Origin of the sequence: Zhenpiania hominis (assembly GCF_014333425.1) — a bacterium.
GTDB lineage: Bacteria > Bacillota > Clostridia > Peptostreptococcales > Anaerovoracaceae > Hominibacterium > Hominibacterium hominis.
In genome coordinates, this window is the sequence record NZ_JACRYT010000008.1 from 1 (window position 1) to 115,343 (window position 115,343).

The 115,343-nt window shown below is 48.6% G+C and carries 96 protein-coding genes and 3 riboswitches; of the genes, 21 read left to right on the plus strand and 75 right to left on the minus strand.

Annotation, left to right across the window (positions count from 1 at the left end; genetic code table 11):
* Positions 1–90: 90 nt before the first annotated feature.
* The 10 genes from H9L42_RS08725 to H9L42_RS08770 all read right to left on the minus strand — a co-directional run bounded on the left by H9L42_RS08725 (position 91) and on the right by H9L42_RS08770 (position 9,930).
* Positions 91–741, minus strand: coding sequence for a PAS domain-containing protein (locus H9L42_RS08725; protein ID WP_187303017.1), 651 nt, complete (start codon positions 739–741; stop codon positions 91–93).
* 31 nt (positions 742–772) lie between these two features.
* Entirely contained in the window at positions 773–1,873 is a 1,101-nt protein-coding gene (locus H9L42_RS08730; RefSeq protein WP_187303018.1) for a glycerol dehydrogenase, read from the minus strand.
* 295 nt (positions 1,874–2,168) lie between these two features.
* Entirely contained in the window at positions 2,169–3,062 is an 894-nt protein-coding gene (gene rarD, locus H9L42_RS08735) for an EamA family transporter RarD (RefSeq protein WP_187303019.1), read from the minus strand.
* Between the two features lie 91 nt (positions 3,063–3,153).
* Complete coding sequence (locus tag H9L42_RS08740) at positions 3,154–4,104, minus strand: carbon-nitrogen hydrolase family protein (RefSeq protein ID WP_187303020.1); 951 nt, start codon at positions 4,102–4,104, stop codon at positions 3,154–3,156.
* Between the two features lie 93 nt (positions 4,105–4,197).
* Positions 4,198–4,590: a DUF3830 family protein gene (locus tag H9L42_RS08745; RefSeq protein ID WP_187303021.1), complete on the minus strand. Its 393-nt coding sequence runs from the start codon at positions 4,588–4,590 to the stop codon at positions 4,198–4,200.
* Positions 4,591–4,602: 12 nt separating this feature from the next.
* The gene (locus H9L42_RS08750) at positions 4,603–5,763 is read right to left on the minus strand and encodes a dihydroorotate dehydrogenase (protein ID WP_187303022.1); all 1,161 of its coding nucleotides are present in this window, start codon (positions 5,761–5,763) and stop codon (positions 4,603–4,605) included.
* A complete protein-coding gene (locus H9L42_RS08755) occupies positions 5,751–6,257 on the minus strand; it encodes a hypothetical protein (RefSeq protein WP_187303023.1) in 507 nt (168 codons plus the stop codon). The genes H9L42_RS08750 and H9L42_RS08755 overlap by 13 nt, the downstream gene beginning before the upstream one ends.
* Position 6,258: 1 nt before the next feature.
* Positions 6,259–7,722 (minus strand): sodium:solute symporter family protein, encoded by a 1,464-nt coding sequence (locus tag H9L42_RS08760; protein WP_187303024.1) that lies wholly within the window; start codon positions 7,720–7,722, stop codon positions 6,259–6,261.
* A gap of 55 nt (positions 7,723–7,777) precedes the next feature.
* On the minus strand, positions 7,778–8,752 hold the full coding sequence (locus H9L42_RS08765) for an NAD(P)-dependent oxidoreductase (RefSeq protein WP_187303025.1): 975 nt from the start codon (positions 8,750–8,752) through the stop codon (positions 7,778–7,780).
* A 20-nt stretch (positions 8,753–8,772) separates the two neighbouring features.
* On the minus strand, positions 8,773–9,930 hold the full coding sequence (locus H9L42_RS08770) for an iron-containing alcohol dehydrogenase (RefSeq protein WP_187303026.1): 1,158 nt from the start codon (positions 9,928–9,930) through the stop codon (positions 8,773–8,775).
* 580 nt (positions 9,931–10,510) lie between these two features.
* On the opposite strand from H9L42_RS08770, the gene H9L42_RS08775 reads away from it, so the two are divergent.
* Positions 10,511–13,966: a fibronectin type III domain-containing protein gene (locus tag H9L42_RS08775; protein ID WP_187303027.1), complete on the plus strand. Its 3,456-nt coding sequence runs from the start codon at positions 10,511–10,513 to the stop codon at positions 13,964–13,966.
* A gap of 628 nt (positions 13,967–14,594) precedes the next feature.
* Here H9L42_RS08775 and H9L42_RS08780 read toward each other — a convergent pair.
* The 7 genes from H9L42_RS08780 to H9L42_RS08810 all read right to left on the minus strand — a co-directional run bounded on the left by H9L42_RS08780 (position 14,595) and on the right by H9L42_RS08810 (position 20,729).
* A complete protein-coding gene (locus H9L42_RS08780; protein ID WP_187303028.1) occupies positions 14,595–15,845 on the minus strand; it encodes a sensor domain-containing diguanylate cyclase in 1,251 nt (416 codons plus the stop codon).
* A 16-nt stretch (positions 15,846–15,861) separates the two neighbouring features.
* Positions 15,862–16,428 carry a V4R domain-containing protein gene (locus H9L42_RS08785; RefSeq protein WP_187303029.1) on the minus strand — a complete coding sequence of 189 codons (567 nt, stop codon included), beginning with the start codon at positions 16,426–16,428 and terminating at the stop codon, positions 15,862–15,864.
* Between the two features lie 240 nt (positions 16,429–16,668).
* A complete protein-coding gene (phoU, locus tag H9L42_RS08790; RefSeq protein WP_187303030.1) occupies positions 16,669–17,322 on the minus strand; it encodes a phosphate signaling complex protein PhoU in 654 nt (217 codons plus the stop codon).
* Positions 17,323–17,335: 13 nt separating this feature from the next.
* A complete protein-coding gene (gene pstB / locus H9L42_RS08795) occupies positions 17,336–18,100 on the minus strand; it encodes a phosphate ABC transporter ATP-binding protein PstB (RefSeq protein WP_187303031.1) in 765 nt (254 codons plus the stop codon).
* Between the two features lie 3 nt (positions 18,101–18,103).
* The gene (gene pstA / locus H9L42_RS08800; protein WP_187303032.1) at positions 18,104–18,928 is read right to left on the minus strand and encodes a phosphate ABC transporter permease PstA; all 825 of its coding nucleotides are present in this window, start codon (positions 18,926–18,928) and stop codon (positions 18,104–18,106) included.
* Positions 18,925–19,815, minus strand: a complete 891-nt coding sequence (gene pstC / locus H9L42_RS08805; protein WP_187303033.1) for a phosphate ABC transporter permease subunit PstC — start codon at positions 19,813–19,815, stop codon at positions 18,925–18,927. Before pstC ends, pstA begins: the two co-directional genes overlap by 4 nt.
* 56 nt (positions 19,816–19,871) lie before the next feature.
* The gene (locus H9L42_RS08810; RefSeq protein WP_187303034.1) at positions 19,872–20,729 is read right to left on the minus strand and encodes a phosphate ABC transporter substrate-binding protein; all 858 of its coding nucleotides are present in this window, start codon (positions 20,727–20,729) and stop codon (positions 19,872–19,874) included.
* A gap of 258 nt (positions 20,730–20,987) precedes the next feature.
* Here H9L42_RS08810 and H9L42_RS08815 point away from each other — a divergent pair, with 258 nt between their 5' ends.
* Positions 20,988–21,782: a DUF6612 family protein gene (locus H9L42_RS08815; RefSeq protein ID WP_187303035.1), complete on the plus strand. Its 795-nt coding sequence runs from the start codon at positions 20,988–20,990 to the stop codon at positions 21,780–21,782.
* A gap of 255 nt (positions 21,783–22,037) precedes the next feature.
* Here H9L42_RS08815 and H9L42_RS08820 read toward each other — a convergent pair whose 3' ends face one another.
* The 7 genes from H9L42_RS08820 to H9L42_RS08850 all read right to left on the minus strand — a co-directional run bounded on the left by H9L42_RS08820 (position 22,038) and on the right by H9L42_RS08850 (position 28,701).
* Positions 22,038–22,850: a hypothetical protein gene (locus tag H9L42_RS08820; protein WP_187303036.1), complete on the minus strand. Its 813-nt coding sequence runs from the start codon at positions 22,848–22,850 to the stop codon at positions 22,038–22,040.
* Between the two features lie 289 nt (positions 22,851–23,139).
* Positions 23,140–23,574 (minus strand): MOSC domain-containing protein, encoded by a 435-nt coding sequence (locus H9L42_RS08825; RefSeq protein ID WP_187303037.1) that lies wholly within the window; start codon positions 23,572–23,574, stop codon positions 23,140–23,142.
* Entirely contained in the window at positions 23,567–24,091 is a 525-nt protein-coding gene (locus H9L42_RS08830) for a MogA/MoaB family molybdenum cofactor biosynthesis protein (RefSeq protein WP_187303038.1), read from the minus strand. Before H9L42_RS08830 ends, H9L42_RS08825 begins: the two co-directional genes overlap by 8 nt.
* Positions 24,088–24,573 carry a cyclic pyranopterin monophosphate synthase MoaC gene (moaC, locus tag H9L42_RS08835; protein WP_187303039.1) on the minus strand — a complete coding sequence of 162 codons (486 nt, stop codon included), beginning with the start codon at positions 24,571–24,573 and terminating at the stop codon, positions 24,088–24,090. Before moaC ends, H9L42_RS08830 begins: the two co-directional genes overlap by 4 nt.
* 1 nt (position 24,574) lies before the next feature.
* Positions 24,575–25,528, minus strand: a complete 954-nt coding sequence (gene moaA, locus H9L42_RS08840; protein WP_187303040.1) for a GTP 3',8-cyclase MoaA — start codon at positions 25,526–25,528, stop codon at positions 24,575–24,577.
* Between the two features lie 23 nt (positions 25,529–25,551).
* Positions 25,552–27,459 (minus strand): molybdopterin biosynthesis protein, encoded by a 1,908-nt coding sequence (locus tag H9L42_RS08845; protein ID WP_187303041.1) that lies wholly within the window; start codon positions 27,457–27,459, stop codon positions 25,552–25,554.
* A 12-nt stretch (positions 27,460–27,471) separates the two neighbouring features.
* Positions 27,472–28,701: a molybdopterin-binding protein gene (locus H9L42_RS08850; RefSeq protein ID WP_187303042.1), complete on the minus strand. Its 1,230-nt coding sequence runs from the start codon at positions 28,699–28,701 to the stop codon at positions 27,472–27,474.
* Positions 28,702–28,822: 121 nt separating this feature from the next.
* On the opposite strand from H9L42_RS08850, the gene H9L42_RS08855 reads away from it, so the two are divergent.
* Complete coding sequence (locus H9L42_RS08855) at positions 28,823–29,101, plus strand: GIY-YIG nuclease family protein (RefSeq protein ID WP_187303043.1); 279 nt, start codon at positions 28,823–28,825, stop codon at positions 29,099–29,101.
* Positions 29,102–29,130: 29 nt separating this feature from the next.
* Here the strand turns inward: H9L42_RS08855 and H9L42_RS08860 are convergent, their stop codons facing one another.
* The 12 genes from H9L42_RS08860 to H9L42_RS08915 all read right to left on the minus strand — a co-directional run bounded on the left by H9L42_RS08860 (position 29,131) and on the right by H9L42_RS08915 (position 44,031).
* A complete protein-coding gene (locus H9L42_RS08860; protein ID WP_187303044.1) occupies positions 29,131–29,829 on the minus strand; it encodes a peptidoglycan recognition protein family protein in 699 nt (232 codons plus the stop codon).
* Between the two features lie 63 nt (positions 29,830–29,892).
* The gene (orr, locus tag H9L42_RS08865; RefSeq protein ID WP_187303045.1) at positions 29,893–30,984 is read right to left on the minus strand and encodes an ornithine racemase Orr; all 1,092 of its coding nucleotides are present in this window, start codon (positions 30,982–30,984) and stop codon (positions 29,893–29,895) included.
* 35 nt (positions 30,985–31,019) lie between these two features.
* On the minus strand, positions 31,020–32,687 hold the full coding sequence (locus H9L42_RS08870) for a GlmL-related ornithine degradation protein (RefSeq protein WP_187303046.1): 1,668 nt from the start codon (positions 32,685–32,687) through the stop codon (positions 31,020–31,022).
* 72 nt (positions 32,688–32,759) lie between these two features.
* Positions 32,760–33,554 carry a PDDEXK family nuclease gene (locus H9L42_RS08875; RefSeq protein ID WP_187303047.1) on the minus strand — a complete coding sequence of 265 codons (795 nt, stop codon included), beginning with the start codon at positions 33,552–33,554 and terminating at the stop codon, positions 32,760–32,762.
* A 321-nt stretch (positions 33,555–33,875) separates the two neighbouring features.
* On the minus strand, positions 33,876–36,092 hold the full coding sequence (gene oraE, locus H9L42_RS08880; protein ID WP_187303048.1) for a D-ornithine 4,5-aminomutase subunit OraE: 2,217 nt from the start codon (positions 36,090–36,092) through the stop codon (positions 33,876–33,878).
* Between the two features lie 2 nt (positions 36,093–36,094).
* Positions 36,095–36,460 carry an ornithine aminomutase subunit alpha gene (locus H9L42_RS08885; RefSeq protein ID WP_187303049.1) on the minus strand — a complete coding sequence of 122 codons (366 nt, stop codon included), beginning with the start codon at positions 36,458–36,460 and terminating at the stop codon, positions 36,095–36,097.
* A gap of 16 nt (positions 36,461–36,476) precedes the next feature.
* On the minus strand, positions 36,477–37,895 hold the full coding sequence (gene ortB, locus H9L42_RS08890; protein ID WP_207734953.1) for a 2-amino-4-oxopentanoate thiolase subunit OrtB: 1,419 nt from the start codon (positions 37,893–37,895) through the stop codon (positions 36,477–36,479).
* Positions 37,895–38,194, minus strand: a complete 300-nt coding sequence (gene ortA, locus H9L42_RS08895) for a 2-amino-4-oxopentanoate thiolase subunit OrtA (RefSeq protein WP_187303050.1) — start codon at positions 38,192–38,194, stop codon at positions 37,895–37,897. The genes ortB and ortA overlap by 1 nt, the downstream gene beginning before the upstream one ends.
* Before the next feature lie 9 nt (positions 38,195–38,203).
* Complete coding sequence (gene ord, locus H9L42_RS08900; protein WP_187303051.1) at positions 38,204–39,265, minus strand: 2,4-diaminopentanoate dehydrogenase; 1,062 nt, start codon at positions 39,263–39,265, stop codon at positions 38,204–38,206.
* 423 nt (positions 39,266–39,688) lie between these two features.
* Positions 39,689–41,080 carry a sigma-54 interaction domain-containing protein gene (locus H9L42_RS08905; protein WP_187303052.1) on the minus strand — a complete coding sequence of 464 codons (1,392 nt, stop codon included), beginning with the start codon at positions 41,078–41,080 and terminating at the stop codon, positions 39,689–39,691.
* Between the two features lie 105 nt (positions 41,081–41,185).
* Positions 41,186–42,277 carry an alanine/ornithine racemase family PLP-dependent enzyme gene (locus H9L42_RS08910; protein ID WP_187303053.1) on the minus strand — a complete coding sequence of 364 codons (1,092 nt, stop codon included), beginning with the start codon at positions 42,275–42,277 and terminating at the stop codon, positions 41,186–41,188.
* 23 nt (positions 42,278–42,300) lie between these two features.
* Complete coding sequence (locus H9L42_RS08915; protein ID WP_243235725.1) at positions 42,301–44,031, minus strand: AMP-dependent synthetase/ligase; 1,731 nt, start codon at positions 44,029–44,031, stop codon at positions 42,301–42,303.
* Between the two features lie 276 nt (positions 44,032–44,307).
* On the opposite strand from H9L42_RS08915, the gene H9L42_RS08920 reads away from it, so the two are divergent.
* Positions 44,308–45,480 carry an AI-2E family transporter gene (locus H9L42_RS08920; RefSeq protein ID WP_187303054.1) on the plus strand — a complete coding sequence of 391 codons (1,173 nt, stop codon included), beginning with the start codon at positions 44,308–44,310 and terminating at the stop codon, positions 45,478–45,480.
* Between the two features lie 26 nt (positions 45,481–45,506).
* On the opposite strand, the gene H9L42_RS08925 is transcribed toward H9L42_RS08920, so the two are convergent.
* From H9L42_RS08925 to H9L42_RS08970, 10 genes are all read right to left on the minus strand, one after another.
* Positions 45,507–47,354 (minus strand): CbiQ family ECF transporter T component, encoded by a 1,848-nt coding sequence (locus H9L42_RS08925; protein WP_187303055.1) that lies wholly within the window; start codon positions 47,352–47,354, stop codon positions 45,507–45,509.
* Positions 47,347–48,030: an ATP-binding cassette domain-containing protein gene (locus tag H9L42_RS08930; RefSeq protein WP_187303056.1), complete on the minus strand. Its 684-nt coding sequence runs from the start codon at positions 48,028–48,030 to the stop codon at positions 47,347–47,349. The genes H9L42_RS08925 and H9L42_RS08930 overlap by 8 nt, the downstream gene beginning before the upstream one ends.
* Positions 48,027–48,752, minus strand: coding sequence for an energy-coupling factor ABC transporter ATP-binding protein (locus H9L42_RS08935; RefSeq protein ID WP_187303057.1), 726 nt, complete (start codon positions 48,750–48,752; stop codon positions 48,027–48,029). Before H9L42_RS08935 ends, H9L42_RS08930 begins: the two co-directional genes overlap by 4 nt.
* Positions 48,749–50,494 carry a fibronectin type III domain-containing protein gene (locus tag H9L42_RS08940; RefSeq protein ID WP_187303058.1) on the minus strand — a complete coding sequence of 582 codons (1,746 nt, stop codon included), beginning with the start codon at positions 50,492–50,494 and terminating at the stop codon, positions 48,749–48,751. The genes H9L42_RS08935 and H9L42_RS08940 overlap by 4 nt, the downstream gene beginning before the upstream one ends.
* Positions 50,495–50,566: 72 nt before the next feature.
* A complete protein-coding gene (locus H9L42_RS08945; RefSeq protein ID WP_187303059.1) occupies positions 50,567–52,489 on the minus strand; it encodes a fibronectin type III domain-containing protein in 1,923 nt (640 codons plus the stop codon).
* A 66-nt stretch (positions 52,490–52,555) separates the two neighbouring features.
* Positions 52,556–53,092 carry a molybdopterin-dependent oxidoreductase gene (locus H9L42_RS08950; RefSeq protein WP_187303060.1) on the minus strand — a complete coding sequence of 179 codons (537 nt, stop codon included), beginning with the start codon at positions 53,090–53,092 and terminating at the stop codon, positions 52,556–52,558.
* On the minus strand, positions 53,089–53,685 hold the full coding sequence (locus H9L42_RS08955) for an ECF transporter S component (protein WP_187303061.1): 597 nt from the start codon (positions 53,683–53,685) through the stop codon (positions 53,089–53,091). Before H9L42_RS08955 ends, H9L42_RS08950 begins: the two co-directional genes overlap by 4 nt.
* The gene (locus H9L42_RS08960; RefSeq protein ID WP_187303062.1) at positions 53,678–54,304 is read right to left on the minus strand and encodes a molybdopterin-binding protein; all 627 of its coding nucleotides are present in this window, start codon (positions 54,302–54,304) and stop codon (positions 53,678–53,680) included. Before H9L42_RS08960 ends, H9L42_RS08955 begins: the two co-directional genes overlap by 8 nt.
* Before the next feature lie 9 nt (positions 54,305–54,313).
* Positions 54,314–55,129: a hypothetical protein gene (locus tag H9L42_RS08965; RefSeq protein WP_187303063.1), complete on the minus strand. Its 816-nt coding sequence runs from the start codon at positions 55,127–55,129 to the stop codon at positions 54,314–54,316.
* Between the two features lie 9 nt (positions 55,130–55,138).
* Positions 55,139–56,776 carry a fibronectin type III domain-containing protein gene (locus H9L42_RS08970; protein ID WP_187303064.1) on the minus strand — a complete coding sequence of 546 codons (1,638 nt, stop codon included), beginning with the start codon at positions 56,774–56,776 and terminating at the stop codon, positions 55,139–55,141.
* A 173-nt stretch (positions 56,777–56,949) separates the two neighbouring features.
* On the opposite strand from H9L42_RS08970, the gene H9L42_RS08975 reads away from it, so the two are divergent.
* Positions 56,950–57,549 carry a nucleoside-triphosphatase gene (locus tag H9L42_RS08975; protein WP_187303065.1) on the plus strand — a complete coding sequence of 200 codons (600 nt, stop codon included), beginning with the start codon at positions 56,950–56,952 and terminating at the stop codon, positions 57,547–57,549.
* Entirely contained in the window at positions 57,530–58,279 is a 750-nt protein-coding gene (locus H9L42_RS08980; RefSeq protein WP_187303066.1) for a Rossmann-like domain-containing protein, read from the plus strand. The genes H9L42_RS08975 and H9L42_RS08980 overlap by 20 nt, the downstream gene beginning before the upstream one ends.
* Here H9L42_RS08980 and H9L42_RS08985 read toward each other — a convergent pair.
* The 6 genes from H9L42_RS08985 to trsM form a co-directional block, all read right to left on the minus strand.
* On the minus strand, positions 58,266–59,471 hold the full coding sequence (locus tag H9L42_RS08985; protein WP_187303067.1) for a histidine phosphatase family protein: 1,206 nt from the start codon (positions 59,469–59,471) through the stop codon (positions 58,266–58,268). The genes H9L42_RS08980 and H9L42_RS08985 overlap by 14 nt on opposite strands.
* Before the next feature lie 28 nt (positions 59,472–59,499).
* Positions 59,500–60,246, minus strand: a complete 747-nt coding sequence (locus H9L42_RS08990) for a molybdopterin-guanine dinucleotide biosynthesis protein MobB (RefSeq protein WP_187303068.1) — start codon at positions 60,244–60,246, stop codon at positions 59,500–59,502.
* Complete coding sequence (gene xdhC / locus H9L42_RS08995; RefSeq protein ID WP_187303069.1) at positions 60,246–61,067, minus strand: xanthine dehydrogenase accessory protein XdhC; 822 nt, start codon at positions 61,065–61,067, stop codon at positions 60,246–60,248. Before xdhC ends, H9L42_RS08990 begins: the two co-directional genes overlap by 1 nt.
* Positions 61,068–61,369: 302 nt before the next feature.
* The gene (locus tag H9L42_RS09000; protein WP_187303070.1) at positions 61,370–62,395 is read right to left on the minus strand and encodes a DVU_1553 family AMP-dependent CoA ligase; all 1,026 of its coding nucleotides are present in this window, start codon (positions 62,393–62,395) and stop codon (positions 61,370–61,372) included.
* Positions 62,392–62,766 (minus strand): C-GCAxxG-C-C family protein, encoded by a 375-nt coding sequence (locus H9L42_RS09005; RefSeq protein WP_187303071.1) that lies wholly within the window; start codon positions 62,764–62,766, stop codon positions 62,392–62,394. Before H9L42_RS09005 ends, H9L42_RS09000 begins: the two co-directional genes overlap by 4 nt.
* Positions 62,767–62,783: 17 nt before the next feature.
* Positions 62,784–63,491 (minus strand): DVU_1556 family methyltransferase, encoded by a 708-nt coding sequence (gene trsM, locus H9L42_RS09010; RefSeq protein WP_187303072.1) that lies wholly within the window; start codon positions 63,489–63,491, stop codon positions 62,784–62,786.
* A 239-nt stretch (positions 63,492–63,730) separates the two neighbouring features.
* Positions 63,731–63,850: riboswitch (molybdenum cofactor riboswitch) on the plus strand.
* Positions 63,851–63,985: 135 nt separating this feature from the next.
* On the opposite strand from trsM, the gene H9L42_RS09015 reads away from it, so the two are divergent.
* The 9 genes from H9L42_RS09015 to thiD all read left to right on the plus strand — a co-directional run bounded on the left by H9L42_RS09015 (position 63,986) and on the right by thiD (position 78,848).
* Positions 63,986–66,901 (plus strand): molybdopterin-dependent oxidoreductase, encoded by a 2,916-nt coding sequence (locus H9L42_RS09015; protein WP_187303073.1) that lies wholly within the window; start codon positions 63,986–63,988, stop codon positions 66,899–66,901.
* Between the two features lie 346 nt (positions 66,902–67,247).
* Positions 67,248–69,554: a pyridine nucleotide-disulfide oxidoreductase/dicluster-binding protein gene (locus tag H9L42_RS09020; RefSeq protein ID WP_187303074.1), complete on the plus strand. Its 2,307-nt coding sequence runs from the start codon at positions 67,248–67,250 to the stop codon at positions 69,552–69,554.
* Positions 69,523–69,717, plus strand: coding sequence for a DVU_1557 family redox protein (locus tag H9L42_RS09025; protein ID WP_187303075.1), 195 nt, complete (start codon positions 69,523–69,525; stop codon positions 69,715–69,717). The genes H9L42_RS09020 and H9L42_RS09025 overlap by 32 nt, the downstream gene beginning before the upstream one ends.
* A gap of 262 nt (positions 69,718–69,979) precedes the next feature.
* The gene (locus H9L42_RS09030; protein ID WP_187303076.1) at positions 69,980–73,483 is read left to right on the plus strand and encodes a fibronectin type III domain-containing protein; all 3,504 of its coding nucleotides are present in this window, start codon (positions 69,980–69,982) and stop codon (positions 73,481–73,483) included.
* 157 nt (positions 73,484–73,640) lie between these two features.
* On the plus strand, positions 73,641–74,564 hold the full coding sequence (locus tag H9L42_RS09035) for a tyrosine-type recombinase/integrase (RefSeq protein ID WP_187303077.1): 924 nt from the start codon (positions 73,641–73,643) through the stop codon (positions 74,562–74,564).
* Between the two features lie 526 nt (positions 74,565–75,090).
* Positions 75,091–75,198: riboswitch (TPP riboswitch) on the plus strand.
* A 72-nt stretch (positions 75,199–75,270) separates the two neighbouring features.
* The gene (gene thiC, locus H9L42_RS09040) at positions 75,271–76,578 is read left to right on the plus strand and encodes a phosphomethylpyrimidine synthase ThiC (RefSeq protein ID WP_187303078.1); all 1,308 of its coding nucleotides are present in this window, start codon (positions 75,271–75,273) and stop codon (positions 76,576–76,578) included.
* 12 nt (positions 76,579–76,590) lie between these two features.
* A complete protein-coding gene (thiM, locus tag H9L42_RS09045) occupies positions 76,591–77,412 on the plus strand; it encodes a hydroxyethylthiazole kinase (protein ID WP_187303079.1) in 822 nt (273 codons plus the stop codon).
* Positions 77,399–78,040, plus strand: coding sequence for a thiamine phosphate synthase (gene thiE, locus H9L42_RS09050; protein WP_187303080.1), 642 nt, complete (start codon positions 77,399–77,401; stop codon positions 78,038–78,040). The genes thiM and thiE overlap by 14 nt, the downstream gene beginning before the upstream one ends.
* 7 nt (positions 78,041–78,047) lie before the next feature.
* A complete protein-coding gene (gene thiD, locus H9L42_RS09055; RefSeq protein WP_187303081.1) occupies positions 78,048–78,848 on the plus strand; it encodes a bifunctional hydroxymethylpyrimidine kinase/phosphomethylpyrimidine kinase in 801 nt (266 codons plus the stop codon).
* On the opposite strand, the gene radA is transcribed toward thiD, so the two are convergent.
* On the minus strand, positions 78,845–80,236 hold the full coding sequence (gene radA / locus H9L42_RS09060) for a DNA repair protein RadA (RefSeq protein WP_187303082.1): 1,392 nt from the start codon (positions 80,234–80,236) through the stop codon (positions 78,845–78,847). The two genes, thiD and radA, sit on opposite strands and share 4 nt — an antisense overlap.
* Before the next feature lie 144 nt (positions 80,237–80,380).
* Here radA and H9L42_RS09065 point away from each other — a divergent pair, with 144 nt between their 5' ends.
* Positions 80,381–81,388, plus strand: coding sequence for an RpnC/YadD family protein (locus H9L42_RS09065; protein WP_187303083.1), 1,008 nt, complete (start codon positions 80,381–80,383; stop codon positions 81,386–81,388).
* Between the two features lie 9 nt (positions 81,389–81,397).
* Here the strand turns inward: H9L42_RS09065 and H9L42_RS09070 are convergent, their stop codons facing one another.
* From H9L42_RS09070 to H9L42_RS09135, 14 genes are all read right to left on the minus strand, one after another.
* Positions 81,398–82,261 carry a TerC/Alx family metal homeostasis membrane protein gene (locus tag H9L42_RS09070; RefSeq protein WP_187303084.1) on the minus strand — a complete coding sequence of 288 codons (864 nt, stop codon included), beginning with the start codon at positions 82,259–82,261 and terminating at the stop codon, positions 81,398–81,400.
* 21 nt (positions 82,262–82,282) lie between these two features.
* Positions 82,283–83,122 (minus strand): TerC/Alx family metal homeostasis membrane protein, encoded by an 840-nt coding sequence (locus H9L42_RS09075; RefSeq protein WP_283243233.1) that lies wholly within the window; start codon positions 83,120–83,122, stop codon positions 82,283–82,285.
* Positions 83,123–83,300: 178 nt separating this feature from the next.
* Positions 83,301–85,256, minus strand: a complete 1,956-nt coding sequence (locus tag H9L42_RS09080) for an elongation factor G (protein WP_187303085.1) — start codon at positions 85,254–85,256, stop codon at positions 83,301–83,303.
* A gap of 330 nt (positions 85,257–85,586) precedes the next feature.
* Positions 85,587–85,752: riboswitch (cobalamin riboswitch) on the minus strand.
* Positions 85,753–85,898: 146 nt separating this feature from the next.
* On the minus strand, positions 85,899–87,062 hold the full coding sequence (locus H9L42_RS09085; protein ID WP_187303086.1) for an iron-containing alcohol dehydrogenase: 1,164 nt from the start codon (positions 87,060–87,062) through the stop codon (positions 85,899–85,901).
* A 27-nt stretch (positions 87,063–87,089) separates the two neighbouring features.
* Positions 87,090–88,466, minus strand: coding sequence for an acetyl-CoA hydrolase/transferase family protein (locus H9L42_RS09090; protein ID WP_187303087.1), 1,377 nt, complete (start codon positions 88,464–88,466; stop codon positions 87,090–87,092).
* Positions 88,466–89,662 carry a thiolase family protein gene (locus H9L42_RS09095; protein ID WP_187303088.1) on the minus strand — a complete coding sequence of 399 codons (1,197 nt, stop codon included), beginning with the start codon at positions 89,660–89,662 and terminating at the stop codon, positions 88,466–88,468. The genes H9L42_RS09090 and H9L42_RS09095 overlap by 1 nt, the downstream gene beginning before the upstream one ends.
* A 10-nt stretch (positions 89,663–89,672) precedes the next feature.
* On the minus strand, positions 89,673–90,446 hold the full coding sequence (locus H9L42_RS09100; RefSeq protein WP_187303089.1) for an enoyl-CoA hydratase/isomerase family protein: 774 nt from the start codon (positions 90,444–90,446) through the stop codon (positions 89,673–89,675).
* On the minus strand, positions 90,447–91,322 hold the full coding sequence (locus H9L42_RS09105) for a 3-hydroxyacyl-CoA dehydrogenase family protein (protein WP_187303090.1): 876 nt from the start codon (positions 91,320–91,322) through the stop codon (positions 90,447–90,449).
* Positions 91,323–91,337: 15 nt separating this feature from the next.
* The gene (locus H9L42_RS09110; RefSeq protein WP_187303091.1) at positions 91,338–92,111 is read right to left on the minus strand and encodes an acyl-CoA dehydratase activase; all 774 of its coding nucleotides are present in this window, start codon (positions 92,109–92,111) and stop codon (positions 91,338–91,340) included.
* 13 nt (positions 92,112–92,124) lie between these two features.
* Positions 92,125–93,258, minus strand: a complete 1,134-nt coding sequence (locus H9L42_RS09115) for a 2-hydroxyacyl-CoA dehydratase subunit D (RefSeq protein ID WP_187303092.1) — start codon at positions 93,256–93,258, stop codon at positions 92,125–92,127.
* A complete protein-coding gene (locus tag H9L42_RS09120; RefSeq protein WP_346726302.1) occupies positions 93,259–94,488 on the minus strand; it encodes a 2-hydroxyacyl-CoA dehydratase subunit D in 1,230 nt (409 codons plus the stop codon). It abuts the gene before it with no gap.
* A gap of 27 nt (positions 94,489–94,515) precedes the next feature.
* Positions 94,516–95,289, minus strand: a complete 774-nt coding sequence (locus H9L42_RS09125; RefSeq protein WP_187303093.1) for an SDR family NAD(P)-dependent oxidoreductase — start codon at positions 95,287–95,289, stop codon at positions 94,516–94,518.
* 99 nt (positions 95,290–95,388) lie between these two features.
* A complete protein-coding gene (locus H9L42_RS09130) occupies positions 95,389–96,594 on the minus strand; it encodes a saccharopine dehydrogenase family protein (RefSeq protein WP_187303094.1) in 1,206 nt (401 codons plus the stop codon).
* 47 nt (positions 96,595–96,641) lie between these two features.
* Entirely contained in the window at positions 96,642–98,003 is a 1,362-nt protein-coding gene (locus H9L42_RS09135; RefSeq protein WP_187303095.1) for a Na+/H+ antiporter NhaC family protein, read from the minus strand.
* 227 nt (positions 98,004–98,230) lie between these two features.
* Between H9L42_RS09135 and H9L42_RS09140 the strand changes: the two genes are divergently transcribed.
* Positions 98,231–100,321: an AraC family transcriptional regulator gene (locus tag H9L42_RS09140; protein ID WP_187303096.1), complete on the plus strand. Its 2,091-nt coding sequence runs from the start codon at positions 98,231–98,233 to the stop codon at positions 100,319–100,321.
* Positions 100,322–100,446: 125 nt separating this feature from the next.
* On the plus strand, positions 100,447–101,004 hold the full coding sequence (locus H9L42_RS09145; protein ID WP_187303097.1) for a ribonuclease H family protein: 558 nt from the start codon (positions 100,447–100,449) through the stop codon (positions 101,002–101,004).
* Positions 101,005–101,204: 200 nt separating this feature from the next.
* Here H9L42_RS09145 and H9L42_RS09150 read toward each other — a convergent pair whose 3' ends face one another.
* The 6 genes from H9L42_RS09150 to H9L42_RS09175 form a co-directional block, all read right to left on the minus strand.
* Positions 101,205–102,344, minus strand: a complete 1,140-nt coding sequence (locus tag H9L42_RS09150; protein WP_187303098.1) for an aminotransferase class V-fold PLP-dependent enzyme — start codon at positions 102,342–102,344, stop codon at positions 101,205–101,207.
* 90 nt (positions 102,345–102,434) lie between these two features.
* Positions 102,435–103,166, minus strand: a complete 732-nt coding sequence (locus H9L42_RS09155; RefSeq protein WP_187303099.1) for a DNA alkylation repair protein — start codon at positions 103,164–103,166, stop codon at positions 102,435–102,437.
* On the minus strand, positions 103,167–104,339 hold the full coding sequence (locus H9L42_RS09160; RefSeq protein WP_243235728.1) for a DUF362 domain-containing protein: 1,173 nt from the start codon (positions 104,337–104,339) through the stop codon (positions 103,167–103,169). It lies immediately after the preceding gene.
* A gap of 104 nt (positions 104,340–104,443) precedes the next feature.
* On the minus strand, positions 104,444–106,561 hold the full coding sequence (gene ppk1 / locus H9L42_RS09165; RefSeq protein WP_187303101.1) for a polyphosphate kinase 1: 2,118 nt from the start codon (positions 106,559–106,561) through the stop codon (positions 104,444–104,446).
* The gene (locus H9L42_RS09170; RefSeq protein ID WP_187303102.1) at positions 106,558–107,460 is read right to left on the minus strand and encodes a Ppx/GppA phosphatase family protein; all 903 of its coding nucleotides are present in this window, start codon (positions 107,458–107,460) and stop codon (positions 106,558–106,560) included. The genes ppk1 and H9L42_RS09170 overlap by 4 nt, the downstream gene beginning before the upstream one ends.
* A gap of 255 nt (positions 107,461–107,715) precedes the next feature.
* Positions 107,716–108,420 (minus strand): SanA/YdcF family protein, encoded by a 705-nt coding sequence (locus H9L42_RS09175; RefSeq protein WP_187303103.1) that lies wholly within the window; start codon positions 108,418–108,420, stop codon positions 107,716–107,718.
* A 225-nt stretch (positions 108,421–108,645) separates the two neighbouring features.
* On the opposite strand from H9L42_RS09175, the gene H9L42_RS09180 reads away from it, so the two are divergent.
* Positions 108,646–109,716 (plus strand): branched-chain amino acid aminotransferase, encoded by a 1,071-nt coding sequence (locus H9L42_RS09180; RefSeq protein WP_187303104.1) that lies wholly within the window; start codon positions 108,646–108,648, stop codon positions 109,714–109,716.
* A gap of 72 nt (positions 109,717–109,788) precedes the next feature.
* Here H9L42_RS09180 and ilvA read toward each other — a convergent pair whose 3' ends face one another.
* Positions 109,789–110,982 carry a threonine ammonia-lyase gene (ilvA, locus tag H9L42_RS09185; protein WP_187303105.1) on the minus strand — a complete coding sequence of 398 codons (1,194 nt, stop codon included), beginning with the start codon at positions 110,980–110,982 and terminating at the stop codon, positions 109,789–109,791.
* A gap of 137 nt (positions 110,983–111,119) precedes the next feature.
* Between ilvA and H9L42_RS09190 the strand changes: the two genes are divergently transcribed.
* On the plus strand, positions 111,120–112,313 hold the full coding sequence (locus H9L42_RS09190) for an ATP-binding protein (protein ID WP_187303106.1): 1,194 nt from the start codon (positions 111,120–111,122) through the stop codon (positions 112,311–112,313).
* Positions 112,314–112,409: 96 nt separating this feature from the next.
* Entirely contained in the window at positions 112,410–113,930 is a 1,521-nt protein-coding gene (locus H9L42_RS09195) for a hypothetical protein (RefSeq protein WP_187303107.1), read from the plus strand.
* 84 nt (positions 113,931–114,014) lie between these two features.
* On the opposite strand, the gene hisD is transcribed toward H9L42_RS09195, so the two are convergent.
* Complete coding sequence (gene hisD / locus H9L42_RS09200) at positions 114,015–115,292, minus strand: histidinol dehydrogenase (protein ID WP_187303108.1); 1,278 nt, start codon at positions 115,290–115,292, stop codon at positions 114,015–114,017.
* Positions 115,293–115,343: the final 51 nt, after the last annotated feature.

A 115,343-nucleotide genomic window follows, 5' to 3' on the forward strand; every position in this document is an offset into this window, starting at 1 on the left:
GCCATGCCGTTTTTTATCCACTATTCACTTTTCAATGTTCAAATTACATCAAGTAACAAGTTGTAACTTTTTGAGCTAAATCTATATATTTCACTTGACTTTTATATAGTTAGCTTTCTTATTAAAAACCGGCCGTCCAGTTACAATGATGTGTCTTCCGGACTTTACAATCTGCCGTTTGGATACGGGCTGTTTCTGTTCCGCGACAATGTAGGCCACCGAGTTCGGCATCCAAACCGGATTCATCAGATCCTTCATGTATTTGCCTTCCATGTCCTTTTTTCGGATTTCCGCGACCCGTTCATAAGAGCTGTTGGCATACAGGATTTTTCCTTCCGCGTCCGTTACTAAAATTCCGTCAAAGGATCCTTCCAGTATTTCTTCCAGTTCTTTTATCATTTCCTTCTGGGAAGAGAGCTCTGAACGCAGGAGCTTGTTTTCATAGAGGTCAAGAATAAAAAAGACGGTGTCTTTTCTACCTTCTTCCTCTTTCATTTGAAAGGGAATTGTATAATATGTTTTTCCCTCAATTTCCACTCCATAAATCTGCCCGTCCATCTTTTCCATATTCTGAAATTCCGGAATTACTTCGTACAATGGACATCCAATTGCAGCAGATGGCTCAATTTTTAAAAAACGTTCTACCGATTTATTCAAAAATCGGACTTTCTGTTCCTCATCTACAACAAGAATTCCATTCGGACTGTTCGTTATAATATCGCGAAACAGCTTGGACTCCATTCTGTTACACCTCTTTTCTCATACCTTTCCCTTACGCTAACTTCATATTTCTCAACTGTTTTAGCGCCTGAAACACCTTCTTTTCTGTAATTTCAAACGGCATATTATAGATATTCGACTCCGGCAAACACGCGGCGGCGGCAATCCGCTCCAACTGGTCGTCTCCATCCGTCACGATTCCCAAATGCTGAAAATTTCGAGGGAGTCCAACTTCTCTATAGAAAGAAAGAGTTCGTTCCCATTCTTCACAATTCCACTGACCCTCTTCATTGTATTCCATAATCAGCTGGACTAGAACACCAAAAGCGATTCCTTCTCCATGCATCGAATTCAACGATGGCAGCGCTATGGTCATTGCGTTATATACTCCGTGGGAGGCCGCGCACCCGCTGTTTACAAAGCCTACGCCGCTCAGATAGATATTTGCCTCTACAATGGCTTCCACAGCATGAGTGACAGTCTTTGCCTGTACGTCCAACTTAGCCTGTTTCCCATATTTTAAAAGCAAATCATGGCACAATTCTGTCAGCGTAAGCGCCGTATGCGTCCTGGTTCCTCCGGTGTAATTCTGAATACCCGAACGCTGGCAAGCCCGGGCCTCATAATAGGCGGCGTAGGCGCTGCCCATGCCTGCCGTTAGAAGCCTTGCCGGAGCTTTCGCAATGATCTCGGTATCCACCAGAACAACCGCGGGACTTTCCTTCAGCCTTTGCAGCTTAATAAACCTTCCGTCTTCTGTGTACAGACTGGCTACACAGCTACATGGGGAGTCATTTGAGGCAGAGGTAGGGACAGTCACAACCGGCAGCCCGCAGGAATCTCCCACCAATTTTGCCGTATCCAACGCTTTTCCTCCTCCCGCTCCGATAATTCCACTATATTCCTCCTTACGCACAAGCTCTGCGAGGCGACTGACTTCCTGCGGGCTTGATTCCCCGTTGAAATTCAAAAAAGCGCATAAATTTCCCGCGCTCCGAAATCCCTCTTTCACCCGCTCTTCGATCAGTTCTTTGACCTGAATATCGGAAACGATAACAAAACTCCTCCCCAAGTGGGAAACATAGCGATATGCGTCGGACAACAGTGTGCTTCCCTGAAAATACTTCGCAGGCGTGGCTAAACTCTTTGCCATTATACATCCCTTCTTTCATTTCCTGCATTACAGAATGCTCCATTTGGGAAATGCCCCCGCGCCGTTAGGACGCAGGGGCGTTTCTCTACCGTTTATTGATGAATTTAAGGCGGAACCGGAATGTTACTTTCAACTCTGCATCACTATTTATAATATTACGCAACTATCGTGCCATAGTTTTCCAATTGCGAAAATGTTGAAAACGCAGGCTTCTGTGTAATATCAAGTCTGACTTCTTTCGATACTTTCGATGCTTTTTCGCATCGCGATTGTTTTTCGCATCTCTCCGTCCATTTCACTGTCCGGCCTTCACCTCCTTCCATTCTCCAATGGAAAAGATGGCCAAACCGATCCATACGATAACGAACGCCATAAACTGGACTGCATCAAAGGGCTCTTCAAACAAAAAAACACCAAGAGCAAGAGAAATGGTCGGCATGATATATTCGATCAGCCCCAGGGTAACAAGAGGAAGTCTTCCCGCGGCCTCTGAAAACAACGCGAGGGTGGCCGCAGTCACCGGTCCACTGAAAAATAAAAGAAAATATTGGAATTCCATACCCGCGCAAATCGCTCCATTCCCTGTCTTCTCCAAATACAGGATAACAGCAAGCGCAGGGAGCGCTAAATACATTGTCTCATAAAAAAGTGATAATATCGAGGGAAGCTTATTATTTTTTTTGAGCACCGCATAACCGGCAAAGGATACCCCCAGAGTTAACGCTACAATTGGAACTTCCATAAAGTGTACCAGGATAACGGCTACACCGATAAGCGCAAGCCCAATCGCGGCTAATTTATAATTTGTCAGTTTTTCTTTAAAAAAGAGGATCCCAAAGGCGCTGATTACAAGCGGTTCAATATAGTAGCCAATGCAGGTCTGCACGACTTGATCGGTATTCACCGCCCAGACATAAAGCTGCCAGTTAAAGGTGATTAATAACCCTGTCAAAAAGAATCTCAGTTTTGCTCCTTTGGGCCGAAGGTGTTTTTTTATCTCCTCTATTCCATACAGCTTCCAGGAAAGCGCTCCGCATACAACGCAAACCAGAAGGATTCGATAAACTAAAATGACAGAGCTTTCAATCGGCTTTAACGCCTGCCAGTAGATCGGGAGCAGTCCCCATAAAACCGAGCAGGAAACCCCGTAAGTCAATCCTTTTCTATAAATCTTTTTTTCGTTTTCCATATCCACCTCCCGCAGGATTTCCAGTCAGAAAACGCCCCCGACCGAATCTGTCAGAGGCGTTTTCTTTATTTCAATATGTAGCAAGAGCCTTTTATTTTTTAATCAGCTTGTAAACTTCGCTATGGTCTACGTTTGTTCCGTAAGGCTGCGCGGTTTCCGGCTTGATCAGCTCTCCGTACAGCTCCGGTCTTCTCCAGAACGGATAGATGCTTGCGTCATTGTCTCTTGCTTCCTGCGGAGCCTCGCTGTCGATTACCGCGTAGCAGATATCCTGACCAAAGATCGTAGTCTGCGCGATATTTACGCCGTCAAACGCGATGGCAGTTCCGCCCGCATAAGACAGGTCGATGGATCCTGCGTTATCGCCTGCGGAGAATGCCCACGCATGTACCGGCACGTCTTTTCTCCATCCAACCGGATTAACCATAACGCAGTAGGACAGACTCTGAGTGGCGGAAGCTTCCGCGAGTCCCGGAATATCCTTTAAGAATTTCGCGCTCCAGCAGGTCGGCGCAAAGATTACGTCTGCTCCCTTTAAGCCGTAGATTCTTGGAATTTCCGCGTTCGTGTAGTCCATATCGATCATAACCGCCCATTTGCCCAGCGGAGTATCAAATACCGGCAGCTCATTTCCCGGCTGAATTCCATTACCTGGTTCATGCTTCGCAGGAGCGTTTTCCGGCTGCACTTTGCTGTATTTTCCGATAATATTTCCATCCGGTCCGATGATCGCGCATGTATTTCTCAGCAGACCGTCTTCACATTTTTCAACCATACTTCCCGCTACGCAGTAAGTCTGAGTTTCTTTACATTTTTCCGCGATGGCGTTGATGGAAGGTCCTGGGATCGGCTCTGCCATTTCGTCCATCTGTTCCTTTGTCAGACCCGCGTATGGCGGCCATGTGAGAAAGTATTCCGGGAATACGGTTACTTTCGCGCCTACGGACGCTGCTTCGTCGATCATGGATAATACGTTCTTCAGGTTTGCTTCCTTATCATTCTGGATGATGTTCGGCTGACATGCTGCTACAATATACTTCATAATTTTTTCCTCCTAAAATTTTCTTTTTTTTCTCTGTAGCTCTAACTTATTTATGTCAATGCGGACAGGCTCTCCTTCCGCCTTGGACATCGATTATTTTTTACGGAACTTCACCTTTTCCTCGCCTTCTTTCCAGATACGAAGGCCTACGTTATGCAGTTCTTCCAGATTGTCTCTGATTTCCGCGAAGAGATTATAATACTCCCCACCTGACTCAATCGTTGAGCCGTAATAAATACAGACGGCCTGCCACTGGGGATCGCAGTTAAAGGCAATTGCTCCTTCGTAAGGCGGGATACGGTTTTCATCATCAACCGCAACCGGGGCGCCAAAGAAAAATTCATCTCCGGAAAATCTCGCCTGCAGACACCCTCCCTCAAGAGGCAGCGCCTTTTGAAAAGCCGCCGCTGTTTTGGGCGCCTGATCTTCCAGAAAATGCACCTCAAAGGTTCCGCCTTTTTCAAATTCTAAAATATAGGTATCCATAGCCGGTTCTCCTTATTTATAATCGCGCATCTCGATGGCTCTGAATTTGCACAGGGACCAGCATACGCCGCATCCATCGCACCGTTCATCTACGAAAGCCTTCCCGTCTTTCAGATGAAGGGCGTCGAACATACAGGAATCGAGACACATCTTGCAGCCCGTACATCTGTCTGTAACAAAGGCTCTGGTGGGCTGATCCTGCGGAGAGGTACCTGTCAGATACGGCAGCGCTTTTCCGCGGAAGTCCTCAATGGAATTGTAGCCCTTCTTCTTCATCCAGGCTTCAATACCTTCGGCAATCTCACGCAGCACTTTATATCCGCGAGCGTAAATCGCTCCGCATACCTGCACGGTTGTCGCACCCATCAGGATATATTTGATCGCGTCTTCCGCGCACTGGATGCCGGTTACGCCGGAGATTGGCACGTTGGTGGAATTGGCGATTCTCGATACGAATGCCAGGCTGACTGGTCTCAGCCACGGGCCGCCAAGTCCGGTTGTCTCAGAGAACCATGGTTTTTCCGCGTCCACATCCAGCTCGATTCCATCCAGGCCGAAGGTTCCCAGCCCTGTAATGGCGTCCGCTCCTGCTGCCACGATTTTCGGAGCTACTTCGGTCGGATCTTCGGTAACCCCCATCATTTTGAAAATAACTGGAATCTTAACTTCGCTTTTTACAACGGAAGCGATAACCGGATCGGTATACTTGCTGTACGGATTCCACATATGGCCGTTTAGCTCCAGAGCGTCCGCTCCCGCGTCCTCCATCATGCGAGCCAGCCTTCTCCAGGATTCATAATTTCCCGTAAAGCCGCAGATGCTCACGATAATGGGAATATCCACGCCATTAGGGCCTTTCAGCTCTTTCAGCATTTCCGCCATTTTCTCCGGAGTCGGATATGGCTCTTCAATCCGGAAAAACGAGAACATTCCTCCCTTTTCTGTCAGCGCCGGATCATATCCGTTTGGTGTGTTGTAAAGCTGAAATTTCGGTCTCGGATTGGCGCCGGTCGGCCTTCCGTTTTCATCCGGAAACATAACGGATTTTGTAACTACCGCACCTGCCCCGTTTTCTGCCGCCCGTTTGATTGCGTCCGCGGTGATGGACGGAGTCGCTGACGCGACGATGACCGGATTTTTTAATTTCAGTCCACAAAAATCTACTGATAACATACTTTCTCCTCCTTCTCACTTTTTTCCTCATCGTTATTTGTCGCTTTTTGTTCACTGGTTTCATACAGTCCCAGAATATCCGCCAGCTTGCACATATGAACGCAAGGGGCGTGATTTTTCCGAAACTCTACGCAGTTACAGCCTTCCAGAGTTGTCATGGTCCGGTATCCTTTATCCGGTTCTTTCGTCATAGCATACCGGGTTTTTTTATGCACATACTGGAAGTGAAAATCTTCAAATTCTTTCCGCTCCTTCTTTCTTCCAAGGTATCCCCACCGCTGCCAGAGAGTTTTTGAGTCTGTCCTGCGATATTTGAAAGCCGGATACCAAAGATACACGCCCATAGCGGCAAGGACCAGAAAGACAATTCCATATTGTTTAAAAATCGCAAGGAATGGCATTCCCATTATGAGTCCGTTGACTATCATAATGACGATTCCCGCAAGAAAGGCAAACGCGAGTTTGTATCGGAATTTTGATATGTAAAAGTTCATTTTACGCTCCTGTCGCCTGCTCGGTCTTTTTCACAACCGGATCGTTCTTTCCAACCCCTTCAAACATTCTGGTCGGATGCGATTTACAGGTTGCCAGGGATACAATAATCATCAGCGCGATGCTCGAAAGTCCCGCTACAATGCTTGCGTCAAATCCTCCCGGAGAACCAAGTCCGTAATTCCAGAAGAAGTAAACAATGATTCCTCCGAATATGGACGCCAGGCTTCCCGCCGCGGTCGCTTTTCTCCAGAACACTGCCGCTACCACGGAAGCCGCCATGCTGGCGGAGTAGAATCCCCACGCCATAAGCAGGATATCCAGAATCGCCTGAATGAACAGCGCCACCAACAGACAGATTATGCCTACCGCTACAACCAGCCATTTGGCCAGTTTTAGTTCTGATTTATCATCGATCTTCTTAAAGACTTTAATAATATCCGTCACGATTGCCTGTACGGCTGTCAGAAGATATCCTGACATGGTGGACATAATCGCCGCCAGAATCGCGCAGCAGATAATCGCCGCGATTACCGGATGGAACAAATCACACATAATCACTACTACCACACCCTGCGATTCCATGCCTTCCGGCTTAACCGGCATAATCGCTTTCGCCGCCAGCCCCAGAATCAGTATCATGACTGAATAAAACAGGATGACCGCCACGCCGCCGATGGCGCCAATCCGCGAGGTCTTCGGACTGTTGGAGGAAAACGCTCTCTGCCAGTACGGAGGTCCCGCGAAAAAGTATAGGAGATAGGTAAAGGCGAGACTGATTACGTACGGTCCCGGAGTCCATTCCAGATGGCCTTCCGGAAGCGCCGCCAGCATGTTCGACCAGCCGCCCGCTTCATTGATCATGAGAGCCGGAAGAACAACCGCCATTCCCAATACCAGGATAATGCACTGGATAAAATCGGTCCAGGCAACGCCGTACATTCCCGCCAGACAGGTATACGCTACCATAACCAGGGTCATAGCGATTGCCGCCACTTCGTAGGACATGTTAACTCCTACATTTGAGAAAATAAGCGGGATCACTGTGGCGGAACCGGATACCTGGCCTGCTAGAGTGCCGGTCAGCGCCCATACTACGATAATTGCGGAAAAAAATCCCGCCCACTTTCCAAATCTCCAGGATACCAGTCCCGAAACAGAGATAATGTCATACTTAAAGCCGATTTTGTTTACTCGCGGTGAAATCAGCCCGAACAGGAACATCGCCGCCATTGTGACAATCGTCGCGATGAACATTGATACGCCCTGATCATAGGCAAGCCCGGTATCCGCCAGCGTCGCTCCGGCGCCGATATAGGTTGCCGCCATCGTCATGACGATCAGGTACCACGGCAGTCCCCGACCCGCGACATAGTAGTCTTCTGATGAGTCAACGCGATTCTTCAGATAAAGACCGATTGCCAGCATACCGATCAGGTAAATTGCCAGAATTACAATCGTTAACATTTGTTCTTCTCCTTTCTACTTTGAACTTAAAATTGTACTCGCGCAAATCAATAACTTACCTTTTATTTACAATCCCATTTGGGGAATTACCGTTCACAAAAGCTTTTACCTGTTCGATAAAATACCGGTCATTTTTGTCATCCGCTTCCCGCGTGTACCATGCCACATGCGGAGTCAGAATCAGATTTTCTCCCTCATACATGAGCAGCGGATTGTCTTTGGAAGGGGGTTCTTCCAGCAGCACATCCAACGCGGCGCCGGCCAGTTTCCCATTTTCCAGATTTTTGAGAAGTGCGCTTTCATCTACAACTCCGCCTCTGGCTACGTTAATCAGATAAGCGCCTTCTTTCATCTGGGCGAACTGTTCTTCTCCCATCAGGTTCCTGGTTTCTCCTGCCAGCGGAACATGAAGAGAAAGGATATCGGATTTTCTCAAAACTTCTTCCATGGACGCAGGCTCCGCGCCCATATCCCGGATCTGCTTCGCCTTGTTATGGGGATCCGGATTATTTACTTTTACATATACTTTCATACCGATTCCCAGCGCTTGCCGCGCGACTTCACGCCCGGTTTTTCCAAATCCGATGATGCCGAGATTCTTTCCGAAAAGCTCTGTACCGCCAAGCCTGCCACGTTCTTCCCATCTGCCTTCCCTGACCGCCCGGGCACCTTCGGGAATCCTGCGAGTCAGCGCGTACATCAGTCCAACCGCGTATTCCGCCACCGCTCCTACGCAGAAATCCGGATTGTTCGCCACAATAATATTTCTCCTGGTCGCCGCTTCCAGATCGACATAATCAACGCCAATGGAAGTGCAGAACACTGCTTTCAGGTTAGGTGCCTTCTGAAAAAGGGCTTCATCTACCCGGATATCTACATCCGCCTGCAAAATATCACAGATTTTCAGCTTTTCTTCCAGTTCTTTTTCTCTCTCCGGCCCTTCCGGTTTTGTCAGGGAAAGAAAATTCACCAGATCGCCAACAAGAGCTTTTTCTCTGTCGTCGCCAAAGGGTTTTAATAAATTGTACATATCGGTTCTCCCTTTCCTGCTTAATAGGCAGCTTCCAGAATTCCTTCCACATGCTTTCTTGTAATCTTAATCGGGTTAATGGCCAGCAGTCTGTAGGCCATAGTATCTTCGATAATCTGCGGGAACATGTCTCTTGTAACGCCAACCTCGGAAAGCTTGCGCGGAATTCCAATGTCGTTTTCCAGATCTACAATCGCTTTTACCGAGCGGGCGGCAGCGTCTCTCAATGACAGACCCTCGACATTCTCTCCCAGGCAGATTGCGATATTTTTGAATTTTTCCAGGTTCCCCACATAGTTGATTTCCATGGCATAAGGTAAAATCAGCGCATTGGCAAGACCATGGGGCACATGGGCGATTCCTCCGATAGACTGGGCGATACCATGTACTACACCCAGTCCGCAGTTGAGAATTGCCGCGCCGCCCAGCAGACTGGCGATGATCATATTGCCTCTGGCCTCCATATCCGCCCCGTTGGCGACGGCGTTCCTGAGATTGGCTCCAATCATGCGCATTGTCTGAAGTCCGTAAGCGTCTCCAATGGGATTCGCGTTCAGAGATACGTAGGATTCAATGGCGTGTGTCAGCGCGTCCATACCGGTTGTGGCTGTCACCGATGGCGGCAGCGATTCCTGAAGCGTCGGGTCCAGGAGTGCGAGACCCGGAATCAGGTTTTCATGAGTAACGGATAATTTTACTTTATTTTCTGTATCATCGATTACCGACGCCGCTGTCACTTCCGCTCCTGTTCCCGCGGTTGTGGGTATGCAGATCAGCGGCACGCTGGGATTGGTAACGGTTTTGGTTCCTCCGAACAAGTAATCTTTTACAGAACCTTCATTGGTCTGCAGCATGCATACTGCCTTTGCTGTGTCGATGGTACTTCCTCCTCCAACACTTACGCAGATGTTACATCCTGAGTTTTTCATAACTCCGGAAACCCGATCGACTACATCAACAGGTGGTTCCGGTACCACATCTGTGTAAATGACATATTCCAAGCCAGCTTCTTCAAAGCTTTTTAAAATCGGATCCAGCACCTTGTTTTCCTGAAGAATCTTATCGGCCATCAGGAATACCTTTGTCCCCTTTTGCTCTTTGCAGAACTCAGCAACTTTTCCACTGATTCCAATGCCATAACGTATCCTTGTCAACATTCTGAAGTAAAAGTCTTTCATGATTCCATTCCTCTCTTTCTTCTGGCCTCCCGCCTTTGGTCTGCTCTGCCGGCAATCCATTGTTCGGAAAACTTGCTAATATATATTGCAAGGGTCGTGCCATTTTCTGATTTTTTATAAAAGCCTGTATTTTCAATGTAATCATTCTATTACATTATTTTTGTCCCACCGCTTTTTATATGCCCGGCAGCATCATGATGTTTTCCCGCATCTTTCTTTTCCATTATTTGGTGGTTTGTGAGAAGAATTCCTGCACCCCGCTTTAAAGGCATATGGTCCCGCCCAACGCCCTACTGAGGCTAGTCTTTTGTTGTATATATGCGATAGGAAAACGCTTCTCCCCTACCTCATGTCCTGCAAAAATGTGTACAAAAAAGAAAAAACTCTCATATTGTTCACTTTTTCCTCCCTGCTCGCAAGGGCCATGAACAAATCAGAGAATTTTTATTAAAGATATTGTATATGAACTTGTACACTTTTTAGGACAATGCAGGATAATTAAGAGTTATCCTGCATTGCGGGAGACAAAAGGACTTCTATGAAAAACCAGTATAATTTTACATGACAGGAGGAGTAAAACATGAAAAAGAAATTGATTGCTGCCCTGACCTCAGCGGCCATGGTAGCAACGATGGTACCGGCGACTGCCTTTGCTGCGGCACCTAGTATCGCTAAATCAGAGCAACCGGCTGTTGTGGTCGCTGCAGAAGAAGACTCTGCAAATGTGACTGCATTCAAAGATGCTGTTGCGAAAATCCCTGCAAAGGCTACGGAAGGTTATGGTTATACCGATACGTATAAAGCAGCGCTGGATGCAGCAGAGGAAGCATACGGAGTTTTAACAAGTGCAGAGAAGGATTTTGATGATGTGAAAACATCGCGTTCCACTTTGGACACTAAGCAAGCCGAGTATACAACTTGGGAAAATGAAGTTAAAGATATAATTGATGAAATTGATAAGTTGCCAAACTCCTTAGGAAGCAAAACAGAAGGTAATGTGACTGCTTATACTGATGCATATGCGAACGGCGGTCCAATTTCTACCGCTGTTTCCCATTATAATGGCTTGGACGTTGAGGGGCAGAAAGATAGTGTAACAAATATTGGTAAGCTTCATGCTCTTGCTGATAATAAGGAGAGTAAACTTACAACTGTTGTTGGGTCTATGGCATTATATACCGTAGTTAACCAGATCGCAAAGATAGAGTCACAACAATTGGAAAAGGTCGAGAGGGCTTTTAATGCTCTGAGCGGGACGCAGAAAGATATGATTTCGCAAGAGTATCTGTCCAAATATCAAAAAGCTACACAGACTGCAAATAAAAATGAAAAGCTGATCGCTGCTTATATCAAAGCAGTGGGAGATTTAAAAGCTAAATATACTTTCAGTACCACAATTGATGAGGATAATCTTGCAGAAGCAGAAGCTTTGTGCAAAGCAGCAGAGGATGCTTATGCAGCGTTGAAAAATGCAGGTATTGAAGAGCAAGGAAGCAGCAGTTACCAGAGCGATGTTGTACCTGTACGTAATAATATTGTTAAGGCGCAGAAGGATGCCGAAGCCAACGAGGAAGCAAAACCTGTTCTGGATCGGATCGCGGCTCTGCCAAAGGCCAGCTCCATTACCGATATGTCCAGCTATGACGAAGTAAATGCGATTTACGAAGCATACAACAAATTGAGTACTGCAGCAAAGAAAGCTGTGAAAGATAGTACTCTTGCAGACGATTTCGATGCTGTTGCTGCAGCAGTTGCGAAAGTTTACAATGCTATGACCCCAGAGGAACAGGCGGCGAGAGCAAAAGCTGCAATCGCTCAGCTTCCGTCAAGCGAATATAAAGTAAATCAGACTGCACGGAATGAATATAGAATGGCAACAAATGCGGGTGTTTCTGTGCCTTCTATTAAAACCCCTACGAATGCACCAGCAAATTACGTAGGACAAGCAATTCCTGCAAATGTGTACTTTACCTCCGATGAACTTGCTATAATGAGTACCATTGGTAATGAGTTGGTGAAAGCTTATCGGGCCGAAGTTCAGGCAATTATTGATATGATTGGTGACCTTAGAGCTGCAGATATTCCTGCTATGACCGATGCAGAGTTCGCAACAGCAAAATCCACAATTGACCAGGTAGAGGCCGCCGTAGCAAATCTGTCACCTGAAGCTGCATCGGATACTTATTATGGAAAAATGCAGATGTCTGATTCCGATACTACAAGTGTAAAAGACTGCGTTACAGCCTTAATCAGTGCTAGAGATACCTACCTCATGAACGCAACTGCCAATGGCTTAAAAACAAGAATGGATTCTATTGTAACAATTACATCGGATAACTTGGCTACGCAGAAACCGATTGTTGAAGCTCTTCGTGCAGATTATGACGCATTTGCGGAAGATGTAAAAAATGGTGTATATGGCGATACAAACAAGACTGAGAACCCATTTGATGGCGAATATCAGGCAAGTCTTAACTACTTAACTGCTGCTGAAGCACAGATCGCAGCCCTGGAACTGGGTCAGGATGCCGCGAAAGTCGATGAAGCCATCGAAGCGCTGCCCATTCTGGACGCAGATAAGACCTACACTGCAGAAGAACTGCTGGCCGCACAGGCAGCAATTGCGACTGTTCGTGAAGCATATGACAACCTGAGCGCGGATGAAGCCGGTGAAGTAACGAAATACGCGAAACTGGTAGAAGCAGAAAAAGCGGTAGTAGCAGCTTCTCAAAAAACAATTGATACCGAAGCAGAAAAGATCGGCGAAGTTGGTCTGACTCTGACTGAAGCGCAGATTCAGCAGTACAAAGTCGTTTATGACCTGCTCAGCGCGTTAGGTAAAGATACTAGTGCTATTACCGGTCCTGGCCAAGGCTATTACAAAGCTGCAATTGCTAAATTGAATGTAATGTATCCGAATGCGGCAAAAGTAAGTGAGCAATTAAGCAAAGCGAATTTAAAGGCGAATGCTTCCGCAGCAGATATCTTAGCCGCAAGAGAAGCCTATGACGCGTTAAGCGACATCGAAAAGACATTGGTTGATCCGGAAAGTGTAGCGAACCTGCTTGATGTAGAGAAAAACGGTGAAAACAGTGACAAACTGCTCTCCAAAGCAACCGTAGCAGCAATTGCGGATCAGGAATATACAGGCGACCAGATTCGTCCAACTTTAACCGTAACTTCCGCGGACAAGAAGACACTGAAGGAAGGCACCGACTACACTGTAACGTATAACAACAACGTTCTGGTAGGAACTGCGACGGTTACCATTACTGGTACCGGTGACTATGCGGGAACGATTACTACAGCGTTCGATATCGTAGGAATCAGCATCAATGATGCGACGGTTACGGTAGCGAACCAGCAGACTTATACCGGCAGCGCTCTGACTCCGGCCGTAACAGTAAAAGTGGACGGTAAGGAACTGACGACTGCGGATTACGATGTAGCATACAGCAACAACACGAATGTAGGCACTGCGACCGTTACCATTACTGGTAAAGGCAACTATGCAGGAACTGCAACAGCGAAATTTGAAATTGTAAAAGCAAACATTCAGAACGCAAGTGTAACGGGAGTTGCAAACCGCTACTATACCGGAAAAGCCAGAACTCAGACCGACCTGAGAGTCTATATCGCAGGAAAAGTTCTGAGTACAGACAACTACAGTGTGGTATACAAGAACAATAAAAATATCGGCCAGGCGAGCCTTACAATCACTGGAAAAGGAAATTATACTGGTACAATCACAAAGACCTTTATCGTAAAACCTCGGAAGGTGGCAAGTGTTAAGGTAACCAAAGGCAAGAAACGCGTAACAGTTCGTTACAAGAAGCAGAATGGAGCCAGATACCAGATCTACTACAAGAAGGCTGGTACAAAAGCGAAGACTGTGAAGACAGCGGCTGTAAAGCGGACTATCAAAAAACTGAAGAGTGGAAAGACTTACACCATCAAGGTTAGAGCTTACAAGAAGATTGGAAGCAAGACTTACTACGGCAAATACAGCAAGGCTAAGAAAGTAAGAGTTAGATAAGCAAACACCACTATACACCTGAAGAAATACGAAGCAGAGAGGGAGCACGTTATGTGTTCCCTCTCTGCTTTTCTTTCTGTGGCAGACGTAAAATGTGTCCAAAACAAAAAAAGAAAGGCTTTTGGACACGTTTTGTTGGAAGTGCATGTTTATGAATGGGGATAAAATGAAAAAATCAGTAAAACAGACACGTTTTTTCCGGTTTGAATAAGATATCAGCGCTTCCAGGTTTCCGTCACCGTTAAAATCTTAATACAAACGTGTCCAATCAATCCAAAAATTAAAAAAATACACATTTTGCCAAAAAATAGAAGTATGAATATACATAATAACGAGTATAAATAAAAGCCACCGCTCAAATCCACTGTCATTAAGAAAAAACTCCGAACAAAAAGAAAATCAGTCTTTTGCTCGAAGTTATTTGATTACCATAAATATGAATTAATGTAAGATAACTCTTAATTATCCTTCTATTTACAATCACATGGTAATAATACCACCCTTTCCCAGGCTTGTCAATCCTATGAAGCGCCAGATTGTGAAAAATTTTCTCCCCAAACCGGTATACCATGCTCCAGCCTCATGGGAAGTCCGCGGCCAGCAGGCTGCCGGAGCACGAAATTTCGGGTTATAGCCTTTTGGAAATTTTCGGCTTATGCGCCAGCTTGTACTGGTACATCCGCCGATCCGCTTCTCTCAGCAAAGCGCTTCGATATCGTTCTCCCAGAGCGTCCACATTCACAATTCCGTAGCTGAAGGATTTTCGGTAGATCAGTCCTTCGTCCTTACTTTGCAGCAAAAAAGAATTTCGTTTTGCTTCCAGTTCCTCCGCCAGTTCACGCTCCGTGCAGTCTTTCGCCATCAGAAGGAATTCATCTCCGCCAATCCGTGCCAGTCTTCTCTCTTCCCGCTCTTCGGAAATCAGACTGGCAGCCTGCCGTATATACTGATCTCCCTCCGCATGCCCTACTTCATCATTAGCAAATTTCAGATTGTCCAAATCAATAAATGCCAGGCAAAACGAAAAGTTACCTTCCAGCCAGGCTTCAAGTTCTCTCATAATGTAGCTACGGTTATAAAGACCCGTCAGCGCATCGAAATAAGCAAGATTTTCGATTACTTTACGCTTCATTCGTTCTTCTGATATATCTTCAATAATGTGAACAGCCGCATCCTTCCCTGCCCAGGAAACAAACTGCGTCTCCACCTGAAAATACCATCCGTCAGCCCGGATCTGCATCTCTTTTGAAAACTCCACGGACGATTCCAAATAGAATTCCCATATTTCATCCGCGCCATCCGGATTCCTCATCTGATCCTGCATCCGGATTCTCAGAGCTTCCGCAAATAATGGCCTTTCCTTTTTCATCGTCCGGAAAGCGGCGTTCTCATATAAATCCTCCCCCTTTTTCTGCCCAATCACTACCACATAATTGCCAAATCGATCCGTTACTTTCTGCAGAAGTTCCGTAGCCTGCAGCGCGTCATCACGGCTTTTTTCCAAATCCGCTTCTCTGTCTGCCAGCTGCTGGGTCATAGAATTAAACGCTTCGGAAAAGGCGCCCAGAAAATCCACTCTCTGGCTGTAGTCACCTTTACTGATCTGCTGCGCCTGCCAGGTTATATGTTTCATTGTAGCGTGCAGCGCTTTCAGAGGATCTGCGAGAGGATTATCCACAGATGGAAGCGCCGTGTCCAGCTTCCCCTCACTGAGAGCGCTGCTCAGCTGTTTTACTTCCTTCATCCAGACACTCAGCATCTGCAGACCCTGCCCCAACTCCCGCAGGGACTCCGGTAGTTCACCAATTTCGATGTTCCCGGCATCTTCTTTGAAAATAATATTCCTTAAATAATTGAAAAGCTGCGTTTCCCCTGTCATCTCTCCGACACCTCTATCATGCGTTCCCACTGGAAGTCATGACTGTTCCACGGAATCTACAGACCCGATCTCCCTTTGCCCAGCAGTCGATTTCCTTTACTTCATATTCTTTCCCTGTATATGCATAGAGTATCCCCGCGATAAAGCCTTCATCATAATGACACACTACTTCATTCGTGCTGGGAAGCCCGCTACAGTCCAGATCTTCTCCCACTGTCAGAGTCAGCGTCTGCCCGTCTCCGTCACAAGCTTCGATTCTAAGGATCCCGATTTTCAAATTCCTCAAAACTTCCTGGAGCTGCGCGGCAAACCCATCAAACTCCTGCTCCAGATCCAATTCGTTTTTCGCCAGCTCCTTTCCTGCCAGAAATCCGGCCTTTCTAAACATATCGTGGGCTTTTTCTTCTCCCAGTTCCTTTACCAGAACATCCAGCATGGTAAATTCCAGAAGACGATAAATCAGGACCGGCATTTCTTCACCCAGATTGGCCCGCCCTTTCCGAATATCGCCCAGACACTCCCAGGTAAAACAATTATGGGTTTTCGCTTGTTTCTGCTTGAATATATTTTCTCTTGGCTCCATGTTTACCCTCTTTTCTTTCCGTTCATTTATATCCGATCCATTATCATGTTCGCACTGTCTGCTTTGTAATATGTTCTTTTATTTACCACATTTTCCAGATATTCAAACAGCACCGTCGGAAAGAATGGAATATTTTTTCAGAAAAGTCAGTACCTTCACAAGTTCAAAAAAAGACCGGATTTCCAAAAAATCCGACCTCTCAAAATTCTTTTTACTTTTCCCAATAACCCCTTGTCTCTCTTATTCCATCGTATATTCGCCTTCCAGAGAAAATACCGTTTCCTCACAAATATTCGTAGCGTAGTCAGCAATACGTTCAAGATGAGCGGCGACAAAAGCAAACATGATGGAAAGACGCGTGTTCTGAGTTTCTTTTACCGCGATATCCAGCTGCTCCTCGTAGACCAGGCGGAACAGTTCGTCTACTTCCTCATCGGTTTTCCATACTTTGCGCGCCAGCTTCAGGTCTCTGTCCAGGAAAGAACGGATCGCGTTTTTTACCATGCTGGCTGCCATATCCGCCATTCTCGGCAGATCGATCAGTTCTTTGTAGTAATCTTCATGCTCCATGCGAATCGCGTACTTCGCCAGATCTTCACAGTGGTCGCCGATCCGTTCCAGATCCGTTACCATCTTCATGATGGAAATGCAGTAGCGCAGATCGCTTGCCACAGGCTGCTGGGTAGCCAGGAAAAGATAACACATTTCATTGATTTCATCATCCATGTCATCAATGTGTTCATCCGCGTCAATAATTCTTCTGGCAAGGAGCATATCCTTATCCTTAATTGCCTTGATGGAGTTGACAATCGCCTCCTCCACCATTTCCGTCATTTCTGTTACTTTATCGTTAATCTGGACCAGTTCCAGATCCATTTTTGGTCTTGGTGCCATAGTTTCCTCCTCATCAGCCAAAACGTCCGGTGATATATTCTTCCGTCTTTGGATTGGACGGATTGGTAAATATTTTTTCCGTGTCATCGATCTCCAGGATTTCGCCGGTCAGGAAGAATGCGGTCCGATTGGAAATCCGAGCTGCCTGCTGCATATTATGAGTAACGATGACGATCGTGTATTTCGAAGCGAGGTCCTGAACCAGAGCCTCAATTTTCGTAGTCGCAACCGGGTCTAACGCGGAAGTCGGCTCGTCCATGAGGATTACCTCCGGTTCTACAGATAGGCATCTTGCGATGCACAGCCTCTGCTGCTGGCCTCCGGAAAGGCCCAGCGCCGATTTGTGCAGTCGGTCCTTTACCTCTTCCCACAAACCTACTTCACGCAGCGTCCGCTCGACAATCTCATCCAGCTTTTTCTTATCCTTCTGCCCGTGAAGCTTTGGTCCATAGGTGATATTTTCATGTATGGTTTTCGGAAATGGATTCGGTTTCTGAAATACCATTCCCACTTTCTTACGGAGAGCGATTACGTCGCAGTCTTTTCCATAAAGATCTTCTCCGTCAAACAGAAGCCTTCCTTCAATCCGGCATCCTTCCACCAGATCATTCATCCGGTTCAGAGAGCGCAGGAAAGTGGATTTTCCACATCCGGACGGTCCGATCAAAGCAGTAATATCATTTTTGTATATATCTATGTTTACTTTTTTCAGGGCCTGGAAATTACCATAGTACAGATCCATGTCCCGAATTTCAAATGTTTTTTCTTTCTCTGCCATTTCTTACTCCTTTGCTAATCTGCCGCTGATGTAATTCGCCAGCGAATTGATAATCAGTACAACTACAATCAGCAGAGCTGCTGTCGCGTATGTTTTTTCTTCAGACAGTCCCTCGGAAGCCAGTGTATACAGATGCAGCGCCATAGTTCTCGTGGAATCGAAGATTGACAAAGGCATCAGCAGCGAGCCTCCAATCGTCAGCATGAGCGCCGCGGTTTCCCCGATTGCTCTTCCGATTCCCAGAATCAATCCTGTAAGAACGCCCGATTTACAGCAAGGCAGCACTACCTTGCGCACGGTCTCCCATTTTGTCGCTCCCAGAGAAAGACTTCCTTCCCGGTAGGACATCGGTACTGTTTTGAGAGACTCCTCTGTTGAACGGATCAGGGTCGGCAAAATCATCATCGAAAGAGTCAGACCACCGGCAAGAATCGACCAGCCCATTCCTAAAAATACTACGAAGAAAGAAAAACCGAAGAGACCAAATATGATGGATGGTATACCAGCAAGGACCTCTGTAAAGAATCTAATTATGTTAATGAGCTTTCCTTTCTTCGCGTATTCCGAAAAGTAGATTGCCGCCGCCACCCCGATGGGTGTGGCAATAATGATGGATACGAGAGTAACATAAATCGTTCCCACAATAATCGGGAAAATTCCTCCCTCGCGTCCCATGCCTGTCGGAGCTTCCGACAGAAACTCCCACGAAATATTTGGAACCCCTTTGACAAGGATAAATCCCAGAATTAAAATCAATACCCCCAGGGTCAGAGCAGCAATAAAGCCTACCAGTCCGAAGAACCCTTTGCTTTTCAGATTTTTGCTCATGCTGTCATACCCCCAAACTTTCTCATAATCGCCTGCGCGATACTATTTAAAATTACGATAATTACAAACAGGACGATTCCGATGGCGAACAGCGCGCTTTGATGCTCCGGAGTCGCGTAAGACATTTCCATGGCGATGGTTCCGGTCAGCGTCGCGCTGGGATCCAGCGGACTTGTCGCAATCTGCGGCATATTACCTGTAATCAACAGAACCGCCATTGTTTCTCCGATCGCTCTTCCCATCGCCAGAATGATGGAGGAAAAAATTCCTGATTTCGCAGCCGGAAGAATCACCTTTGTGATCGTTTCCCGCTTATCCGCTCCCAGTGCCAGAGACGCTTCTCTGAATTCCGGCGGAACCGCGGCGATGGAGTTTTCCGAAATACTTACAATGGTCGGAAGTATCATAATCGCCAGAATGATTGCTCCGGCCAGAACACTGAATCCGCTGGATGTGGCGTCCGGATTGAATTTCTGTACCAACGGCAGAATATAGTCACGAATGGCCGGTACGATTACCGCCAGTCCGAAAAATCCGTATACAACAGAAGGAATTCCTGCCAGCAGTTCGATTGCCGCTTTAAAAAGCCTTGCCGGGCGGCGGCTTACCATTTCCGCGAGAAACACCGCGCATCCGAGACCCGTCGGAATCCCGATAATCAGGGCTCCGATCGTAACTCCCAAAGTTCCGACAATCAGAGGCAAAATCCCGTAAATTCCACTTGTAGGGCTCCAGTCTGTTCCCGTAATGAAGTTGATGATTCCGTAGTCCTTCATAACCGGGAATCCGGAGCTGAAGATGAATATCGTAATAAGTGCAACGGCCGCAATGGAGACCGCTGCACATATCAGAATCAGTTTTTCAATTACTTTTTCACTTGTTTTCATGGTTCTATGCCCTTCTTTTCGTCAACTTTTCTGATTCATTTTTTGCTGCACTCTATTTAGTTAACAGGGATAAAATCATTTTCTTCAACAATCTTCTGACCTTCATCGCTCATAGCGAAGTCAATGAATGCCTGCGCTGTTTCGGACACTTCAGAGCCTACTACGTATACAAACGGTCTCTGAATTTTATAGTCACCGGATACTACGTTTTCCGAAGTCGCTTCCACGCCCTCTACAGTCAGTACTTTCACACTGTCGTCCAGGGAACCCAGGGATACATAACCGATGGAGTTCGGAGTTGTGGAAACCGTTTCTTTTACCGCCCCTGTGGAAGGCTGTACCAGAGCGTCTTTTGTCGTATTGTCTACATCATCAACGGTAACGCCTGTAATCTCAGTGAACGCTCCTCTTGTTCCGGACCCTTCTTCTCTGGAGACAACAGTGATTTCCGCGTCATCTCCGCCAACTTCGCTCCAGTTTGTGATTTCGCCGGTGTAAATTCCTTTAATCTGTTCCAGGCTCAGGTCGTCAACATTTACATCCGCGTTTACGATAACCGCTACGCCATCTTTCGCAATTACATACTCTTCCGAAATGGAACCTTTTTCGTCTTCACCGACTTCTCTTGACAGAGAACCGATATCCGCGATTCCATCTTCGATGGATTTAATTCCCTGTCCGGAACCGCCGCCCTGTACTTCAACAGTCACATCCGGATTTTCTTCCATGTACACTTCCGACATTGCTTCGGAAAGAGGCTGTACTGATGTGGAACCCGCGATTACTACACTGCCGCTTGCCGCGCTTCCGCTGTCGCCGCTTCCGCTGTCGCTGTTTCCGCCACAGCCGGCCAGCCCCAGCGACGCAACCAGTACACCTGCCGCAATCAAACCTGTTAAAATTTTCTTTTTCATGTTTTTTGTCCTTCTTTCTTTATAATTTTTTATTTTTTTCTCTCTCGTTTTTACATGCTTAGTTTAACCGTTTTCTGTTAAACCTATTTTAAGAAAATCGTTAGATTTCGGTTAATTATGTTAAAACAGTGTAAAGAAAGTCACGTTTTCGCGGTCTTTTGTTAGATGTTTGATAAATCGCCGCTTGCAGATTTCCTTTTTCTGTAATATAATAAATCCACATTCATTCATTGACAAAAAGAAGGAAAGGATCAGGTGATGAGTATGAGAAGAAAAATATTGTGCGTCTTACTGGTTATTATGACGGCCCTGGCAGTTGCCGCATGTGGAGGAGACAATTCCCAGGATAGCTCACAGAACGCGTTTGAGGCTTTCACGGAAGTTCAGAAGAACATGGAGGATGTCCGCGACGCGGAATTTAAGATGGCCATGGATATGACAACGGACGCTGCCGGCGAGGATGATGAGGTAACGATGAAAATGTCGGGTACCGGAAAAGAAATTTTAAAAAGTAAATCCGATATTGAAATGGAAATGAACTACAATATGACAATGCCCGGTCTGGAGTCCGGTTTAAAAGGGACGATGTATATGCAGGATCAAATTGTCTATATGGATATGATGGGGCAGAAATTCAAGATGGACGCTTCCAATGAGATCGCGGCCGCCATGAATATGGACACCAGCCAGCTCCTGGATATCAGCGAAGATATGATTTCGGATATAACCATGAGCGAGGATGGGTCCGATACTGTTTACAATATAAAAATGGACGGAAACAAAGCCTTGGATTATTTAGAAAAAAATGCCGGAAATGTACAGGGAATGGCAGGTGCCACGGAAGCTCTGAAGTTTAACAAAATGGATGTGGTTGTAGTCGCCGGGGAAGATGGTATGGTGAAAACCATTGATATGGATTGCGCAATGTCCTCCGGTTCCGGCGAGGAAGCAATGGATGTAACATATCAGATTTCTATGGAATATCTTGGAATCAATACGGATCTGAAAATTGATTTCCCGGATTTCAGCGATTATCAGGAACTGACAGTCTAATCGACCGGTTCCATAAGGATTCTCTGAGGGCGGAGCCGCTGGGTTTCGCCCTCTTTTTGTAATCTCCAGCAATTTTTATCAACATTTTGCGAAATTTCCCGTTTGTTTATAAAAATTACAGCGTTCCAGAGGGCTTGTTCCTACTTTTCCCTTGCGGCTGGGTTCAGCCCGCCGATTCATGGCCGGAAAGCCTTGAAATTTTAGTAACAACTACGAAAATTTTCGATTTGTTTCTAACCTTCTTTCTGCTTTCCATTATTCCTCCATTCCAAAATAGTGTCGTATCGTCCAATTAATATGGGAAAAGCTGAGAGGCATATGCTTTGTCTCCCAGGTCATAATCAGGTTGTCCCCTAACCGATACCCGTTTCGGGCATAGCGGTTTAGTTTTTTCATCGCCTCTGCCGCATATCCCGGATCATCCATTTTTCCAAAATGTTCCCAGATCAGAATCCGTCTCTCTACTGGGTGAAGAATCTCAAAATCCGGTGAAACTCTGTAGTTTTCCAAGCACAGAATTGGCTCATAACGGAATGTCAGTCCATACTGCTCCAGCTTTGTCGCAATTTCCGCTTCCGCTTTTGAACGGACAGCGACCCCACCTTCTGAAAAGCACCTCCGTTCTTCCGGAAAAATCGTGTTTTGCTCATAATTCTGCGAGTCCCATTGTTCCGGCGATAAATCGCCTTCAAGGAGTAAACGCCGCGGATCAAAATCCCGGTAATAATCCGGAAGTTCCGCCCGAACCTGATAAGGATCGTAGATTCGCAACCGCTGCTCCGCTTGTCTGCAGCAGGCGGCGTTTTTTCTCAGCAGCGGAATCGCCTTACTAATATAACGTGCCTCTTTTAAATCTCCGATGAATTCATCGTAATCGGGAAAGTCTTTCGGAATAATCAGCTGCATTCGTTTTCCCTTTTCTGTAACTGCCCTGTAATAGGATCCGTTTTTATATACCAGACTTCCCTGAGGGAGCTGCTTTTTTCTCTGCTCCAGTCGCTCCAGCAATGATTCCGTTCGCAGCCGCTCTTTATGGAGCAAATCCATTAATTGGTTTTGTTGAAACATCCTCGCCTCCCAATAATTGTAAATTTATTGAAATTATACCTTTTATTTCTTTTTCGCGCAACTCTTTTTTCTGTGTTTCAGAAGGCAATTTATCAACATTTCTCAATATTTCCCGTTTGTTTATAAAAATTACAGCGTTCCAGAGGGCTTGTTCCTACTTTTCCCCCGCGGCTGGGGTCAGCCCGCCGATTCATGGCCGCAACGCCTTGAAAATTTAGTAACAAATGCGGAAATTTCCGATTTGTTACCAACATGCGAAAAGACCGCGAATTCCGCGGCCTTTTCCTATTTACGCGATGACTTTTATTTCATCTCCTGCCTTGACTTTCCCCTCTTTGAGGACTTTTACAAAAATGCCTTCTCTCGGCATCACGCAGTCTCCCGCGAGTTCGCGGATAGCGCATCCCTGATGGCATTCTTTTCCGATCTGGGTCACTTCCCCTACTGCCTCGCCAATCTGCAGCTTTGTACCGATAGGCAGAGTGAACAGTTCAATTCCCTCTGTCAGTATATTTTCAGCGAAATCTCCGCTTTTCAGCTCAAAGTTCAGGGCTTTCTGGACTTTGGCGACGCTTTCCGCCGCCAGCAGACTGACCTGTCTGTGCCAGTTTCCCGCGTGAGCGTCACCGACAATGCCGTGATCCACTTTCAGCAGCACCTCGTCAACGGGATGCTTCTGCTCTCCTTTTTTTTCGCTGATACATACGTCTTTTACTTTAGCCATGATGATGGTGTCCCTCCTTTTTATGAATCTCCGCGCAGTCGTGGGATTCGCCTCTCAGCACATCGATCCCGTGTCGGATCGGCTTGATAACCGCGGTCAGACACTCTCTGGCCGCCTTTTCGCTTCCCGGCAGATTGACAATCAGCGTGCCGCCCCGCAGCCCCGCTTCTGCCCGGGACAGCATCCCCATAGGCGTAATCCGCATACTTTCCGCCCGCATGGCTTCCGGAATTCCGCGCACCTCCCGGTCCGCCACCGCGTGAGTCGCTTCCGGAGTCACGTCCCGTTTGGAAAAACCGGTACCGCCGGTGGTCATAACCAGACAGACGTCCAGTTCATCCGCGCATTTGATCAGTTCGGACTTTATCGTCTCGAAATCGTCGGGAATGATGTTGGTGTAAACCACTTCCCAGCCGTTTTCCTTCAGAATTTCCTGCACCGCGGGGCCGCTGGTATCCACCCGTTCGCCTCTCGCGCCTTTATCGCTCATGGTAATGACTGCCGCTGTATAGTTCATTTCCTTTCCCTCCATACAAAATCGCCGCTTTTTCCGCCGCTCTTGCTCACCAGATGAATCTGATCGATGACCATATCCTTCTGAACCGCCTTACACATATCATAGACTGTAAGGGCCGCGATAGAAACCGCTGTCAGCGCTTCCATTTCCACGCCGGTCACGCCGCTGCACTTTACCTCGCTTTGGATTTCAACGGCCAGATCTTCTTCATTCAGATGAAAGGTGATATTCGCGCCGTTGATCATAATCGGGTGGCACATGGGAATCACTTCGGAGGTTTTCTTCGCTCCCATGATCCCGGCGATCTGAGCCGTTCCCAGAACATCCCCTTTTTTCATACCGCCGCTTTTTATCAGATCAAAGCATTCCCGATTGACAAGAACTCTGCCCACAGCAACCGCGGTCCGCTTTGTCACATCCTTTCCGCCTACGTCCACCATTCTGGCGCGGCCGTCCTCGTTAAAATGTGAAAAATCCGCCATATTATCCTCCTATCTGGTTCATATCCCTGCCCGCTCTGCTCGGGCTGTCCGCGCTGAGTGTTTCCCGCTTCTGAGGCTTATCCAGAATCGCCGCCCGCAGGGTCCGTTCCATCTGCTCCTCATCCATACCCTTCAGAGAAATTTCCTCCGAAGAATGAAGGCATGGTTTTAGTTTTCCATCCGCGGTCAACCGGATCTTATTGCACCCTTCACAAAATTCACAGCTGATGGGTCGAATCAAACCGACTCTTCCCGCCGCTCCGGGCAGCTGATAAAGGCTTGCTACTCCTTCTTCCCGCTCCAGGGAAACCAGTTCCGGCACTTTTTCCAGAACCGTTTCGTAGCTTACAAAGCCCGCCCGGTCAAAGCCGATTCCACCGCCAATGGGCATCAGCTCAATAAACCGCACTTCAATGGGCTTTTCCCTGGTCAGGTTTACAAAATCCGTGATTTCATCATCGTTAAAACCGCCCATCAGAACATTATTGATCTTGATTTTGGAAAATCCGGCCTCTTCCGCCGCCCGGATTCCCGCAAGAGCTTCTTCCAGCTCTCCCCGTCTTGTAATGTAACGGTATTTTTCCGGATTCAATGTATCCAGGCTGATATTGAGCCGGGAAACTCCCGCCTCTTTTAATTCCCGCGCGAACTGAGGCAACAGGGTTCCGTTTGTCGTCATGCAGACCTCTTCGATTCCCGGAATCGCGGAAATCGCGCCGCACAGCTTCACAATTCCCCGCTTTACAAGAGGTTCTCCGCCTGTGACGCGGATTTTGCGGATTCCCAGACGGGCTGCCGCGGAAACAGCCATAATGGTTTCCTCAGCGGTCATCATTTCCTCATGGGCCCGTTTGGCGACTCCCTCTTCCGGCATACAGTAGCGGCACCGCAGATTACACAGCTCGGTCACGGAAACACGCATATAAGTAATTTCTCGATTATAATTATCTCTCATTCTTTGCTCCGCCAAAGGCCGAATCAGATGTTCAGAATCCGCTCGCCGGCCCTTTCATAAGTGTAGCCGCCCAGTTCGTCCAGGCGTTTGTAGAACTCGTCCATCTTCAGAATTTCAATAAAGGCTTTGATATGGGGAAGTTCCAGATATTCCAGCGGCACGGCGAAATCGTATTCCTCCGGCCCCACCGGAATAAAGTCCAGATCCATGGCTTTTGCCGCGGACAGAATTCCCATGCCCGCGTCAGCTCCATCGCTTCCGACGGCCGCAGCGACTGCCATGTGCGTCGCCGCTTCCCGTTCATATCCGTTAATCTGTTCCGGCGCGATCCCCAGCTGCTTCAGCTTGTAGTCAAACAGCACACGAGTGCCGGCGCCTCTCTGGCGATTGACATAGCGGCATCCCGGCAGGTCTTCAATCCCTTTGATTCCAAGAGGGTTTCCTTTTTTGACCAGAATCCCCTGGGTTCTTCCCACACCTTTAATCAGCGCTATCTTTCCGCTGCCAAAGAGCCTGCGGATATAGGAAAGGTTGTATTCGCCGGTTTCCTCATCCAGAAGATGAATCGGCGCCAGGTGGGCTTCCTTTCGCTTAAGTGCCATCAGGCCGCCCATACTTCCCACATGGGTACTGGACACGAACATTCCCGGATGCAGGTTCGGCATCATATCCGCTGCCACATCCAGAATCAGATCGTGGCTTCCGATTATCACTACGGTATTCTCAACTTCCGCCTTGTCACGGTACAGCTCCACCTGCACCGGCTCGCCGGCTTCCACACCTTCGCTGTGCTGCTCAATCACGCAGAATCCGTCGGCGCGGACTAGAGACATAGCTGCTCCCGCCCCTCTGGCCAGGGGAGCAGCGACCATCTTATCCCCTACTTTTCCGACTTTCACCCGCACATATTCCTTGTGGCGGAGACTGGAAACCAGCCGCTTGGAAACAGATGCCGTCACCACTTCGTTTTTCTTCAGCGCCGTCTGCCCCATCATAGCCAGTACCGGCAGCACAAAATTTTCAAACCCAATGTAAGCGGAAACCGGATACCCCGGAAGTCCGATAACCGGCTTGCCTTCCACAACCGCCAGAATCACCGGTTTTCCCGGCTTGATGGCGACGCCGTGGACAATGACTTCCCCCAGTTCCCGCAGGACGTGAACCGTATAATCCTCGGTTCCCGCGCTGGAGCCGGCGTTGACGATTACCATGTCGTATTCGCTGACCGCTTTGGCGATGTTGTCTCGAATCTGTTCATAATCATCGATAATCGGCGGAAATCTTCTGGCTTCCCCGCCCGCTTCGATCACCATATTTTCAAACATCCGGGAATTGGATTCAATGATGCTCCCTTCCCGCGGCGTGTCTTCCGGTTCAATAATCTCTGTCCCGGTGGGAAAGATAGCCGCTCTCGGCCGTTTCACCACTTCGATCCGCGTGATCCCCGCGGAAAGCAAAACCCCTACGTCAATAGGCCGGATCTTATGCCTGCTGGGCAGAATCATTTCGCCGGCGACAATATCCTCGCCAATAGGGCGGACATGCTGCCAGGGAGCCGCCGACGCCGTAATCTGCACGCCGTCTTTCGTCTCCACCAGATCCTCCGCCATAATAACCGCGTCATAGGGAGGGTGGATCGGATCTCCGGTATCCACTACAATATAATCTTCTTTTTCCTTCAGCGTTACGGGCGCGACTTCGGTCGCCGCCACTGTCCGCTCAGAAATCACCGCAATTCCATCCATCGCCGACGCGTTAAAAAGGGGCGATGAATATTTCGCGTAAGTCGCATGACGGGTCACCCGGTTCAGCGATTCTGTCACCGGAATGGTTTCGTACTGAATCGTTACTACCGGGCGCAGGGCGTTTAAATATAACTCCGCCGCTTCCTCAACCGGTTTTGTATCTAAATAAAGATTCCTTTTTGCCATCGTTCACCTCTGTTACAGCAGAACAACCTGAACCGGCTCCCCTGCTTTCAGTCCTTCCTTGTTCACTTCAATCATCGTATACCCATGGGCTCTGGACAAAGTCGTCATCAGACCGGATTTTCCCAGAATCGGTTCCGCTATATATCCGTCCGGGCCGTCCTTCAGTTCCACCAGAAGGCAGGTCGCCCTTCCCGGCGCCCCGGCTACATTGACCGCCATCTTCGCGACGGTGTTCTTCGGCGCCTGCTGACAGGTCTCGCTGCGGTAAAGCCATACTGCCAGGAGCTCAAATACCATCATGGCCGCGGCCGGATGACCCGGAAGCCCCATGAGAATCGTTTCCGACGGTTTGTCATAGCCCAGAATCGTCGGTTTTCCCGGCTTCAGCGCGATTCCGTGGGTGAAAACGCCCGGATCGCCCAGCTGATCTAAGACACTTGCGGTATGGTCTTTTTCTCCCTGAGAACTGCCGCCGGATACCGCCACCAGATCGCTGGTCTGCATGGCCTTTTTCACCGCTTCCTCAAGAAGCTCTCTTCTATCCTTCAGCACATATTTCCCCGCGACTTCAAATCCGTATTTTTCGCTCATGGCTTCCAGAACATAGGTGTTAATATCCCGAATCTGTCCCGGTCCCGGCTTCTGATCCGCGGGAACCAGCTCGTCCCCGGTGGAAATAATCGTGATTTTCCAAGGTTTGTACACGGGAACCGTATGCACTCCCGCGGAGGAAAGCACCCCGATTTCCTGCGGCCGGATTTTCGTGCCTTTTTTCAGGAAAAGGGCTTCTTCCCGAATATCTTCTCCAACGCCCACTACATTTCTTCCCGCGGAAACCGAATCGTAAACAGCAATGCTGTCCGCATCGAAAGTTTCGCAGTATTCGATCATGACAACCGCGTCGGCCCCTTCCGGAATCATGCCCCCTGTAGGAACATAAGCGCACTGCCCCGGTCCGATGGTCCGCACCGCCGGCGTGCCGATAGCGATCTTTTCCACCATTTCCAGAAAAACCGGAATACTGTCAGTCACACCATGGGTGTCGGATGACCTCACCGCGTATCCGTCTACGGTAGAACGTCTGAAATGGGGAATGGGTTCCGGCGAAACCAGATCCGAAGCGATTACCCGACCCAGCGCGTCTTCCAGCTTCACAAATTCAATGGCCTGTTTTTTTTCCGCGACTGCCGCTTTTAGTTTTTCGCGCGACTGCGCGATGGTATCTACCTTTAATAGGTTCACTGTAATTCCCTTCCTCTCTTTTCCTTAGTTTTTAGCATATCCTGACTGCTTATCCGTGTCAATAAAAGACTTTTATTTTCCTTCGTTTTTTTGTATGATACTGAATAGAAAGGAGTGTTTTATGGAAAAGAAGCCCTGCGTTTATATCTTAAAATGCCGTGACGGCTCTTATTATACCGGCTGGACCAACGATATCGAAAAGCGCCTCGCCGCCCATAACAGCGGAACCGGCGCCAAATATACCAAAAGCCGCCGGCCGGCGGTCCTTGTCTATATCGAATATGTACCGGATAAATCCGCGGCTCTGAAACGGGAAGCGGCCATCAAGCGGCTTTCCCGCACCCGAAAGCGGAATCTGATTGAAACAGCGGCGCTTCCAGACCATCTATCTCTTAAATGACAGAACGCGGTTCTGTCAAACCGCATCGTCTACATCTCATTTTTCACGTCTTCTTTAAACTGTTCCCATGCTTTTGGGTGTTCCACAAAGTATTTCGGACAGTTCTTTCCTGTAATATCATAATGGCGGATGACGTCCTTTTCATCCAGATGGAATTCATCGCAGAGCCAGGCGGTCAGCTTTACCAGCGCGCCATAAGTCTTATCGTTGAACTTCCCGCTGCTGTCCGGATGGCAGACTTCAATGGAAATGGTGTCCGGGTTGCGGTCATTGGAAGCGGAAGACTGTTCATCCAGCGGAACGCACTGAATCACTTCTCCTTCCAGGCCCACCACAAAATGAGCGCTCACATAAGACTGAGCAGAATCAAAATAATCCCGGTTTCCCTCCGCCGTGCTTCCCGGATTGGCGACATAATGGATGACAATATCGTTTACCCGCTTCATTTCCCGACCGGTTCTGGCATGACCGTCCTCCTCGATAAAGTCCTGCTGTACATAGGACGGATAGTTCAGACTGGATACGTCCACTCCCATCACGCAGGAACGGAGAACCAGCACCAGCAGCAGGAAAAAAAGGATCGCCATCAGAATCAGCATCCGTTTCCTGCGCCGCTCTTCTCTCGCCTTCTGCGTCGTCCGGCGGGACGGAGATCGTCTCTGTCCCTGACGGGTTCGCCCTGCTCTTGCCCCTGTTTTTTTTGATTTTGCGTGATCTCTATTACCCATATTTTATATTCTACGAGTTTCGATTTTGTTTGACAAGAGGTTGGGGAGGTTTTTCATCAAATTTTAAGAACCCAGATACCCCTTCTCCACATACGGGCTGGTGGCGCAGGCCAGCATACCGCCGTAACCCAGTTTGAAGGAAACGATGTCTCCCACTTTATAAGGAATTTCTGACTTTGTCACATCGAGGATCATGTGGTCTGAACTGGCGCCGAGAATATCAACGCCCTTATCCAGAGGTTCCATGCTGTCCGGATCGGTATCCTGTCTGCCGATTGCGATAATGGCCCGTTTGATAATGCCCCGGTCTTCATAATGGGGCTTTTGCCCGAAGGCGTCCACCCCTACTTCACCCACCGGGAGGGACGGTTTTTCTTTCAGCTCCACGATCTGCGCTTCCAGAATCAACGCGTCGTCTGTGGTTCCGGGAAGCTTCGTTCCATAGGCGGTGTCATTCCCCAAAAGGAAGGATTCTCCCAGCCGCAGGTTATTGATTTTTTCCGGAAGTTCGCCCCTTTCGATCAGATAAATAGAACTGGAGTTGCCGCCGGAGATCATCTGCAGGCGAATGCCGAATTTGTTCTCGATTTTTTCCGCCCACTGGCACAGCAGGGATAAGTTATCATGCTTGGGAATAATCGCGCCGTAGCAGGTCAGGTTGACGGCGATGCCGTAAAGCTCCAAGTGTTCCAGCTTTAAAACCAGTTCTGCCGCCGCGAAGATTTCCGTTTCGTTCTGATAGAAAATTCCCTCTCTCAGATCCCCCAGATCGATCATCAGCACAACCTTATGCGTTTTCTCCTGACGCCCCGCTTCCTCATTGAGAAGCTTCAGGGTCTCCGGCTCGGAGTTAAAACTGATATCGGCAAACGCGACGGTCTCTTTTAACTCGCATTCCATAGGAATCCGCAGCAGGACGGTCTGCTTTCCTCTTTCTTTCGCTTTCCCGGCGTAGGTTTTCAGATTCCGCGTCCGGGAATCCGCCATAAAATCCACGGCCGGATGACGGCTCACCAGATCGATCATTTCCGGATCCGCGCAGAGGGCTTTTGTTACGATCATCAGGGAGCATCCGCCCTGCTTCTTCGTAATTTCCGCTACCGCGTCCAGATTGTTTTTGAGTTTCTGTAAGTTTATCGTAAGTCTCGGATACATTGCCCTTTGTTCCTCCTGTTCCCATTTAACCTCTGTCAGCGTTTTCTTTGCCTGCAGCTTGTTCTCCCGCAGGCTCCGCAGTTGCGATCACAGGTCTCCGGCTTTTTTTCCGGAAGTGACAGACCTAAATCTTCTCGGTAGACCGTCATGTCATAGCCTTCCGCTTCGCACTCCTCAATATGGCGAATCAGTTCTTCCCTTTTCGCGTCCTTTTCCGCCAGCTCTTCCTTCAGCTGGGCAAAGACAGCCGGCATTCCCTCTTCATTTTTGCCCTGACTTTTTTCACCGTTCTCTGCCAGCTGCCGCTCCAAGCCGACTCTCTTCTCTGGGAAGGAAATCCCCAGGCTCTGTTCCAGCAGTTTTTTCGCGCCTTCTCTGTGTTTTTTCGAAAGCACACCCAGAGAAGCCATAATATAGTCGTTATCCACCAAAATTTCCGCATGGCTTGTAGGGAACAGCCGCATCCCCGTTTCATCGTGCCCGGCGATTTTTTTCATAATCTCCACTCTGTGGGGGAGCCTCGTCAGCGCGCCTCCGGTTCCTACGATATATTTCACCTGGGTCAGGTCTTTTCCCTCTGCCACGCTGCTGCGGCCGGAAGGTCCGTAAACATACCGGATCTGTCCGGCATGACGTTCCATAGCTTTCATGACCGCCTCTTCGGTGAGAATTTCCACCAGCTTGCGCTCCTCATCGTTTTTGGGAATGGCCACATAGCTTTCCAGAGCTTTATCCGGATCAATTCCGGCCTTTTCGCATTTTTCCCGTAGCTTTTCTTCCCCCATGGACTCGATAACCTTCATTCGGTTGACATAGACCCCCAGATCCCCTTCAACTGTCCGCTTGGCCTTTGGTTCGGGAGCCGTCATAATCCGCGCGACTTGATCCGACTCCGTAGCCACAGAATGAACGTCCGTCGTCGCGCCGCCCACATCCAGCACTACCAGATCGCCGATACATTCATACAGCAGCTTCGTACATTCCATAACCGCTCCCGGCGTGGGAATAATCGGACCGTTTACCATATCCCGTACATGCTCCATGCCCGGCGCGCCGGTAATATGCTCTTCAAAAGCTTCCTGAATGACCTTCCGGCAGGGTTCTACATTGAGCTCGTCAATCTTGGGATATACGTTTTCTACATTATATAATTTCTGCCCGCTTTCCTCGTCGAAAATCAGTTTCATTTCTTCCTGATTTTCGCAGTTTCCCGCGTAGATCACCGGAACCTTTAAACCCAGGCTCCGTATTTTTTCCGCGTTGTCAATGGCCGTGTCCCGTTCTCCGTAATCCACGCCGCCGGCGATGAGGATGAGATTGGGATGGATTTCTTTTATTTTCGCCAGATCCGTGCGCCGAAGCTTTCCCGCAGTAATATAATGAATGATGCCCCCCGCGCCCAGCGCCGCTTCTTTCGCCGCCCGCGCCGTCATATCGTAGGCGAGCCCGTGAACGGTCATCTTCAGGCCCCCGGCGGCAGAGGATGTTGCCAGCATTTCATCATACTCCAGAGATTCGATGCCCTTCTTTTTACAAAGATCCGTGATGGCTCCCTGCAGGCCGATCCGCACATCACCCTCCAGCACGGAAGTTGGCGCCTGTCCCTGGGCCCAGAAAACAGGATGTTCGGTGTCAATATCTTTAAACGCGTTTACAACGGTGGTTGTCGAGCCGATTTCGGCTACCAGCACATCAATTTTCATTTCTGTCTGTCGTACAGGCAGGGTCTGCCTTGCCTGATACCCTCCTTCATTTTTGAATTTGTTTTGCCGCTTCTACAGCAGCCGATTTCGGATCTCCGCTTCTATCATCCGTGAGTCCAGATTTCCTGTTTCATCGTCATAGGTAACGATCAAATTTTTCCAGGGAACAATTCCCGCCCGCTCATACATATCCAGCTTCCATTTGTGATGCTTCATGTACCGGGGATTTCCCACCAGTCCGCAGTGTTCCCAGTAAAACAGCTCTCCCCGGTGGAAAATGGTAAAGTCCGGACTAAATCGCCGGTTTTCAATGTACAGCACCTGCTCATAACGGAAGGGGACCTGATAGGCTTCCAGCTTTTCCGCGATGACCACTTCGGATTTGGAACGTACTCTCAGCCCTCCGGCAGTTACATGGCATTTTTCTTCCGGACGGCTTTTATCCTGTTCGAATTCCGCCGCGGCCCAGTCTCTGGCCTCCTGCCATTCCTCTGAAAACAGCCCGGCGGGAAGCTGCTGCCAGGACTTTGGCAATTTCTTCAGAAGATTATCCGGGGTTGGCTCCAGATGTTTTTTGAGCAGAGATTCCAGCGCCGGAATATTTTTCTGAAGGAGGGAAAGAGACTCCTGCAGGTATTGCTTTCTTGCCAGCGCCCGGATCATTTCCGGCTGCTTGGTAATCCCCCTGCGAATCTTTCCTGCCCCGCTTTCCTTTTCCGTCAGATAGTGGACAAAATTCATTTTTCCCTTTTCCTTCCGGATTACCAGCTTGCCTGCAGGCAGAGAATTCAGCTCCTTCTGCTGCTTCTCCTCCATTGTTTTATATTCATTTAACAAATTCAATAAATATTCATCCGCGTATCCCATTTTCCCTCCAAAAATGTCCAAAATCAAAAATTAACGGTATTTGGACACGTTTTTTGGCTTCCCCACGCCCCACTTGCTAAGGGGCAACCAGAAAAAACAGGATTTTTCCACTGTTTTGAAGCTTTTTTCAAAGAATAAATATCCACTTTACGAAAAAACGTGTCCAAACGCTTTCTTTGTTTCTATGATACACGTTTTTACATTTTTTTACAATCACTTTTTGAAAAAATTTCCAAAATAGCAGAGACGGGCAGGTTCCCCGGCCCATTCCCCCCTCATCCGGCCCGATTCTGCCTGCCCTTCACAGTCCATTCGCTCTGACTACAGCTCGCCTCTTCTTCTCATGGCTTCTTCTGCCAGGAAGGTCGCCACGTCGATTCCGTGGGAGTCCCGTCCGAAGCCCTGATCAATTCCTGTCTTTCTGGCCTCTTCCGGAACAACCTGAGTACCGCCCGCGGCGATGATCACCTTATCCCGGATGCCTTTTTCGATTGCCAGATCGTTAATCCGTTTCATATTCTTGTAATGCACGTTGTCATGGGAGATGATGGTGGAAGCTAAAATCGCGTCCGCGTTCAGCTCTACCGCCGCATCCACCAGTTTTTCCACCGGTACGGAGGTGCCCAGATAGGTTACCTTTACGCCCCACTTTTCAATGCCGCCGTGCTTGATGTTGATGATTTCCCGCAGTCCTACCGAATGTTCATCCTCGCCTACGGTTCCGCAGACCACCTTCATCGGGTGATCGCTGAATTCCTTATACAGCACTTCATCGCTCAGATGATGAGGCTCCGGCGGGATTTCCAGGTGATTCGGATCCACGTCAAAGGTCAGCTTGCCCTTCATCTCAATCCGGGTGCCTTCCGCCTCCTGCATGATTTCCTTGCTGATGACTTCCGGATCTTCCAGCCCCAGCTTCTTGCCGATTTCCAGAGCCACAGCTTCCGCCGCCCGCACATGGGTCGGCACGCACATGGTAATCATGATGGTTCCGTCCGCGCACCATTCCATTTCCGGCTTGATGGCTTCGCCGTCCAGATATTTCTTCACCTTTTCCAGGCGGACGTCCACACAGTCTTCCGGATCCAGTTCGTCAATGTAGACGATCTTGCTGCGGTCCTCAAAGGTACAGCCGCCGATAAGAGCGGACGGATTTTCCGGATCGCCGCCGTACTGCTCCACGTTGTTGTATCCGAAGTGAGCGGTTACCGGCGCCATGTAATCGTCTTCTCTTTCAAAGATATAACCGTAGCCCACGCCGCCTTCAATCTGTCTGGCGATTCCGTCACCGTTTCTCGCCGGGTATTCCGCCGAATCCACGAAGAAACCTTCCTGCACCGCCTGGAAGTAGCCGCCGACTTCCACGATTTCTTCCATAAACAGGCACGCCCGCTCTTTGATTTCTCTGGCTTTTTCTCTCAGATAGCCGTCCTTTTTCAGTTCCACCATTTCCATCAGGCCGTCCAGTCCCACCAGAGTCTGCTTGGCGTTGTCACAGGCCTCAATATTGTAAATGTGCCATGGCACGTTTCTTCCTTCATCCGGCGTGATGGTGGACTGGATGTCCGCCCTGGTCAGCTTGGAGATCAGCATGTTCAGCACATGGCTGACCGTGGCTTCTCTGGCGGAGGAACAGATATATTTGGTATTTTCCTGAGCCCTCATCTTATAGCGGTCGCAGATGTCCCGCAGCGCTACCGCGTAAGGCAGATCCATGTATACACACGGCGCCGGCGTAGCGGATGGAGGCACGGTGGAAAGACTGATATTTTCCGGCTTGATTCCGACCTTTTCCGAGAACAGAGCGTTGATGGCGTGCTGCACGATCAGCTCCGGCATAACCTTCCAGGCTTCTCTGGCTGTGGCGTTAGCGTTGTGGGCGCCGTCAATCTGCAGAATATCCGCCCACTCCATAATCTTCTTGGACTCGCAGGCGTCTACAAAGGAACGCACGCAGTTGATGTCCCGATACAGCACGTTGTACTGAGGGTCCTGATGGGCGCCGTTGATTCCTTCTTCCGCGAACATTACGGCAATATCCGGGCCTGCCACGCCGGAAACATAGGAGTGATAGTTAATAGGACGGCCGACTTCATCTTCGATAATGTCCAGAGCTTTTCTCTGAGCGCGCACCTGTTTTCTGGTAATCGGCACGCCGCCGATTCCCTGAGGCGTTCCTTCCATCAGACCGTCAATATGGGACTGCCCCATATGGCGGATTACCATAATATGATCCGCTCCATGCCACGCCGCCATCCGCATTCTGCGGATATCGTCCTCAAATCTTCCGGAAGCGATTTCCGTTGTAATGACCGCGTCCGGCTGAGGATCGATGTCGCCGAAGTATTTGGCGGGAGGAAGTCCTACGCCGTTTTTCAAAGGTTCGGAACAGTCATGGTACTCAAATGGTCCCATTTTCAGATTGTCGACATGCTTTCTCCAGGTCCAGCCCCTTCTTCTCGGTTCGTATTTATCCAGATCCTTCAGGATCTCTCTTACGTCCAGTTTTTCATTGGGTTTAAGTTTAAAATCTGCCATTCCTATTTGCCTCCCTTCTTGAACATCGCCGAAACTTCATCCCAGCCTTCACCCTTTGCCAGCAGAGCCCCGGCTTCTTTGATGGAAATATTTCTCGCTTTGGACAGCTTGTATACAACATGACCGGCGCCATGTCCCATCAGACCTCTGTCCATGCAGCCTTCCACAATTTTCTGTGTATCCAGGGAGGAAATTCCCATTCTCAAAAGCACCGCCCGCTCTACGGATGGCGTCGTATTCTTTCTTCCCAGCTCCAGCAGGGGATCGACCACTTGGGCGGTCAGTTCCCAGAAGCGGTCGTATAATTCTTTATCGCTCAGATTCGCGATGTGCTTTCTGCGCTGTTCAAAATCGTCTTGTCTTTTCATCCTTTTTCTCCTTCTCCTACATCTTCGCTTTTATCTCCGCAACCGCCAGTTTTACCCATTCCACATCTTTCTTTGTCTCTTCGGCGAGGAATTTGTAATCTTCTTCCGTCGGGTCCATGGTATATTTTCTTAAGTTGCCCCGGATGAGAGAACGTTTCTGACGATCCAGATCCATATCCTTTGCCTTAATCAGGGATGGATGTTCGGGAATAATAACGCTCTTTCCGGGCACCTCATCCCTGGGATCGCCAAGGCGAACCTCGATGCCGTTTTCTCTGGCAAAGGAAAGCTGAGGCTGCACGTGCTTTCCGGCTCCGGTATATTCCGTTTCCTGAACTACGATCATCGCGTCCCGGGGCATTTCCTGGGCGATGGAGAACGCCGCCGCCAGGGATGTGTTTCCTGCCGGTCCCTTTTCCAGCCCTTCCAGGGTTGCCAGACATTCGGTGATATAAAAGACATCCCCCTGGGTAATGGTTACGTACCGATCCATGTAGCGGAGCGGTCTTGCCGCGGATCTGGGCACATCGGAATGATCCGGGTCTACCGCGTAAGGCACGCCGAAGCCTGTGTGTCCCGTTGTACAGGACTTCAAGTTAAAGGCTTTATCGGAAGCCATATGAAGCCCGGAAAGATCGATGGACGCTCCGATAACCGTCGTATCCACCGCTCCGGCTTTGATCAGTCCCCTGGCGGTTCCGGTCAGGTTGCCGCCGCCCGCGTTGGTGCAGACTACCGCGTCCGGATCTTTTCCGTACTTTTCCCTAAACTGCATGGAAATTTCATATCCCAGGGTTTCCACACCGGCGATGCCAAAAGGCGTATAGAGAGAAGCATTAAAGTAGCCGGTTTCTTCCAACAGCAGGATAAACTTATAGAACAGTTCCGGTCCCACGGTCAGCTGAACAACCTCCGCTCCCAGAGCCTCGCATTTTCTCGCCTTTTCAATGATCTCCGGCTGTCCTACGCCTTTGGAGTCATAACATTCCTGGACGATGATACATTCCAGTCCGGCGATGGCCGCCTGGGAAGCGACCGCGGCGCCGTAATTGCCGGAAGTAGCGGCGATAACGCCTTTATATCCCAGCTTTTTCGCGTGGTAGACCGCATTGGCCGCTCTTCTGGCTTTAAAGCTTCCGGACGGATTCGCCGCTTCGTCCTTAATGAAAATCCGCGCCCCCTTGCCTTCCGGAGCGCAGGCTCTTGCCAGGGCGGTCAGGTTTTTCAGTTCTAATATCGGCGTGTCTCCGACGTTTACGCTTCTCTGAATCTTCTGCATCTCTTCCAGAGAATATCCGGTTTCCCGCATCATTCTTTCGTAGTCAAAGGCCATGGAACCGGACTCAAACCGGGAATAGTCGATCCCGATAGCGGCTTTCATAACCTCCTGCTTTCTTGCCATTACGCTGTCATAATCCTGAGGCAGCTTCGCCATTATTTCTCACCCCCAAATACGATTCTTCTCACCTGCTTGTCAATGGCCAGAAGCTCCGGCACGCAGGTTCCGAAATTGTGTGTGTAGTAAGGATTTACTTCGATTAGGGTTCCGGTTTCATGCCTGCCGTTTACAGATTCGATCTCCACTTCATCTCCGATTTCCGCGTCCGCCAGCAGGTAGCCCTTTGTCCACATTTCCAGAGGAACCTTCTGCGTATCCTCGGGAAGCTTTCCGGTCCGCTCCTCCGCTTTTAGTATAATTTTATGGATTCTCACCCAGTCGCCTTTCTTTGCCATAGTTTCCTCCTACTTTACAATCTTCGCTTCTTCACAGATCAGATCCCGCATATCGCCCATGATGGCTCTCGGCACCGGAATGTCGATCATGGTCTGAAGCCCCGGTCTGGCGTTGATGACATGAGGAATGGTATTGAGAATCATAGCCATAGTTCCGATCCCGCCTTCGATTTCCGGCGTATTGGACATATTTACAGGAGGGATCCCCTGGATTTCCACATAGTCGCCGGTGTGGACGCCCACCTGCTCCGGCTCGATCTGCTGCGGATGATCCATTTCGATTTTCCTTTCGCCGTCCACATAACCATAGCCTTTCATAGCGATCCCCGCCACGCTTCCCGCGGCGGCGAATCCGTAAGGGGATTTCCGATCCACATCGGTTACAATCGGATCCATATCCTGTTCGAATTTATCCAGTTTCCAGCCCAGCGCCTTTGTAATCATACCGATGGATTCGGCAAACCCAACGTGGCCCGCCAGGCTTCCGTCCGCTTTCCTCGTGTTGAATTCGTCCACGGAAATGCCGATTCCCTGTTCTTCCATAACCGCGGGGCCGAAAGGAGACAGGCTGTTGACTCTTCTGGATACGATGTGATCCACTCTTTCGCAGGCTCCGGTCCAGAGAATGACCAGCAGGTCCATAATCAGTCCCGGATTTACGCCGGTTCCCAGAACGGAAACGCCGTTTGCTTTGGCGATTTCATCCAGCTTTTTCGCAAGCTCCGGCTCCTGGGCCTGCGGAAAGGCCATTTCTTCCGCGGAAGTGATTACGTTCATTTTGTTTTCCATGACCAGTTTTAATTTGTCGAACACCTTGCTGGTGAAAGAGTCAGTGCAGACAACGACGATGTCCGCGGCTTTCGGCTTGATTACTTCTTCCGCCGTTCCCACAATCACGTCTTCTCTGTCGCCCCGTTCCATGCCCGGCACAACGTCATAAAGGCTCTTTCCCAGCTTGTCGCCGATATCAATCGCCCCTACGATATCCACGCCTTTTTTCTTTGTGATCATTTTTCCGATTCCGCCGCCCATGGCGCCCAGTCCCCATAAAATTACTTTTACATTTTCCATGTTTCCTCTCTCCTTTTCCTCTTCTTTATCCGTTTTTCTGAGCTGATTATTCTTTTTTATTTTGCCCAAATATATCGCAAGTTCTGTGCCATTTACTGTTTTTTACCTGGTTTCATCGGAAGATATTAAAATCTGGCGGGTTCTCCTGGAAAATCCGATTTAAAGTTCCGATTTCTTTTCGCCAATTCGCAAAAATATTGGCAGTTTTTATGCAAATATTTTTGCATGTAATTCTTTTTTTGAGCCTGCCTTTGAGGGTTTGGAAACAAAAAGAAAAAAAACGTATTTGTTTCCAAAAAAGACTAGGTTCCAGAAGGCAAAAAACAATCACTTCCCTTTTCAAGGGCGAAGTTTGCTTTCTTGTCCTCTGGAACCATTGAAAAATTAGAAACAAATCGAAAAAATTTTGTTTTGTTACGAACCTCAGATCTTATATTTCTTCAGTTTGTGCTGCAGAGTCTGTCGTTTGATACCCAGCTGCCGCGCCGCCGCGGAAATGTTTCCTTCATTTTCCGCCATGCACCTTCTCAGGATCTGTTCCTCGCAGATACGCAGATATTCGTCCAGTGACTGCGCCGACGGGTCATATCCGGCGGCGGACCCTTTCTTTTCCTGTTCCACATCCGGCAAATGAAGCAGCTTTTCCGTCAGAACATGCTCCCGGTCCGTCAGAGACACGGCGGACATAATGATGTTTTCCAATTCTCGCACATTTCCCGGATAGGTGTAATTTTTCAGTATTTTCAGCGCTCCCTCTGACAGCATCCATACTTCCTTGCCGTATTTTTTATTATGTTTTTCCAGAAAAGCGTCACAGAGAAGAGGAATGTCGTCCAGTCGCTCTCTCAGAGGCGGAATTGTAATGTTGACAACATTCAGCCGATAATACAAATCCTTTCTCAGAAGGCCTTTTTCGATAAGCTTCAGTGGCGGTTCATTAACGGTAGCGATGATCCTTACATCTACCGGAATATCCCGGCTCCCTCCTACCCGGCGGATGTAGTCTTCCTGAAGAACCCGCAGCAGTTTGCTCTGCAATTCATAGGGCATAGCGCTGATTTCATCCAGCAGCAGAGTTCCTCCGCTGGCCTGTTCAAAAAGCCCCGGCCGGTCTACCGCTCCGGTGAACCCTCCTTTTTCCGTTCCGAAAAGAATGCCTTCCAACAAACTCTCCGGAAGGGCCGCGCAGTTCTGAGCGAGGAATGGATTGTCCCTTCTTGCCCCCGCGAAATGAATGCTCTGCGCAAACAGCTCTTTCCCGGTTCCTGTTTCTCCATAGATAAAGACGGAAGCGTCCGTCCTTGCCGCCTTTTTTCCCAGGGTTACCACTTCTTTGAAGGTTTTATTTTCCCCGATAATATCATCGAACTGATACCGCTTTATCTGTGGTTTTTTGGGTTTTTGAACGGGAAGCGTCTCCTTTTGCAGATCTAAAATTGTATTGCTCAAGCTTTTAATTTCTGTAATATCTCTGCTGACTTCAATGGCCGCGATTACCTGTCCGTCCTCCTCTACCGGAATGGTAGAGTTTACGGTTGTAATTTCCTTTCCATAGCGGTTCCGATAGGTCTGCTGCTTGTTAATGGTCGCCTGATTTTCTTTGAGAGCCCGGTACAACGTACTTTCCTGAGGGGGAATCGAGGAAAAAACTTCTCGAAAGGGCTTTCCGAGGATGTCCTCCCGATTGGTCATTTCCAGCCCCGCCATTTTTTCGTTATAAAGAATGGTCTTCCCTGTCGCGTCAACAATATGGACCGCTTCGTCCATAATATTGCCCAGCTCCTGCAGAACCTGCCGATAGTCCTTTGCTTTCATCTGTCGCACCTCCCCTTACTATGGTAACATGAAAAAAGCGGAGGTGCAATTTTTTTTGCATCTCCGCGACAACCTTTGTTTATACGATAGAAAGGGTTTCCCGCATTATACATAGACAATATCCACATTTGGCGAATTTGTCACGTACACAATGGTAGAATAGCACAAATCAAATTCAATGATATCGCCCACCTTATATTCCCTCTGGCAATCCTGCACATCCAGGATCGTATGGTCGCTGGAAGCTCCCAGAATCTGAATATGTTTATCCCGTGGGATCAACATATCCGGAAAGGCAAAGTCCGCTCTTCCCAGAGCAATCAGCGCTCTCTTGCGAATTCCCCGATCCTCAAATTCAGGCTTGCGCTCAAACGCGTCGTACATGATCTTGCCCACAGGATAGGTCGGCTTTTCTCTGGCCTCAATGACTTCCGCCTGGAGGGTAAAAACATCCCGATGCATATCGCTCATGTCACAGCCCCAGAAATCCTGCAGATCCCTTGCCAGCAGCATCGCTTCTCCGATACGGAGAAGATTAATCCTTCTTGGCATATTCTTCTCCAGCACCCGCGGATAAGACGTTGTGGAACCGCCGGCGACAAACTCCAGCTCCCGCCCGATCTTCTCCTCGATCGCTTCCGCGCATTCCACCAGCTCGTTAAGCTTTTCCACGGTAGCGTCAATCCCTCCATAGCATCCCAGGTTGGTACCCACTCCGGCAAGCTCCAGATTGTGCATATTGTTTTCCACGCAGAGAGCCGCTTCCATCAGTTCTTCCCTATCCCAAAAGCCTTCTCTCAGATCCCCCAAATCGACCATAAGAATGACTTTGTGCTGCTTGTCTTGCAATCCTGCCTGATGGTTTAAAGCTCTCAGCACTTTGGCTTCGCTATTCAGACTGATTTCTGTCAGACGAACCACATCCGCGGCTTCGCTGAGCATCGGCACGCGAATCAGCATAAAATCCGCCTGAACGCCGTAGTTCCTCACCGCTTCAATCTGATCCAGCCGAGATGAAGCAATAAACCGGCAACCCTCCTGTGCCATGAGCTTGGCACACTCCGGAAGGCCGCTGCACCCTTTGATGACGCCCGCCACTTCAACGCCCTGATCCTGGCAGTTAACCAGCACCCGATCAATATTGTGCTGCAGCTTCTTCAGGTCTACTACTAGTTTTGGATATCTGTTTTTGTTCATATTTGCCTTTCCTCTCTCCCAAATCAATCTTCCCTGGGAATCTGTTTATATCTCTTGATTTTTCTGGTTGTCGTTTTTTCAAACTCTTCGTTGCGAACAGCAAACCGTTTGACCCGTTTATAAGCGGGCATCTGCTCATTGGCTTCTTCAATGACCGTCTTCAGAAAATCATGAACCCGCTCTTCGCTCATCTCGCCAAAATCCTCGCGAATCGCCTCAAAATCAGGGAAAATTTCCGCTCGAACAACCGTATCTCCGCTCCGTTTGTCTACCGTGCCGTACACGATTGTTTCTTCAATGTATTTGCTCTGCAGCAGATAGTATTCCACTTCTTCCGGGAAAATGTTTTTTCCGTTTTTGGTAACAATTACATTTTTCTTCCTGCCGCACACATAAAGGAAGCCTTCTTCGTCAAACCGCCCGTAATCGCCAGTATACAGCCAGCCGTTCTTCAGGACTTCCGCTGTAGCCTCCGGATCGTCATAGTAGCCGATCATGACGGAAGGCCCTCTGCATATAATCTCGCCAATTCCATCTTTATCCGGATTCGCGATCCGCACCTCCGTTCCGGGCATCGGCTTTCCAACGGAATCCGCTTTGCTGTACTGATCCCGGTTAACCGCGATAATCGGCGCGTTTTCCGTCATGCCGTAGCCTTGTATCATGGGAATGCCCATCGCTTCGTAGTCCCGGATTACCTCCGGATTGATTGCCGCTCCACCCGCGATAAACAGTGCCATATGGCCGCCGATACTGTGATGCAGCTGAGAAAAGACGCTCCGAACTACTTTCGGCTTGTTATACAGCTTCAATTTTTTAGACAGCTTGACCATCCGCCGCATTGTATCCGCTTTACCGGAGGACTCCGCCTGTTTCCATACCTTCTTGTGCATGGATTCAAATACCAACGGCACTCCCAGCATTACCGTCGCCCGCGACTCTTTCAGGTTTTTCTGAATATATCTGAGACCCTCACAGATAGCAACGCACATTCCCTGATACAGACCCGTAAAGATGTGGCATGTCATCTCATAGGAATGATGCATCGGGAGCACGGATAATCCGACTCCCGGCTTGCGGATCTTCACGTATTTAGACATATTATAGACATTTGCCGAAATATTCTTGTGAGAGAGCATGACGCCTTTGGCAAGTCCTGTCGTTCCTGATGTGAACAACAGCGTGCAAAGAGCTTCCCGATCAATGGCCGCGTCCAGAAATGCCCGCTCTCCCTGTTCCAGCAGTTCCATACCTTCTTCCAGCAGCTGATCAAACGAAAACTCTCCATCTTGGTGCCGCTCCAGTGCCATATTGATTCGGCAGGAAACGCCTTCCGTCTCAGCCAGAGCGGAATCAACCGTCTCCTTCATTTTTGACGAATAAATAATCGCGTCTGCTCCCGCGCGTTTTATAAGATTCGCGATTTCTTTTGGCGGAAGTTCCTTATCCAGAGGAACGACGACTCCCGTTCCGTTTACGGTTCCCAGATAGGATACGACCCATTTATAACTGTTTTCACCGATGACCGCGATCTTCTTCCCTTTTAATCCCAAATCCAGCAGCCTTGTTCCCAGCGCGTCTACGTCCTGTTTTACCTTCTCGTAGAGCACCGGTCTGTACGGTCCGCCCGGAGTATCCTTGACAAGGTAGGCCGGTTCTTTCGCGAAGAGCTCCGCGCTGGTATTCAGCATGTCTTTCAGATCGCTTATATATCGGAATTGATAAAAAACGTCTTTATACTTTTTACTGTTCAAGTGGACAGTCCCCCTCTCATTCACATCAAAAAACTGTTATGTCTGACAATTTATTTTATCATTTTCTCTCTATCGGCGCAAGGACGGGCCGGGGGGTTTTCCGGAGTTCGCGCTGTCGGATAAATTGGAGTATTTAGGAAAAGGCGGCTGCCGCGCTTACAAACTGACGGTTGTAAATTCCACAGGGGTCATGTTATAGTTATAAAAGTAAGGAGATTATCCTAGTCAGATCAAAGCTGTTTTATGGAAAACAGCGTCGGAAAGGCAGAAGAATAAATGGATTTTACCCCTGAGAAAAGAAAAAAAACAGCAAAATGGCTCATTGGCGTTGTGACCGCGTGCATTTTAATATTTTTAGGTGTGCAGAACATCGGCGCGGTGGCGAATGCTCTATCCTGGTGTATCAGCCTGATAGCGCCTCTTTTGATTGGATTTGCCATAGCGGTCATCTTAAATGTGCCTATGGGTTTCTTTGAATCGCATTTCTGGAAAAATACAAAAAAACCGCTTCTTCAGAAATTGCGAAGACCAGTATCTTTTTTGCTGGCTCTTATCATTATACTCGCGGTTTTTGTCGGCGTTGTCTGGCTCGTAATTCCGGAATTATTCAACGCGCTTAACGTGATTGCTCAAGGCGTCATGGGTTTCATAAATGAATTGAACTCGATGACCGGAGCGGAACTTTCCCAGCTTCCGTTCGGCGACGCGCTTTTGAGTATTGACTGGGACTACGTCCTTTCTTCTATCCAAAACTGGCTTAAGGATGAAGGCGGAGCGATTGTCAATACCGCTTTCGGTACCGTAACCTCATTAGTAGGCGGCATCTTTGACTTCTTTATCGCCTTTGTGTTCGCGATTTACATCCTCTTTAGCAAGGATAAATTAAAGCGGCAGGCCTGCCGTTTAATCCGGGCCTGGCTGCCGAAAGGCTTCGGCGAATGGTTAATCCACGCGTCTTCGGTCGCCAATGTAACCTTCCGGAATTTCATTTCCGGCCAGTCTTTGGAAGCGGTCATTCTCGGATCGCTATGCGCCATCGGTATGCTGGCGCTGCAAATACCATATGCTCCAATGGTGGGAGCGCTGGTTGGCGTAACCGCGCTGATTCCTGTAGTCGGGGCATTTATCGGGACGATTGTGGGGGCGTTTATGATCTTAACGGTCGAGCCTGTGAAAGCTGTAATTTTTGTAATATTTTTCCTCATTTTACAACAAATCGAAGGAAACCTCATCTATCCACGGGTTATGGGCAGCAGGGTAAATCTTCCCGGCATGTGGATATTAGCGGCGGTAACTGTAGGTGGGGGCATCAGCGGCCCTTTCGGAATGCTGCTTAGCGTGCCGGTTGCTTCCACCGCCTATATTCTTTTCAAGGAAGCGACGCAGAGGCGGGAGAAACAGCAGGCAGGGCAGTTGACAGAAAGGGATGAGCCGGAAGCATCTGTTTGAACGCCGTTTTAGCTGAGGCTCCGCACTTACAGCTTTGGCAGTTCCCAGACATCGAATCGCACCCCATTTTCATCAAAAGCTTCCACTTTTAAATTATTTTCTGAAACCGATATAACCTGATATGTCCCTGTCCTTGCTTCCATTTTTTCAATATATTCGCTAAGGGGTTCTCCCTTTTTATCGTAGTAGCTTTGTTTTTGCCCAGAATTTCCCATAATACAAGTGATTCCATTCTGTTCTTTCGTTCTCATATACACATGCTGGTGCCCGCACAGGATGCAAGCAACACCGCCTTCACTCAGCACTGGAATCCAATTTTTGCGGATACGAGAGTAAATGGGATCATCTTCCGTGATCGGATACGGCGGATGATGCATAACGGCAATTTTCCATTTTGCGCTGCTGTGAGAAAGATCGGTTCTTATCCACTGCCGCAATTGTTCTATCATTTCCTGCCACCGTTTTTTTCCCATATCCCGGATCCGCTCTTCCATAAACAGACAGCTATTAAGCATTAAAAAATGGCAATCCCCGTAATCAAAGGAATAGACTTCCCCGGGCAGAGGACTGTTTTCCGGCTGAGGCAGCATTTGAAGATAGGTATAGGGGATAATGGAAGTTTCATGGTTTCCCGGCACCGCCGCCAGGGGGATTCGAGAAAATACCGACTGGCTCTGATTAAAAAAAGCCGACCAGTCCTGGATATCCGCGCTTTTTTCCACCATATCTCCGGAAAGGATTCCAAAATTGATATCAGGATGCTCCCTGCAGGCCCGGCGCAGTAGCGTTCCCCAGGTTTCATAATCCCGCTCTCGCACCTGATACTGGATATCTCCCATGAACAAAAAGGAAAAATTTCCCTTTCCGGCAGTTGTAAAAGATCGGACCTTACTCCAGCTTTGCCCGTTTCCCACACAGTACTGATAAGTTGTGTCCGGCCGCAAACCTGTAAGAACCGCTTTATACCGGTAATACTCCCCCTCTCGTATTTTCGTTCGCTCAGCCCGTGCTTCGCAATTTGTGTTTTTGATTCCATAATGGACAAGCCCTGTTTCCTTTCGGCAGCTATACCAACTGACCGCCTGAGAAGATTGTGGATTTTCCGTCTGAGATAGTAGGATCTGGGACGCTACCGCCCTGTCTTCCTGCCTGGAGGTTTCGGTTGTCATATGGTCTCCCGTTCCGGTTCCTGCCATACATCCGGTCAGAATGAATACCGCCGCTAGAAGGGGGAACATTGTCATACAGATAAGGTCTCTTGCTTTTAATTTTAATTTTCGCATATACGTCCGTTTTGGATACGCCCGAAACGCCCGCGCTTCCATGGAGATGGACATATCCTTTGCCCTTTCCATCGCCCCCGCTAAGATCGGAAGTGATATTTTCAAATACACGCGCAGCTTTGCCGCAATGGAAGCTTTTTTTATTTCCATACCCCGCAGTTGAATACTGTAGTAAACATCCATCGCTTCCTCCCTCAAAATCGGGAAAAAATGCAGCCCGATGATGACCATATAGGCGATTTCATAAGGAATTTTCCATTGAACCAGTCCCAGAAGATAATCTCTCGGGGCCCCGGTCAACAGGATCAGCGCGGACACAATTATAATCAATAACCGGATACTGAGTGCCGCTCCCAGTTCCATCTGTCCGAACAAAGCCTGCAGCAGGAATAAAAATACGACCATTCCTACTGCCATGCGCGCCTGCTTCAGTTGCTGCCGGAATCCCACTTTGCCAGCCGCCAGAAGCGCGGATGTAAAAAGTAGAAGGCCCAGGAGAAAACGCAAATTTTCCACCGCCATCGCCGCTGTGGAAATCGCCGCAATCATCACCATTTTTGTGCGCGGATCCAGTGCCGCAAGGCTAAACATATTCGTCACCTCCCGATTCACCGACTCCCGGATTCCTGCCTCCCAGAAAAATACGCCGGCAGGCATGTTTTCGCACAAATTCCATATCATGGCTAATCAGAATAATACCGCAACCGCGCGCGTTCCGGACTCGCTCCAGACAATCGCCAAGCTGCCGTCTCCGCTTTTGATCCAAACTGCTGGTAGGCTCGTCCAGCAGCAGATAATCCGGCTCCATGGCAAGGACAGAAGCCAGTACCAAGCGCTGTTTTTCTCCACAACTCAAATGGAAAGGGAATGCTTCTTCATAACCGGAAAGTTCCATGAGCTCCAGGTATTCCCGGCTTTTTTCGCGAATCGTTTCCTGCTCCATCCCCGCAGCCTCCAGTCCATAGGCGATCTCTTCGCGCACTGTCGTAGAAAAAATCTGACGGGCTGGATTTTGCATAACGTAGCCGATTTTTCTGCCTCTTTCCGCCAAAGACCAACTCTTCATATCTTCTCCCTCTAAAAAAATGCTGCCCTCCTGCGGCTGTAAAATTCCCATGATCAGCTTGCCCAGAGTTGTCTTTCCCGTCCCGTTCGGCCCCAGTACTGCCACGGTTTCTCCTTTTTCAAAAACAGCAGAAAAAGCCTCCAGTACAGCAGGCTCTTTCTTCTGATATCGGAATGTAATCTTGCTTACTTCCAGATTCACAACAGTCCCCCTTTTTTCCGGATCTCTTCCGGTGCTCCAAAGTCCCGGAGCCTTCCATTTTCTATAACGAGCCATTGATCCGCGAAATCCAGTTGCTCATAGTCATGTTCCACAACAAGAAGCGTTTTTCCCGTCGCTCTCAGTTTTTTCATCAATCCGAGAACAATCTTTCTCCCCTGCGCATCTACATGGCTGACCGGCTCGTCCATAATCAGAATATCCGGCTCCATAGTCAGCAGAGCTCCGGCAGCCACCAACTGCTTTTGGCCTCCGGAAAGCCGTCCGGGGTTTTTCAGGGCCAGATGGCGGATTTCTAAAAGATCCATTACCTCATCTACCCGTCTGCGGATTTCTCCTGGCGGCAGCATAAGGTTTTCCGGTCCAAAGGCCAATTCATCTTCCACGGTAGAGGCAAAGAGCTGTCGATCCGGATCCTGCATCATATAGCCGATCGTTACGGCCATCTGACTGAGCGGTTCTGTTCGTGGATCCAGTTCCGCAACTCGCACCTCTCCAGTTATGGTTCCCGCTATACACTGGGGAATAATACCGCACAGAATCTGACAAAGTGTGCTTTTCCCACAGCCGGAAAGTCCAATCACCGCAGTAATGGACTTCGGGAAAATAGAAAAAGTGATTCCCGACAGAATTTCCCTCTCCGGATCGGACTCATAAAAAAAGGATAAGTCCCGAACCTGAAGGATTGTTTTTTCTTCTTTCATCGTCTGATTTTCTTCACTGCGGAGAAACTTCCGTACGCTTTTTTACCATTTATAATTCGGTAAGCTCGTACTTTATAATAGTAGGTTTTTCCCCGTTTCAATTTTTTATTGATACAGGATGTCTGTGCTCCCCTGCGAATAGTCTTGACTCTTTTGTACTTTCCGGATTTTTTCTGGGCTCTGTAGATTTGATATCCCCTGGAACCGGAAACCCTCGTCCACCGAATCTTTACCGCGCCTTTTCCGCGCTTTGAAAGCTTGCGGATTTTTCCTTTATTCAGCTTGGGCGCTGCCGCGGTTTCCTTTGAGTAAGCACTGATCCGTTCTCTGCCTTCCACGTTTTTAAAGCTTCTCACCTTGTAGCGGTACTTCTTGTTTGTGACAAGGCCTCTGTCAGTCATGGAAACGGTTGACGCTCCCACTTTTTTCACTAGCTTCCAGTTCTTTGTTTTACTGTCATAGCGGTAAATTCTGTAGCCATCCGCTCCAGCCACTCTGCTCCATGTCAGTTTTACACTGTTGTAGCTATGTTTTACCGCCTTTACAGAAGCCGGGGCGGCAGGGGTTGTTACAACAGGCGCCGGGCTTGGTTCGGGAGTTGGCGTCGGTTTATCCGGTTCCGGATTTTCCGGAACCGCGGTCAGAACATTGCCTTCCGGATCTGTAATATTAATTCTGTTCAAATTGTATACAATCGATTCGTCCTGTGTAGTTCCCGATACATAAACCGCCACTTCCCCCGTCTGTTTTTCCGGGGTTACTGTATCGTCCGCGTATCCCCACGCGACGAAACACTCCTCGACGCGTTCTTTCTCAATAGTTTTAAAAGTACCGTCTTCGGATATCAGGCGAACCTCGGTATCCGCGTAATCCGGCATATACTTTATCAGATCCATTTTTTCCAACATAAGTTTCAGCGGAATACCCTTCAGGCGATGGGTTACGTTACCCTCTTCAGACTGGAATGTATAGTCTTTTTCGAATATGCCCCAATTTAGAATTTCATGCAGACGAACGGTTTTATATCGATCATTATTTGTTTTAATCAATGTCACCAGGTCGCCCGCAATCAATGTATTCGTCATTTTAATAAAATGACAATTATTATCATCTCTTACATGCTGCTGCCCATAAACAAAGGTTTCTTCCCCCGCCGCAAGCTTTTCCGCGGTCCCTGTCTCAGGAACCGTGCCGGAAAACTCATCTTCGGCACCGATCGTTGTTTTATAAAGCGCAATTACCGGGGAAGGGGACACTGTACCTGTTGTATCTCCCGGCGCAAAGTATTTCATGTGTTCCAGTTGTTCAAAGCTGAGCTTGGTGCTGTAGGAGTCTGCGGAATAAATAGAAAATGTCTTCAGATTTGAAAAATCACTTCCATTCACTTCTTGAAGGACTTTTTTTACATCCAAACCATTGACGATGGAATAATGAAATCCCCCTTCGCCATGGTTATCGTAAGAAGAGAAAAATTGATTCTCTACCCAGCTATCGCCAAGGCCATATGCATTCGGATTTCTATCATCTTTTAATGTTTCAAGCTCCTCTTCTGTAAGGACAATCATATTTTTCTGAAATCCATCGCTACCTTTCACCGTTTTTCCAGTAACCAGAAGCCCCAGCTTTTGCCCTCCGCCTGACTCAGCACCATAAATGCCTTGCGTATCAAACAATCCGGTCAGCAACAAAACCACCAGAATTACGGCGATACTGATATTGCGCCGCTTTGCGTAAATTCGCATACCTGCCTCTCTTTCTGACTGAAAGAGCCGATGAATATTCATCGGCTGTTCCTTCAGTACGGATTCCTTATTTTATCTCTTTATTTTTTTCACTTTTGACCACGGACTATGGATCCTTTTTCCGTCTACCGTCTTATAGGCGCGTACTTTATAATAGTAATTCTTGTTCCTCTTCAGAGTTTTGCTCTTCCAGGAAGTCCGGTTGGCCTTCAGCCTCTTGACCTGTCTGTACTTTCCTTTTCTCCCGATCTTCTGGTAGATCTGATAGCCAGACTCGCCTTTGATGTTCTGAATCCGAATGCTGGCCCGTTTTTTGCTTTTCTTCACCCGCAAAATCGGCGCTTTCAGCGTTGTAGCACTTTTCTGGGCGCTATATCCGGCACTGTAAAGTGTAGTGGTTCCAACCTTTTTATAAGCTTTTACCCGTACCGCATAAACCGTCCCTTTTTTCAGTCCGGTCAAAGTCGTAGATGTTGTGTTTACATTTTTATTTCTCCAGCTTCCTTTTCCCGCTTTATAATAAACGGTGTATCCGCTGGCGCCTGCCACTGCTGTCCAGGAAGCCCGAATCCTGTTATACTTGGACAGCTTTACAGACAGCCCAGTAACATTTACAGGCGCGGCCGCTGCTTCAACCATAACCTTCGCATCTTGATAAACAGTCGGCTCCTTGCCGGACGCGGTTTCGTAGTCGCTATCATTATTTGAATATTCGATCGGCGCGCTTGCTGTATCCACCAGCACCGCATAATTGTAGTTCAGTGGAACACGTTTTGCATTACTGATGTTGGTGCTTCTCTTGGACTGTTCATAGTAGCACGCCACAAAGAAGTCATCCAGTCTGGAAGTAATATTGACTTTCTGACCCTTGCTATCGGTTACAAAGGCCTGTTCTCCCGCGCCCAGCGTTCCTACCAGATCTTTGAGCCATACGCCATGGTAACGGACATACATGGGTTTGTTATAGCCGATGTACTCATATCCGGAGGTCTTCTGATCGGGATATTCCATCACTCCCGCCAGCTCGGAACGGATATAGTTTTTCGTCTGTCCGGCCTTGGTAATGGAGAAGAACGGTGTTTCCACAAACTGAAACAACACTTCCTGTGCCGCGTCGGATCCGATTATAATCACCTTGGACGCATCGTCATCCAGCTTTGCCCACGGTACATCTACATTCGGAGTTGCCGACCAAGCCATACCCTCCAACAGCCCAACAACTTCATGTACGTCCGCAATTTCCGTACCAGAGGCGTTAACGCTCTTCAACTGATATCCGGATTTTCCGCTTGGAAGCGGAGCACCATCCTCTCTCTCGTTATTGCTCACCACAACGCCCTTTAACAGCTTAAGTACAGAAGAATTTGCGCTGTTCGTCTGACGGTATGCCCTAACATAGGAAGCTTCTCTTTCATAGTCTAAAAACGGAGTATATTCTGTTTCATTCACATTATTGGCGTCCGGTACATCGTACAAGGTCTTGCATGCATATCCAATAATCGTTTCCGCTGCGATTCCCGCGTCGGAGCCGTTTCCATCTCCGTTCTCATCTGTCAGACCCTTTACTGTATCCTGATAGGAAGGAGCTGTTGCGTGATAAGCATCTTCTTCCATATACTGAATAATCCAATCTTCTCCAATTTCAACGCCCTGCAGGTTGTCCAGCAGGGTTGAAAGTTTCGCGCCTTTTACATTCGCCGTCTCGCCTGCTCCGTGATTTCCATAATGGTACGCCACTTCTTCGCCTGCGTTTTTAATCTCATCATAGCTGTAATAATAAACCGCGTCCGCTTCATCGGTCACTTTGCCGTTTCCGTCCCCGTCTACCGCGATGTAAAATACCGCATTGCTAATATTATCGCCTTCTTCGTACGGCTGCTTTGCCGCGGAAGCCGCATGGCTGTCCGCCTGTGTAAAGCTGAAGCAGGACAGCAGCATGGCCGCCGCCACAAACGCCGCAATAACTCTACTCCGTATTTTCGTCACTGTGTTCATAATTCCTCCTAAAATCAGTTTTATTTCTTATATCTTAATCACTTTACTCGGGCGCGTTTTGCCCCATTATTCTCTACATTCAATTCTGACAAGGAATTTTGTGCTCCGGTTTCCAAAACTGTCCCCCGCCACAAGCATCCTCATCGGGCCCTCACCTCCTTCATTAAAATGTTCAAAGGGCTTACCATCCTTTTCATATGCCACAATCGCATAGTCCTTTTGCTGTATCTCCTCCCGGGACAACGCGGAAGAATATCCGTCCCCCGCGACACAAATAAAGGTTCTGCACTCTTTCAGCAGGCGTTTATCCGCCCGGTTCAGCACATCCCGCAATTCCGGTCCGCGAAAGGTTCCCTCCGCGTTTTCATGCTGCGCGGACTGCAGTTTGGCGTAAAGTTTTTTATACGGCATATTTTCAATTTCTTTCAGGGTAAACGTTTTGACCGTCTCCCCGTTTCTCGCGACCGCAACGGAATAACCGTCAGCCTGATGATCCTGCTGAGAGAGATTCCACCATGCGGCAATTCCCGCAATCAGGCATAGCAGCATAAACCCTATCAGCAGATAGATTCCTTTTATTTTCAACTTTCTCTGTTGTATCATTGCTGTTCCTTTTCCCGGATACCTGCCGGAAGGACGCCTCCTTCCCGCTTCCCTGTCAGGTTATATTTCCGCAGGACCTTTAACAGTTCCCATGCCAGCAGCCCGCCGATTCCTCCGGACAGCACAGCGATGGAAAGAATCAGGAGCAGATATGCGCCCGGCGCCTGAAAAAATACAATATTCACACACGCTGTGCCAGTCACATTCGCCGCAGCTCCGGCAATAACTGCGCATCCTCGGCAGCAAACCCGATGTCCGATCAGCAGGAGCAGCAGATCCATAACAATCCCCGGCGAAAGATAAGTGAAAAGACTCATTACGCCGTGGGAACCGACGACCCCGGTAAACATCACAAGAAAGGCCTGTATCAGGGCAATCAGCGTGGAAGTTCCGGGTTTGCCTGTAATTCCATAGCCGACTACCAGCCACATCATGTAAAGTCCTCCCGCAAAAGCTCCGCTGGGAATCATCAGGGGCCCACTGATAATGTGCGCCAGCGGTACCAGAACCGGCTTTATTGCGATTCCCAGAGCCGCCATGATCGCGATAATCACGAAATCATAGATGCGGAATCTTTGCAAAATCTTACTCATTTGTCTCTGAGACCTCAATTTTTTCTACATAGGAAGCCCAGCCCTGCATGTTGAAATCCATCGTATAGTCAGAATCATAATCGGTCTGTCCAAATACCAGCCGCAGAGGGCTTCCTTCGTCCGCATGATAGATCTTATCATTTCCCATGCTTTCCCCCTCCTGTATCACTGCCAGCATCGGCTCCACCGGATCGCCTTTTTTAGCGTCTTCACCGTTGAAGAAATACAGATCATATAGGCTATCCAGTTCATATTCTCTGGAATATCCATCGCTGCATATAACCTTCATTGTTTCTCCCGGTTTTCCATACCCCGCGTCTTCCAGTAGAGTCCGAATCTTCACTCCGGTGTACTCCCGCACCTGCCGCTCGTTGTTGTTTTCCTTATTTCTGCCGCTGTAGCTGCAGGTTTCCATTCCCAGTTCTTCCAGCTGTTCCAAAGAATATTCCTTTTCCCCCTGGGTTCCGCTTACAGTGAGAATTACCGCAGTTTTATCCGTGGATCCTGCCGTCTGCCCGCTCCCCGCATCATCGGTTCCTCCGGAACCGCATCCCGCAAAGAAAATAGCCATCAGGACTGCCAGCAGGGAAAGCTTTACCACATATTTGACTCTCATCATCTTCCGCTCCTACAAAATTTCAATATAGTCAATGTTTTTCACCCAGTACTGAGCGTTATAATCACCGTTTTCATCGGTATCTTCCGCAGACTGTCCAAAACACAACCGAAAGGCATCCGCTCCAGTTGTGGTGATAATCGCCGGAACCGATTTTGCGCTGGAACCGGTTTTCTTTAAAAAAGCCTTTTTCGAAGCCTTCAGGTCACTAACCGAAAATTCCTTTGTGTATCCGTCTTTCGATCGGAATCTGGCAGTTGATCCCGAAAACCCGCTCTTTGAGAGAACCCTGGAGAAGGAAACTCCGGTCGCGCTGAGGAATTGCCTCTGGGCAGACTCTTTATTGCGGTAAGAGTATTTATAAGTCCCTGTTCCCATTCCTGACAACTGATTTGCGGTAAAATATACTTCTTTGTCGCCGCTCTTTACGGTCAGAACATGACCTGAAGGCTTTACCGCTTTGGAACTTTTCTTCTTTCTGTCTTTCTTTTTCTCAGAAGCTTTCGCCGTTTTTTTGTCAGTTTTTTTTGCAGTATCTGTCTTCTTTGTCTTTGTTTCTGTTTTTTTCGACGCTGTTTGTTCCGTCTCTTCCTGTTCAGGAGCCTTTGAAGTAGTTTTCGCTTTCTTTTCCCTGCTTGTCTTTTCCGTCTTCGCTGTCTTCGTTTCCGTAGTCTGTTCAGACGGCGTGATTTCCTTCGCGGCCACGCTTTCCGACGCCTCGCCGCTCTGTGCGGAATTTTCCGTATCCTGTCCGCAAGCGCACAGAATAACGGTCAGCACCAGGCACAGCAGGATTCCGATCCATTTTTTTTGTCGATTGATTTTCATCACGCACCTCTATCGTTTAATCGATTTTACTGCGGAGTACGCACCGTACACCTTTTTACCGCTTACCTTTCTGTAGGGACGCACCTTTACATAATAACGCCGCTTTTTCTTCTGGTTTTTTTTCTTCAGATACCGTATCGTTTTTGAGACCGTCGTACCTTTTTTTATAGTGTAAAATTTCCTTCCCTTTGTTGTTTTACGGTTGGTTCCCAAGCGGATCTGATAACCGTTCGCGCCGCTTACGCGGTTCCACTTAATCTTGATTCCACGTTTTCCGTATCTGGAAACCTTCCGTACTTTTCCCTTTCCCAGTTTTGGCGTTATAGCGGCCAGGTTACTGAAAGCTCCCTCTATGTCGATACTTCCCACTGTAATATAAGCTTTCACTTTGTAATAATATCGTGTCCCGGTCTTCAACCCCCGATCCGTATAAGTCGTGTTTGCCGTACCCTCCACGCAGTCCAGCAGCTGATATCCTCCGCGCTTTCCTTTTTCATAGCGATAGATGTTGTAGCCTTGCGCGCCGGAAGCCCGGTTCCAGGCAATCCGAATGCTGTTATAGCTTTTCTGCATCGCTTTTAGACCTGCTACATTCGCCGGAGTTACGACGGTCGCGGAGATTCCGGTTATATTCTCTTTTACGACCTGATCCTTTGTGGTTCCTGGGCCTAAGAGTACCAATTGACCGGATGTTTTCATCGGTTCGGAGTTTACTTCCGCGTCATAGGCGAGAAAATATCTGGAAGGATCGGAAACGGTTGTCCCATCAGAGTTTTTAACGATAGTGTTTACTCCCACTCCCGCATCCGCAAGGAACCGGTTTAGCGGGATTCCTGTCGCAACCACTGTTTTCTGCACACCATTTTCCATATACTGATACTGAGCGGTATAACTGCCTGATTTCGCTCCGATCAGATCGCCCAAGGTGTAACTCCGATTCTGTCCGTTAATAGAAAGCGTCAGCACATTTTCCCGCTCGCCGATCCAAACGTTTTTCAACCATTTTTCCCATGCCAGCATATTAAAATCGTTTGTATTTTCCTGCCCGAATACAAATCGGGGAAGCTCGCCGTCCCCCGCTGAATTGACTTGAAGGGCGATTGCCGGGAATACCCGAGTTCCCACCTGAGCATCCTCAGCGTCAAAGGCGTACCTTTCTTTTGAAAAAGCTTTCATCAGAGAACTGGTATGTCCATCACTGCCTTTCGTGTAAATCGCGTCACTTGCGGTGAGCTCTATTCCCATTGATTCTGCCACCGCCCGCAGATCCAGACCACTGACCGTCATTTTCAGCCAGCCGCCCTTTTCCTCTTTTGTTCTTGCGGAATACACAGTATTGCTCAGATAAGTGTCCCTCTGATTGGAGGGGAAATACTGATCTGCGGAAGCTTCGTCTCGGATACCGTCCCTCTGGCTTTTGGTCAGGTATTTGTAATTTCCCTGAAATCCATCCCCCTTTACCGCGCCGGTTCCTGTAATAATCAGCGCCGGATCCTCCTGTTTTATGAAGTTGGTTCCGTTTGTCGCGGGTGAAAAAGCCGCTGCCCGTACCGGTTGGGGATTCGCGAGAATTCCGGTCAGTAGCACGCAGAAAGCGGTCAGAACTGCTAAAATCGCAGATATTGCCCGCTTTTTACAAAGCATCATGAAAATTCCCTCCTTTTTTCACAAATTCTTCATTGTTTTGTCAACATATGCCATCATCTTACCATACTTACCATCGGAGTTCTGTTTGTTCAAAAACATTTTTGATTTTTTTTATTTCTTTCCCAACGTGAATGTGATAAAATACTGCTGAATTCAGAAAGGATATTGATGAAATGCATTTATTTTTAGAAGGACCGGCCAAAACCGGCAAATCAACTTTGATTCGGGAAGAAATCGCTCCTTACGTGGATCGGATTCGGGGATTTTCCAGCCAGCGGCTCTGGATGGACGGACGTCCCTGCGGCTACCGGCTGACGCCTGCGTCCCAGCTACAGTTGGACGCGGAATACTTCCCCCAAATGTCAGGAGTTTTCACCTGGCATAATGGGGAAGAATCCCGTAAGAATCCGGAAGTCTTTGAACAGTTGGGAGTATCGCTTCTGGAAGAAACCTCCGGAGCGCCGCTGATCCTTCTTGATGAAATCGGCGGATCGGAGCTGCTGGTTCCTTTATTTCGGGAAAGGCTTTATAAAGTTCTTTCTGCTCCTACTCCTTGTATCGGCGTCCTCAAGCTGTCCAGCAAGGCCGGATTCATGATTCAGGCCGCCGGGTACCCGAAAGAAATCGTTGCCCTTAACAAACATCTGCGAGACTGGCTGCTTCAGAGCGGCCGCGCCCGTATTCTATCCTTTTCCTCCCAAAACCGGGAAGTAATCCGCAAAGAGATAAAACAATTTTTAAAGGAGGTTTTTCATGACGTGGGAACTGTATGATCGGCTGATTGAGCAGGTACCATCCGATATAAAAATTGATTGGGTCCATATGGGGAAAACCTGGACGGTTGTTCATGCCGGACCGTACTGCGGCCTCGCTGTTACGATAAATGAGCAGGATCTTGTTCTGCCGTCCTGGAAAAAGCTAATCGGGACTGACCTGCAGTCCGCAGCTGAACTTTGTAAGTCCTGGGACTTTTTCGAGGCCAGCGCGGGCGCCGCGGCGCTGAATGCCTGGTACAACAATCCGTCCCGACTATTTTCTATTCCCGGCATGCAGCCCACAAAAAATGCTTTCTCAGATTACACAGCCTCGGTCAGACAAAAAAAAGCAGCCATTATCGGCCACTTTTACAACCTTGAAAAATTTCTCACTGGCGCAGCGTCCATCTCTGTTCTCGAGCGGAAGCCCTGGCCCGGCGATTATCCGGACTCGGCCTGTGAATATCTGCTTCCGCAGCAGGATTTCGTCTTTATCACCGGCTCGGCGTTTGTCAACAAAACATTGCCCCGACTGCTCCAGCTTTCCTCTGCGGCCCGCGCGATTGTACTGGGGCCCAGCACGCCCATGTCACCTACCCTCTTTGATTACGGCGCGGACGAACTTTCCGGCCTCGCACCGGACACTCTAACGCCGGAGCAGACAAAACTTATCAGCGAAGGAAACATTAAAATGTCATCCTACGGGACGAGGGTGCGGCTGCGCAGGGAAGACTTCAGCCGCCGATAACCCGTACTTCGCCGTTTTTCATTTTCTCCCAGGGATCTGAAATATCTTTTCCAACAAGATTATTGGCAATCCCTCGCAGCACGCCGCTGTGGGCAGTCAGAATCAAATCCCTTGAATCATCTGTTTTCAGAATCCGGCTTAACGTTTTCATAACCCGGTATTGAAGATCGAAAAAATTTTCGCTGCCGTGTCCCATTTTGTAGATCAGCAGATGGGTTCCCCGTTTTTCATATTCCTCCGGGAACTCCCGCTTTATTTCACTAATAAATTTTCCGTCCCAGGGACCGAGATTCATTTCCCGCAGACCTTTTTCCGGAACAATATGGAAAATTCCAGTTTGTTTTCCCAGAATTTCCGCAGTTTGCGCCGCCCTCAGCAGATCGCTGGTATAGATACGGTCTGTTTTCGGGAAAAGGTTTGCCAGGCGCTTTCCCGCTGCTTCCGCCTGCTTTCTTCCCTCTTCACTTAAAGGAACATCTGTCTGTCCCAAAAAAATCTTTTCCTTGTGCTGCCGGATCTGTCCGTGGCGAACCAGAAAAAAACGCCTGCCTTCTGCCAACCGCGACAGATTATCGGAGCGGCAGCCTCCTGCCAGATACGCTTTTATTTCCGCATAGGCCTGGGGCGTATCCATATCCATGACAACACCTTCATAATCGACCTCTACCCGCTGCATAAGGGAAAAATCCCGATCTGTAATCGCTTTCAATCCACCTTGTCCATCATGCTTTAAAATTTCCTCCCGGTATTTCCGCGGAACCAACAGCGGGTGGCCTTTCTTCCCCCTGTAGCAGGGTACGGTGAACCGGTTCGGATCAAAACGATGTACCAAGGCTCTCATAATTTCTTCCGTAATCAAAGGACAGTCTACCGGCAGAATAAAAAATCCTTCCAGCTCCGGAGGCAGCGCCGCCACTCCTGCCTGTATGGAAGTAAACATACCTTCCTTAAACCGGGGGTTATAAGCTTCTCTGGCTCCCGCCGCCGACAGAATTGGCGAAAGCTTGTCCCTGCTATGCCCCGTAGCCACAACGATATTACAGATTCCAGCCGCTTTCGACACTCGCAGGACTCTTTCGATAACCGTTTCATCGTTTAATGGCAATAAAGGTTTAAAGCTGCCCATTCTTGACGAAAATCCCGCTGCCAGAATACAGGCGCCAAATTGTTTTCCTCTTTGTTTTTCTTCCATCCGCTTTACCCTGCTCCCCTTTCTTTGCTTATGAGCGGAACTTAATTACAATCTCCGCCCCTTCTTCATATCCGTCCAATTCTCCTACCATAGCTTTGGAAACGCTGCGTACTACACTTTTCACAAAAGGCACCATCGGGATCTCGTTTCCATTTACATACAACTGAACGTCCTGCCCTTTCAAAACGCACTCCGATCGGCTCGCTGTTCCCTTCAGAATCCGTTCGGTCAGACCTCGACAGTCGGTTCCACAGGCCGTGCAGCAGTCCGAAGAATAATTGGGCATCCGCTCCGGTGTTTTCTCTTCAATCAGATCAACCAGCCTGCCGATATCCGTCAGGCCGCTAATAACCGGAAGCCCCCGCCAACTGCTTCGCTTATTGGAAATCACGCCGGAAACAGCGATCGTCAGGGAATTCACCTGTTCCGCGAGCTGTTCCTCTGTTTTCCCCGTAATAATAACCGGACAGTTGGCGCCGCTGTCACCTTCAATCACCACATAGTCCTGATCGTAATAATCCAGCAGCCGATCGATATCCAACGTGTGATCAAACATAATATCTGTTTCGCTCAGACCTCTGGCGGTCACAGGATGGGCGCCCGCTTTTTTGTGCCGGTCTGTATTGCTGCCCTCGGTTTCCATCGTAAAGGCCTCAAAATGAATTTCCTTAATGGAACCCACTGTATATCCGCGTTTCCGCAATTCGCGAATAATTCCTTCGGCAGTTGTTGTTTTTCCAGTGCCGGAAACACCTTTGAGCATAATCACTTTCATCAGCTACGCTCCGCTCTTACCTGAATCATCTCCGCCGCGATGCTGATGGCGATTTCCTCCGGGGTTTCCGCCTTGATGGAAAGGCCAATCGGCGCATGGACTCTGGCGATGTCGTCTTCCGAATATCCTTCCTTTCTCAGCATATCAAAGAGCATGGCGTTTTTCTTTCGGCTGCCGATCATACCCACATAGGCGCTCTTTTGCTTCAGCGCGTCTTTCAGCACATCGTAATCGCCCATGTGACCTCTTGTTACGATGACAATATAGCTGTTCTCATCGGTTTGAATTTCATCAAAAGAATGTTTGAAATCCGGCAGAACTTTTACTTCCGCGGCCTCCGGAAAACGCTCCCGGTTCGCGTATTCTGCCCGATCGTCGATGGCGATAGTTTTAAAGTTGATATACCGCAGTACCGGCTCCAAAGCAAGCCCCACGTGGCCGGCTCCGAAGATATAGGCGGTGGTTTCCAGATTGAACTCTTCTACGAATTCCTCCGGGTGGGCCGCGTCAATATACTGAACTAACACATCCGCGTCACCGCCGCATCCCATGTCCAGCGCGTCCTGTTCCTCGGTATTCAGTTTGAAATGGTGCAGTCTGCTTTTTTCTTTTGTCTGAAAGACTTCCTTACAAAGCTTTTCCGTTTCCGCCTCCAGCCGGCCTCCTCCGACAGTCCCCTGGGTGGTGCCGTCTTTTTTCATCAGCAGCCAGGCACCCTTTTTCCTGGGCGTTGATCCTTTTGTATCCACCACTTTGGCGATAACAAAATCTTCTCCCTGCTCCAGCAGGTCTCTTGCGAAATAAATAATCTTCTGCGACATAAGTTCCTCCTTATTGGGTTTCTTTCTTTATTGGCTCTTCTTAATTTCCGCTATGCTTGCTTTCTGTCCGCTCCTTTTTCCGGTTGGCGCCGCGCCCTTAGAAACAAGTCGAAAAAAGCAGCAATTGTTTCTAATTTTTACTGAGCTGCAGCGCCTCAAATTCCGATTTTTGCGAGGATCCCCGCATTTTTGCCAGACATGGGGCCGAAACCCTGAAAAATTTATCAACAATTTGCCATAAACCAGGATTGTTGATAAAGGTCGGCCATTTGCGGCAGAAAGCCGTCCCCATTATAAAACGATTATTCCTGTTGTTTTTCCTGCCACTGCCCCTTCGCCATCTGGCGGTCCCCTACGCGGCTGATCCGTTTCAGGTTGCTTCCGCAGACGCAGGGTTCGGTGAGAAAGCGGCTCCGATCTCCGGTACGATAGCGGATGAAGGGCATTCCTTTTCGGGTCAGGGTGGTAAACACGATTTCTCCCTCCTGACCGTCCGGCAGTACTTCACCGGTTTTGGGATCAATGATTTCCAGATACAGATCGGCTTCCCGGATGTGGCAGCCCTCCAGCGCCGGACAGCTTACCGCGCAGCCAAGGCCCATCTCGGTCATGCCGTAGTGTTCAAAAATCCGACAATCCCAGGCATTTCGGATTCTATGCCTGCTTTCAGCAGACACATAGTCGGCGGATAACAGCACAGTTCGCAGGGGGATCTGGTAGTTTCCCGCCTCCGCCCGCTTTGCCAGTTCCGCCATATGCCCCGGCAAAGCGACAGCGCAGGTCACACCCGATTCTTCCATAATCTGCAGGATCCGCCCGTAATCACTTCCGTCGGGAAGTCCATAGGCAACGACCTTCGCGCCAAAACGTTCCACTCCCCGTTTCAGAAGATCGCCGATGGACCCCGGTCTCCTGCAGGGCATCAGAATCATCACCGTGTCGGAAGCATCCGCCATCAGCTGCATGCCGTTATGAAAAAAATCGGTTGTCAGTTCCTGATCGTCTTGAGTAAAATAAATTCGTTTGGGAAGTCCCGTGGTTCCGCTGGTCTGCATGGTAACGATCCGGCTGATCTCGCTCTGACTGACACAGACCATCTCCAGGCCGCAGGCGCAAACATCCTCCGGCGACGTAAAGGGAAGCTGACGAAAATCTTCCCAGGTATCCACCTTCATCCCCTGATACAGTTCCGCGTAAAAGGGACTCTGGCTCACCGCCCATTGAAAGGTCTCCCGGATTCTGGAAAGCTGCCAGTCTTCCAACGACTCCCGTGTCAGTTTTTTCACTCCCAGCTTCCGGCAGGTCCAGAGATCCAGATAGGGCTTCATTCGTCCCACTCCAAGAGCTCGGCAATCTTCTGAAAGGTCGCTTCCAGCATCATCGGGCATTTTTCCACTTTGTTCAGAGGGTTTCCATCCATCAGATCCACGCAGTCCGTATATTCGAAGGCATCCTCGAACCACTCGGTCAGCTCCTCCACATTATTCATGCTGGCTTCTTTCGGATCCGCCAGGTACAAAAGACAGATTCCCGCCGACAGAATGCCGCAGATCCGGCCTGACCACATACCGTCGCACAGCCCCGCCATGGCCGCCACCAGATCTTCATTTTCTTTCCCCAGCCGCCGCAGCCCCATTTCCATAATCATCTGGCTGCAACAGTATCCTTTCAACTTTAAATCCAGAATTTCCTCATTCATATTCCTGTCCTCCCGGTTTATTTCTCTGGCTTCTCCGCCACCAGCATAAAATAGCCGATTCCTTTTTTCCCTTTGGCGCAAGTCACGCAGTTGTCCAGAGAGCCCTCCCGCAAAATGGTTTCCGCCACATAGGTATCCAGATCCGCGCTGCGGTCTTCAAAGGCCACAATCTTGTATCCCACCTCTTCCATGTATCGGAGCATAGGCTCTTTGATAAATGCTCCCTCAAAACGAAAATCCACAAAGCGCATCTGTCCTTCCCCGCAATTCTCCTCTTTATGCGGAATTTTCGCCTGCCGTTCCGCCTCAATTTGAATCGCCTTTACCTGACGCGGATCCGGATTTTTTAGATACAGATCGCTGATAAACAGCTTGCCTCCTTTTTTCAAAACGCAAAAGGCTTCGTGCAGCGCCTCGTCCGGCAAATTAATCAGGGAAAGCGTGCATTCCATCATGACGCAGTCAAAGGAAAAGGAAGAAAAATCTTCAAGGAATTCCCCGTCTCCCATACGCAGGTCCAGGTTTTTGTTCCGCTCTTTTCCTTCTTGAATTTTAGACAAGTTCATGTCAATGCCGGTTACTTTATACCCATATTTGTCCTGAAGATGCTCCGCGCAGGTCCCGTCTCCGCAGCCCACATCCAGAACAGCCGCTCCTTTTTTCAACGCGCAGATCTCCATCGCTTTTTCGGTAATATCAAATTTTCCTGGTCTTATTAACGCCATTTTCGAATCGTTCCTTTCTTTCATCACTTTTTCTTATTCTATTATAAAATGAAGATCCCGACAAGGAGAAGTTCGCAAAGGCGAGTTTTTGGAAAGAAACGGCACTTTTTCAAAAAAATTTGACAATTCAAAATATCGGCCAGTTTGTACTATGAAAAACCGCAAACTTGTACAAAAATCGCCTGTCCCATTCGTTGACATCCCCTCTCCCAAACTGCTACAATGAGGGCATAGTAACAATTCAATACACAATCCGATTCCCGGAGTCCTAAGGCTGTCGCTATGGATCCGGGAACATTGGGTTCATGTGGAAACATATGGGCCTCCCGCGTTTGAAAAGGTTCGTGTACATATCTAAAAAAAGCAACGGTTCCGCATTTTGCGGGCCTTCATTTCAGGATACCGGCAGGGCCTTTTCCATACGCATGAAAGGGCCTTTGTTATTGGATGTGAAACGTTAAAGGAAGTTCAATTTTTACTGGAGGCAAATTATTATGAAATTGAGGAAAATGACGTTAAACATCAATGGAGCGGATCGCATGTTTATCTGCGATCCGGAAAAGGATACGCTGGCATCTGTAATTCGACGGCTGGGCCTGACCGGCACAAAAGTAGGCTGCGGTACCGGAGTATGCGGTTCCTGTACGGTTATGCTGAACGGAAAGCTGGTTCGCTCCTGCACGAAAAAAATCGGAAAAATCGAGGAATACAGCGAAGTTCTGACCATCGAAGGAATTGGCGCTCCCAGATATCTGCACCCCATCCAGGTAGCGTTCATGCACGCCGGCGCGGTTCAGTGCGGCTTTTGCACGCCGGGTTTTATCGTTTCCACTTATGCCCTGCTGCGGGAAAATCCAAGTCCGACCAGAGAAGAGGTCCGCGACTGGTTCCAGAAAAACCGCAACATCTGCCGCTGTACCGGCTACAAGCAGATCGTAGACGCGGTTATGAACGCCGCCAAAGTAATGCGCAGCGATTGTGCTCTGGAAGATATTATGGTAAAACTTCCGGAAGACAAAGAGTACTACGGAAAACCACTGGTTCGCCCGGCGGCTCTCGCCAAGGTCTGCGGACTTGCGGACTACGGCGACGACATTGAACTGAAAATGCCGGAAAATACCCTTCACGCGGTGCTGGTACAGCCGAAGGTGGCTTTTCACGCCAAGTTAAAGGCCATTCATAAAGAAGAAGCGGAAAAGATGCCCGGTGTGTACAAAGTCGTGACTGCCGCGGACATCAAGGGACCAAACCGCCTGGGATTCATGCAGTTTACGCCGAGAACTCTGGCCAGCGGCCAATCTCACCCCATCCTTGTGGAGGACAAAATTTTCAACTATGGAGATGTTGTAGCCCTGGTAGTCGCCGATACCAAGGCTCACGCCCAGGAAGCGGCGAAAAAAGTCACCATCGACTGGGAGCAGCTGCCGGAATATCGCACCTATCTGGAGGCAGCTATGCCGGACGCTCAGAGAATCCATGAAGATCACCCCAATGTGTGGTCCGAGCAGCCCAATGTAAAGGGAGCGGGCCACGATACGCCGCAGCTTATCGACGAGGCGCCTTATGTGGTGGAAGGCTCTTTTTATTCTTCCAGAGAGCCCCATATGCCCATTGAGGGCGACACGGTTCAGGCTTACTGGGGCGACGACGGTCTGCTGACCGTCCACTGTAAAGCAATGCAGATCTACTCCAATATTGGGGACATTGCCGAAGCCACCGGACTTCCCGCGGAAAAAATCCGTGTTGTAGAGAACCCCACCGGCGCGACCTTTGGCTGGGGAATCGCGGCGGCTACTTACGCCATGGCAGCCATCGCCTGTCTGGCCTGCGACGATATGCCGGTAGCCCTTTCCATCACCTATCCCGAGTTTATGGCCCTGTCCGGGAAACGCGCTCCCGCCTACACCAACGGCAGACTGGCCTGTGATGAAAATGGAAAAATCATCGGCGCGGAATGGGACTGCGGCATGGATCACGGCTCCTACAATGAGCTGGGAGACGATCTGATTACAAGACCGGCTAAGTTTATGTTTTTCCCGTACAATATTCCTAACTGTCTGGGTCTGACCCGGGTTGCCTGCACCAACCACAATTACGGCACTGCTTACCGCGGCTATGGTTCTCCTCAGGCTTACACTGCTTCGGAAGCTCTGATGGATATGATGGCCAAGAAAATCGGTATGGATCCCTTTGAGCTGCGCTATAAGAACATCGCCCGGCCGGGAGACACTAATATCAACCAGTATCCGTTCCGGGAATATCCGATGGAAAAGATGATGGATTTGATGCGGCCCATCTATGAGGAAGTCAAAGAACGAGCAGCGAAAGAATCCACGCCGGAAAAAAAGCGTGGCGTAGGAATCGCCTGGGGCGGCTATAATGTGACAGAAGGAATCTTCGACCAGTGTACGGTAGCCCTGGAGCTGCTGCCAAACGGCAAATTCGCCAAGTATGATACCTGGCAGGATCAAGGGCAGGGCGGCGATGTCGGCGCGCTGGTAACGACGCTGGAAGCCTTAAAGCCTCTGGGTGTTACGCCGGACGACATCGTCCTCATTCAGAACGACTCCAAATACTGTCCGGACTCCGGAGCCACCGCTTCCTCCAGACAGCATTACATGAACAGCAAAGCCGTTGTCATGGCGGCTGACGAGCTGATGAACGCTATGCGAAAACCGGACGGCACCTATCGGACCTATGAGGAAATGGTAGCGGAAGGAATTCCTACTAAATATGAAACACAATACAACAACCCGGAGGATATGACCCTCAAATATCTGGATCCCAATACCGGCGTCGGCAATCCGACTCCCGCTTTCACCTACGCTCTGCATATGGCGGAAGTAGAAGTGGATACCAAAACCGGAAAAGCAACCTGCATCGGTTATTGGTGTGTGGATGACGTCGGCGTAATCGGCAATATCGCCGCGGTAGACGGCCAGGCCTACGGCGGACTTTCCCACTGTATCGGCTTTGCTCTGACGGAAAACTATGAGGATGTCAAGAAGCATAATAACATTGCCGGAGCGGGAATTCCGACCATCAAGGATATTCCGGACAATTTCAATCTGATTCACCACTGCACGCCGAGAAATACGAATCCATTCGGATCTTCGGGCGCTTCGGAAGCCTTCCAGTCCGCGGGACATATGGCGGTTATCAACGCCATCGACAATGCCTGCGGCGTGAGAATCTACGAGCTTCCGGCCTATCCGGAAAAGATCAAGGAGGGTCTCGACAAACTGGCAAGAGGCGAGGAAATCCTGCCTCCGAAGAAATACTTCCTGGGCTCTGATTTCTATGAAGAAATGGAGTATATTAAAAACAATCCGATGACCGACCTGTTTGAGGATATGTTCCCGGAAGATAAAAAGGAAAGCTACCAGCCGATTACGGATATTCCGGACTGAACCAGCCCCGGGGTATGACACAGGTTGGATTTCGGATGGGTGATTACGGAATGGACGGTAAGCGCGGACACAGAAAGCGCCAACTTTTTTCTATGTAATCAGAATGAAGTGCGTTTTTAATCCAAAAATTACCATATTTTATCAATTTTTGCTTTGCTTTATTAAAATTCCCCTATCTTTGATGCTTTTCGCGGATTTGAAGGGGCAAAGACGCACTTCATTCCGGACTTGTCCTAATTTGTTCGCGCGGCGCGCTTTTCATTTCGATTTTGGATTGATTTGTTCGCGCGCCTGCGCCTTGGGCTGCAGACCGCCCAAGAAGCATTGTAACAGAAAGATAATCGATATGATGAACGAATACCTTGAAAACTTTGAACACTGTTTGCAAAGGGAAATCCCTTTTTGTACGGGAGCATGTCCCTTCGACATGGAAGTCCTGAACTTCATGGAGAAAGCGTCCCGCGGTTCTATGAAAGCCGCTTTTGGCGTTTACCGGAACGCGGTAGGCTTTCCCCATATCGCGAGGGAGTTGTGTGACACTCCCTGCAAAACAGTCTGTCCCCGAAGCGAACACGGCGGCGCGATTCAAATGGATCGCCTGGAGCAGGCTTGCATTGCTCTGACCAGAGATACCTCCGCCACCGACTATAACCTGCCACCCAAGAAAGAAAAAATTGCCATTATCGGGGCGGGAATTTCAGGCATGGCCGCCCTGCTGCGCCTGGCCACGAAAAAGTATACTGTGGAAGTCTTTGAGAAAACAGATCGCGTCGGCGGACGCCTCCGGAAAAGCATGGACCCGTCGATTTTTGAAACAGATTTTGACGAACAGCTTTCCCATCTGGAATATGCTCTTCACCTGAATCACCCGATTCACTCCCTGGACGAACTGGCAGGAGGCGGATTCCAGGCAGTCTACATTGCTACAGGAAAAGACGGTGAGGATTTTGGGGTTTCCCAGCAACACGGTCCATCTGGGGATACGTTTTGTGTGGAAAGGGATGGAGTCGGTTATTTTGCCGGCGGTGAACTCATTGGAGACACTCCCCTTTATGCCCTGGCGGGAGGACTGCGAATCGGCACTGTCATTGACAACTATCTGAAAACCGGAAATCTCTATTATCCGAAAAACAGCCGTCAAAGCTGCCTGAAAAAAACGATGATCACGATTTCCGACAGTCTTCCTCCTGTGGAGGCCGAAGCATCCCTCTATACAAAAGAAGAAGCCGCCGCCGAAGCTTCCCGCTGCGTCCGCTGCCAGTGCCGCGCCTGCCGGGATCACTGCGACCTCCTGGAATTCACGGACAAATGGCCGATCCGTGTTCGGGATGAAATCATCGCCACTACGCTGGAGGGGAAAAGCGAACTGAAAGCGACTCCGGCAAAAAGACTCATGTCGATGTGCAATCAGTGTGGTATCTGCAAAGAAACTTGTCCGGAAGAGATTGATCTGGACGGCCTCTTTCTGTCCGGCCGCCAGAAGATGCACAGTCAGGGGAAAATGCCCTGGCCCCACCATGACTTCTGGCTGCGGGACATGGAGCAGGCCAATAGTAAAGAATCCCGGCTTGTCCGCGCTCCAAAAGGCAAAGAAAAATGCTCTTACGCTCTGTTTCCCGGCTGTCAGCTGGGAGCATCCGAACCGGAGCTGGTTGTCAAGCTGTATGATTCTCTGCTCAACCAGCATCCGGACACCGCCATGTTCCTTCAATGCTGCGGCGTTCCGCGCCTGTGGGCCGGAGATCGGGCAGGATTCGATGAAATCCTTGAACACATCCGCAAGCACTGGCGCGATCTGGGAGAACCGACGATGATTATGGGATGTATGACCTGTTTGAAGCACTTCAAAGAATATCTGCCTGAAATCGCGGTTATTTCCCTTCCCGAGCTGTTGCGTTCCTGGGATATCAGCGGCGGCTGCTGTGAGGAGGAATACGCGGTCTTTGATCCATGCTCCGCCCGCCATGAGCCGGACGCGAGACAGGCGGTCCGGGATCTGGCGGAAGATCTGGGAGTAACACTCCACTCTCTTCCGGACAACAATACCTATATGACCTGCTGCGGCTACGGCGGCCAGGGAGACATGGCCGGACCTGAATACGCGGAGTTTGTCGCGAAAAAACGCGTGAGGGAAAGTGAAACCCCGTATATCACCTACTGTATCAACTGCCGGGATATTTTTCTCAGACAAGGAAAAAAGACCCACCATATTCTGGAGCTGCTCTTTGGCGAAGGAGAAGGCCAAAAACAGCTCCCCACGGTGACTCAACGTCAGGAGAACCGGAGAATCCTCAAAGAGACTCTGCTGGCGTTTTTCTGGGACGAACAGCCGGAAATCCCCCGAAAGGAATATCCAGTGACGGTAGAAATCTCCTCCGCCCTCCAGGAAAAGCTGAGCCGGGAGCGAATACTGGAAGAGCAAATTTTTCAGACGATTGATTTCTGCCAGCGCCACAACCGGACGATATTAAATGAAGAAATCGGCACCCTTTCGGGATATTGCGTCATCGGCTATATGACCTATTGGGCGGAATATCGGGTGCTGGATGAGGCCCGGCGCCATTATGAACTGATCAACGCATATTGTCACCGAACAAAAATAGAACTGGAGGCGGTCTGGAATGGCATCAGACAAGAAACGGATCTGCAATAAATGCAAATGTGAGTTAGAAGAAATGGATACCCAGTTTACCTATCTGGATAAAAAATTCCGCCACAAGGTCCCCCGCTGCCCACAGTGCGGTCAGGTCTTTATCTCCGAGGAATTGGCAAAGGGCAAAATGGCCCAGCTGGAAAAAACCCTGGAAGAAAAGTAGAAAGGGCGCCTTGCCTTGTTCCCCCCCTTAAAAAAATGTGAACAAAAGAGTCCGATTTTCTCTCTTGTTCACATTTTTTATGCCCGAATCGAACGGCTTCCCCCTGTCAGCCGCCGAGCTTATCAACAAATCCATTCCTTCAAGTTTGTCGCGAAAAGCCTTCGCGCTTTGCAATGCAGGATAATTGTAAGTTCTCCTGCATTGCGGGAGTCAAAGTCTTCTAAAAAAACCAGTATAATTTAACATGACAGGAGGAGTAAACATGAAAAAGAAATTGATTGCTGCCCTGACCTCAGCGGCCATGGTAGCAACGATGGTACCGGCGACTGCGTTTGCTGCGTCACCTAGTACCGCTAAATCAGAGCAACCGGCCGCTGTGGTCGCTGCAGAAGAAGAATCTGCGGCAGTAACTGCGTTTAGAACTGCGGTAGATGCTATTCCGGTAAGTGGCGAAAATTATGGTTATACCGATGCGTATAAGTCCGCTCTAGATGCAGCAGAAACAGCTTATAAAAGCTTAAATGCTTCGGAAGTGGAAGCGCTTGACGGAGATGAGGATTTAACTGCATATAATAATGCGAAGGCTTCCTATGAAAGTTGGGTTTCCGCTGTTGATGATGTGAATGAGGCGATTGGTGAACTTCCCACAAAGTTAGGAATTTTCGCTGATGCGAGTGCTGGAGTAAGTGAGTACGAAGCCTTCTACAATGGCGATACTTTGAAAGAGCTTGTAAAAAAATATAATGAGTTGGATCAAAATGGAGTGAACGGACAGAAAGCGCATGTTTCTGATGTCAATATACTTCATGCATTTGCAGATAATAAAAATGGTGTACTTATTACTCCAAGCAAGGCTTCCAGTTTCACAAGTTATTCTCCATTATATAAGGCAATTAAAGCGATTAATGAGCAAGCAGAAATTACAGGAGCTAATTATAATACATCGGCATTCACTAACGTAAAGGCTGCGTTCGAAGCTTTGACTGAAGATCAGAGAGAGGTGCTTGCACAGGATGTTTTGAGTAAGTATCAGAAGGGCGAAAATACTGCTAAAAAAGCAGAAAAACTAATGGAAGCATACACCACGGCAGAAAAGGATTTAAGTGATAAGTATGCTAGCGGCGCTGCGGTGACAACGGAGAATGTATCTGATGCGGATGCATTATGCAAAACTGCCGAAAATGCTTATGAAGCATTAGACACAATCTCTGGATTACAGGCAAAAGCGACTGCTTATGATACGAAGGTTAAAGCTATTCGTGATGCTATTAAAAAGATCCAAGATTCTTCCGAAGCCACTGCGGAAGCTCAACCAGTTCTTGACCGGATTGCAAACCTGCCAAAGGCTAGCGCCATTACAGATATGTCTAGCTATGATGAAATAAATTCTATCTTTGAGGCCTATAAGCAGTTGAGCTCCGAGGCAAAGAAAATTGTGGATGATGATGCACTTGCGAATGATTTCAATAATGTCGCTTCGGCAGTTGCAAAAGTATATAATGCTATGAGTGCTGAAGATCAGGCTGCCAGAGCCAAAGAAGCATTGGCTCTGCTCCCATCGGACGATTATAAGGTTAATCAGAAGGCGCAAACTGAGTTTGAAATGGCGACTACGAGAACAGATGGAGTTTCTGTACCCGTTATTGGTAAAGCTACCAATAAGCCTAAGTCTTACACAGGAAAAGCATCGGCTACCACAGTATATTTTACACAAAATGAGATTGATAAAGCTGAAGGTATCGCAGACGATTTGAAGGCTGCTTATCAGGCAGAAGTTGATGCAATTAAAGAACTGATTAAAGATTTAGATGCTACTGAAATTCCAAGTATGGATGCATCCGCCTTTGCAACAGCAAAAGCTAAGATCGATCAGGCAGAAGCTGCAGTTGAGTCTTTATCTCCAGAAGCAACTAATGTTTACACTACCACCGAAACGGCAACTAAAGATGCAGTTGATAAGTTGATCGCTGCTAGAGATACATATCTTGGAAAAGCTGCGGCAGATGGCTTAAAGGCAAGAATGGAACAGTTGCCAGTTGCTGCGAATATCACAGCTGAAAACCTGGCCACTTACAAACCTGTCGTTGAAGCCCTGCGTGCAGATTATGATGCGTTTGAAGGGGATGTAGAAAATGAGGTTTATGGAACTTACACAAATCCATTTGGTTCCGGCGACTATGCAACTGCATTAGACTACTTAGAGGCTGCTGAAGCACAGATCGCAGCCCTGGAACTGGGTCAGGATGCCGCGAAAGTCGATGAAGCCATCGAAGCGCTGACCATTCTGGACGCAGATAAGACCTACACTGCAGAAGAACTGCTGGCCGCACAGGCAGCGAACGCTGCGGCTCGTGAAGCTTATGAAAACCTGAGCGCGGATGAAGCCGGTGAAGTAACGAAATACGCGAAACTGGTAGAAGCAGAAAAAGCGGTAGTAGCAGCTTCCCAAAAAACAATCGATACCGAAGCAGAAAAGATCGGTAATGTTGGTCTGACTCTGACCGACGCGCAGATTCAGCAGTACAAAGTTGTTTATGACCTGCTCAGCGCGTTAGGCAAAGATACTAGTGCAGATACCAATGCTATTAGCGGGGACAGCCCCGGCCAAGGCTATTACAAAGCTGCAATTGCTAAATTGAATGTAATGTATCCGAATGCAACAAAAGTAAGTGACCAGTTAAGTGATTTAAATGAGAACTCTTCCGCAGCAGACATCTTAGCCGCAAGAGAAGCCTATGACGCGTTAAGCGACATCGAAAAAACACTGGTTTCTCAGGAGGCTCTGGACAATCTGCTTGATGTAGAGAAAAACGGCAAAAACAGCGACAAACTTCTGTCCAAAGCAACCGTAGCAGCAATTGCGGATCAGGAATACACAGGCGACCAGATTCGTCCGACTTTAACCGTAACTTCTGCGGACAAGAAGACACTGAAGGAAGGCACCGACTACACCGTAACTTATAACAACAACGTTCTGGTAGGAACTGCGACGGTTACCATTACTGGTACCGGTGACTATGCGGGAACAATTACTGCCGCGTTCGATATCGTAGGAATCAGCATCAATGACGCGACGGTTACGGTAGCGAACCAGCAGACTTATACCGGCAGCGCCCTGACTCCGGCCGTAACAGTAAAAGTGGACGGGAAGGAACTGACGACTGCGGATTACGATGTAGCATACAGCAACAACACAAATGTAGGAACTGCGACCGTTACCATCACTGGTAAAGGCAACTACGCGGGAACGGCAACAGCGAAGTTCGAGATTGTAAAAGCAAACATTCAGAAGGCGAGCGTAACGGGAGTCGCAAACCGCTACTACACTGGAAAAGCCAGAACGCAGACCGACCTGAGAGTATACATTGCGGGAAAAGTTCTGAGCACAGACAACTACAGTGTGGTATATAAGAACAATACAAATATCGGCCAGGCGAGCCTTACAATCACTGGAAAAGGAAATTATACTGGTACAATCACAAAGACCTTTATCGTAAAACCTCGGAAGGTGGCAAGTGTTAAGGTAACCAAAGGCAAGAAACGCGTAACAGTTCGTTACAAGAAGCAGAATGGAGCCAGATACCAGATCTACTACAAGAAGGCTGGTACAAAAGCGAAGACTGTGAAGACAGCGGCTGTAAAGCGGACTATCAAAAAACTGAAGAGTGGAAAGACTTACACCATCAAGGTTAGAGCTTACAAGAAGATTGGAAGCAAGACTTACTACGGCAAATACAGCAAGGCTAAGAAAGTAAGAGTTAGATAAGCAAACACCACTATACACCTGAAGAAATACGAAGCAGAGAGGGAACACACGTGTGTTCCTTTTCTGTTTTTTTCTATATAAGAACGAACGCTCCGAAAAAGCTGGACCGTCAACTCTTATAATAGAGAAACAGCATTTATTTTCAGGAGGGTATATTATGCACAATTATCAACAATTATTCAAAAACTATCTGGACTACTGCATGCTGCAGAAAAAACTCAGCAGCAAGACTTTGAAAGCTTACAAAATTGACTTGCAGCAATTCCTGGAGTTTTCTTCTGACGCGGAAGATCCGATGGCGCGGCGGCATCTGATACGGTATATCGGATACCTGAACAGTACCTACAAACCCAAAAGCGTGAAACGGAAACTCGCCACCCTTAAGGCGTTCTGCAGCTATCTGGTTTATGAGGAGATACTGCCTTCTCATCCGTTTCTTAAAATACGGACCGATTTTCGGGAACCGGTTCTTCTTCCCAAGGTGATCCCTCTGGAGATTATCCAGGCTTTGCTAAAAACGGTCTATGAGGAAGAAAAGAACCCTCAGCTGTCCAAACGACAGCACAAGCATGTCCTGCGGGATATCGCTGTGTTGGAGCTTTTGTTCGCGACAGGGATCCGGGTATCAGAATTGACTTACTTAAAGCCGGAAAATATCAATCTAGTGGATAGAACCTTGCATATTTACGGAAAAGGTTCCAAGGAAAGAGTACTCTATATTGAGAATCCAGACGTTCTGAAGTCCCTTATCGTCTATCAGAAAGAGTTCGCAAGTGATATTGAAAAATGCGGATACTTTTTTGTAAATTGCAGAAAGGCCCGATATTCAGAGCAGTCTGTCCGCAATATGGTAGAAAAGTACATGGCACGGATTGATTATCCGCAGCACATTACGCCGCATATGTTTCGTCATTCCTTTGCGACGCTTCTATTGGAGGCGGATGTGGATATCCGTTATATTCAGGGGCTGCTGGGTCACAGTTCTGTTACAACAACACAAATTTACACCCATATTTCTTCTTCAAAGCAACGAAAAATTCTGGCGACCAAGCATCCCAGGAATCAGATTCTGAACAAATAGAATTTTTGTTTATACAAGTTGAGCAAAAAAATAACATAAGCCACAGCTTATGTCTCACTATAGAGGATAACTTACAATTATCTTCTATTTACAATCACATGGTTACTATACCATCCTTTTCCAAGCTTGTCAATCCTATGTAACCTATGATTTTTAAAAAACATTAATTTACATTCTATCGTAATTCTATTATTCATTTCGTATTTTTCAGGCAAGGTAAATACAGTAAACTGCCAAAAATGCAGATTTGCTCTGAAAAGCCGCTTAATCCGCGGCTTTCCCTTGTCATCATAAATTTACTCAGAAAGTGCCCGCCGCAAACGGAGAATCCGGCTTCACCATTTTATTAATCATTCATCAAAAAACAACATTATTTCTTCACTTATTTTTCATTGAAAAAATTCCCGCAGGACACATAGCTCTACAGCTAATTCAAACAGTCCGAGATGCTTTTAAATTCCGGCAAAATACCGCAAAAGCAGGATGGTTTTTTCATTGACAGACTCTTCAAACTGCAATATAATAAGGATAATTTCAGGGGAGCTTGTGACAGCGAGCTGAGAGGAAGTAATCAACTTCGACCCTTAAACCTGATGTGGGTAATGCCAACGTAGGGAGAAGCGAAAAAACAGACTTTTTCATTGCGGAGATACCCAGATTGGGTTTCTCCGTTTTTTATTTGAGATATGGAAAGGATGGAACCTAAATGAATTACACAACGCAAATGGATGCGGCACGGAAGGGAATCGTAACCGATCAGATGAAAATCGTAGCGGAAAAAGAGCATATTTCTGTAGAGCAACTGATGGCTTGGATGGCGGAAGGAAAAGCAATTATTCCCTGCAATAAAAGACACACTGCCCTTTCTCCCAGCGGAATCGGCTCTATGCTGACCACTAAGATTAATGTGAACCTGGGAACTTCCAGGGACATGACCGATCTGGATATGGAATTCGCGAAAGTACAGAGCGCCGTTGATATGGGGGCGGAAGCCATCATGGATCTGAGTTCTTATGGAGATACGCAGAAATTCCGCAGGCACCTTACAAAGAACTGCTCCGCTATGATCGGAACAGTTCCTATCTATGACGCGGTTGTTTATTATCACAAACCGCTGATCGAAATTACTTCTCAGGAATGGCTGGACATTGCGCGTATGCACGCGGAGGACGGAGTGGATTTTCTGACAATCCACTGTGGAATCAACAAAGAAACCGCCCATAAATTCAAGAGAAACAAGCGCCTGACCAATATTGTCTCCCGAGGCGGCTCTATCATTTTTGCCTGGATGGAAATGACCGGCAAAGAAAATCCGTTTTATGAACATTTTGATGAGCTACTGGATATCTGCCGGGAATATGATGTTTCTCTCAGCCTTGGGGATGCCTGCCGCCCGGGAAGCCTTGCCGACGGAACAGACGCCTGTCAGATTGAAGAACTGATCGCTCTGGGTGAGCTTGCAAAACGCGCCTGGGAAAAGGACGTACAGGTTATGATCGAAGGGCCGGGACACATGCCACTTAATCAGGTGGCCGCTAATATGGAGATTCAGAAGACCCTATGCCACGGAGCCCCATTCTATGTATTAGGACCGATTGTAACCGATGTAGCTCCCGGATATGATCATATTACATCTGCCATTGGCGGAGCGCTGGCTGCCGCAAGCGGCGCGGCCTTCCTCTGTTATGTCACTCCCGCGGAACATCTGCGTCTGCCGACGCTGGACGATGTAAAAGAAGGAATCGTTGCCGCCCGGATCGCTGCCCATTCGGCGGATATCGCAAAAGGCTTACCCGGCGCCATGGACTGGGACAACGCAATGAGTACAGCCAGAAAACAGCTGGACTGGGATAAGATGTTCGAGCTTGCCATTGATCCGGAAAAAGCCAGAGCTTACCGGGAATCCTCCGAACCGGAAAAAGAAGACACCTGCAGCATGTGCGGGAACTTCTGCGCGGTTAAAAATATGAACCGGATTCTGGAAGGGGAAATCGTTTCCATCTTTGATGAGTAAAGGAGGCTTTTCATGTTAAAGGAATATCTGGAAAATGTCAGGGAGAAGGCGCCCCTCGTGCATAATATCACAAACTATGTCACGGTCAACGACTGCGCCAATATTCTGCTGGCCTGCGGCGGTTCTCCGATTATGGCGGATGACCCGGAGGACGCAAAAGAAATTCAAGGCATCTGCGGCGGCCTGAACCTGAATATCGGCACCCTGAATCAAAGGACGATTCCCGCTATGTTCGCCGCGGGTAAAACCGCTAATTCCTGCGGGCATCCTGTTTTGCTGGACCCGGTCGGAGCCGGAGCCTCTTCTCTGCGCACCAGAACCGCCCTGGAACTGATGGAAAAAGTCCGCCTTACCGCAATACGCGGAAATATTTCGGAAATAAAAACCCTTGCCCTGGGAAGCGGAACGACAAAAGGAGTGGACGCGGATCTGACAGACGCGGTAACGGATGAAACCATCCCGCAAACTGCCGCTTTCGCGAAAGAGTTTTCAGCGAAAATCGGTTCAATCATTGTAATTACCGGTGCCATCGACCTTATCGCCGATTCTTCCAGCGTTTACGCGGTGCGAAACGGGCACCCCATGATGAGCCGCATTACCGGATCCGGCTGTATGCTCTCCGCTATGACAACCGCGTATCTGACCGCAAATCCGGATCATCCGCTGGAGGCCTGCCTGACCGCCGTCTGCGCTATAGGTATCTGTGGCGAAAGGGCCTTCGCGAGGCTGTCGGGCCATGAGGGGAACGCTACTTTCCGTAACTATCTCATCGACGAGGTCTGTCATCTGGATGGAGACAGCCTGGAACAGGAGGCAAACTATGAACTGCGATAAAAAACACATGCTGCTGTATGCGGTAACCGACCGGACCTGGCTGAAAGGACAAACCCTGCCGCAACAGGTGGAAGCGGCTCTCCGCGGCGGAGCTACCTGCGTCCAGCTGCGGGAAAAGAAGCTCCCCCAATCAGAATTTTTAAAAGAGGCTCTGGAACTGAAAGATCTGTGCCACCGTTTTGGCGCGCCGCTGATCATTAACGATAACGTGGAAATCGCTTTAAAATCGGGAGCGGATGGAGTGCATGTAGGCCAGCATGATATGCAGGCCGCGCAAGTACGGAAAAAAATCGGACCCAACCGGATTCTCGGCGTTTCCGCCCAGACCGTAGAGCAGGCGCTCCTCGCCGAAAAAAACGGCGCGGACTATCTTGGCGTAGGCGCGGTCTTTTCCACATCCACAAAGGAGGACGCGAAGCCGGTTTCCCATGAGACGTTAAAAGCAATCTGCCAGGCGGTTTCGATTCCGGTCTGCGCCATTGGCGGCGTCAGTAAAGAAAACATCCTGGAACTTTCCGGCAGCGGCGTCGATGGAGTTGCCCTGGTATCCGCAATTTTTTCCAGTCCGGATATTGAGAGCGCGTGCCGCCAGCTGCGCGCTTTGTCCGAAAAAATGACAGAAAGGTAGATCGACCATGAAAAAAGTATTAACAATCGCCGGTTCGGACTCCAGCGGAGGCGCCGGAATTCAGGCAGACATCAAAACCATTACTGCTCACAAAATGTATGCCATGAGCGCCATCACCGCTCTCACTGCCCAGAATACAATCGGCGTTTACGGGGTAGTCGACACCCCTCCCGATTTTGTGGCGGCTCAGCTGGATTGTATTTTTACGGATATCGCGCCGGACGCGGTAAAAATCGGCATGGTATCCAATCCCGAAATCATTCAGACTATCGCGGAGAAACTTCGGGAATACCAGGCAAAAAATATCGTCATCGATCCGGTCATGATTTCTACCAGCGGCAGCCGGCTGCTGTCCGATGACGCGCTGGAAACCCTGCACACCGCGCTTCTTCCTCTCGGGACAGTAATTACGCCCAATATCCCCGAAGCGGAAGTTCTCTGCGGCAGAGAAATTAAAACAAAAAAGGATATGCTGCAAGCGGCCGAAGCCATCACGGCTTCTCTGGATACCGCGGTTCTGATAAAAGGCGGTCATCTTTCCGGCGATGCCGCGGATCTTCTCTGTCAGACAGGAAATGCTCCTGCTGCTTTTTTGAAAGAATGGTTTGAAAGTCCAAGGGTTGAGAATTCCAACACCCATGGAACCGGCTGCACCCTTTCCTCCGCCATTGCCTGTAATCTGGCCGCCGGACGCAGACTGGAGGAAAGCGTCCGCCGCGCGAAAAAATACCTTACCGGCGCGCTGAAGGAACAGCTGGATCTGGGAAAAGGCGCAGGACCGCTGGATCACATGTACCGGATACCTTAAAAGGCTTTAATCGCGTCTGTCAGCCGCTTTACGCCGACAACCCGGATTCCGGAACTGTCCGCGTCTTTCAGCTTCACCGCGTTTTTTTCCGGCAGCAGGATTCGTTCAAATCCCATTCGCGCCGCCTCCCTGACGATCTTTTCGCTGTTCTGCACCGATCGCAAATCACCGGTGAGGCCGATTTCTCCGATGGCAATCGTTTTTCCGGAGCATGGAATTCCCTTGCAGGTCGAATAAATCGCCAGAGCGACTGCCAGATCCACGGAAGTGCCTTCCGGCCTGAGTCCGCCTACAATATTCACATAGATATCCTGGTTGATAAGAGAAAGTCCCGCTTTTCTCTCCAAGACTGCCAGAATCATATTGAGCCGTGAAAGATCCACTCCGATGGCAGAGCGTCTGGCGAACCCCACATTGGTGGGCGCCGCCAAAGCCTGCACTTCCAATAGCAGCGGCCTTGTTCCCTCGTATACGGCACCTGCCATGGAGCCCTCCGCTCCGTCTTCCATCCCCTCAAGAAAGCTTTTGGATAAATTCTCAATTTCGATCAGCCCTTCTTCCGCCATTTCAAAGGCTCCGATCTCACTGGTTGTCCCGAAACGGTTTTTAAACGCCCTGAGAATCCGCAGCTCCTGATTGCGCTCCCCGGTGAAATGAAGTACGCAGTCCACCAGGTGTTCTACAATTTTCGGCCCTGCCAGTTCACCGCTCTTTGTTACATGGGCTACAATAAAAATAGGAATATTATACGTTTTTCCAACCCGCATCAGTTCGTTTCCACAGGCCCTCACCTGGGAAACGCTGCCCGGCGCCGAGTCCAGCGCTTCCATATACATGGTCTGAATCGAGTCAATGATAACAAAGGTCGGATTGAGTTCTTCCGCGATTGCCGCCACATTCTCCATATTGGTCTCCGAAAGGATGAACAGGTTATCCGGCACTTCTCTGCACACCCGATCCGCCCGCATTTTGATCTGATCTTCAGATTCCTCACCGGAAACATAAAGTACCTTTCCATATTTCCTGGCGATATGGGAAGCTGCCTGAATGATGATGGTAGACTTTCCGATACCAGGCTCACCGGAAATCAGTGTTAAAGAACCTTTTACCATTCCGCCCCCCAAAACCCGGTTCAGTTCGCCGATTCCGGTATCCATTCTCGTATAGCTTCCCGACTTTACCTCCGTAAGTTTGGAAGGCCGATTTTTCGTTCTTCCGGAAGAATCTACCGTGAGACCGCCCCGCCTTCTTGTATCACTGCCGGAAGCCGGGAGCACCTTTTCCTCCACCATGCTGTTCCACGCGCCGCACACACACTGCCCCTGCCACTTGGGGCTTTCATATCCGCATTCCTGACAGACGAACACCGTCTTCGCTTTTTTCGCCATATTCCATTACCATCCTTTTGTTGTTTTTTCCATTATATCATATATATAGGTAAATGAAATCGTTCTTGACATATATTTCCACATGTTATATTATGGAAATATATGGAATCCACTAGAATGAATATACCTTTGGGAGGAAACAGCTTGTACTTTCAGACGTTTCATTTTATAATTAAAGAAGACACCATCCCTTACCGTACAAACCGGAACTTTAAGGATCGAATGTTTCAGTTTCTGTTCAGCGAAAAGGACGCGGCCTGGGAATTATTCTGCGCCTTGGAAGGGGACGAGTTTATGGAAAAGGGCGACGCGGGCCGACTGGAAATTGTAACATTGCGCGACGCGGTCGGCAATAAAAAATTAAACGATTTGGCCTATCAATATGACCTTCTGCTTCTGTCCATTGTAGAGCACCAGTCGACCTGGAGCGAAAATATGCCGCTTCGGGAGCTGGCTTATCTGGGACGAACCTACGAAAAGATACTGGACAATCGCAGAGTTTATGAAAGGCGGCTTTACCGAATTCCCTCCCCTCATTTCTACGTTCTTTATAACGGAGATGAAGACCGGCCGCTTGAAGTCATTCAAAGGCTGTCAGACGCGTATCTGCTGCCGGAACATACGCCTTGGGCTGACTTAATGGTAAAAGTCATCAATATCAACTATCAGAAACAGCATCCGATTTTATCCCGGAGCAAAACACTCCGAGAGTACGCTCTTTTTGTGGACACTGTGCGACAAAATCGAAAGCAGTACGGAATGAACCGGGATGAGGCAATTCAAAATGCCGTGCACAGCTGTGTGGAACGGGGCATCTTGAAAAATTTTTTAGAAACCCATGGAAGCGAGGTGGAAAATATGTTTACACTTGGAATTTCTGAAGAAGAATTTTTCCAGATTCGTCTGAAGGAATACGGAGAAGAGCTGGCGGAGGAACTGGCGGAAGAAAAAGCAAAAGTGCTTGCGGAAGAAAAAGCGAGGGTTCTTGCAGAAGAAAAAGCGAAAGTGCTAGCGGAGAAAAAAGCGAAAGCTATGACTGATGAAAAGCTAAAGCAAATTGTGAGCAGAATGGCAGCCGATGGCTTCCCCCCGGCTCAGATCGCGAAACTGACAGAGCTTCCGCAGGCAACGGTAGCTGCCTATATAAAATAGCTCCCTTATTCAGCAGCCTTTTCGCGTCCGGCGGCCGGAGGAAAGGACTGCTGAGATGATGATACTGAGGATGAGAATGGTGCCGATTATCGCGATGGATTCAGGAATCGGCACATACCATCCTATGGCAAGGCCCGCCAGTTTCATACCTGTAAATACCAGAATAATGGAAATTCCATATTTTACATAGGCAAAGCGATGATGAAGATGTTCCAGAACAAAATAGAACTGTCTGAGGCCCAGAATCGCGAAGATATTGGACGTATACACAATGAAAAGATCCGTTGAAACGGAAAATACTGCCGGCACAGAATCCATGGCGAAGATAATGTCCGATCCTTCGATCAGACACAGGACCGCGAAAAGAGGAGTAAACAAGCGTTTGCCTCTCCGGTCTTTCACCAGGAACCGATCTCCCGCCACAGCGTTTGTCATCGGAAGGACCTTTGAAATCAGCCGCAGTAGCAGGCTGTCCCGCGGATCTTTTTCCTCATCATTGCCCAGCATCTTCAGACCATTGAGCATCAGTATACCGCCGAATACATATAGGATCCATTCAAAGCGGCTCACCAGATGCACCCCAAAGAAAATAAAGAAAAAGCGCAGAATAATCGCCCCCGCAATGCCATAACCCAGAATCCGGTGCTGGGCCTGCTCACGGATACGAAAGCTTGTGAATATGGTGAGAAAGACAAAGAGGTTATCCATGCTCAGACTCAGCTCAATCAGATAACCTCCCAGAAATTCCAGCGCTTTCTGCCTGCCTTCTAAAAAACAGATGCTGCCGCAGAAAATCATCGCCAGCAGCATCCAGAAAATCAGCCATTTCACGGATTTGAAAACTTTCATTACCATCAACTCCCTCTGTACCATTTGTATGCGGGAGCTGCCGCATTATGACGGATTCGCGTTTTCCTTCTTCTTTGATACGATGGCAGACGCGATAATGCTGACCACCAGTACCGTCAGGATCACGCCAATGGAAATCGGAATGGAAATGTGCAGTCCGAACATCAGCCCTGCCAGCTTCACGCCGGTAAACATCAGAATTACAGCCACGCCATATTTTACATACTGGAATCGCTCGTGCAGATGTTCTAGAACGAAATAAAGCTGCCGCAGTCCCAGAATCGCGAAGATATTGGAGGTATACACGATCAGCAGATCGGTGGATACGGAAAAGACCGCCGGAACCGAGTCAATGGCAAAAAGAATATCCGATCCCTCAATCAGGCAGAGTACCGCGAACAGCGGCGTAAACAGCCGTTTTCCGCCCTCTTTTACCATGAACTTTTCTCCTCTGAATTCTTTTGTCATGGGGAGGACTTTCGCGACCAACCTTATAATGCGGCTGTCATGGGGATCTTTTTCCTCTTCCTTTTTAAACATCTTGATCCCGTTAAAAATCAGAATCGCGCCGAATATGTACAGTACCCACTCAAACAGACTGACGATTTTCACTCCGAAGAAAATGAAAATAAATCGCAGGATAATCGCTCCGGCGATTCCATACCCCAGAACCCGATGCTGGGCATGTTCCCGGATTCCGTAGCTCATAAAAATCGTAATAAATACGAAAAGATTGTCCACACTCAGGCTGAGTTCAATCAGATACCCTCCCAAAAATTCCAGCGCTTTCTGATACCCTAAAAAGTACCAGATTCCAAGGCAGAAAAGCATGGCAAGAACAATCCAGAAAATAACCCACTTTAAAGACTTCAAAACATGTTTCAACGATTCGTACACTCCTCTCTTTCCCGGGGCTGAAAAAAGACCTTAATGTTCCCTTATTCAAGAGAAAACATTAAGGTCTCGCTATCCTTTCGGAGAATAGAACCAGGCTGCTTTTGCCGATTGTTGATTCTATTGCTTGTAAGCTACTCCCCTTTTTGTCTGTGTTGTTTTAATACGCTTATTTCTCTTCCGCGTTGTACGCGTCGATGATCTTCTGCGCAATCTGCGCGGGAACTTCCTCGTACCGCTCAAATTTCATAGTGAATGTCCCTCTCGCCTGCGTCATAGCTCTGAGGGTAATGGCGTAATCGAAAAGCTCTGCCTGCGGCGCCTCCGCCATCAGTTTCTGGCTGCCGTCCTGCTGCGGTTCCATACCCAGAATTTTGCCTCTTCTCTTATTCATATCACCCATTACATCGCCCATGTATTCATCCGGCACGAAAATATCCAGATGCATTACCGGTTCCAGGAGTACCGGTTTTGCCTCTTTAATTCCCTTTTTAAATGCCAGGGAAGCCGCGATTTTAAATGCCATTTCGTTGGAGTCAACATCATGGTAAGAGCCATCATAAAGCTCCGCCTTGACATTCACAACTTTGCATCCCGCGAGAGGTCCTTTTTCCATGGACTCGATCAGGCCTTTTTCAACAGCCGGAACATAGTTCTTCGGAATCGCGCCGCCAAACAGAGATTCTGTGAACTCAAATTCCTGTTCGGAAGGTGAGAATTTAATATGAACGTCTCCGTACTGGCCCGCGCCGCCGGACTGTTTTTTATGTTTTCCCTGAACATCGGAAGTCCCCTTGATGGTTTCACGGTAAGCGATTTTCTGTGGCACCGTCTTCACCTGAACGCCAAAGCGATCCTTCAGCTTTGCCATGATGATGTTCAGCTGCATTTCGCCCTGTCCGCCCAGCAGTGTCTGATGGGTTTCATTATTTCTCTCTACCACAAAGGACGGGTCTTCTTCTCTCAGTCTCGTCAGAGAAGTAAAGATTTTATCCTCATCCTTTTTGTCTACCGGCTCAATGGCCACATAAAGAGATGGCGTCGGGAAGTCCAGCGGCAGATAGCGGATAATATCATTTTTATCACAGAGCGTGTCCCCGGACAGGGTATGCTGCAGTTTCGCCACCGCTACGATATCTCCCGCTTCCGCGTAATCCAGTTCCTGCTGTTCTTTCCCGCGAAGGAAGAACAGTTTTCCCAGTTTTTCCATCTTCCCGGTCCGGTCGTTTAAGATTTCCATACCGGAAGTCAGTTTTCCGGTTACTACTTTCATAACCGAAATCTTGCCTACAAACGGGTCAACGATGGTCTTAAATACAAAGGCGGATGGAGAAGCGTCCACAACGCACATCCGTTCCACCGGCTCGTTTTTATCGTTAAAGCCCTTATATGGTCCGTGCTGCAGCGGTGTCGGAACATAAGTAATCAGCAGATCCAGAAGGCCCTCGATTCCGTGTCCCAGGGAGAACGCCGAAGAACATACCGGAACGATCCCTCCCTCGGAGATACCCTTTACCAGTCCTTTTTTGATTTCTTCATCGCTGAAGTTGTCTCCGTTAAAATATTTTTCCATCAGCTCATCGTCTGTCATGGCGATGGCTTCTTTCAGTTCCTCGTCAATATCAGCAGTCAGCGGCCAGCTGAACGGGATCAGCGTATCGCCGAATTTTGCTTTCAGTTCGTCAAAGGTCTTGTAAAAATCAAACTCATCCTTGTCCCGTTTATTGATTACGATAAATCTAGGCATCTTGTAACGTTCACAAGCTTTCCACGCATGCTCGGTTCCCACCTGAATTCCCGCACCGGCGTCGACCAGAATTACTGCGGCTTCTGACGCTCTGAGCGCAGCGTTTACTTCTCCGATAAAATCGAAGTATCCCGGCGTATCGATGAAATTAATCTTATCACCTTTCCACTCTACCGGAACGATGGAGGTGTTGATGGAAAATCCCTTTTCAATTTCCATTTTGTCGTAGTCGGAAACCGTATTTCCATCTTCCACTTTTCCCAGTCTGTCAATTACTCCTGTAGCCAGAAGCGCCGATTCCAGGAAGGTAGTTTTCCCGCATCCGCCATGTCCAACAAGTGCAACATTTCTGATTGTCTCGCTTGTATAGCCTTTCATATTAAGACCTCCTAAATCTCTTTTTTCAGTAATGGTAATATTATAGCATTGTTGCGATTTGATAGCAATAAAACGTACTCATATTTTCTGAATTTTATATAAAAAGGAGCAAGGACACAGCAGAAAAACACAACTGCGTTCTCTGCCGCACCCTTGCGGATGAAAAGGCATATTCATGACTTGAAAATCTTCGAACTCAAACACGCCGACATGGCTTTCCCAGCCTGTATGCGCTGCTTTTCTGATAAAAAAAGCTTCCCTTCTCTGAAGAAAGGAAGCGAACGATTTCTCGATACAAAAAATTTTTCATCTTCCTGCCCAAAGATTTGATTGGTTCTATTCCATAAAGCGAAGTCTCCTGACTTGCGGTTCAACCTCTGGAGCGCCTTCTCACCCTGCGGTAATGGCCGTCTGCTCCGTTGTCCCCGCTTACAGTAGGGGCAAGCCTGCGCCGGATTTTCACCGGCTTCCTTCCACTTTGGGAAACGTATTTCTTTTTATAGGGTTAGTATACCGCAGATGTCCGGGTTTGTCTATTCTTTTTTCAAAAGTAATCGATTATCTCAAAAAAATAATGCCCTTAAGGTCCTCCCTTGGTCCAGTATCTGCTTTGATTTTATATATGAAATGAGGCGCCTATTTTTATTCAAATGCCCACAAAAGGATTTCCTCTATGTCTTTTTCCGTCAGTTTACATGGGTTTGCCGCAAGTAAGCGGTATTCCATGGTTCCCTTTATAATTTCCGGAAACATTTCTTTTGTAACACCTACCTCTTTCAATTTCATCGGTACATTCAGATCCTTCGTCAGTTGGAAAACAGCGTCAACTGCAGCCTGAGCCGCCCGGCGCTCCGTCATATTATCGGTGTTTTCTCCTAGAGCCTGCGCGATTTGCCTGAATTTTTTCAGATTCCCGACCATGTTTCGCTGCATGCAGTATGGCAGCAGCAGAGCATTCGCCGTGCCATGGGCTACATGGGCCACCGCGCCGATGGTCTGGGCAATCCCATGAACCACGCCCAGTCCTCCGTTGAGAAACGCGGCTCCCGCGATGGTGCTGGCAAGAGCCATATTAGTCCGCGCCTGCAGATTACTGCCGTCGGAAACCGCGGTCCGGAGATTTTCCCCGATCATCCGGATGGCTGCAATGCCCATAGCGTCACTGATGGGCTCCGCGTTCAGGGAGACATAGGATTCAATGGCATGGGTCAGAGCGTCCATGCCGGTTGTCGCTGTAATAAAGGGCGGCATGCCCACATGCAGCGACGGATCAATCAGCGTCATTTTGGGGATCAGATTTTCATGAGTGACCGAAACCTTCGTCTGCTCCTGATTATTGGTAATGACCGAAGCAGCCGTCATTTCGCTGCCCGTCCCCGCGGTTGTCGGGATACAGATCAGCGGCAGAATGGGATTCTCCACCTGCATGTTGCCGCCGAAAAGATAGTCCCTTACAGAACCTTCATGGGTCTGAAGCATGCACATGGCCTTGGCAGTATCAATAGGGCTTCCGCCTCCCACCGCCACGACCACATCCGCGCCGCTTTGCCTTAAAATATCCGCCGCTTCGTCGACCACCTCAATGGTAGGATCCGGAATCAGAGCGTCATAAACCTGATAGGGGAACCCTTCCTGAGCCAGAGCGTTTGTAATTTTCTCCAGAATTCCGGCAGCCACGATACCTTTATCCGTGGCGATAAACACCTTCTGAAATCCCAGTTCCTCTCTCAGAATCCTGCCCAGATTTCCGGTAATTCCCACGCCAAAGCGCACCTTGGCCGGCATTTTGTATTCAAACTCTTTCATATCATATTCCTTTCCACAGACTGCGTTCTAATACTGTACCTTACTGGAATTCTTCCAAATTCCCATTTTTTCCGCGTCCTTTTCCAGCTCCTCCCGGAAATCCGGATGAGCAATGGAAATCAGAAGTTCTGCCCGTTCATAGGTGGATTTTCCTTTCAAATCCACGGCTCCGTATTCGGTTACGATATAGTGCACGGCGCTTCTGGGCGCGGAAACAATCGATCCCTGAGGCAGAGTCGAGCAGATAAGGGAAGACACGCTGCCATCTTTATTCTTCCGGGTGGACGGCGTACAGAGGAAACTTTTCCCGCCCTCAGAGCGGTAGGATCCCATGACAAAATCAAGCTGTCCGCCGGTTCCTCCGATATGCTGCAGTCCTGCGGATTCGGAGTTGACCTGTCCAAACAGATCCACCTGCAGGCAGCTGTTGATGGAAACCACTTTATCGTTGCTGCCGATAACGTCAATATTGTTGACATAATCCACCGGCGCGATGTAGCCCAGAGGGTTGTCATCCAGGAACTCATAGACCTCGGAAGATCCCATCGCAAAGGTGAAGACCATTTTGCCCTTGTCTAGATTTTTATTACCTGTAATTTTCCCCTCTTTATACAGATTGACATAGGCGTCTACGAACATTTCCGTATGTACACTCAGATCACGGATATCCGATTCAGCAATCATTTTCCCGACATAATTGGGCATACCTCCGATTCCCAGCTGCAGAGTGGATCCACTTTCCATCCGCTCTACGATATGAGTGGCGATTTTCTTTTCCACCTCTGAAGCGTCCTTGGCTATAATATTAGGCATAGGCGCGGGCTGAGCCTCTACAACCAGATCGATCTGCGAGAGGTTAATGGTATTCTGCACCCCATGGATCGTCGGCTGCTCCGGGTTCACCTCGACAATGACCTTTTTCGCCCGCTTCAGAATTCCCCAGTATTCCGCGAGCTGCGGACCGAAGTTGAAATTTCCGAACCGGTCCATCGGTCCTGTCTGAAACATGGCTACATCAATATCGCCCACATCTTCTGCCCAGAACTTGGGATTTTCCCGGAACTGCACCGGAATAAACCAACAGCATCCCTGCTTGTTCATCTTCCGATCCAGCCCGCTCATATGTGTGGAGCAATATTTGAAGTGCTCCGCCTTCGGATCTGCCTGGAGGATTGCCGGCGGTTCCGGATAATTCCAGATCGTCGTACAGACTTTTACATCATGCAGTTCTTCGGTCCGTCTGGCCAGGGCCTTATCCAGTTCCCGAACCAGGCCGCCGAACAGCCCGTAATGCACCTGGTCTCCTGATTTCACTATTTTTACCGCTTCGTCGGCGGTTACCAGCTTTTCCTGATATTCTTTTTTCAGCGCGCTGGTTTTGCAAAACGTCTCTACTCTGCTCATCACTTGTCTCTCTCCTTGTCTATTGTCTCAATTACCACCGCAGTTCCCATTCCGCCTCCGGCGCATAAGGTCGCAAGCCCGTAACGGTTCTTCCGCCGCATCATTTCATACATCAGGCTGATTACGATTCGTGAACCGGTGGCACCCACCGGATGCCCCAGGGAAATTCCGCCTCCGTTTACATTCAGCTTGTCCGGATCAATTCCAAGTTCTCTCTGGCAGGCAACGCACTGGGCGGCGAAAGCTTCATTGATTTCAAACAGATCCATATCGCCGATTTCCAGACCCGCCTTACGCAGGGCTTTGCGCGAAGCGCTGATAGGTCCAATTCCCATGATCTCCGGTTCCACTCCGGTGGTGGCGACAGAAAGGATTCTCGCCAGAATCGGCACGCCCAGTCCCCTGGCCTTTTCTTCCTCCATCAGGATCACGCCGGACGCCGCGTCGTTCATTCCCGAAGAATTTCCGGCCGTCACCATGCCCCCTTCTTTAAAGGACGGCTTCAGCTTTGCCAGTTTTTCCATGGACACATTCCGTTTTGGATATTCGTCCGTATCATAAAGGGTCGTTTCTTTTCTGCTCTTTACGGTCACCGGTACAATTTCCTCCTTGAATTTCCCCTCATCTATGGCCGAAGCCGCCCGTTTCTGGCTGAGCAGAGAATAAGAATCCATATCCTCTCTGGTGACATGGAACTGTTCCGCCACATTTTCCGCGGTAATACCCATAGCCGGACCGATACCCAGATTTGTAAGGGAGTCCCACATGGAATCCCGCAGCTCCATGTGTCCGAATTTTTTTCCGTATCTGGCGTCAAATACCATATGGGGCGCGGTGCTCATACTATCGGCGCCCCCTGCCATAATGCATTCGGCCTCTCCCGCTTTGATCTGATAAAATCCCATCTGAATGGACGACATGGACGAGGTGCAGTTGCGGTGCACGGTGATTCCCGGAACCGAAACCGGCAGGCCGGCTTTTACCAGCGCGACTCTCGCAAGATTGTTTTCTTTATAGGTTCTCTGATAGTTGCATCCCCAGATCACATCCTCAATCTCCGCCGGATCGATTCCCGCTCGTTCTACCAGAGCCTGCATGACCGGAATACTCAAATCCAGAGAGGTGAGGGTTCGAAACTGCCCTCCCAGTGAGCCGATTGGAGTCCTGCATCCTGCCACAATTACGACTTGCTTCATTTCATCCTCCTTACTTTCCTTTATATATCGGCGTCCGCTTTTCCAAAAACGCCCGCATTCCTTCTTTCTGGTCTTCCGTATTAAAGAGAGACGCCCAGCGTTTGGATTCGTTGTGTACCGCGGCGCTTTCGCTGTCCATGGCAATCCCCTCCCGGATCGTATTTTTCGCGATCCGCAGGGCAATCGGCGCTTTTCTCGAAAGGTGGACGGCAAATTTCCACGCGGCTTCAAACAGCGTTTCTTCCGGTTCCAGGCGGTTTATCAGCCCCAGTTCCAGCGCCCGCCGCGCACCGATAGTTTCGCCGCTGAAAATCAGTTCCATAGCAGCAGAAGCTCCTATCAGTTTCGGAGCCCGAACGGTTCCTCCTGCCCCCGGCATAATCCCCAGGTTGATTTCCGGGAATCCCATTTTCGCCGTTTCCGCGGCAAAACGGATATCACACGCCAACGCCAGTTCCAGACCGCCTCCCAGGGCATATCCTTCGATTGCCGCTATCGTAGGCACCGGAAGCGCCGCAATCCGGTCAAATACCGGAGAGAAAACAAACTCTTCCGCTTCCTGCTCATCGCATTTCACCATATCCTGAATATCCGCGCCTGCCGCGAAATTGTTCTCGCCGTGAATCAGCAGCACCCGGATCTCAGGATCTACTTCGATTTCGTCCAAAGCCTCCCGAATCCCGGACACAACCGCTTGCGAAAGGGCGTTGAGTCTCTTGGGCCGTTCCACTCGCAGGAGCACGACTCCGCCTTCTTTTTTCAGGCTTACCTCTTGTCGTTCCATTTACTTTTCCTCCTGCTTTCCCGTATAATCGTAAAATCCCTTTCCGGTCTTTCTTCCGAATTCACCCCGGGCATACCGCTCGGTCAGGCAGGCTGCCGGACGATCCTCCAGAGCTCCACTGGTGCGGAATTTTTCCATATACACGTTGTATTCCAAATCAATTCCTGTCATATCCAGCGTTTCCAGCGGCCCCATGGAATGCCCCAAGGCGCCTTTTACGGCGGTGTCGATATCCTCGATGGAGGCCACTCCCTGATCCACCAGGTAGCAGGCCTCTCTGGTCAGGGCGCTGAAAATCCGGTTTACCACAAAACCGTAGATTTCCTTCTCCACGGTAACAGGCGTTTTTCCGATTTGCCGAGCGAATTCATAGACTGTACGGAAGGTTTCCTCCGATACATGGGGTCCTTTTACCACTTCCACAATTTTCATCACCAGCGCGGGATTGAAAAAATGCAGATTGATTACCTTGGACGGATCCTTGACCGCGTCCGCGAAACGGGAACTTACAATGTACGAGCTGTTGCTGGCGTAAATCGTATGCTCCGGCGTAACGGCATCCATAGACATCAGCGCCGATTTTTTTACCGATACCAGATCGGATACCGCCTCAATGACCAGATCCGTTCTACTTCCCGCTTCTTTTAAATCATCGGTGAAGCTCAGATTTTCGCGGCTGCGTTTCGCTTCTTCCGCAGTCATTTTCTGCTTTTTCACTCGTTTTTCAAACCATCCGTCCGCAAAGGCCTTCGCCTTGTCCGTCATTTCTCTGCTAATGTCATAACAAACCACGGGGAATCCGTGGTTCGCGGCCTGCATCGCTATCTGACTGCCCATAATCCCCGCGCCGATTACGGCAACTTTCTTAATTTCCATACGCTAAACCCTTTCTTATTTGTCCTTCTGTTCCCTGGCGAATAAGGCGGCGCCCAGCGCGCCCATCCCCTGGGGATCTGCCGGTCTTTGAATCTCCATGCCGATTTCTTGTGAGAGTACCGCCGCGAGAGTGTCGTTGAGCGCGCCTCCTCCCGTCATTACGACGGTCGGCTTCAGTCCGACCCGACCGGTCATGCCCGCTACCCGCTGCGCGATGGAATGAAGCGCTCCCAGCGCCACGTCTTCTCTGCCTTTTCCTTCGGAAAGCTGGGAAATCACTTCGGATTCGGCGAACACCGTGCAGATGCTGCTGATGGGTACGCTCTCTGTTCCGGCTGCCGCCAGGTCTGAAAGCTGATCCAGAGGACAGTCCAGCACCCGTGACATGACCTCCAGAAAACGGCCGGTACCCGCGGCGCATTTTTCATTCATCACAAAGTTTTCTACCGCGCCGCGCGCTCCCACACGTATCACCTTGGCGTCCTGCCCTCCGATATCAATGATCGTGGATGTTCCCGCAATTTCATGGGATACGCCTTTGGCGTGACAGCTGATTTCCGTAATCTGTCGATCCGCGCCCGCAAACAACATCCGACCGTAGCCGGTGGCAACACATGTCCGGATCTGGTTTTCCGTTTTTCCCGCTTCCTTCAATGCCAGTTCCACGGCTTTCTGCGGCCCGCTGCTTCCGGTTCCCGCGTTGACTACCGCTCTGCCCGCTATCCGGCCTTCTTCATCCAGCAAAACCGCCTTCGAGGTTGTGGAACCAATATCTACCCCCAGATACATCCGCTCCACCTCCTTACCCCAGCAGCTCTGCGAATCCCTGCACTCTGGTTCGCAGCTGTTCCGCGCTTTCCATCTGCTGTTCAAATTCCAGCTGCAGCATCGGGATGCCCGCCTGCTCCATCGCGTCTTTGACCAGTGGATAGTCAAACTCGTCGGGATCGCAGAACTTCAGCTGGCAGTAAATAACCGCGTCGGCATCCGCTTCCTGTACCATCCGGACCAGTTTTTCTCCCCTGCCCTTCTGGGAATCGTAAAGAAAAGCGCATCCGTCCTGCCTTGCCAGACGCTCTGCCATTCTGGAAAAACAGGTTCCCTCTTCGGGAGCGGAGACACGGAACTGTCGGGATTCCTGCGCCAGGTCGTCCGCTGCTATCTGCAGCCCGTTTTCCGTAAACAGTTCCAGCAGTTCCGGCGGTTCCGCCAGAAGTCCGGTCAGGACAATCCTTTTCCCTGCCCGCGGTTCCGGTTCTTCCCGGCTGAGCAGAGAAAGCAGATGTCGGATCGTTTCCGTATACTGCTTTTTATCCTGAAAATATCCCGCTTTGATTACAAGGTGCCGGGAAACCGCGTCAAAGGTCTGCGGGAAAGAAACCGCCGTTTTTGTAAAGTCCCGCATCGCCGCCCGGTAGTCCTCATACACTTCCATCGCGTCTTCCAGTTTTGATTCGGTAATTTCCGTCTGCAGAACCCGTTCCAGTTCTCCCTGTACTCTGGTCAGTTCTTCGATAAAGAAAATCTTTCCCGCTTCGGTCTTCCGGTTCTGAGGGTACACCATGGGAATGGGGTTCCTCTCCGGTACTGCGGTTTTCCAGTTCTCTGTTATACATTTGAGCGTATCGCAGTAGGTCGTCAGAATTACGGCAGACAACATATCGTAGTCACCCCGCAGAACCTGCTCTGTATTGGCTTTCATCAGCGAACAGCAGAAGGACTGCAGATACTGGCTCGCCCGGGTTCCGGTATTCGGTCCTCCCCACATGCCTACCGGCAGCGCTCCTGCCGCGTAAATCAATTCTTCCGGCGCGTAAATTGGAAAACATCCTACCGCTTTTTTGCCCGTTTCCGCCATGGCTTTTTTGACAGAAGCTGCCGGATGGGATGCCGTAGTCTTCAATTCCTCAATCAGTCTTAACGCTTCGCTATTCATTTATCGTCCCTCCCCTTTTCGGTTTTCCATCATTTCCACCAGTGCCTGCACTCTGGTTTCATACTGCGCCGGAGAAAAAGCTCTCGGATCGGTCTGATCGCCGTCAAAGATCACGGACGGCACCCCGGTCCTTTCCTCTACTCTCCGCTGTACCTCAAACTGGCGGAAGTCCATCAGCTTGCAGCTCCGGTTGGAATGATAAATGATTCCGTCCAGACGGTAATCCTCCACAAGCTTTGTGATGTTGTCCACCCCGAAGTCCAGATTACGGTTCACATAATTGGAACTGTAAGCTCTGGCCATTCCGTCCAGATCGTTTTCTTCATACACAATGTACCAGGAGTCCGGATAGGTGGACGTTACCATATTGATCCCGTATTTTTTCAGCACCTTGTATGTATCCGACAAATACGGCCAGCAGGCGATTCCGTCCCACATTACGCGGTATTTCTCTTCCCCGGATTTCCACGGTCCCCGGCCGGCCTCCGCCTTTTCTTTCAGTTCTTCATACCACAGTTTAAATAAATCCCGGCCTTCTTCGGTTCCTCTGGCGCAGACAATGGTCGCCATATAGTTGAACAGGTCGAATCCGTTCAGGGGCGATGGGATGTGCCGCGCCTGCATAGCGGCTTTTTTCCACCACACGGATGTTTCCGAGGAAACCCGCATCACTTCGCCGAACCGATCGTAATCGAATTTTTTCCCGGTAATGGCTTCCAGACGGTCGATGGCATCCAGAATCTGTGCCTTTATGTAACGGACATCCTGATCGTTTACCTCATACTGATGATTAAATGGCATGTCGAACAGGATCATGGGAATCTCCAGCTCTTTGGCAATGTTTTCGTACCATTTGATGACGGTGTTGCAGATGTTGTTGCAGCAGAAAATCAAATCCGGTTTGGGGATATTTCCCGCCTCGCTGTTTAAAGTCTCCATGTACGCCAGGTTCACTCTCGCGTAAGAGCAGAGATCCACCGAGTAACCTTTTGCCTCCGAGTAGTCGATAAACTCCTGAGAGCATTTGCGCGCGCCGATGGCCGCCGCGTGGTTTTCCGGATACACGGTGTGAATGCCCATGGTCGTCAGCAGTTCCTGCGGCGCGATGGAGGTGGCCCAGGCCACCAGCTCGCCCCGCGTTTTTGCTTCTTCCGCTTCTTTGTAGTGCCGGTCCAGCAGTTCATTCAGCAAAATCTTTGATGTCTTTTTATCTTCTACATTGATACCCACTCTGTTCCCTCTCACTTTCTCACATTTTTACAGGCTGGCAAGAATCGCGTCGATCATCTGAGTCGCTGGACCTGCTTTCAGCCCTCCGTCAATGTAAACATCTTCGCCCGTTACATACTGGCAATCATCTGCCGCTAAAAAATGATATAGCGCCGCTGCTTCTTCCGCTCTGCACATTCTCCCAAGAGGAGTCTGAATGCCCATTACCTGCAATTCTGTTTCACATCCATCAACATAAGCCATTGGCGTATCAATCGTGTTTGGGCAAATACAGTTTACCCGTATCTTCCGAGGCGCCAGCTCAATTGCCGCGACTTTTGTAATCCCGACTACAGAAATCTTACTCATGATATATGGCCCATACCCCGCATAATCTCCATTTGCAGAGTTCGATGCTGTATTCAAAATCACTCCTCCGTCATCCATATATTTCTGCCCATATTTGATCCCAAACACGACTCCCATTACATTGACATGGAACAAGGATTCATAAGTTTCTGGATTTGCATTTTTCAAAAGCTCTTCTGGGCAAATGATCCCAGCGTTGTTAACCACAATGTTCAACTTTCCATAGCGCTGCGCTGCCGACTTCATCAAATTTCCCATATCATCTTCGCGGCTGACATCCGTTTTTACAAAGTAACAATCAAGTTCATTGGCAAGGTCAATGCTTTTTTCATTGATATCTGCCATCGTTACATTCGCGCCGGCTTCCTTAAACCTCTTGGCTGTTGCATATCCAAGCCCTGAGCCCGCACCTGTTACGACCGCATTTTTCCCTTTCAGTGAAAAAAATCCCATTGTCATTTCCTCCTCATATAAATATGTAAAATGAGGGAGAAGATAAAGTTCTTCTCCCATTTTGCAATTTAAATGCGCCCTAAGCTATGTAATCCAAACTTATAACTCTTCCCATTTGTACGGAATCCCGGTTCCAAAGAAATGTTCAAAGAATCTGTCTGGATCCAGTTCTTCCGGAAGGTTAATTCCTGGATGAAGTCCATTTCCGCCTTCTACCAACATTTTGGCTCCGATTACTGCTGGAAGGGCAATGCTGATATAGCTGGTTCCAAATATTTCGTTTAAAGCTTTGGGATGCCCAATCAATTTGGGGCAATGTACTTTGTATTCCACTGGTATTCCGTCTTTTGTTCCCTCGATGATCAAAACGCTTGGAATCGCTACATCACCATCATGTTCTTCCAGATAGTCTGGATCCTCGTCCAGAAATGCTGTCCCTGGCTTTGGCACGTAGCTGACTATAAAATCGATTGGTTTGAACCTTCCACCGCCAAACTCTACCTCTTCTTGAGAGGCCAGCCCCATAGAAACAAAGGTTGCAGCCTGCCTTGCCACATAATATTTAAAGTCGCAGTATTCAATTCCTTTCCCAATAATGGTCGGTGTACTTACAACTTCTTCATGGGTATGGTGCGAAACCAACTGGTTTCCAGCCGGGAATGGAAAATCTTCAATTTCGGTAAACGGCGGAACCTCTTCAAATTTTCCATTGCGAAATACATAGCACGGATTAGAAAAATCGATCAGAGCCTGTTTTGGAGACCATCCTGGGTTCCATGGGTCTGTTACTTCTCCAAATTCACCTAAATACAGCTTTTGTTTCCCCAATCTGTACTTGACGCTTTTTACTGTGTCCAGCTTATCACAATATTTTCGCACTACTATATTTACAAATCCCGGCGCCAGTCCGCACCCTAAAAGGACTTTTACGCCTGCTTCTTTCAACTCTTTATCCAGATATCGTTCTTGTCCCAGCGCTATCTGATCCAAATAGGGAACATCAAATGATGTGCTTACATAGCTGATATTTGCTTTTAACGCAGCTTCAATAACTGTAGGTCCCAGCCACACGGGCGTCAGATCAATAATGCAGTCCATTCCTTCACAGGCCTTTACGACTGCGTCAATATCACTGCAGTCAAGCTGTATTACTTCTACTTTTGGGCTGTTAATTTTCGCCGCTACTTTTCGCGCGAAGTCCAGATTACTATCTGCCATCACTACTTTTTGAATGTCCTTGTCTCTCGACATAATCGAGGCGCAAGGCCCGCCCTGTCCACCTGCTCCCAGCAATAAAATGTTCATTTTCTCAACTCCTTTTCTTTGCTTGCTCTACCTTAAAAATTGATTTATTATATAAGGACTAATCCTGCAACTAAAAATCCGATTGCCGCAAGAATTCCTCCCATTATACAGTATGGTAGCTGTGTCATGCAGTGTTCCATATTGTCAATTTTAGCTGCTGCTGATGTGAGCACCGTAACATCCGCGTAAAAGCATGCGTGCGCCCCAAACACAGCGCCTGAAATAATAGCTCCCATTGTCATTGGAATGCTTGTCCCTACCGCGGCAGCCAAAGGCAGTACGATTGGCGTAATTACAGCCGGGAGCGCCCAAATCCCGCTTGTCACAAAGGCCAGTATTGCGACAGTCAGGAATACAACAACTGGAAGGAATGCACCGCTCATGTATGGCGATACCGCCTCAATTACAAACTGCGGCATTTCAATTTCATTTACTCCATACCTTAAAGTAGCGCCGGATACAATTAGAACAGCCAGCCACATCATATCCTGCATTCCGTTTATCATGCAGTCTGAAAACTGATCAAATGTCATAATCCTGCTTGGCAGGAACAGAATTCCACACATCAGCACCCCACCGATTACACCGTACAAAATATCATCCATTAGCAGGGTAATTGCGACAACTGTAAGGATTGGAACGAGGAAATGCCATACCTTTACTTTGCCTGCTGAATCTATCTCCGGCAGTTCTTCGTTAAATTTTTTGCTATAATCGGAATATGGCTTATTCTCTTCTTCCGCTCTCCTCCATGCCTTTTTCATAGGGCCGATTCTCGGAATAATTCCTAAAATAACAAATGGTACGATGATGACGCAGATCCAAGCGTAAAACATCCAAGGCATCGCGCTGTAATACGCGGACATTCCTCCTCCCAGGTATGCGGTCTCCGGCTGCGCTTCAAAAATACCGGAAAAATATACAACCCAGGCGGAAATCGGTATAATGACACATACCGGCGCTGATGTACTATCCAAAACATAGGCCAGCATTTCTCGCGGAACCTTTTTGCGATCGCAGGTCTCCATCATTGTATTTGCTGTCGTCATAATGCTCAGATAATCATCAATAAACAGTACCACGCCCATCAGCCATGTTATGAGAAGCGAACGTTTTCCTGTAGTAGCGTATTTTCGAATAATATCTGAAAAAGCCCAGGCCGCTCTTGATTCACGCAGTAAACGAATCAAGCTCCCGAACAATACAGAAATCAATACGATCCACATTACATCAATATCTGAAACCGCTTGGTTCAGGAAGTCGATAAACATAGTTACACTTCCTGTGCCCGCTGCAATTACACAGCATATAAAAGTCCCCAGAAGCAGAGATTCAAAGGTCTTCCTGGTAACAACCGCAAACACGATTACGACTGCTGCCGGCAGTAAGGTTATAACTCCACCATCCATGAAAAGACTCCTTTCTTAAACTTACATTGCATTTACGAATAGAAAGAAATGAGCTCAATTCTTACTGTATTTTTATTATATTTTTCAGAAAATTCGGATTCAACCACATCGTTGTTTACAATATTGCGATCCTGCAATTCCTGATAACATTCTTGACTTCTCAAAATGGTTCATGTATATTTGTACAAAAGTATGTTCTGATAATATTGCTATATGGAGGTGCTATCTTGCTGTTAGAAAAAATTAACGCACTGGAAGATTCCGCTTTTTCTTTTCACCTGTATCACATTCACTCCACTTCGATTAGTATGCATTCGGCATATGAAATTATTTTTATTTTAAAGGGTTCTGTTGATTTGAAATGCACAGCTTTTCATTACCACCTCAAAGAAGGGGATATTTTTATCGTGAATGTAAAAGAACTCCATATGTTTTCAAATGGAAGCAAAGATAATTTAATATTGGTTTTCCATTTTAATCCATATTTATACCTGCATATTTTCCCTAAGCTTAATTATTATTTGTTTGTATGCAGCTCTTTTTCTTCTGATAAAAAAAATGATCCAAAACTTCTTGCCTTACAGCAAATGCTTTTGCAGCTTGCTGTCTCAGTATTCAAAAAACGTCCGGATCACAACATTGAAGAACAAATTTTGTCTATTATTACGCATCTCCTTAATCACTTTCAATCTTTCTCTGTGAAGCCTCAGGGATATCATAAAAATGAATCCCTTGAAAGCAATGACTACCAGCTGCAAAGGATCTGCGAAATCCAAGAATACCTCTATGTAAATGCCAAAAATAAGATCCAATTAGACAATCTTGCGGAACACTTGCATTTAAATAAATACTATGTTTCGCATCTGATCAAAAATACAATTGGACTGTCTATGACCGATTTTCTTAACCTTACCAGAGTAGAATTGTCCGAAGTTCTTCTCTTGTCGACAGAGTTGTCCATTGAGCAAATTGCCTTTGAGTGTGGATTCTCCGCAAGACGATATTTTGAAAAGCATTTTACGAAATGGTATGGAATCTCCCCTTCTGAATACAGGCAGCTTCATTTAAACGGCACCAATGAATCTTATGAAGAATTTGACTTGTCCTATATTATGTCCGGCCCAGGCAGAGAAATCATTCATCCTTACTTGTACCAGGAGTCGCCTGCTTCTGAAGGCACGTTTCTCTCTTTTGAGGTTTCTATGGCCGATCTCGATGGCGTTCTGCCGTTTCGGCATTTCTGGGAGCCTACGATTAACATTTCCAATCCTTACAGCTGTGCCCGTATTTTGTCGCCTGATATCATCAAAGAGTCCATGTCCGCTCTGAAGTATTCTTCTGCCAGAATACGCAATATTTTCGCACCGGAAATGCTGCAGCGTTTTTCTCCAGAACAGTTGGCGACTCTCCTTGATTTATTTGTAAACGCTGGGGTAACTATCATTATTCATGTTACATTGTCAGAAGAAGAGTCTGCACTATTTTCCCATGCGTTTCAGTGTTTCTTTAACCACGTTCGTACGCGCTATTCCTCAAATATCCTTACAGAGTGGAAAATTGAGATAGAAAAGAATTCTTCTGATCCATTAAATAGTGCCAAAGCTCATCATAACCTTCTGCAAAAAGTAGGTATGTTGAAACAATATGCCCCGGACTGTACTTTTATAATTGCGAACCCTGAGAAAGATTCCTCCTATTACTCCCATGACGCTATGTTACTTGCTCCCCATATTATCAAATCTTGTCTTGATAGTGATTCAGAAACACCGAGAGTCTACCGTGAATTCTGCGAGTCCGCTCTTGATATGGAGGAAGGCGTTACGTACCCTTATCCAAGCAGCTGCCTGCTCACTCCGCAACATGAAAAAAAGCCCCTTTATTATCTCTGGCAAATGTTATCACGACTCGGAGATCAAGAAATACAGAAAGAAACAGGTATGATCATTACAAAAAGAGGAAATTCTTTTTATGTGTTGATCTACGATCCGTTCAACCAAGCCTCCTCCAACTCTCATTCAAAGCCATTTGCGGTCCGTTTATCTTTATCAGACATAACAAAAAAATATTATGTTACAGAGACTTATCTGGATGCCTCTTGCAGCCTTTTTCAGCAACGCTCAGCACTGCAGTTTCCATCACAGCTTCCTGCGGATCTAATCAGTGACATAAACTGCTCTACCGCACCTACAGTAAAGCTGCATCTATTAAATCCGCAGAAAGAGCCCTACACTTTGAATTATCAATTAAATCCCTATAGTGTACTCCTACTTTCGTTTATAGAAGTATCGGATTATCAGACAGATAAATTTTCAAAATAGCCTGTCTGCTGTCTCTATAACAGCTTTATAAATATTCCGGTTTATAAGTTTGGGAAATCAGTAGACACCGCTCCCCCAAAATCGGTATAATAAATGGAAACCAAAAAAGGAAAAGGGGATTCACATTGAAAGACGACCGCATTTTAAGAATTTACACCGACGGAGCCTGCTCCGGCAATCAGAGCGAAAAAAACTTCGGCGGCTGGGGCGCCATCCTGGAATTCGCGGGGCACAGCAAGGAGCTGTACGGAGGAGAAAAAAACACCACCAATAATCGTATGGAAATGACCGCCCTGCTGGAAGCGTTCCGGGCGATCAAAAAAGAGAATCAGACCATTGAGGTTTATTCAGACAGTTCTTATCTGATGGACTGTTTTCGCAAGAAATGGTACAAAGGCTGGCTGAGAAACGGCTGGAAGACAGCGGCAAAAAAGCCGGTGGAAAACCGGGATCTGTGGGAAGGGCTTCTCCCCTATCTGGACCGCCACGCCATCCGGTTCTTCCGGGTTAAGGGGCATGTCAATCTGGAAAGCGCCTCCACCAACTTTGAAAAGCTGTATCGAAAATTCGTGGAGTGGAACGGAGAACAGTATACCTTTGAGGATTTTCAGTATGTCACGGAAAAAAACAACCGGGCAGACGAGCTTGCCAATTTGGGAATCGACCAGATACGCGGCGCGTAAGGGGAAGCTTCGGACGCTGATTTCGTAACAAAAGCCTTTTTAGCTCATTTGTTTCTATTTTTATCAGCGTCAGAGAGCTTCTAAGTAGCAAAAACAGGGCCAGGAAAGCGTAAATACAGATTTCACGCTCCAAAGCCCTGTTTTTTTATAAACAAATCAGCTTTTCTCAAATTTGTTTCCAAAAGCCTCCGCTTACTTCCTTACCGCGCTCTCTGCGCGATCCGGTATACCGCGTCCACCGCGGTTTTCATATGCCGCACATTATTGTAAATTCCCATGCTCATACGGACGGCTCCTGTATCCCAGGTGCCGATGGTTTTATGGGCCAGTCCCGCGCAGTGATAGCCGCTTCGCACTGCAATTCCAAATTCATCGTTTAAAAGCGATGCGACTTCTTCACAATTATATCCCTTTATATTAAATGCGACAATGCCGACTTTTTTCCGACAGTCAGAAGGGCCGTAAACCGTCACATTTTTCATATCACGAAGACCGCTGTCGAGAATTCCCGTAAGCTGTTGCTGGTGCCGACGGATTTCGCGAACTCCGATTTTTTCCACGAAAGCTGCCGAATATCCAAGCCCGATAATCCCCGGCGCGTTGAGGGTTCCCACCTCATAACCTTCCGGGAGTTCCTTTGGCTGCAGAATTTCTCTGGAAGCGGTACCGGTGCCGCCTTCCATAACATGTTTTATGTCAACCCCATCCCGCACATAGAGGAATCCGGTTCCCAGCGGTCCCATAAGGCCTTTGTGCCCCGGCACAGCCAGCAGATCCATTCCGCTGGCTTCCATCGGCAAATGACCGGCTCCCTGAGCCCCGTCTACTAAAAATAAAATTCCTCGCTGCCGGCAAAGACGGCTGAGCGCTTCTATCGGAAGAATCGTTCCGGTTACATTAGATGCCTGCGTGCAGATAACCAGGCGCGTATTTTCCCGGATTGCCTCTTCCACAAGGGCAATATCCAGGCTCCCGTCGCCGCGGCAGGGCACAATCGTATATTCCACGCCCTTATCGGCCAGCGCGCGCACAGGCCGCAAAACCGAATTATGCTCCATGGCGGTTGTAACCACGTGATCTCCTGCCCCAAGCACACCCTTAATGGCCAGATTCAACGCTTCGGTGGTACTGCTTGTGAAAACAATCCGATCCGGCCGTTCTATTTTAAAAAAGCGCGCCAGCGTATTGCGTGCCCGATAGACTTCTTCTCCGGTTTTCCGGGACAGATCATGACCGGAACGCCCCGGATTTCCGCAGTATTCGGACATGCACCGCTCCATCGCTTCGATCATTCCCTTTGGTTTGGGGAAGGTAGTCGCTCCATTATCCAAATAAATCATGGCTTCTTCCTCCTATCATAACAGAATATGCGAAAAAAGGAGGAAGGTGTCTGGGCCTGTCCGATAAACCTGTATTTCCCCGTCTATTGTCTATTTACGTTTTAACAGATTGAGACGCTGTTTGTCTTCCTTGGAAACCCGGTAGGATTCCCGGATCTTCTGGATCGTTTTATTCTGAGTAAAATTATCCAGGCTTCCGTTCCGCAGGATCTTCTCCGTTTTTTCCGGGAATTTGACATAGCAAACAGAAAGGGTCCAGGCTACCGCCATTTTCGCGTAATAACCTTCATGGCGCACCCCTTCCATGAGACGCAGTACCGAATCAATATGTTCTTCATCTACAAAATGGCTCAGCAGCAGCACCGTTCCGAAACGAACGAAGAATTCCCTTTCATCCGACAGATAGGGCTGCAGAAAGTTCCACACCAGCTGTCGGTTTTCTTCTTTATCCGCGAATTTCAGATCTCCGCAGAACGTATCGCAGATTGCCCAGTTGTCAATCCTGGGGATAAAACGCTCTATGTACGAAAGTCTCCGTTCCGCGTCCATCTTTGCCGCTCCGATTACCATTCCCTGCAGCATAACCTCTTCATAATAAAGCGCGGTTCCGCCTACCCCTCCGGCTTCTTGCGGACAGTTTTCCAGCTCGGAAAGCAGTTTTTCCCAGTCCTTTCGCGCCGCCTTTTTAGCGGTTTTGCGCACCAGAGGCACCCGCACGCCCAGAGTCTTGTCCTTATCCACCCCCGGGATCAGGCTGCTGTTAAATTCTTTGTAGTCTGATTCCGCCAGTTCTTTCAGTTCCCGTAATATCTCTTCTCTCATTTACAACCTCCAATTCCGATCCGCCAGTTTCGCCAGTCTGGTCTGTTTTACATCAATCGCCTGTTTCGGACACATCTCCTGACAGCAATAACATTTGATGCATTTCCGGTAATGATAGGCCGGCTTTCCTCCTCGGAAGAAAATAGCTTTCTCCTCCAACGGGCATGCCTGGATACAGATTCCGCACCCTACGCATCGGTCTTTTTTGATATACGGTTTCCGGTCCAGCAACGGCTGGAAAAAGCGCAGCATATTAATCCTTCCCTTAAAATCCGCCGACCGCTCGACTTTAAAATCCGGATTGCCCCAGCGGACGGCCGCTTCCTCCACAGTCAGCGTCTCTCCGTCGGTCACTACCTCGATCTGCGCCGCTTCACAAGTGCCGACTCCGTATTCCTGCCCGTATACATTGGTTGGCACAAGCTTTGGATCCAGACTGACCAGGGCGCAGAACACGCTGTCTAAGGCTACCGGATCCGCGGAAGCAAGAATCAGACCCATCTTCACCGGCTCTCCGGACTGCGGTCCGTTCCCTTCCATGGCGACGATACCGTCCATAATATGCAGCCTGGGTTTTACGAGAAGATTCAGATCCCCGATCATCTGTCCGAACAGATCGGCGTTTGGAAACCTGGCGTAAGAAGCCCCTTTGTTAAATCCATACACACAGCCGAAGGTATTTTTCATGGCTCCGGTAATCCGTTCCAGCTGATGGGTTTTCATTTTACAGAGATTGATAATGGCATCCGCCTCCCTCGCACCTTTGCAGAGAATAAAGTGATCTGCCGCGTGACCTTCCGGGAAGTCCACCTTCTCCCCTTCCGAAAAATCCGCCGTCGGAATCTCCAGGCTCCGCGCTTCCGGAAGAATCCCGCATCCCTGAGCGGTCTGCTCCACTCCGATCAGATGGTTTCCCGGCGAATCGCCGAAGAAAAGGTGCGGATATCCCTCTTTTCTGAGTGCTCGCCCCGCGGCGGCGAACACCTGGGGATGGGTTGTACACGCCTTTTCCGGCGGACATTTTGCCAGGAGATTTGGTTTCAGCAAAATGCGTTCCTCTTTTCCCACAAACCGCTCCCAGCCTCCCAGCAGTCCGACCACTTTGCGGACAGCTTCATCCACCAGTTCCTGTCTATATTCTCTGCATTCCACAACCGCAACTTTACTTTTCAACAAAATCCCTCCCCCGCGTTCCTGCCGCGCAAAATTCTCCGTCCATTTTAACACAGGAAAACGGCAGATGCAAAACTGCACCCGCCGTTTTCCCATGTGTATATTTAGCTAAAGAGAAAGCGTTTTAATCTCGCCAGAAACCCTTCCCGCGGCGCTTCCTGCATCGGCTCCGGCGGCGGTCCTGTCAGAAGCGCCTGACGAATCAGCTCCTGCTGACAGTCAACCGGCTCTTCATCCACCCGTTTTTTCTCATATAATCCATCATATCTCAAATTTCGCGCTTTTACATTATCCCGCAGCATCAGATTCATGATATCCATGATCTGTTTTTTGATTCCCGGATCGAGTACCGGACAGGCGACCTCCACCCGTCGGTTGAGGTTCCGCGTCATAAAGTCCGCGGAGGAAATATACATCTGCATCTCATCCCCCTCGCCAAAGCAGTAGACTCTGGAATGTTCCAGAAAACGTCCGACTACGCTGGTGACATGTATGTTGTCCGTGTACCCTTCGATTCCCGGAAGGAGACAGCAGATCCCGCGTATAATCATATCGATCTGCACGCCGGCCCGGGAAGCTTCGCTCAAAGCGTCGATGGTCTTCCGGTCCGTCAGCGAGTTAATCTTAACCATGATTCTCGCCGGCTTGCCCTGCTGCGCCTTCTGGATTTCTCCGTGAATCAGTGCCAGAATTTTGTTTTTCATGCTGTTGGGCGCCACCAACAGACGGCTGTAGCTGCCGTCCAGGTTGGCAATCGCCATATTTTTAAAGTAATTGGAAGCGTCATTTCCAATTTCCTGGTTTGCGGTAATCAGCGAAAGATCCGTATATTGCTTTGCTGTCTTTTCATTATAGTTTCCGGTTCCCACCTGGGTGATCCATTTGATGCGCCCCTTCTCCATTTTGGTTATCAGGCAGACCTTAGAATGCACCTTATAGTCCTTCATACCGTAAATAACCGTACAGCCCGCGTCCTCCAGACTTTCGGACCAGTTGATGTTATTGGCTTCGTCAAACCGGGCCCGCAGCTCCATAAGAACGGTTACTTCCTTGCCGTTTTCCGCCGCGGTTCTCAGATAATCCACCAAGGTCGCCTTGCTGGCCAGACGATAGATCGTTATCTTGATAGAAATTACATTAGGGTCATTAGCTGCTTCCCGAATCAGCTGCAGGAACGGTCCCATTTTTTCGTAAGGGTAAGACAGCAGTACATCCTGCTGTTCGACTTTCTTCATGATATTTTCACCCGGCACCTGCCATTTAGGCGGCTGCGGGTCAAAATGCTCATAGGTAACGACTTGGGCAAGCTGCTGCGGAAGCTTATCCAGAAGAGGAAACACGTAAGACATTTCCAAGGGAGCCCGGCTGCCGAATACCTGCTCTTTTTTCAGATTCAGCTTCTCCCGCAGGAACTTTTCCGTTTTATCGTCGATTTCACGGAAATACTCCAGCCGTACCGGAGCCAGTCTGGCTCTTTTTTTCAGAACCCGTTTCATCTGATGACGAAAATCCTCATCCTCATCTACCAGGCTGCTCACATTCACGTCCGCGTTCCGGGTGACACTGATAATCGTTTTCGCCTGCACCTTACAGTTATCAAAAATCTGGTCGATATATTCACATACGATTTCTTCCAACAGGATATAACGGCATCGGTCTCCCGGCAGACAAAGCACTCTCTCCAGAGTTCCCGGAACCGGGACAATCCCAAAGGCCGTCTTATCATGAATTTTTAAGAGCAGAACAACATACAACCCTTTATTGATAAGGTGCGGGAACGGATGATGGGCGTTGATAATCTGCGGAGAAAGAATCGGCTGAACATAATTCTGAAAATGCTCTGCCGCGAACGTTCTTTCCTTCTCGTCCAATTCAGCGATCCCGATACAGGATACACCCTTGTCCGCGAGCCTTCTTTTTACTTCCAGATAGATTTTATCTCTTTTTTTATATAAAGGCGCTACGGCTCTGAAAATCTCTGACAACTGCTCATCCGCCGTCATACCGGTTTTGTTATCAATCTGCGGCTCAGCCAGAAACGTCTGGTCGTACAGGCTGCCGACACGAATCATAAAAAATTCATCCAGGTTGCTTGTAAAAATCGAAATAAATTTCAGACGTTCAAAGACCGGTACGCCTTCTTCAACCGCTTCGTCCATCACCCGCTCGTTAAAACGGAGCCAGGACAGTTCCCTATTCTGGGTATAAATGGTCTCTTTCATTCTTCCAATACTACTTTCTTATACAGATATCCTTCTCTGACCCCGTAGCCGCTCACCAGAATTTCATTGCAGCAGAAATTGCGGCAAATTGTATCCAGAATCAACATTCCGGGAATCAGCGTATGGATCCGATCCGGTGCTACATCCAATACCTTTTTCAGTGTGCTTTTTTCCTCATCGTGGAATTCATCTAAAAGAAGCGGCAGTTTTTTCGCCGGAACGCGATCATTCTGGCGAGGAAGTCCGAACATATCATTGTTCATATTCTTCACCGCGCGAATGGTTCCTCCGATTCCCACAAGGGTGTGGAACTGTCTTTCTCTCAGGAATTTTACTTTTTTCAATTCTGAAAGGACCTTTTCCCGAATTGCCGCTTCCTCGCTTTTTTTCGGGAAAAGTTTCGATACATAATTTTTATATAAGGAAAGGGAGCCAAGACGCAGACTGGTAGCATCCTGGATATTTCCATGATCATAAACCAGGATCTCCGTGCTGCCGCCTCCGATATCAACCATGATACCCTCTCCCAGATGCATCGTATGAGCCGCGCCTTTAAAATCAAGAGTGGCTTCCTCATAACCGGTAAGTACATCAACCTTCAGACCGGTTTCTTCATAAATCGTTTCAATCGCCTCGTCTGTGTTTGAAATATTTCTCAAAGACGCTGTAGCAAATACAAACAGCTCTTTTATTTTTGCGTGGGACGCCATCTCTTTATACGCGCTCAGTACGTCACAGGCTTTTTTAATTCCTTTCCTGGTCAGCTCCCCACCGTCTACATATCCAATCAGTCCTGCTGTAGTTTTGTTGTTGAATAGAGATTTAATTCTTCCATCCTCTACCTCATAAATGCACAGTCTGATTGTATTCGATCCTACGTCGATTACTCCATAGGTCATCTTTTATTCTCCTTCTTTCTCGATCTCATCTGTAATTATATCCATATTAAAATTCAGTTAAAGCTTTCTTCTGTAAATTGTATGTAAATTTTGTGTTAAAATCCAAAACTTTTTAAACATCCGTTTAAACGAATAAACATACCACCCCCTCCACAATCTCTCTTTTTTTCAAACTTTTCAATTCCAAGATCATATCTGTCCAATTTTTTGAAATTCCACGCTATCCCGGCGTTCCTATGTCCAAAGTCGGCAACATCAGTCCTGCGTCTCAATCCCGCTGCCGCTGATGGGAATCGCCTCGCCCAGATAGGTCGGCTCCGGCTTGAGCATCCATTTCACAACATCCTTATCCCTGGCAGCGATCTCTCTCAGATCCCGCATGGCCTGTCCGTGATAGACTGTCTGGTCTGCCGCGGCGCCCCATGCTTTGATACCCATCTTTTCACATCCGTAAAGGGCTCGGTACAGGTGATATCCCTGCGTGACCACCACCATCCGCTCCACCTGAAAAACTTTTTTTGCCCGGTATACCGAATCATACGTAGAAAACCCCGCGTGATCCAGGAACAGATCCTCTTCCGGAACGCCTTCCTGCAGCGCGTACTCCTTCATGGCATTGACTTCATCATACTGAACCTGCCCATGATCTCCTGACAACAGCAGCTTTGGCGCAACGCCCTCCTGATACAGCTTGATCCCCAGATCCAACCGATCCTGCAGCATATAACTGGGCGATCCGTCCGCCCGTACCTTGGCGCCCAGAATCAGAATACACTCCGGATTCTGTTCTTTCAGCTCGCGGACTTCCTCCGAAGACAGCTCTGTTTCCCTCGTTTCCACCCTGCACAAAATTCTGGCTTCTCCTGAATGAACCACATACGCGTTCAGCCCGAACACAATCGCCGCGCAGACAGCCGCCAGCAAAAGCAACGCCAAGACTATCTTTTTCCATAATTTCATACTAATTTTCCTCCTTTATTTACACACTGCCTATTTTCAAACGAACAAATCTGTATTATTATTATAACAGGTGATTTTCGTGTGGGAAAGCAAAAGCGATTAAAATTCATTTAGGTTCTGCAAACAAATATATCCGGCTTTTATTGTTGACACCGCACAAATTCAGCAGTATTATAAATCTATATAAAATAGATGTATATTATTATAAAGAAGGAGAACGGTAAAATGAAGTATGATTTTCCAGTAACAAGAACAACAACCCCAAAGGCAAAACCGGATCCGGATACTCTGCGTTTTGGCGTGGATTTTACGGATCACATGTTCATTATGGATTATGAGGAAGGCAAAGGATGGATCGATGGAAGGATCGTTCCTTATGGGCCGCTCACACTGGATCCCGCCGCGGTTGTATTCCACTACGCGCAGGAAATGTTTGAAGGGTTGAAAGCGTATAAAACGGCAGACGGGAAAGTACAGCTCTTCCGTCCTGACATGAATGCCAAGAGAACTAACCGGACAAACAACCGACTCTGTATCCCGCAAATCGATGAAGATCTCTATGTGGAAGCGATTAAAGCCCTGGTTCGGGTAGACGCGGACTGGATTCCTCAGAAAGAGGGAACTTCATTATACATCAGACCGTTTATCATTGCCGATGAGCCGTTCTTAGGCGTAAGACGGGCAAACCACTATAAATTCATTATCATTCTCAGCCCGGTAGGTCCTTATTACGTAGGCGGACTTGCTCCTACCAAAATTTATGTAGAGGATAAGTATGTCCGCGCCACTGACGGCGGCACCGGGGAAGCGAAATGCGGAGGCAACTACGCGGCCAGCCTGAAAGCTCAGGAGGAAGCGCACGAAAAGGGATACGAGCAGATTCTGTGGCTGGACGGCGTGCAGCGCAAATATGTAGAAGAAATCGGTACATCCAACGCCTTTTTCGTAATCGATAATGAAGTAATCACCGCTCCTTTAGACGGTACAATCCTTCCGGGAATTACAAGAGATTCCGTCATCGCCCTGCTGAAGAAGGAAGGGTATAAAATCACAGAAAGAAAACTCTCCATCGATGAGGTTGTTCAGGCTCATAAGGACGGAAAGTTCCAGGAAATGTTCGCTTCCGGCACAGCGGCGGTAATCTCTCCGGTCGGCGAACTCTGCTACAAGGGCGACAAAATGGTCATCAATGAAGGAAAAATCGGACCCATCGCTCAGAAGATGTATGACACCATCTACGGAATCCAGACCGGTACTGTAGAAGATACCTTGGGATGGACCGTACCAGTGGAATAAACCGCTGCACCAAAAAAATACGAAAAAACGTGTACAAAGCAAAATTCTGCTTCTGTACACGTTTTTTATATCCTACACCAGCTGAAATCCCGCTTCCGCAAGCTGCCGCTGGATCATCTCCGCCTGTCGGCTGTCTCTCGTTTCCATTACAACCCGCAGGAAGCAGCTGTTGATCGCCATATTGGGATCTCCATTGTCATGGTGGACCGCAACCACGTTTCCGCCGCAGCGGCTGATCACAGTGCTGACGCCTACCAGCTGCCCCGGCTTGTCCAGGAGCGCGATGGTAAGAGTTGTCCGCCGGCCGCTCATAATCAGGCCGCGGGTGATCACCCGGTTGAGAATATTGACATCAATATTGCCTCCGCTGACCACACATACGATTTTCTTGTTTTTCCGCGGAATCTTTCCGAACATGACCGCTGCCACCGGCACCGCTCCGGCGCCTTCCGCCACCAGCTTCTGCTTTTCCATCAGAGCCAGAATGGCGGCGGCGATTTCATCTTCTGTCACAGTGATCATCTCGTCCACATATTTGTTCACCAGCTCATAAGTATTATCTCCCGGCACCTTTACCGCGATTCCGTCCGCAAAGGTATCCACAGTTTCCAGCGCCTTTTTTTCATGGGCCCGGATTGATTCGTACATGCTGGGGGCGCCTGCCGCCTGCACGCCGTAGATTTTGCAGGAAGGCTTTAATTCTTTGATAGCCGCGGCCACTCCGCTGATGAGCCCTCCGCCGCCTACCGGCACCACTACCGCGTCTACATCGTCCAGCTGCTCTAAAATCTCCAGGCCGATGGTTCCCTGCCCCGCGATTACATCCGGATCATCAAAGGGATGAATAAAGGTATATCCCTTTTCCTTCTGAAGCTCTACTGCCTTTTCATAAGCGTCATCATAAGTATCGCTCACCAGGCACACGTCCGCGCCAAAGCTTTTCGTCGCCTCCACCTTACTGATGGGCGCGCCGTCCGGCATGCAGATCAGCGAAGGGATATTGTTCTTGCTAGCCGCCAGCGCCACGCCCTGAGCGTGATTTCCCGCGCTGCAGGCAATAATCCCCCTGGACTTTTCCTCGTCGCTGAGACGGCTGATTTTGTAATAGGCGCCTCGCACCTTAAAGCTTCCTGTCATCTGCAGATTTTCTGTCTTTAAATAAACTTTATTTTCATTGCTCAGCGCCGGAGCCAGAATTAAATCCGTCTTCCGCACCGCGTCTTTCAATGTAAATGCCGCATGGTAAATCCGGTCAAGTGTCATCATCCGATTTTCCTCCTGTTTGTTTCTTGTATCTATTGTAAAGCTTTTCCGCAGGATTGCAAGAGGCTTTGATTTGCAATCCTCGGAATTCTTTTTTATAATGTAGGGAAGAAAATCTTATCAGAACCGAGGAAACTATCATGAAAAAGAAACTTGCAGAATTGAACATCAAACTATCCGCGTTGTCCATTTTCCGTGATCTCCTGCGGGATCCGGTTATCGCGGCTTTTCAGAATCTGATGGCAGCGTTGGAAGATAAGGAGCTCCTGCAGCAGGTCTATGCTTACGGCGAATTTGTATCCTGCCTGTATCAAAAAGAGTCCAACCTGAGCACCTATATTCGAAACCTGATTTTAAATGATGAAAATTTCTATGTAAAAGAAAAGGCTGCGGAAGCGCCGGTATCGCAGACCGTCGAAACAGCTCTCAAAAAGGAGCTGGACACGTTGGAGAAGCTTTCCGCCGTTACTTCCGAAGCGGTAAAATCCGTCATTGCCTATAAAGGTTTTCTGCCGGACTGGGAAACGACTCCCTTTGATTTTCACTATGAATACCGCGAACGGATTCACAGACTCCCATACACAGGCTATGGAATCTATGCCAAGTATACGGTCTTTCATCTGGAAAACGGCAGCATCCAACCGGTAAAACACCCGGATACCCAAAGTCTTTCCCAGTTGTTCGGTTATGAACGGGAACGAGGACTGATCCTCAAAAATACAGAAGCTCTCCTTTCCGGGGAAGGCGCCAGCAATATGCTGCTGTACGGAGACGCCGGAACCGGTAAAAGTTCTACCATCAAAGCCGTCTGCAATCATTACGGGCCTCAGGGTCTGCGGCTGATCGAAGTAAAGAAAAACGAACTCTTCCGCATTCCGTATCTGGTAGAGGAGCTTTCCGCGAACCCACTGAAATTTGTCCTCTTTATCGACGATCTGAGTTTCAGCAGCAATGACGACAATTTCTCAGCCCTGAAAGCCATCCTGGAAGGAAGCGTTTCCACCTGCGGAAAAAATATCGCCATTTACGCCACCAGCAACCGCCGCCACCTTGTAAAAGAAACCATGGGCGATCGGGCGGGGGATGAGCTGCATGTCAATGATACGCTCCAGGAAACCATGAGCCTCGCCGCCCGATTCGGCCTGACCATTACTTACCAGCGCCCGGACAAAGAAGAATACCTGGCGATCGTCAAAAATCTGGCGAGGGAATACGGACTGGACGTCCCGGAAAAAGAACTTTTCCGAAAAGCCGAAGCTCACGCCCTCCGCTGCGGAGGCAGAAGCCCTCGGGTTGCCAAGCAGTTTATCGAGTTGCAAAAAATAGGCATCTAAGCGCGAAAATCACCATTCAGGCTCCTCTCATTTTCCATCAGAACATCACATTATTTCTGTAGAATAAAGTCACAATAACAGAAATTGAGGGCGAAAATGAAGATGCGCAAAAAGGCAATGATTGTAATGTCTCTGCTTACACTGCTTCTTGTATTAAGCGCCTGCGGCAGCAGAGAAGAAATTTATGGAAGAATCGCCAAAATCAGCGGCGATCGCATTATTGTCGATAATGGGACTTACAACTCTGTCGATGGGAACAAAGGGTGCGATCCTGCTTTCCATTCTGACGGCAGCCAGTCTTCTTATTCTCTTGGCGAGGAGATTGATACCGTCGGACTGCCGGAGGATACTGTTGTCAAACTGACCATTTCCAATCACAAGGTTACCGCCATTGAGACCTTAGAAACGGAGGACTCTTCCGCTATGTCGGTTCCTCCCGAAGGACAGCCTTCTTCGTTGGCCGCGGTCTATGTAATTGATGGGCAGAAAAAAACGTCCTCCAATGAAACTTACGGTTCCAATCAATCCAATATTGATACCATCCTTGTAAAAAATAAAGGCACATTCCACATGCGCGGAGGAACGCTGACGAAAACCGGAGATACCACCAGCGAAGAAAAAAGCGAGGGGTACGGATTGAATGCTCTTTTTACCGCGTCCGGAGGGAGTAGCGCGACTCTCGACAGTACGCAATTCACTTCCAGTGGTAACGGAGCAAATGCTGTCTTCGCGATCGGAAAAAATACAAAAATCGATGCCGACGCGTTTGACATCTACACATCAGGAATATCTTCCAGCGGTCTCGAAGCAACGCAAGGAGGTTCGATTTACGCCTCTGAAGGCATGATTACCACAAAAGGCTCTTCCAGCGCCCCGTTGGCAGTCGGATCGGAAAACGGCACCCTACAAGTTTCCAACACGGAAATTCGTTCCAGCGGCCGCCGCAGCCCCTGCATTTTCTCTTCGGGTACTGTAACAGCAACATCGTTGACTGGAACCGCTTCGAACAGCCCTATCGCGATGCTTGACAATGGAGGCAAAGTAGCTTTGGACAACTGCCTTCTTTTAGGCGCTGGAGACTACGGGTTTCTTATGCAGCCACAATCCGGTAACATAAAATCCGGAAAGACTCTCCTGAAGATAAAAAATTCCAAGCTAACTTCAACGGCAAAAGGTCCAATGTTTTATATTTCCGGATTAAATGGAACTGCCATTCTTGAAAGCACTTCACTCTATTACGACAATACGGCTCTCGCGGAGGTAAATCGTAACAGCAGTTTCACCTTAAAAGCCGTCTCTCAGGATCTGAAAGGGACTATAAAATATGCCCGCGGCAGTTCTGTCCTTTTAAAATTAACAAAAGGGAGCACCTTTAAGGGGACTTTTCGCGCAAGCTCCCATTCCGGATCCGCTTCCATCACTTTGGATCCAAGCAGTGTATGGACAGTGACATCTGACTGCCATGTTCATAGTATCACAAACCGGGATACCAGTTGCCGTAATATAAAATCCAACGGACATACTGTGTACTACAACGCTTCCCATCCGTCCAATTCCTGGCTCAGAGGAAAGACCATTTCCTTGCCGGGCGGGGGGACATTAACTCCAGAGCAATAAATCAATCTTTTATGCGAAAATAATAACGAAAAAAGAAGGACTCTATGAACCATTCTCATAAAGTCCTTCTTTTTGATGCCTTCTTCATTTATTTTTTTCCATCCGAATCTCCGCGGCTCTCGCGTGTCCCACGAGGCCCTCTCCTCTTGCCAGGCGGGATACCAACGGAGCAATTCCCATCATAGCCTCCTTTGACATGCTCTGATATGTGCAGACCTTCAAAAATGTTCCAACCCACACACCTCCTGTATATCTGGCCGCGCCCAAAGTGGGAAGCGTATGATTCGTGCCGGAAGCATAGTCGCCGAATACCTCCGCGGTATTCCCCCCTATAAACAAGGAGCCGTAATTATGCAGGCCGTTTATTACCGTGTCAATCTGCTCCGGCTGAACGTTCACTTCCAGATGTTCCGGCGCGTATGCGTTCGCATAGCTGACTGCTTCCTGCAAGTCCTCCGCAATTAAAATTTCTCCGAAGTCATTCCAGGAGCATCTGGCAATCTCCTCCGTATCCAGCTCTGTCAGCTGCCGCTCCACTGCCTCCAGGATTGCCTGCCCAAGGGATTCTTCTGTTGTAACAACCAGCCCCTTCGCTTCACGGTCATGCTCGGACTGGGCGAGAAGATCTGCCGCTATGATTTCCGGCTCTGCCTGTCCATCCGCAATTACCAACACTTCACTGGGTCCTGCTACAAAATCGATTCCGACCTTTCCATAACACTGACGTTTCGCCTCCGTTACATAGCTGTTTCCCGGGCCTACAATCAAATTGACAGGACGAATCTGTTCCGTCCCATAAGAAAAAGCGGCGACAGCCTGCGCGCCTCCCAGGGCGTAAATTTCCTGAATACCCGCCACATCCATAGCAACCAGCGTTTTGGGATGGATTCTGTCCGTCCCTTTCACCACCGGCGAACAGGCCGTAATCCGTTTTACTCCCGCAACCTTTGCCGGAATACCAAGCATAAGCGCAGTTGAATAAAGCGGATAGCCTCCTCCCGGCACATAGCAACAGCAGGACTCTACCGGAATCACCCTGTGCCCCAGGTAGATCCCCTCTGCCGGCGAAACATCCTTCAGTTCACCAACGGTTTCCCGCTGGGCCTTCGCAAATGCTTCGATATTCGCGGCCGCGCTTTCTATATCCGCGATTTCCTGTTTAGACACTTGCTTGTAAGCCTCTTTTATTTCTTCTTCTGAGACGCGGAGCATTGCTCGCTCACACTGATCAAATTTTCGATTGTACTCGATTAGAGCTTCATCTCCACGCTCCCTTACTTCCTGTATCATCTGACTGACTGCTTCCCGCAGCTTGCTGCGATCTTCTTCTGTTCTCTGTTTGGATGCTTTCAGTACTCGCACTTTAGGCCCTCCTTTTCACTTTACTATAATATAGTACTAAATTCCTGCCCC

Excerpts from the sequence above, each read along its gene's own strand:
- H9L42_RS08725 (WP_187303017.1), bottom strand. The coding sequence starts at position 741 with ATGGAGTCCAAGCTGTTTCGCGATATTATAACGAACAGTCCGAATGGA.
- H9L42_RS08730 (WP_187303018.1), bottom strand. The coding sequence starts at position 1,873 with ATGGCAAAGAGTTTAGCCACGCCTGCGAAGTATTTTCAGGGAAGCACA.
- rarD (WP_187303019.1), bottom strand. The coding sequence starts at position 3,062 with ATGGAAAACGAAAAAAAGATTTATAGAAAAGGATTGACTTACGGGGTT.
- H9L42_RS08740 (WP_187303020.1), bottom strand. The coding sequence starts at position 4,104 with ATGAAGTATATTGTAGCAGCATGTCAGCCGAACATCATCCAGAATGAT.
- H9L42_RS08745 (WP_187303021.1), bottom strand. The coding sequence starts at position 4,590 with ATGGATACCTATATTTTAGAATTTGAAAAAGGCGGAACCTTTGAGGTG.
- H9L42_RS08750 (WP_187303022.1), bottom strand. The coding sequence starts at position 5,763 with ATGTTATCAGTAGATTTTTGTGGACTGAAATTAAAAAATCCGGTCATC.
- H9L42_RS08755 (WP_187303023.1), bottom strand. The coding sequence starts at position 6,257 with ATGAACTTTTACATATCAAAATTCCGATACAAACTCGCGTTTGCCTTT.
- H9L42_RS08760 (WP_187303024.1), bottom strand. The coding sequence starts at position 7,722 with ATGTTAACGATTGTAATTCTGGCAATTTACCTGATCGGTATGCTGGCA.
- H9L42_RS08765 (WP_187303025.1), bottom strand. The coding sequence starts at position 8,752 with ATGTACAATTTATTAAAACCCTTTGGCGACGACAGAGAAAAAGCTCTT.
- H9L42_RS08770 (WP_187303026.1), bottom strand. The coding sequence starts at position 9,930 with ATGAAAGACTTTTACTTCAGAATGTTGACAAGGATACGTTATGGCATT.
- H9L42_RS08775 (WP_187303027.1), top strand. The coding sequence starts at position 10,511 with ATGAAAAAGAAATTGATTGCTGCCCTGACCTCAGCGGCCATGGTAGCA.
- H9L42_RS08780 (WP_187303028.1), bottom strand. The coding sequence starts at position 15,845 with ATGACAGGGGAAACGCAGCTTTTCAATTATTTAAGGAATATTATTTTC.
- H9L42_RS08785 (WP_187303029.1), bottom strand. The coding sequence starts at position 16,428 with ATGGAGCCAAGAGAAAATATATTCAAGCAGAAACAAGCGAAAACCCAT.
- phoU (WP_187303030.1), bottom strand. The coding sequence starts at position 17,322 with ATGGCACCAAGACCAAAAATGGATCTGGAACTGGTCCAGATTAACGAT.
- pstB (WP_187303031.1), bottom strand. The coding sequence starts at position 18,100 with ATGGCAGAGAAAGAAAAAACATTTGAAATTCGGGACATGGATCTGTAC.
- pstA (WP_187303032.1), bottom strand. The coding sequence starts at position 18,928 with ATGAGCAAAAATCTGAAAAGCAAAGGGTTCTTCGGACTGGTAGGCTTT.
- pstC (WP_187303033.1), bottom strand. The coding sequence starts at position 19,815 with ATGAAAACAAGTGAAAAAGTAATTGAAAAACTGATTCTGATATGTGCA.
- H9L42_RS08810 (WP_187303034.1), bottom strand. The coding sequence starts at position 20,729 with ATGAAAAAGAAAATTTTAACAGGTTTGATTGCGGCAGGTGTACTGGTT.
- H9L42_RS08815 (WP_187303035.1), top strand. The coding sequence starts at position 20,988 with ATGAGTATGAGAAGAAAAATATTGTGCGTCTTACTGGTTATTATGACG.
- H9L42_RS08820 (WP_187303036.1), bottom strand. The coding sequence starts at position 22,850 with ATGTTTCAACAAAACCAATTAATGGATTTGCTCCATAAAGAGCGGCTG.
- H9L42_RS08825 (WP_187303037.1), bottom strand. The coding sequence starts at position 23,574 with ATGGCTAAAGTAAAAGACGTATGTATCAGCGAAAAAAAAGGAGAGCAG.
- H9L42_RS08830 (WP_187303038.1), bottom strand. The coding sequence starts at position 24,091 with ATGAACTATACAGCGGCAGTCATTACCATGAGCGATAAAGGCGCGAGA.
- moaC (WP_187303039.1), bottom strand. The coding sequence starts at position 24,573 with ATGGCGGATTTTTCACATTTTAACGAGGACGGCCGCGCCAGAATGGTG.
- moaA (WP_187303040.1), bottom strand. The coding sequence starts at position 25,528 with ATGAGAGATAATTATAATCGAGAAATTACTTATATGCGTGTTTCCGTG.
- H9L42_RS08845 (WP_187303041.1), bottom strand. The coding sequence starts at position 27,459 with ATGGCAAAAAGGAATCTTTATTTAGATACAAAACCGGTTGAGGAAGCG.
- H9L42_RS08855 (WP_187303043.1), top strand. The coding sequence starts at position 28,823 with ATGGAAAAGAAGCCCTGCGTTTATATCTTAAAATGCCGTGACGGCTCT.
- H9L42_RS08860 (WP_187303044.1), bottom strand. The coding sequence starts at position 29,829 with ATGGGTAATAGAGATCACGCAAAATCAAAAAAAACAGGGGCAAGAGCA.
- orr (WP_187303045.1), bottom strand. The coding sequence starts at position 30,984 with ATGTATCCGAGACTTACGATAAACTTACAGAAACTCAAAAACAATCTG.
- H9L42_RS08870 (WP_187303046.1), bottom strand. The coding sequence starts at position 32,687 with ATGAAAATTGATGTGCTGGTAGCCGAAATCGGCTCGACAACCACCGTT.
- H9L42_RS08875 (WP_187303047.1), bottom strand. The coding sequence starts at position 33,554 with ATGGGATACGCGGATGAATATTTATTGAATTTGTTAAATGAATATAAA.
- oraE (WP_187303048.1), bottom strand. The coding sequence starts at position 36,092 with ATGGCAGATTTTAAACTTAAACCCAATGAAAAACTGGACGTAAGAGAG.
- H9L42_RS08885 (WP_187303049.1), bottom strand. The coding sequence starts at position 36,460 with ATGAAAAGACAAGACGATTTTGAACAGCGCAGAAAGCACATCGCGAAT.
- ortB (WP_207734953.1), bottom strand. The coding sequence starts at position 37,895 with ATGGCGAAGCTGCCTCAGGATTATGACAGCGTAATGGCAAGAAAGCAG.
- ortA (WP_187303050.1), bottom strand. The coding sequence starts at position 38,194 with ATGGCAAAGAAAGGCGACTGGGTGAGAATCCATAAAATTATACTAAAA.
- ord (WP_187303051.1), bottom strand. The coding sequence starts at position 39,265 with ATGGAAAATGTAAAAGTAATTTTATGGGGACTGGGCGCCATGGGCGGC.
- H9L42_RS08905 (WP_187303052.1), bottom strand. The coding sequence starts at position 41,080 with ATGAAAGCAAAGGACTATCGGCAGGTTCTGCAGGAGCTGGGCAATATT.
- H9L42_RS08910 (WP_187303053.1), bottom strand. The coding sequence starts at position 42,277 with ATGAACAAAAACAGATATCCAAAACTAGTAGTAGACCTGAAGAAGCTG.
- H9L42_RS08920 (WP_187303054.1), top strand. The coding sequence starts at position 44,308 with ATGGATTTTACCCCTGAGAAAAGAAAAAAAACAGCAAAATGGCTCATT.
- H9L42_RS08925 (WP_187303055.1), bottom strand. The coding sequence starts at position 47,354 with ATGTTTAGCCTTGCGGCACTGGATCCGCGCACAAAAATGGTGATGATT.
- H9L42_RS08935 (WP_187303057.1), bottom strand. The coding sequence starts at position 48,752 with ATGAAAGAAGAAAAAACAATCCTTCAGGTTCGGGACTTATCCTTTTTT.
- H9L42_RS08940 (WP_187303058.1), bottom strand. The coding sequence starts at position 50,494 with ATGCGAATTTACGCAAAGCGGCGCAATATCAGTATCGCCGTAATTCTG.
- H9L42_RS08945 (WP_187303059.1), bottom strand. The coding sequence starts at position 52,489 with ATGAACACAGTGACGAAAATACGGAGTAGAGTTATTGCGGCGTTTGTG.
- H9L42_RS08950 (WP_187303060.1), bottom strand. The coding sequence starts at position 53,092 with ATGATACAACAGAGAAAGTTGAAAATAAAAGGAATCTATCTGCTGATA.
- H9L42_RS08955 (WP_187303061.1), bottom strand. The coding sequence starts at position 53,685 with ATGAGTAAGATTTTGCAAAGATTCCGCATCTATGATTTCGTGATTATC.
- H9L42_RS08960 (WP_187303062.1), bottom strand. The coding sequence starts at position 54,304 with ATGATGAGAGTCAAATATGTGGTAAAGCTTTCCCTGCTGGCAGTCCTG.
- H9L42_RS08965 (WP_187303063.1), bottom strand. The coding sequence starts at position 55,129 with ATGAAAATCAATCGACAAAAAAAATGGATCGGAATCCTGCTGTGCCTG.
- H9L42_RS08970 (WP_187303064.1), bottom strand. The coding sequence starts at position 56,776 with ATGATGCTTTGTAAAAAGCGGGCAATATCTGCGATTTTAGCAGTTCTG.
- H9L42_RS08975 (WP_187303065.1), top strand. The coding sequence starts at position 56,950 with ATGCATTTATTTTTAGAAGGACCGGCCAAAACCGGCAAATCAACTTTG.
- H9L42_RS08980 (WP_187303066.1), top strand. The coding sequence starts at position 57,530 with ATGACGTGGGAACTGTATGATCGGCTGATTGAGCAGGTACCATCCGAT.
- H9L42_RS08985 (WP_187303067.1), bottom strand. The coding sequence starts at position 59,471 with ATGGAAGAAAAACAAAGAGGAAAACAATTTGGCGCCTGTATTCTGGCA.
- H9L42_RS08990 (WP_187303068.1), bottom strand. The coding sequence starts at position 60,246 with ATGAAAGTGATTATGCTCAAAGGTGTTTCCGGCACTGGAAAAACAACA.
- xdhC (WP_187303069.1), bottom strand. The coding sequence starts at position 61,067 with ATGTCGCAGAAGATTATTTATTTCGCAAGAGACCTGCTGGAGCAGGGA.
- H9L42_RS09000 (WP_187303070.1), bottom strand. The coding sequence starts at position 62,395 with ATGAAGCCCTATCTGGATCTCTGGACCTGCCGGAAGCTGGGAGTGAAA.
- H9L42_RS09005 (WP_187303071.1), bottom strand. The coding sequence starts at position 62,766 with ATGAATGAGGAAATTCTGGATTTAAAGTTGAAAGGATACTGTTGCAGC.
- trsM (WP_187303072.1), bottom strand. The coding sequence starts at position 63,491 with ATGGCGTTAATAAGACCAGGAAAATTTGATATTACCGAAAAAGCGATG.
- H9L42_RS09015 (WP_187303073.1), top strand. The coding sequence starts at position 63,986 with ATGAAATTGAGGAAAATGACGTTAAACATCAATGGAGCGGATCGCATG.
- H9L42_RS09020 (WP_187303074.1), top strand. The coding sequence starts at position 67,248 with ATGATGAACGAATACCTTGAAAACTTTGAACACTGTTTGCAAAGGGAA.
- H9L42_RS09025 (WP_187303075.1), top strand. The coding sequence starts at position 69,523 with ATGGCATCAGACAAGAAACGGATCTGCAATAAATGCAAATGTGAGTTA.
- H9L42_RS09030 (WP_187303076.1), top strand. The coding sequence starts at position 69,980 with ATGAAAAAGAAATTGATTGCTGCCCTGACCTCAGCGGCCATGGTAGCA.
- H9L42_RS09035 (WP_187303077.1), top strand. The coding sequence starts at position 73,641 with ATGCACAATTATCAACAATTATTCAAAAACTATCTGGACTACTGCATG.
- thiC (WP_187303078.1), top strand. The coding sequence starts at position 75,271 with ATGAATTACACAACGCAAATGGATGCGGCACGGAAGGGAATCGTAACC.
- thiM (WP_187303079.1), top strand. The coding sequence starts at position 76,591 with ATGTTAAAGGAATATCTGGAAAATGTCAGGGAGAAGGCGCCCCTCGTG.
- thiE (WP_187303080.1), top strand. The coding sequence starts at position 77,399 with ATGAACTGCGATAAAAAACACATGCTGCTGTATGCGGTAACCGACCGG.
- thiD (WP_187303081.1), top strand. The coding sequence starts at position 78,048 with ATGAAAAAAGTATTAACAATCGCCGGTTCGGACTCCAGCGGAGGCGCC.
- radA (WP_187303082.1), bottom strand. The coding sequence starts at position 80,236 with ATGGCGAAAAAAGCGAAGACGGTGTTCGTCTGTCAGGAATGCGGATAT.
- H9L42_RS09070 (WP_187303084.1), bottom strand. The coding sequence starts at position 82,261 with ATGGTACAGAGGGAGTTGATGGTAATGAAAGTTTTCAAATCCGTGAAA.
- H9L42_RS09080 (WP_187303085.1), bottom strand. The coding sequence starts at position 85,256 with ATGAAAGGCTATACAAGCGAGACAATCAGAAATGTTGCACTTGTTGGA.
- H9L42_RS09085 (WP_187303086.1), bottom strand. The coding sequence starts at position 87,062 with ATGAAAGAGTTTGAATACAAAATGCCGGCCAAGGTGCGCTTTGGCGTG.
- H9L42_RS09090 (WP_187303087.1), bottom strand. The coding sequence starts at position 88,466 with ATGAGCAGAGTAGAGACGTTTTGCAAAACCAGCGCGCTGAAAAAAGAA.
- H9L42_RS09095 (WP_187303088.1), bottom strand. The coding sequence starts at position 89,662 with ATGAAGCAAGTCGTAATTGTGGCAGGATGCAGGACTCCAATCGGCTCA.
- H9L42_RS09100 (WP_187303089.1), bottom strand. The coding sequence starts at position 90,446 with ATGGAACGACAAGAGGTAAGCCTGAAAAAAGAAGGCGGAGTCGTGCTC.
- H9L42_RS09105 (WP_187303090.1), bottom strand. The coding sequence starts at position 91,322 with ATGGAAATTAAGAAAGTTGCCGTAATCGGCGCGGGGATTATGGGCAGT.
- H9L42_RS09110 (WP_187303091.1), bottom strand. The coding sequence starts at position 92,111 with ATGTATCTGGGGGTAGATATTGGTTCCACAACCTCGAAGGCGGTTTTG.
- H9L42_RS09115 (WP_187303092.1), bottom strand. The coding sequence starts at position 93,258 with ATGAATAGCGAAGCGTTAAGACTGATTGAGGAATTGAAGACTACGGCA.
- H9L42_RS09125 (WP_187303093.1), bottom strand. The coding sequence starts at position 95,289 with ATGGGATTTTTTTCACTGAAAGGGAAAAATGCGGTCGTAACAGGTGCG.
- H9L42_RS09130 (WP_187303094.1), bottom strand. The coding sequence starts at position 96,594 with ATGAACATTTTATTGCTGGGAGCAGGTGGACAGGGCGGGCCTTGCGCC.
- H9L42_RS09135 (WP_187303095.1), bottom strand. The coding sequence starts at position 98,003 with ATGGATGGTGGAGTTATAACCTTACTGCCGGCAGCAGTCGTAATCGTG.
- H9L42_RS09150 (WP_187303098.1), bottom strand. The coding sequence starts at position 102,344 with ATGATTTATTTGGATAATGGAGCGACTACCTTCCCCAAACCAAAGGGA.
- H9L42_RS09155 (WP_187303099.1), bottom strand. The coding sequence starts at position 103,166 with ATGAGAGAAGAGATATTACGGGAACTGAAAGAACTGGCGGAATCAGAC.
- ppk1 (WP_187303101.1), bottom strand. The coding sequence starts at position 106,561 with ATGAAAGAGACCATTTATACCCAGAATAGGGAACTGTCCTGGCTCCGT.
- H9L42_RS09170 (WP_187303102.1), bottom strand. The coding sequence starts at position 107,460 with ATGACCTATGGAGTAATCGACGTAGGATCGAATACAATCAGACTGTGC.
- H9L42_RS09175 (WP_187303103.1), bottom strand. The coding sequence starts at position 108,420 with ATGAAATTATGGAAAAAGATAGTCTTGGCGTTGCTTTTGCTGGCGGCT.
- H9L42_RS09180 (WP_187303104.1), top strand. The coding sequence starts at position 108,646 with ATGAAGTATGATTTTCCAGTAACAAGAACAACAACCCCAAAGGCAAAA.
- ilvA (WP_187303105.1), bottom strand. The coding sequence starts at position 110,982 with ATGATGACACTTGACCGGATTTACCATGCGGCATTTACATTGAAAGAC.
- H9L42_RS09190 (WP_187303106.1), top strand. The coding sequence starts at position 111,120 with ATGAAAAAGAAACTTGCAGAATTGAACATCAAACTATCCGCGTTGTCC.
- H9L42_RS09195 (WP_187303107.1), top strand. The coding sequence starts at position 112,410 with ATGAAGATGCGCAAAAAGGCAATGATTGTAATGTCTCTGCTTACACTG.